Here is a 108,920-nt window from a genome sequence, read left to right on the forward strand (position 1 = left end):
AGTAGCGCGGCCAGCTGGTCCCGGGCGGCGGCTGGATCTCCCGCCTCTCCTGTCCAGCGGGCGAGGGCGTAGCGGGTGGTCAGGGTGCTGGGGTCTTCGACGCCGGACACCCGCTCACGCACCGGCAGTAGCGCGGCCAGCTGGTCCCGGGCGGCAGCCGCATCTCCCGCCTGCCCCGTCCAGAGGGCGAGGAAGTAGCGGGTGTACAGGGTGCTGGGGTCCTCGATGCCGGACACCCGCTCACGCACCGGCAGTAGCGCGGCCAGCTGGTCCCGGGCGGCAGCTGCATCTCCCGCCTGCCCCGTCCAGAGGGCGAGGAAGTAGCGGGTGTACAGGGTGCTGGGGTCTTCGACCCCTCGTACCCGTTCCTCCACCGGCAACAGCGCGGCCAGCTGGTCCCGGGCGGCAGCCGCATCTCCCGCCTGCCCCGTCCAGTCGGCGAGAAGGTGGCGGGTGGTCAGGGTGCTGGGGTCCTCGATGCCGGACACCCGCTCACGCACCGGCAGTAGCGCGGCCAGCTGGTCCCGGGCGGCAGCTGCATCTCCCGCCTGCCCCGTCCAGTCGGCGAGAAGGTGGCGGGTGGTCAGGGTGCTGGGGTCCTCGATGCCGGACACCCGCTCACGCACCCGCAGCAGCGCGGCCAGCTGGTCCCGGGCGGCAGCCGCATCTCCCGCCTGCCCCGTCCAGAGGGCAAGGGCGTAGCGGGTGGTCAGGGTGCTGGGGTCTTCGGCCCCTCGTACCCGTTCCTCCACCGGCAACAGCGCGGCCAGCTGGTCCCGGGCGGCAGCCGCGTCTCCCGCCTCCCCTGTCCAATGGGCGAGGAGGTAGCGGGTGGTCAGGGTGCTGGGGTCCTCGATGCCGGACACCCGCTCACGCACCCGCAGCAGCGCGACCAGCTGGTCCCGGGCCGCGGCCGCATCTCCCGCCTGCCCCGTCCAGTCGGCGAGGAAGTAGCGGGTGGTCAGGGTGCTGGGGTCTTCGGCCCCTCGTACCCGTTCCTCCACCGGCAGTAGCGCGGCCAGCTGGTCCCGGGCCGCGGCTGGATCTCCCGCCTGCCCCGTCCAGTCGGCGAGAAGGTGGCGGGTGTACAGGGTGCTGGGGTCCTCGATGCCGGACACCCGCTCACGCACCGGCAACAGCGCGGCCAGCTGGTCGCGGGCGGCGGCCGCATTTCCTTCCTCTCCCACGCATATGGCCAGGGTTTGCTGGGCCTGTAGCGCGCAAGGGTGGCTGGTATCACGCAGGTGGGTGTTGATTTGTTCGGCGAGCTGGCGGGCGAGGGGATAATCCTCGACCTCCAGCAGGTAGATGAGGATCCGGCTCAGGCCGGGAGAGTCCAGAGGAAGAACAGCACGGGCGTGGGGAAGCAGATGCTGGTAGACGGGTCTGTTCTCCGGAGCCTCCGGATCTTCCGGAAGGGCCTCCAGCAGCAGGGCGGTGGCTCGCTCGCGCAGCTGTGCCTGCTGGTCGGTGGCGAGCTGGTGACGGGTGACGGCCTGGACAAGGCGGTGCATGCTGATCAGGTCATCGGTCTCCTCACCGGCAAGCTCGAAGGTGGTCAAGGTGATGAGGCTGTAGGAGGCCAGCAGCGCCAGGGCCTCGTCGGTCTGGAGCTCGTCGGTGCCGGGAAGGGCGGCCAGCACGCGGCAGGGCAGGTTGTCCGGAGCGAAGAGGGCCAGCAAGTTCAGCACGTGGACGGCCAGCGGGTTCACCTGTTGCAGGCGGGCTTGGCTGAGGGTCCACACCTTGGCGATCACGCGTTCGGCGTCCTGGTCGACGGTCGCCGTGTCGTACATGCGAGCGGGCATGGTCTCCAGCAGGTTCAGATACCGGCGCAGGGTGATACGCGGAGTGCGGGCGATGTAGGCGCCGGCCTGGGTCAGTGCCAGTGGAAGATCCCCGAGCTGTTCGGCCAGTTGCTTCAGCCCGTCGGTGTCGGCCGAGTCCGGAGGGCCGATCAGATCGGCCAGCAGGGCGATCGCGGCCGGGCGAGACAGCAGTTCCAGCCGGAGCGGGGTGATGTTCAGGTGCTGCCAGCCCACGTCGCGGCGCGTGGTGATCAGCACATGGCCGTGGACCAGGCGGGCCAGGTACGGCTCGACATCGGCGACTTCTTCGACGTTGTCGAAGATGATCAGCCAGCCGGGCTGCGCGGCCAGCCAGCTCAGCGCCCAGGCGGTGGCTTCCTCCACGGTGGCCTGCTCGGCGGCCACTGAGTCGATGCCACAGGTCAGCTCCCGGGTCAGCGCGGCCAGCCCGGCCCGGATCAGGTCGGGACGGTCGGCGTCGATCCACCACACCAGCGCGTACTCCTGGCGATGGTGGTGGGCGTACTGCAGAGCCAGTTCGCTCTTGCCGACGCCGCCCAGCCCGAGCACAGCCTGACTGATCACCCCAGGCCCCGTCACGTCCTGCAGGGTCTGACGCAGGGCGGTCAGAGCCGTTTCCCGGCCGACGAAGGTCGCCGAGGGGCGGCGTGGCAGGCCTGACAGCCCGGCAGGGACCTGCACGATGGCGGCGGGGGGCAGCGGCCGCCGCGGGCCCTGCTGGGTGATCTCGTGGATGATCTGGTCGTGAGCCGCCTGGTAGACCCGGCCCTGCTCACGAGCATCGCCGTCCAACTGGACGTCCGGCCGCTCTTGGGGATTTGGCATGGTGGTCATCGTTCGTTGATGGTTTGGTCGCCGCCGGCTTGGTAGACCCGGCCCTGCCCGGAGGCCTCGGCCCGCATCTGCACAGTGCGCGATCCCTCACCGGTGGGGACAATGCCGGAGTCGTCGTCGGCGAGGGCGGCCGCCCCGTCGCCGGAGGTGGAGACCGAGGGCGGAGTGCTCGGCGCGGTCTGTGCCGTGGTGTGCTCGGCGCGCAGCTGCGTGCGCAGCGCCACCACGGAGACCACCAGGGCGGCCGCGCCCAATCCCATGCCGGTGAACATGCCGACCACGCTGGCCCGCTGATCCAGCACCTGCAACACATGGTCGGGCAGATGCAGCGGGTCGGCGAAGAACCAGGCCAGCGCCGCTGCCAAGCAGACCACCAGCATGATGCCCGCGGCGATCACCACCACCCGCCACAGTCGTGAACCTGCCGCTCGCTCGGACCCGGGCACCTGAGACATGCCTCCAGGATCTCCCGTATCGGCCGCAGCGGGACGCACAGTGACGAACCCGTGACCTGCCCCGTTTCCGGCCTTGAATCCGTCGTTTACGGGACGGTTCGCAGACACCAGAGCAGACTTCGCAGACTCCCGGCTCAGACGATCACGCGATGCCCGACGATCGTCCCGAAACGCGTCCCGGAACATTCCCAATGGATCTTGAGTTTTCGGGACCCTATTCGGGACGCTGGAGGAGTGAACGTCTCCCCGCCGCGCCGACCGTCCCGAGCAATGCGATCCGCGTCGGTTACGCCCGCGTCTCCACCCGCGACCAGGACCACGCCGCGCAGCTGCAGCTGCTGAACGGCGCCGACTGCTGCGAGATCGTCGAGGAGACCATCTCCACCCGCCGCAAGGACCGCCCCAAGCTCATCGCGACCCTGGACGGCATGAAGCCGGGCGACACGCTGGTCATCACCAAGCCCGGCCAGGTCGCGCGCAGCGTGAAGGAGTTGCTGGTCTTCGTGGAGGACCAGCTGGCGCCGCGCGGCATCAATCTGCATATCCTGACCGGCATCTGCGCCGGCATCCATCGGCCGAACGGGCAGACGATGGGGGACAAGATGCTGTTCCTGGTCGCCGCCATGGCCGCTGAGATGGAACGCGACCTCATCGGCGAGCGCACCAACGAGGGCCTGGACGCCGCCCGCACCGCCGGCCGCGTCGGCGGCCGCCCGGCCAAGGTGACCGACGACGTGCTCGCCGTTGCCCGGGCCCGCCGGGCGCGCGGCCAGTCGGTCACGCAGATCGCCCGCGAGCTCGGCGTCGGCAGGTCGACGCTGTACCGGGCCCTGGAGGATGACGAATCCGGCCGGCATACAGCTGCCCACGACAGTGCCGGCCTGGACGCCAGCGGCCCTCCGGACCCCGACAGTGACGTTGTCCTGGTGGCGCTGGCCGATGCCTTCGGCCGCAACGTGCCGATGCGCGACGCGTTCCTGGACGACCAGGCCCCGGCCATGCGGGAGCAGTACTGGAGTGAGGTGGCCGACGCCAACGAGCGCATCCACCAACGGTGCAATGCAACGAAGACAACGTGACTCGCAGGTGGGGGTGCTCACTCGGCAGCAGCGGTCGTCAAGATTTGCTTGACGAAATATATCCGTCAGGTGATGCTTGACGCATGAGTGAGGCCCCATCTCGCACTTTCTCCCGGACCGCGCTGGCCCGCTTGGCCGTCACCACCGAGGCCGCCGACATCTCCGACCGCTACCGCGCCCTGGCCGCCGACGGCGACAACAGCCCCAATGGCCGGCCGGGCGAGCTGGTCGACTACGCCTGGCGGCTGGTTGAACAGGCCCGCGCCATCCTCCAGGCCGCCGTCGTCACCGAGCGTCTGGCCGGTACCTCCTGGGAGACGATCGGCGAGAACCTGGGCGAGATCAGCAAGCAGGCCGCCCACGAACGCTACGGCGCCGCCGAGACCGTCTTCCGCCGCGCGGCGCTGATGGCCTGGCTGGTCCCCGAACGTGCCGACGACCAACTAGGCACACTCGCCGATCCGGACGCCGCACTGGCCCACCTCAACCGCTTCCTGTACCCGCCCGAGCACGGCATCCAGTTCACTTTCGGACCGCGACAGGACACCGAGCCCGTGCCGCTGCCGCCCGGCTACCCGGAAATGACCGACACCGAACGGGCCGGACTCATCATCGAGGCTGCCAATCTGCTCATGGGCGTCGGCATGCACAAGCGCGCCGGAGTGACCGAGCACGAGCGGCGCGATGCCGAGCTGGGCCTGGCCCGCCGCAAAGTCGAGCTGTACGAGGCCATCGCCGCCGAGCGCCCTGACGACAGCGAGCACGCCGATCTGCTGGCCGGCGCCCGCGCCCGCCTGGCCGCGCTCGAAGGAGACGAACCGGCCGCCCGCCGCTCCACCCGAAAGGATCACGAGACCGGGTGAACGAGATGCCACACGATCTTGACGTCGCGCCGGAGATCGCCGACCTGCTCTCCCGCGAGGACCTGGACCGGCTCGTCCGCGTGGCCACCGTCTCCTACGAGTGCTGGCTGTGCATGCGGCCGGGGAAGCTGCCGGACCCGCCCGCGGTCGTGATCATCCTGCGGGACGGCCCTGTGAGCGTGGCCAGGCTCGCGCACCGCTTCTGCTCGGAGTCCTTGGTGGTGGACATGCCGGACCAGAACGCGATGATGTACGACCCCGCCAGGGCGGCCGGCGTCGATGCGGGGGCGACGTTCCTGCCTTACCAGGCGGGCCACCGCCCGGCGCTGCTGCTGGAGGTCCGCGCGACGGGGGGCATGGACGCCGGACAGGAGGAACGCGACGATCGGGCCGTCGGCTGGCTGCTGGAGCAGGGCCTGCACCTGGTGGCCACCGCTGGCGGCGAGGTCGTGACGGCGCCTGGGTGGACAGTGCACCTGCGCGGCAGTACCGGGCTACGGGTGACCGGGCCGATGGGCCGGCTCTACGACGGCGAGCTGCAGGTGGCCTCCGCCTGGCGGCGCGAGGTCACCGCTCAGGGCCGGTGCCTGCTGCTGGTGGGCGTCGGCATGGGCCTGGACCAGGTGGACCAGGCGCCGCACAGCATGCAGGGGGCCATCGGCCGCGTCGACGCCGTGGCCCAGCAGGGGCGGCTGGCCGGCGGCCTGGCGGCGATCGACATCACCTGACTGACGACGGCCGTGCCCGGCAACCACATCGGCACGACCGACCCATCGCGGCGCCGAGCCCGGCGTCTCGCCCCACGAGGAAAGGGAACACATCCCCATGACTGTCAAGATCCCGGAGTGAACCTGCGACCCGCCGTGCAACCGCGTCTACTACGGCGGACCGCTGGAGCGCTGCCCTCACGAACGCGCTGGGGCGTCCGAGGAAGGCACCCTCAAGCTGGTCTCGTTCGGCTACCCGCACGGCCCGCCACCCGAGGCCGACCGTGTCGAAGACGTCCGCCAACGGCTACGTGACCCCGCAGCCGCCCGCGACATCCTGGACCTGGACGGCGACCACCGCCACGCGCACCTGCCGCGCGTGCTCACGTAGGAGTGTCCGGGACCGTCGGAACCGGCCCCGGACAGTGCCGCCGACGAAGGCCGGAATCATCAGCCAGCCCACGATGGACACCAGCCAGGTCACCGGCGCCGAGCCCGCCCCTGCCGGCGACTTGATGCCGATCAGCACTTCGTACGCCGTCGACCAGCCGATGAGCATGCCGTTGACGACGAACACCACCACGAAGGCCAGGGCGACCCACAGGGCGCGGGTGAGCAGCCAGTACCGGGTCTTGCTGAGTGCGGCCAGGGAGCGCAGAAGTCTGCGGCACCGGGCCGTTAGCGGAGCCCGCAGGGGTGGCTCCGTCCCCGCCGGTGTCATGCCTCGACGGTGGCCGCTCCCTCACTCGATTCAAGGGCGGCGCACAATCCGCGATCATGCACGCGTAATCACCCCGCGCCTCCAGCCTGGCGGCGATCCTTGACCGCCGCGTACGCGCACCAGGCGCGCGCCTGGTGCGCGTGAACGAAGACCCGCAAGATCTCAAAACAACCCTCACCACCCACTCTGACCGCACCCAGTATCACGATCCCTACAACACCTCATTGCCCCATGTAGCCCATCAGCGTCATCAATTTCAAAGGCCAAGATCAAAAAAGTACTCAGGTATGAGGCCCGGCTGGACTCTCCCCCCGGGGGAGACCCCATGCTGCCGGTTGTGAAGGAGAACCCGCATATGACCGTCGTCGAAGGGGTCGAGGCCCGCGGCATGCAGCACTGCGAGACCACGGCGCTCGGGGTGCTGCTGCGCCACCAGGGGATCGACCTGTCCGAGCCGATGCTGTTCGGGCTCGGCTCGGGCCTGTCCTTCGTCTACTGGGACGCCAGGAACATGCCGTTCCCGTTCCTCGGCGGGCGCATCAGGCCCTTCGAGCTCACCCGGAACCTGGCCGCCAGGCTCGGCCTGACCCTGGAGGTCAAGGAGACGGCCTCACCGCGCCGCGCCTGGGCGAACGTGTCCGCGCCGATCGACGCCGGGCAGCCGGTCGGCCTCCAGCTCGACAGCTACCACCTGGACTACTTCCGGACGAAGGTGCACTTCGGCGGCCACGTCGTCGCCATGTACGGCTACGACGAGCGGCAGGCCCACCTGATCGACACCGCCCAGCAGGGCGGCGCCGTCCGCACCGGCCTGGAATCGCTGGCGGCGGCGCGCGCCGAACGCGGCCCGATGACCGCCAGGCACCGGTCCTTCACCATCACCGCCCCGGCGGGCGCGCCCTCCTGGCGGGACGGGATCGTCCCCGCGATCAGGGCCTGCGCCGACGCCTTCCTCGCCGCCCCCATCGCCAACCTCGGCCACCGGGGCATCGAGAAGGCCGCCCGCCAGGTGCCGGGCTGGCTGCGCCGCACCGCCGAGCCCGGGCGCGACCTGCCGCAGGCCGCCCTGCTCATGGAGAAGGCCGGCACCGGCGGGGCCCTGTTCCGCGCCCTCTACCGCGACTTCCTCGCCGAGGCTGCCGCGTCCGTCGGCGACGACCGCCTGCGGACCGGCCACCGGCTCTACGCCGAGGCCGCCACCCTGTGGACCGAGGTCGCCGCGCGCATCGCCGAGGCCGGGGAGCAGCGCGACGCGGCCCGCCTCGAACAGGCCGGCGCCCTCCTCCTCGACCTCTCCCGCATCGAGCGCGACGCCATGCTCGCGCTGCGCGAGGTCACCGGCAGGGCTGGTACGGCCGGTCCTTGAGCGACAGGTCGGCCGCCTTCTTGATCGAGTTGAACGAGGCGGCCACGGCCTTGCGGCAGAACGACGCCGGCGACAGCCCGTACTCCACATGGAAGACCGGCTTGCCCGCCTTGACGAACGGCTTCAGCTCGCCGCACTCGTCGTAGGAGAAGCACGACTCGTTGACCGCGAAGTCGAAGTACGGCTCCAGCTCGGCGGCCTGGCTGAGGTTGTTCTTCAGTGCCGCCGCCAGGCCGTGCTTGTGCGCGATGGCGGCCAGCGCGCGGTTGTAGGTGAGCTGCGTGGCGGCGCTGATGTTCCAGCCGGTGACCGCGCGGCCCTCCTCGTGGGCGTTGACGACGTCGAACTCCACACCGTCGAACCCGGCCTGCGCGCACTTGGCGACCCGGGCCTCCATCATCTTGAGCAGGAAGTCGCGCTGGCCCCTGTCGTTGTTGATGTTGGCCCAGCGCTCGTCCGGGAAGTCCTCGCTGAACGGCTTGCCCAGCAGGGAGCCGCCGTTGCGCTTGTGCCAGTCGGCGAACTGCTTGTAGTCGGGCCGGTAGTCCTCGATCGACCCGGCGTCGACGTAGCAGACGGCCTTGGCGCCGCGCGCGTGGATGGCCTTGACGGCGGCGGTGTTGACGGTGGAGTTGTCGCCCGCCACGTCGCCGTCCACGTACAGGTCGATGTCGAAGACCGTCGGCCGCACGCAGGCGCCGCCGCTCTGCGGCTTGACGCAGATGTCGACGTCGATGCCGCCGGTGGCCTTGTGGCGGGGGTTGCCTTCGAGCTGGTACTGCCAGCGGCTCTCCAGCGGCGGACGCCAGATTCCCGCGTCAGCGGAGGCGGCGGCGGCCGGCGGGGCGAAGGCCGCGACGCTTGCCGTCGCGAGCACGGCGGACGTGGTCAAGCGCGTCAGGAGCGCTCGGGTGCTGACCAAGCTCGTCACCTCTTTCGTGAGACCGACCAAGATCATACGGGCCCACGGGAAGAGGAAACGCGGTCATGCCGGACACCGGGGTCAGGCGAGGGCGGCCTTCACGAGCGGGGCGACCTCCTCGGCGAAGCGCCGGACCTGCTCCACGCTCTGCCGCTCCGGCCAGAACACGAAGGCGGTGAACGGCTGCTCCGTGGCGAGCCTGACCAGCTCGGCGGCCCAGCCCTTCGCCCCGGCGCGCAACGGGTCGGCGCCGGTCGTCAGCTTCGGGCCGCCGCCCCCGCCCGCCTCGACGGTGCCGACGAGCTGGGCCATGCGCATGATCGACGCGGGGTCGCGGCCGGCCTCCCCGGCGGCCCTGTCGACGATCCGGTTGCACTCGGGCCACCGCTCGTACGGCAGGTAGGAGGGGATCGGCGCCGCCCAGCCGTCACCGACGCGGCCGGTGAGCGCGAGACTGCGCGGCGCCTGCGCGCCGATCCACACGCCGACCGGCGGCGTGCCCGCCGAGCCGCCTTCGACCCCGTCCACCCGGTAGTGGTCACCGGCGAAGGCGACGCGCTGCCCGGGGGTCCACAGCCCGCGCATGATCGTGACCGCTTCCTCGAGCGCCGCCAGCGCCTCGCCGGGCGAGCGCCTGGGCACGCCCATCGTGGTGATGGCGTCCCAGTAGCCGCCGCTGCCGAGGCCCAGCTCGAACCGGCCGCCTGACAGCACGTTCAGCGTCGCCGCCGTCCGGGCCAGCATGGCGGGCGGGCGCAGCGGCAGGTTGGCCACGTCGGGGAACACGCGCAGGCGCGTCGTGCGGGTCAGCAGGTGCCCGGCGAGCGCGACCGCGTCCAGAAACTGCCCCACGTACGGATGGTCCTGGACGCCGACGAGGTCGAGCCCGCTCCGCTCGGCGGCGTCGGTCACCTCGTGGGTGAGAGAGACGTCATAGGTGGGGGTCAGCGAGACCCCGAAGACATGTTCGCTCATGGTCATCGCACCGTACACCGGCGTCCAGGGGCGGCTCATCCGCTGAAAAGCTCAATGCGCGCCGGGGCCTCGCGCCGGGCCGCCGGGGGCGGGAATTAGGCCCCCGAAGAAACTCTGCATATCGGAATTCGGTGAAGCGATTAACCTGACTGAACGCTTGACTCGCCATTATGCGGAGTGTTCCATTGTCGTGCGAGATGTGATCTTCCTCGTGTTCCCCGAAATCGAACCAGGCGCTCTCCCGATCGGGGGAATGCCGCACGTCGACAGAAAGGCACACATGCGCATCACATTATTACGCAGCGTCAAGGCTTTCGTCGCCGCCTCGGCGACGGCGCTCACCATGGCGGCGGCGCCCGCCGGGGCCTCCTCCGCCGAGGAGCCGCAGTTCGCGGAGATCGCCCGCCAATATCTGCAGGACCGCGCGACGCGGCTGGTCAGCGACGCCCCCGCCCGCACGCTCACCTCGGTGCCCTCGACCGGCGCGCTCGCCGACCGGCTGACGCGGGAGGCCGCCGCTATCGACGAGCGCAGGCGGCTCCTGCGCGAGGCCAACGGCGGGCACAAGCAGGCGGATGTCCAGGTCGCCGAGGTCGCCTCCACGCGGGAGGGCGACACCGTCGAGCTGCGGGTGGCCGAGCGCACCAAGCTGTACTTCGCCCGCCCCCTCGCCGACGCCCCCGCGTTCGAGGAGTACGCGCTGAACCACCGGTTCGTGTTCGAGCGGCAGGGCGCCCAGTGGGTGATGCGCGACGCCCGGCCCGAGCCGGCGGCGGGCGAGCTCGCCCCCGACACCCAGCCGCAGGCGGCACGCGCGCCGAAGACCTCCCCGAAGGCCACCGCGCCCGCCGGCCGCGAGCCGTCGTCCGTCGACCGGCCCCGCAAGGGCGCCGCCGTGGCCCCGGACAAGCTCGCCCGGTCCACCGAGGCGGCCCTGGCCTGGGACTACACGGCCATGCTGAACTACGCCAACACCTACTGGGACACCTACAACCCTGACTACCGCACCTATGGCGGGGTCGGCGGCGACTGCACCAACTTCATCTCCCAGATCGTCACCGCCGGAGGCTGGACCGAGGTCGGCTCCTGGCCCGACAGCCGCTCCGACAACGCCAACTGGTTCTACGGCGACTACACCTGGACCACCAGCTACACCTGGCCGGCCGCCGAGAACTGGTACTGGTTCGCCCAGCACGAGTCGGCCAGGACCACGTACCTGGGCAACGTCTGGGACATGCTGACCACGGACGTCCTCCAGGTCGACTTCGACCGTGACGACAACATCAGCCACTCGCTGTTCGTGACCGACCGGTCGAGCGACGGCGAGCTCTATCTGACCTATCACTCCAACAACACGCACAACAAACCGCTGAGCAGCTTCCTGGCCGCCAACCCCGACGCCTGGTACTACGCGCACCGCACCTGATCGCCGCTCCCGGGACCCATTTCCAGAATTATGCTCGCCCCGGAGAAGAATCTCCTGAACATGGAAGAATATCGCCGATCAATGTCGGAATCAGGAGGTGGGTCCCGAATGGCATCCCGTCGTGGCGCCATTGTCGCGCTGGCGATTCTGGCCGCCGGATGCGCGGCGGGCGCCGGGCACGGCGCGTCCTCGCCCAGGGCCGCGGTCGACGCGTACATCGCCGGGCTCAACGCCGCCGACTCCGCGGCGCTGGCGCGGCTGGCGCCGCCGGGCAACGACGCGCGCGGCGACATCGCCCGGCGGCTCGCCGCGCACGGCGGCCAGGAGATCCGTCTCACGTCGGCCGACCTCGCCGACGACATCAGCCCCGACGTCGTCAACGCCCGCCTGGCCGGGCACGGCGCCCGGGGGGCGTACCGGGAGCGGCTGACGGTCACCCGATGCGAGGAGTCCTGGTGCGTCGTGCTGGGACAGGCTCCGTCGAGTCGCCCCACATCCGACACATCGCGATATTCCTGACATTTCCTGACTGCTGGGTGAAAGGAACCCCAACAGCGGGAAGGGAGCATCCCAGAGCGACCCGTGCCGCCTGCAGTGATGGAAGGGAGTGCCGATGCTCGACGAGAACGCCGTCCACGAACACGTCCGCGGCATCTGCTTCAAGACCGGCCCGCCCGGACTGGTCGGAGTCGAGGCCGAATGGCTGATCCACGACCTCGGCGCGGCCGGGACCCGCGTCCCGCTGCGCCGCCTGGCGGCCGCCGTCGAGGCGGCCCACCCGCTGCCCGAAGGCAGCCTCGTCACCTACGAACCCGGGGGCCAGCTCGAACTGAGCACCCCCGCCAGGCCCGGCCCCGCCGCCGCGCACCACGCGCTCGCCGCCGACCTGCGCCACCTCGACCGCCACCTGGCCGACGCGGGGCTGACCCGCGACGGCTGCGCCCTGGACCCGCGTCCCGCCGCCCGGCGGCAGCTCACCGACCAGCGCTACGCCGCCATGGAGTCGTACTTCGACAGCTTCGGACCGGCCGGGCGCGCCATGATGTGCTCCACCGCCTCCCTCCAGGTGTGCCTCGACATCGGCCACGACGAGGAGCAGGCACGGGCGCGCTGGCGGCTGCTGCACCGGCTGGGCCCCGTGCTGCTGGCCGCGTTCGCCAACTCCCCGCTGTGGCGGGGACGGCTGACGGGCTGGCGCTCCACCCGGCAGGCCATCTGGCAGGCGCTCGACCCCTCGCGGGTCACCCCGGTCGCCTCCGGCGGCGGCGACCCGTGGACCGCGTGGGCCCGCTACGCGCTCGACGGCCGCGTCATGGCCGTCCGCAGGAACGACGGCCCCTGGAAGGTGAACCCCGGGCTGCGCTTCCGCGACTGGCTGCGCGACGGGCTCGACGGCGGCCCCACCCTGGACGACCTGACCTTCCACCTGAGCACGCTGTTCCCGCCGATCCGGCCGCGCGGCTGGCTGGAGCTGCGGATGATCGACGCGCTCCCGGAGCCGTGGTGGCCGGTGCCCGTCGCCGTCGCCGCCACGCTGGCCGACGACCCCGTGGCCGCCGACCGGTGCGCCGAGGCCGTGGAGCCGCTCCCGCCCGGCCGGTGGACCCAGGCGGCCCGCCAGGGGCTGGCCGACCGGGCGCTCGCCGCCGCCGCGCTCGGCTCCTTCACCGCCGCCCGCGACGCGCTGCGGCACGCCGAGCCGGCGCTGGCGTCGCTGGTCGACCGCTACATCGAACGGTACGTCGAACCCGGCCGGTGCCCGGCCGACGATCTCATCAGCGAGGTGCGCACGTGACCGAGGAAGACCGGATCAAGGAACGCGTCGCCGTCGAACTGACGTCGGCCCGGCGGCGCAGCCTGGGGCTGACCGTGGACGTCCTGGAGTCGCCGGAGCTGGTGGCCCAGCACTCCCCGCTGATGTCGCCGCTGGTGTGGGACCTCGCCCACATCGGCAACTACGAGGAGCAGTGGCTGGTGCGCGCCGCCGCCGCCGACGACCCGCTGCGGCCCGACCTCGACCACCTGTACGACGCGTTCGAGCACCCGCGCGCCGACCGGGTGACGCTGCCGCTGCTGCCCCCGGCCGAGGCCAGGACCTACCTCGACGAGGTGCGCTCGCGCGTGCTCGGCTCGCTCGAACGCGTCCGCCTGACCCCCGACAGCCCGCTGCTGACCGGCGGATTCGCGTACGGGATGGTCATCCAGCACGAGCACCAGCACGACGAGACCATGCTCGCCACCCACCAGCTCCGCCAGGGCGCCCCCGTGCTGGAGGTCCCCGGCCAGGCCGCCCCCTTCCTCGCCCCCGAGGCGCCGGAGGTGCTCGTGCCCGGCGGCCCGTTCGAGATGGGCACCACCGACGACCCCTGGGCCTACGACAACGAACGGCCCGCCCACCAGGTGGACCTGCCCCCGTACTGGATCGACGCCCACCCCGTGACCAACGCCGAATACCTGGCCTTCATCGACGCGGGAGGCTACGAGCAGCCCCGCTGGTGGCACGAGAAGGGCCGGAGCTGGCTCGCCAGGACCGGCAAACGCGCCCCGGCGTTCTGGCAGCGGACCGGCGGCCAGTGGGTGCGCCGCCGCTTCGGCCGGATCGAGCCGCTGCCGCCCGACGAGCCGGTCCAGCACGTCTGCTGGTACGAGGCCGACGCCTACGCCCGCTGGGCGGGCAAACGGCTGCCCACCGAGGCCGAATGGGAGAAGGCCGCCCGCCACGACCCCGCCACCGGCGCCTCCCGCCGCTTCCCCTGGGGCGACGGCGAACCCGGCGCCCACCACGCCAACCTGGGGCAGCGGCGGCTCGGCCCGGCCCCGGCCGGCTCCTACCCCGCGGGCGCGTCCGCCCACGGCTGCCGCCAGATGGTCGGCGACGTGTGGGAGTGGACGTCCACCGACTTCACCGGCTACCCCGGCTTCCGCGTGTTCCCGTACAAGGAGTACTCCCAGGTGTTCTTCGGCGCCGACTACAAGGTGCTGCGCGGCGGCTCCTGGGCCACCCACCCCACGGTGGCGCGCGGCACGTTCCGCAACTGGGACTACCCGATCCGCAGGCAGATCTTCTGCGGGTTCCGCTGCGCGAGGGACGCCGGCTGAATGTGCCGCCACCTCGCCTACCTCGGGCCGCCGGTCGGGCTGCACGACCTGCTGTACGCGCCGCCGCACTCCCTGCTCACCCAGTCGTACGCGCCGCGCAGGCAACGCCACGGCCGGGTGAACGCCGACGGGTTCGGCGTGGGCTGGTACCACCCCGGCCGCGACAACCCGGTCCGCTACCGCCGCGCCATGCCGATGTGGGCCGACGTCTCCTTCACCGACGTGGCCCAGGTCGTGTCCTCCACCTGCGTCGTCGCCGCCGTCCGCGACGCCACCCCCGGCTTCCCCGTCGACGAGTCCTGCGCCCAGCCGTTCACCAGCGACGGCTGGCTGTTCAGCCACACCGGCGCCGTCACCGGCTACGCCGCCGTGGAGGAACGGCTGTGCCGCGAGGCCGGACGCCAGGCGCCCGACGCCCGCGCGCCGGTCGACTCCGCGCCCCTGTTCGGCCTGGCCGTCCGGCTGTGGCGGCAGGGACGGCCGCTCGACGACGCCCTCGCCGCCGTCACCGCCTACGCCCGCGGCCTCGCGCCCGGCCGCTACAACCTGCTCGCCACGGACGGCGTCCGGCTGGCGGCCACCGCCTGCGGCGACGGCCTCTACCTGCGCCGGACCGGCCAGGCCGTGCTCATCGCGTCCGAACCGTACGACGACGGCCCCGGCTGGACGGAGATCCCCGACGGATCGCTCGTCACCGCCGGCAGCGCCGGAGTCGCCGTCCGACCACTTCAGGAGACCTCATGCCTCAACCTGTGATCGAACGCCACCTGACCGCCCGCGACCTCGTCGAGTCGCTGCGCCGCGACGTCCGCGACGGGCTCACCGGGCCCGTCAGGAGCGTGCCGCCCAAATGGGGGTACGACGAGCGCGGCAGCGAACTGTTCGAGCAGATCACCCGGCTGGGCGAGTACCACCTCACCCGCGCCGAACGCTCCATCCTGATCGCCAGGGCCGCCGAGCTGGCCGCGCTCACCGGCGCCGACACCCTGATCGAGCTCGGCGCCGGATCAGGGGAGAAGACCCGGCTGCTCCTCGACGCGCTCGGCGACGCCGGGCACCTGCGCAGTTACGTCCCGGTCGACGTCAGCGGCGACTTCCTCGCCGACGCCGCCCGCCGGATCGGCGCCGACTACCCCGGCCTCTCGGTCCGGGCCATCGTCGCCGACTTCGAGGGCGACCTGGGCGTCCTGCCCGACGAGGGCCGGCGGCTCGTCGCCTTCCTCGGCTCGACCGCCGGCAACATGTCGCCCGTCGAACGGCTGTCCTTCTACTCCCGCCTGCGCACCGCCATGCGCCCCGGCGACGCCCTGCTGCTCGGCCTGGACCTGGTGATGGACCCCGACCGGCTGGATGCCGCCTACGACGACGCCCTCGGCCTCAGCGCCGAGTTCAACCGCAACCTGCTGCACGTCATCAACCGGGAGCTGGACGCCGACTTCGTCCCCGACCTGTACGAGCACGTCTCCCTGTGGGACCCGGACGCCGAGTGCGTCCGCAGGCGGCTGCGCGCCAGCACCGACCAGCAGGTCCTCATCCGCGACCTCGACCTGGAGGTGCGCTTCGCCGCCGGGGAGGAGATCGACACCGAGATCTCGGACAAGTTCCGGCGCGGCGAGGTGCGCGAGGAGTTGCGCCTGGCCGGGTTCGACCCGGTCCGCTGGTGGACCGACCTGCCCGGCGACTTCGCCCTCTGCCTCGCCGTCCCCTCCCCGGAGGCCGCGCGTCCGGCAGGCTGAGGGCAGGTCAGCTCACGGCCGGGGCGGGCGGGCCGCGGTGAGGCGGGCGCGCAGGGCCGCCTTGACGCCGGGCCAGTCCTCGGCGGTCGCGGCGAACATCGCCGAGTCGCGCAACCTGCCCTCCTCGCCCGGCGCCCACGACACCGACCAGGAGCGCAGCACGCCCTCGAACGGGATGCCGAGCCGTTCGAGGGCCCGGCGGCAGCGGGCGTTGCGGGCGTCGGTCTTGAGGTCGACGCGGGCGACACCGAGCGTCTCGAAGGCGTACGTCATCAGCAGCAGCTTGGCCTCGGTGTTGATCCCGGTGCCCTGCGCCGAGGCGGCCAGCCAGGTGAACCCGATCTCGATCGCGCGCAGCCCGGGCCGGTCCGGCCAGCCGCGCGGATCCCACAGCCCGGTGCATCCCACCGGCCTGCCGTCGGCGACCCGTACCTGCCCGAACGGGGTCAGCCCGGCGCGGCCGAGCTGGGCCGCCACGTAGCCGGCCATCTCCGCCGCCCGCGGCACCAGCGTGAACCCGTACGACGACCGCTCCTCCTCGGCGGCCTCCGCCAGGCCGGCCACGTGCCGCGTGTCGAGCGGCTCCAGCCGTACGAGGTCACCGGCCAGCACGGGGACGTCGAGCCGCATGGGGTCTCCCTTTCCGGGTCAGGGGCGCAGATCATGCCATCGCCGCCGGGACGCCGTCAATCGGCGGGACGCGGGGTGAGGCCCGCGGTGACCAGGTCGATGAGCAGGTCGAGGACCCTGGCCTGAAGATCGGGGTCGCCGAGCCGGTCGGCGAACATCGGCACCAGCAGCACGCACTGGAGCACCCCGATGACCACGGCGGGCTCGGCGGCGACGAGCTCGCCGTCCGCCTGCCTGGCCGTGACGTACGCGCCCAGCGCGGTCGCCGGGGTGCTACCAGGCGGCGTCCGGCGACACGCTGCCGCGCGGGAGGTCGCCGCGGTCGATGCGGACCGAGCTGGTCGTGCCGTCGCGCAGGTCCAGCCGGTGCATTCGCCAGGCGTGCGTGAAGAGCAGGTGGCGGCCGGTGCCGTCGACGTCGAACCGCATGGCGAGCGAGGCGCCCTTGGGCGGCTCCGGCTTGGCGAGCAGTGCCGGGACCCCGCCGTCGGCGGGGATGCGCTCGACCGCGTGGCCGACGGCGTAGACCAGCGCGTCGCCGTCGGGGGTGTACGCCACCGACGTCATGGGCGGCACGCCCGACGCCGGTCTGAGGGGCCGGGTGGCGGCGAACAGATCCGTTGCCGGGCTGGTCAGGTCCAGGACGCCGAGCCCCTGGGGCGACGACACGACGGCGAGGCTCCGCCCGTCGGGCGCCCACGACAGGCCGGTCACCAAGGCGTCGCCGGCGTGCCAGTCGCGCCGCCTGCCCGTGGCGACCTCCACGACGGACACGACGCTCCCGCCGGGCACCAGGTCGGCGAACGCGAACCGGCTCCCGTCGTGGCTCAGCGCCAGCGCCGGCACGACCCCGGGCACGCGCGCCCCGGTGTCCGGCACCAGCTCGGGCGCGCCGGGCCGGCCGTCGTCGCCGAGCCGGACCCGGAAGAAGCGGGTGCCCGCCGGGCTGGTGCCGGAGAACAGGAACGTCCGGTTGTCGGGCGCCGCCGCCCCCAGCTTCCACGACGACTCGACCCCCGGCGGGAGCGGCACCGCCGCGATGAACCTGCCGGTGCCGGCGTCGTGGACGGACGGGGGAACCGGCGTGATGACCGCCTCCTTGGACCCCTCCGGGAAGCGGGCGGCCGGCAGGTTGGCGGCGACGAAGAAGCGCGGCGGCCCCGTCACCGGCAGCGCCTCACCGGTCGCCGCCGCCTCGGTCAGCGACGACACGAGGGCCGGCTTGCCCGGCGGCGTCATCGGGGACGACATCGGCGGCGACCCCGAGGGCCGTACCGGGGGCGAGCCGGAGGGTCGTACCGGGGGCGCTTCGGAAGGGGGTGCCGCGAGGTGCGGCGTGCCCGAGGGGCCCGTGGGCCCCGACGGGGGAGTGGGCGGCGCGCTGGGGAGCCCGGCCCCGTCCTGTGCGGCGGCGGGCAGGAGGGTGACGCGCCCGGAGCCGGGCTGCTCCCCGCACCCGCCCAGGCACGCCAGCACGAGTAACCCCGACATGGCGACCGCCGCGCGCGAAAGCATGAGTCGATCATCAGCCGCTCCCGCGTGGCCGTCAAATCCCTGGAAAGTGGGAGATGCGACAAGACGAGACGGTCCGTCTTGACGACGGCTCCGGTGACCCTTACAGTCATCACATCGAAGGCGAGACGGACCGTCTCGTCGCTGACCGATCGGAGTCCCGTACATGCGCACCTGGTTCATCACCGGAGCCAGCCGCGGCCTCGGCCGCGCATTCGCCCTCGCCGCCCTGGAGCGCGGCGACCGGGTGGCCGCCGCCGCCCGCACCATCGCCCGGCAGGACTTCGACGACCGCTTCGGCGACCGGGTGCTCGCCCTGCCGCTGGACGTGACCGACCGCGAAGCCGTGTTCGCCGCCGTGGACACCGCCGCCGCGCACTTCGGCGGGCTCGACATCGTGGTCAACAACGCCGGGATCATGTCCTCGGGCATGGTCGAGGAGTTCACCGAGGCCGAGGCGCGGGCCCAGCTCGACGTCAACCTCTTCGGGGCGATGTGGGTCTGCCAGGCGGTCATGCCGCACCTGCGCGCCCAGGGGTCCGGCCACGTCGTGCAGGTCTCCAGCATCGCCGCGCTGGGCGGCTTCCCCAGCACCGGCCTCTACAGCGCGAGCAAGTTCGCGCTGGAGGGCATGAGCGAGGCGCTGGCGATGGAGGCGGCGGCCTTCGGGGTCAAGGTCAGCATCGTCCAGCCCGGCGGCTACTGGACCGACCTCTACACCAGCATGACGGCGACCACGCCGAAGCCGGAGTACGGCCCGCTCCGCGCCGAGCTGGAGAAGCAGTGGGCCGAGGGCTCGATCGACAGCGAGCCGAGGCTGGCCGCCGAGGCGCTGCTCAAGCTCGTCGACAGCGACGACCCGCCGCTGCGGCTGCTGCTCGGCAGCATGGTGTACGACCTGGCCTTCGACATCTCGCGGCGGCGGATGGACACCTGGAGCGCCTGGGAGCAGGTCAGCCGCGCCGCCGAGCACGCCGTGCCCGCGCCCGGTGGCGACGCCTGACCCGGCCGCGCCCCCTGGGAACGCCTCAGGCCCGTGCCTCACCCGGCCGGGCGCGCCACATCGTCGCCCCCGCGGCCAGGACGAGGGCGGCGGCGAACCAGAGGACGCCCTGGAGCGGCAGCGCGTCGACGATCGTGCCGCCCGCCAGCGCGCCGAGTCCGATCGCGAGGTTGAACACCGCCACCCACAGGGCGGTGGCCTCCTCGACCGCCTCCGGCGCCGCCTTGATCATCCACGTCTGGAGGCTGGTGGAGACGCCGCCGTAGGACAGGCCCCAGGCGAGGAGCAGCGCCACCCCGCCCACCGCGCCGGCCCCGGCCACCGGGTAGAGCAGCACGGTCGTCCCCAGGGCGGCGGCGATGGCGAGGATCGTCCGGCGCGGCCGCCCGGCCACGGCGGCCCCGGCGACGAAGTTGCCCGCGACGCCGGCGACGCCGAAGGCGAACAGCAGCGGCCCGACGAACCGTGCGTCGATGCCCGACAGGTCCCGCAGCACCGGGGTGACGAACGTGTAGGCGGCGAAGTGCCCGGTCACGATCAGGAAGGTGGCCAGGATGCCGGCGCGGACGCCCGGGTTGCGGAACTGGCCGGCCAGCCGCCGGAGCCCGACAGGCCGCGCGGCGGCGAGCGGCGGCAGCACGGTCAGCAGGGCGACGAGCACGACCAGCGCGAGCGCGCTCAGCGCGCCGAAGGCGATCCGCCAGTTCGCCAGCCCGCCGATCACGGTGCCGATGGGGACGCCGAAGACGTTGGCGGCCGCGACGCCGCCGAAGATGACGGCCGTGGCCCGGGGCACGAGCGGCGCGGGCACGAGCCGTACGGCCAGGCCGCCGGCGACGGCCCAGAACCCGCCGATCGCCACGCCGACCAGCACCCGGGAGGCGATCAGGAGCGGGTAGCCGGGGGCCAGCGCGGAGGCCAGGTTGGCCGCCGTCATGAGCCCCATCAGGGCGACCAGCAGGAGCCTGCGGTCCATCCGGCCGACGAGCAGCGGCACCACCGGGGCCGCGACGGCGGCGACGACGCTCGGCACCGTGACCATCAGGCCCGCCGCGCCCTCGGACACCGCCAGCGCCGATCCGACGGGGGCGAGCAGCCCGATCGGCAGTTGTTCGGCCGTCACCAGCAGGAACGTGCCGAGGGACACCGCGGACACCGCGGTCCAGCTCCTCGCCGTGCGCGTCACGGTCATGTCGGGTCTTCCTCTCCTTATTTGGGAGCGATCGCTCCCATATGACCGCAGACCCTAATACGGGAGCGATCGCTCCACAACACGGGGTAGGATGACGACCATGGCGCGACCCAGGGAGTTCGACGAGCAAGAGGTGATCGCCAAGGCCACGGACCTGTTCTGGCGTCGCGGCTACAACGCCACGTCGGTCCGCGACCTCGGCGCCGAGCTCGACCTCAAGCAGAGCAGCCTCTACCGCACCTTCACCGACAAGCGCGCGCTGTTCCTGCGCACGCTCGACCACTACCGGGCCACCGAGTCCACGCAGGCCGAGGAGCGGCTCAACGCGCCCGGCGCGAGCGTCGAGGTCCTGCGCGACTGGCTCCACTGGATGGTCGGCCACGACGCCGGCCGGGGCTGCTTCGTCGTCAACACGGCCGCCGAGCTCGGCACCACCGACCCCGGCGTGCGGCAGAAGACCGAGGCCGCCTTCGACGTCACCCGCGAGACCCTGGCGTCCCTGCTGCGGCGCGGCGTCCACGACGGCGACCTGCCCGCCGCGCTGGACGTCGAGGCCGCCGTGGAGCTGCTGTTCACCACCGTGCTCGGGCTGCGCCTGCGCGAACGCGCCGGGCACGACCCCCGGCGCATCGCCACGGCCATCGACTACGCCATCAGGACGATCTCCGCCGCCGACCGCTGATCAGCGGCGGGTCAGGCGCAGCGTGACCAGCTCGAACGGGCGCAGCGTCAGCGCGACAGTCCCGTCCTCGTGCGGCACCTCGTGCGGCAGCTCGCGCAGCGGCCGCTCCAGCAGGTCCGTCGCCGTCACCGTGCCGACCGGGAACCCGGCCCTGAGCGTCGTCGCCGCCCGGCCGCCGCGCGACTCGTGGAAGCGGACGACCACGTCGCCGCTGCCGTCGTCGGCCAGCTTCACCGCGGTGATCACCACGGCCTCGTCGCCGATCGTGACGAGCGGCGCCACCGGGACGTCGCCGGGCAGCTCGCGCTCGGGCAGCGTGAGGAAGTAGCCCTCGCGCACCGCGTCGCCGATCGCCGCGCCCGGCACCAGCGCGTGGACGAAGGCGTGCGCCCCCTGGTCGGTCTCCGGGTCGGGGAAGCGCGGCGCGCGCAGCAGCGACACCCGCACCGTCGTGGTCGTGCCGCCGTCGTCGCGCACCGCCCGGGTCACGTCGTGCCCGTACGTGGACGCGGTCACCACCGCCGCCCCCCAGCCGGGCTCCTCCACGTGGACGAACCGGTGGTTGCACGCCTCGAACCTGGCCGCCTCCCAGCTCGTGTTCGTGTGCGTGGGGCGCTGGACGTGGCCGTACTGGGTCTCGGCGGCGTAGCGGTCGGCGCGCACGTCGAGCGGGAAGGCCATCTTGAGGAGCTTCTCCGTCTCGTGCCAGTCCACCTCGGTCCGCACCTCGATCCGGCCTGCGGCCAGCGTGTACGTCTGGATGACGGAGGAGGAGCCGAAGGACCGGGTGACGCGGACGGCCCGGCCGTCGGCCGTGAGGTCGTCCACGGAGGTCAGGTCGGTGACGGTGTTGCGGTAGAACTCGTCCACGTCCCAGGCGTCCCACCTGTTGGGCAGGTCCTGGTGGAGCTGGAGCAGGGCGGCGGCGTCGCCGGGCGGCAGGCTCTCGCGGCGGGCGCGGTGGTCGTAGGCGGAGACGATCAGGCCGCGCCCGTCGATCTCGGCCCGGACCAGCCCGTCGTCGAGCACGTACCCGCCGCCGTCGCGCGGGCGCACGGTCACGGCCGGCGCTGGCTCGGCCGGGGCCGCGCCGCCCGCCGGCACGCCGCGCCGGGCGTGCGGGGCCGCGTTGAACACCAGCCGCCCGCCCGCCGGGGCGTCGCCCGCCAGCGCCCGCTGCGCCGCCAGCACGATCCCCTCCAGCTCGCGCGCCAGCCTCGCGTACGTGTCGCGCGCCTCGCGGTGCACCCAGGCGATGGACGAGCCGGGCAGGATGTCGTGGAACTGGTGCAGCAGCACCGTCTTCCACACGCGGTCGAGCTGCTCGTACGGGTACGGCGCCCCGGCGCGGACGGCGGCGGTGGCCGCCCACAGCTCGGCCTCGCGCAGCAGCGCCTCGCACAGCCGGTTGCCCTGCTTGGTCCCGGCCTGGCTGGTCAGCGTGGCGCGGTGCAGCTCCAGGTAGAGCTCGCCCACCCACACGGGCGGGTTCGGGTAGTCGGCCTCGGCCCTGGCGAAGAACGCGGCCGGGGTCTCCCAGGTGACGGTGGGGGAGCCCTCCAGGTCGCGCAGGCGGGCCGCCTTGCCGACCATCTCGCGCGTGGTGCCGCCCCCGCCGTCACCCCAGCCGGTGGGCGCCAGGGAGTGGCGGGCCGCGCCCTTCTCGCGGAAGTTGCGCGCGGCGTGGGCCAGCTCGCCGCCCTTCATCGAGCAGTTGTAGGTGTCGACCGGCGGGAAGTGCGTGAAGATCCGCGTGCCGTCGATGCCCTCCCACAGGAACGTGTGGTGCGGGAACCTGTTGACCCGGCTCCACGAGATCTTCTGCGTGAGCAGGCGCCTGGCCCCGGCGGCCTTGATGATCTGGGGGAGCCCGGCGGCGAAGCCGAACGTGTCGGGCAGCCAGGCCTCCTCGTTGTCGATGCCGAACTCGTCGATGAAGAAGCGCTTGCCGTGGACGAACTGCCGGGCCATCGCCTCCGAGCCGGGCATGTTCGTGTCGGACTCCACCCACATGCCGCCCGCCGGGACGAACCGCCCCTCGGCCACGGCCTTGACGACCTGGGCCCACACCTGCGGCCGGTGCTCCTTGATCCAGGCCCACTGCTGGGCCTGCGACATGGCGAAGACGAAGCCGGGCTCGTCGGCCAGCAGCGCGGTCATGTTCGCGGCGGTGCGGGCCACCTTGCGGACGGTCTCGCGCAGCGGCCACAGCCAGGCCGAGTCGATGTGGGCGTGCCCGACGGCGCTGATCCGGTGCGCCGACGGCGCGGCCGGCACGGCGAGCACCCCGGCCAGCTCGGCGCGGGCGGCGGCGGCCGTGGCGTTGACGTCCTGGAGGTCGATCCGGTCCAGGGCGCGGCCCACGGCGCGCAGCACGTCCCAGCGGCGGGCGCCGTCCACCGGCAGCTCCGCCATCAGCTCGCCCAGCACCTCCAGGTCGAGGACGAGGTCCCACACGGTCCGGTCGAAGACCGCCAGGTCCATGCGGCCCAGCCGGTACAGCGGCGCGGTCCCGGCGGTGTCCCGGTCGCCGAGCGCGGTGGGCCGGAACAGGGGATGGCCGAGGATGACCGGGTTGGAGGCGGCCTCGACGTGCAGCCGCACGCTCTCGCCGCCCCGCGCGGGCGCGGCGACGCGCACCCACTGGTTGCGCGGGTTGAGCCCCTTGACCGGGCTGCCGTCGGGCAGGTGGACGAGCCCCTCGCACTGGAAGCCGGGCATGTTCTCGTCGAAGCCCAGGTCGAGGACGGCCTCCACGATGCGGCCGCGCCAGGCCGAAGGGACGGTGCCGGTGACGGTGAACCAGCTCGTGCCCCACGGCGCGCCCCAGGCGTCTCCGGCGGCGATCGGGCCGGGGACGGCGGCCAGCCCCTCGGCCACGCTCACGGGCTCGCCGGGCGCGTGCCACACGGCCACGTCCAGGGGCACGGACTCCGGGTACACCGCGGGGCGGATGCGCTCGTCGAGCACCCGCTTGAGCCGGGCTTCGACCAGCGCGCGGTCGTCATGCATGGGGAACTCCTCGGTGGGGTGACGGGGCTCGGCGCGTACGGTCCCCGGCGGGCAGGGTGACCGCATGGGTTAGCATGGCCGTCATGGAGATCGAGGTCGACAGAATCTAGCCACCGAGCTGCCGGTGGCTTCCATCGGCGCAGGGCGGGTGCCCGCGCCGGTGCATGACCGTTTCTCCCGACGCGGGAGCGTGTGTCCGCCCTGTGGGGTGTCGACCCGCCGCGTCCGGGCTCTCCGGCACGCTCGCACCGGTTCCGGTCCCCGATTCGTGCCCGCGAACGCGCGAATCCCCTCCGTAGCTGACGGGAAGAGCACTTCACCCATGTCCAAGTCTGTCATCACCTTCCGCGACCTGTCCTTCGAGTGGCCGGACGGCGCCGTCGCGCTCTCGGGCGTCAACGGCACGTTCGGCGCCGGGCGCACCGGTCTGATCGGCCGCAACGGCGCCGGGAAGTCGACGCTGCTGCGCCTGATCGCCGGCCTGCTGAAGCCGACCTCGGGACACGTCGAGACCGCCGGCGAGGTCGGCTACCTGCCGCAGACGCTCACGCTCCGGCACGACACGACGATCGCCGAGCTGCTCGGCATCGACGAGGTCATCGCCGCGATCAGGGCCGTCGAGTCCGGCGACGTCGACGAGCGCCACTTCGACACGATCGGCGACGACTGGGACATCGAGTCCCGCGCCGACGAGGCCCTGCACCAGATCGGGTTCACCGCCGCGGATCTCGGCCGCCGCGTGGCCGAGGTCTCCGGCGGGGAGGCGATGCTCATCGCCATCACCGGGCTGCGCGTCCGCCGCACCCCGATCACGCTGCTCGACGAGCCCACCAACAACCTCGACCGGCCGACCCGCGCCAAGCTCGCCGGCTTCGTCGACCAGTGGCCGGGCACGCTCGTCGTGGTCAGCCACGACCTCGAACTGCTGGAGCGCATGGACCACACCGCCGAGCTGCACGCCGGCTCCCTCGACACCTTCGGCGGCCCGTACAGCGCCTGGAACGAGCACCGGGAGCAGGAGCAGGCGGCGGCGGTCCAGGCGGCGCGGTCGGCCCAGCAGGCGCTCAAGGTCGAGAAGCGGCAGCGGATCGAGGCCGAGACGAAGCTGGCGCGCAGGGAGCGCACCGCGAAGAAGACGCAGAAGGACGGCGGCATCCCGCGCATCCTGGCGGGCAACCGCGCCAGCCGGGCGCAGGCGTCGGCCGGGTCGTTGCGCTCGACGCTCGACGACAAGGTGCAGGCCGCGCAGGCGGCGGCCGACGCCGCCGACGCGCGGGTGCGCGACGAGGAGCACATCAGCCTGGTGCTGCCCGATCCCGGCGTGCCGCGCGGGCGGCGGATCGCCGAGCTGCACGACGGGGACCTGACCGTGGTGATCCAGGGGCCGGAGCGGGTGGCGCTCGTCGGGGCCAACGGCAGCGGCAAGTCGACGCTGGTCGAGCAGCTTCTCCGGGGCTCGGAGCCCGTGCCCGGCAGGCCGTACGGGCGGCTGCTGACCGAGCTCGTCGGCTACCTGCCGCAGCGGCTCGACGGGCTCGACGACGAGGCGAGCGCGATGGCGAACGTGGGCGCGGTCGCCCCCGGGGCGGCGCAGGGCACGATCCGCAACCAGCTCGCCCGGCTGCTGCTGCGGGGCGACAGCGCCGACCGTCCGGTGCGCACGCTGTCGGGCGGCGAGCGGTTCCGCGTCGCGCTCGCGCGGCTCCTGCTGGCGGAGCCGCCCGCCCAGCTCCTGATCCTGGACGAGCCGACGAACAACCTCGACCTCGCCAGCGTCGAGCAGCTCGCCGAGGCGCTCGACGCCTACCGGGGCGCGCTGCTCGTCGTCAGCCACGACGTCGCGTTCCTGGAGCGGATCGGCGCCGGGACGGTCGTCGAGCTCGACGCGGAGGGCCGCATGCGGCAACGCCGCGACCTGACCGGGTGACGACTCGCTCGGACCGTTCCATATCCCCACTACCTCCTATTTCCTCTGTTTACTGAAATTCCAGACAACGCCTGACTATTTTCGGAATGCTTAATATCCGATATCTGCGCCCCGAATTCCGCTTGCCGGTGCCATACTGGGCACTGGCAAGCTCGTGGGAGCGCTCCCATGAGGAGGTCTGACGAGAGGCGCGCGATCCGAATGACGGCCTACGACGGGCCCCCGTCACGCCGGTGGGCAGCTCACGTGTGGTGGATCGCCCTGGCCGTGGGCGCCGGCGGCTTCGTGTTCGTCTGGCTCGCCACCCCGCACGCCCGCGAGATCGGCAACACCTGGGACCTCGTCGCCCGGCTCGCCGCCTTCGTCTGCCTGTGCGTCGCGATCGCGTTCTTCCCGTACGTGTCGCCGCGCCTGCACTGGCTGCTCTGCGTGCCGTTCCTGTTCTTCACCGGCTATCTCATTCCGCGCGTCAGCTGGTTCTATTACGGCGACGGCGCACGGCTCCAGGGCGACAGCTTCTACACCCATCTCTATCTGCTGCTCTATCCGGGAATCGTGCTCACCGTCGCCTCCGCCTACCGGCTGGCCGGCGGCAGCCCCGGCCGCACGCTGAAGATCATGGCCAGCGGCGTCGTCATCGTGTTCTCGGGGTTCCTGGACGTCATGTGGCAGGTCGTCAACCCCGTCGAGATCCCCGAGCTGATCGACGCCCCGCACATCAACCTGTTCACCGGCGGTCCCATCTCGTTCGGCGCGGCGATCGTCTTCACGCTCGCGCACGTCCCGATCGTCGTGGTGATCAACCTGCTGCCCCTGGACCGCTGGATCGGCCGCCTGCTCGCGCCCCGGCCCTGAGGCAGGCGTACGACTTCACGGAGGTGACCCTTGCCCCGCACCATCGACGTCTCGGTCGCGGCGCCCGCCTACAACGAGGCGGCCAACATCGCGGCCTCCGTCCGGGAGTGGCGCGACTACCTGCGCGGCCACCCGGCGGTGGGCGCGTGGGAGATCGTCGTGTGCGACGACGGCAGCTCCGACGGGACCGGCGCCATCCTGCGCGACCTGCGGGAGGACGTGCCGGAGCTGGTCGTCGTCACGTTCGGCCGCAACCGGGGCGCCGGGGCGGCGATCGCGGCGGCGATCGCCGCGACCCGCCTGGACTGGGTGGTGCTGCTCGACTCCGACGGCCAGTTCCCGATCGCCGAGCTGGACCGCTTCCTGCCCCGCGCGCTGGCGGGCGACGGCGTGGCGTTCTCCGGCGCCCGGCTCAGGAAGGCCGACAGCCTCCCCTACCGGTGGGGGTCGGCCGCCAGCGGCGCCGTCAGCAACGCCCTGCACGGCACCCGCTTCCGCGACTTCAACTCCATCTTCAAGCTGGTACGCGGCCCGCTGCTGCGCTCGGTGCCGCTCGAATCCGGCGGCATGAACTGCTCCACCGAGATCACCGCCCGCGTCACCGAGCTCGGCCACACCTGGGTGGAGATCCCCATCCGGCACCGCGCACGCGGCGGCGGCCGGCGAGGCTGGCGGTTCGCGCGCGGCGCGCTCGACCGCGCGCTGTTCGTCGCCTACCTCGGCTTCCGGCACCGGCTGTTACGCCGCGGGGTGCTGCGCGCGCCGCTGCCCGCCGAGGAGCGCTGATGGCCCCGCAGCAGCAGGCCCCGTGGCGGGTCACGATGTTCGGCGGCGGCCGGGGCGCGGCCAGCATCGCCCGCCGGCTGCTCGCCACGCCCGGCGCCGCGCTCACCCTGCTGATCAACGGCTACGACAACGGGCTGTCCACCGGGGCGCTGCGCCGCTACCTGCCGGGCATGCTCGGCCCGTCGGACTTCCGCAAGAACCTGCTGCTCCACCTCGACGCCGGAGACCCGCGCCTGGCCCTGCTGGAGCGCCGGCTGCCCGGCGGCGCCACCCCGGCCGACCTGGGCCGCCTGATCGACGAGCTGGCGGCGGCCGGGCCCGGCCTGGAGCCGATCGTGCGCGACCTGAAGGTGTTCGCCGCCCGGCTGGCCGCCCGCCCGGACGGGCTCGACCTGGCCGACTGCGCGCTCGGCAACCTCGTGCTCGCCGGGGCGTACCTGCGCCTGGACCGTGACTTCAACGCGGCCGTGCGCGCCTGCGCCGAGATGTTCGGCTCGCCCGTCGCGTTGGAGAACGTGACCGGCGGCGAGAACGCCTACCTGGCGGCGGTCAAGGCCGACGGGACGCTGCTGGCCGACGAGGCCGACATCGTCGGCCCGCAGAGCGCCGAGCCGATCACCGGGCTGTTCCTCCTGAGAGAGCCGATCACCGGCCCGCTCACCGGCCCGCTCACCGGCCCACTCACTGGCACTGAGCTGGCCCGGCGGGCCGCCACGATCACGCCGAACCCGCGCGCGCTGGCCGCGCTGCGCGACACCGACCTCATCGTGTACGGGCCGGGCACGCCGCACTCGTCGCTGCTGCCGAGCTACCTGACGCCGGGCGTCGCCGAGGCGATCGCGGGCAGCCGGGCGGCGGCCAAGGTGTTCGTCGTGAACCTGCGCGACGACCACGACAGCCAGGGCCTGACCGCCGCCGACCTGGTCGGCCGCACGCTGACGTACCTGCGCGACCCGGGCAACGAGCGCGGCACCGTCACCCACGTGCTGTGCCACGGCCGGACGCTGCCGCCCCGCGCCGGGCTGCCGGGGGCCCGCTGGGTGGCGGCCGACCTGGAGGACGAGCGCAGGCCGGGCACGCACAGCGGCGCCCGCACGGTGGAGGCGCTGGCGGCGGTGCGGGCCGGGACGAGCCTGGCGCGGGCCGGATGAGCGCCCCTCTGCGAGCCGCCGTCTCCGGGCGGCGGGTCTGGCTGTGCGACCTCGACGGGACGCTGGTGGACTCCGGCCCCGCCCACGAGGCCGCGTTCCGGCAGGCGATCGCCGAGCTCGCGCCCGCCGCGCTGGCCTCCTTCCGCTACGCCGCGCACGCCGGGGCGAGCACCGCCGAGGTGGCCGCCCGGCTGGTCGCCGACCCGGACGTGGCCGCCGAGCTGGCCCGGCGCAAGCAGCTCCGCTACCGCGAGCAGGTGGCGGCGGGCCGGGTCGCGGTCTTCCCCGGCGCGCACCGGCTCCTCGGCGCGCTCGCCCGCGCGGGCCTGGCCGCCTACCTGGTGACCAGCGGCAGCCGGGGCTCCGTCGAGCGCGTCCTCGCGGCGAGCGGGCTGGGCCGCCACTTCGCCGGCGTGCTCACCGCCGACGACGTCGCCTCGGCCAAGCCCGACCCGGAGTTCTACGCCCACGCCTGCCGCCTGTGGGGCGTCGAGGCGGCCGACGCGGTGGCGGTGGAGGACTCGGCGCACGGGGTGGCGTCCGCGACCGGCGCGGGGCTGGTCACGCTGCACGTCCACACGGCCGCGCCGGCCCCGGGAGCGGTGGCCGTACGCGATCTGCGCGAGCTCGTGCCCGTCGTGGAACAGGCCGTAGAACAGGCCGTCGAACGAGAGGTGAGTGCCGGTGAGTGACCGGATCTGTGCGGTGATCCCGGCGGCCGGCCGGGGGACCAGGCTGGGCCAGGCCATCCCCAAGATCATGATCGAGGTCGCGGACGGCGTCACCGTCTGGCACCTGCTCCACCGGCGGCTGCGGCCGTCCGTGGCGCACGTCCACGTCGTGCTCTCCCCGGACGGGGTGGGGCCGTTCCGGGAGCTGGCCGCCGCCGAGCTCGCCACCGGCGCTGTGTCGGTGAGCGTGCAGCGCGAGCCGACCGGCATGGGCGACGCGATCTTCGGCGCGGCTCCGCACTGGCGCGGCCACGACGCGATCCTCGTCGTCTGGGGCGACCAGGCGAACCTGTCGCCCGTCACCGTCCGCGCCGTGGCCGCCGCCCACACCGGGCCGGGGGTGACGCTCCCGCTGGTGGCGATGGCCGACCCGTACGTGGAGTACGAGTTCGGGCCCGCCGGGCTGACCCGGGTGCTGATGTCACGCGAGGGCGACCGGTGCCGTCCGGGCGGGCTCAGCGACATCGGCGTGTTCTGCCTGGCCACCGCCGGGCTGGAGGAGGCGTGGGCCCGCTACGCGGCGGGGGCCGGGCGCGGCGCGGCGACCGGCGAGGTGAACTTCCTGCCGTTCCTGCCGCACCTGGCCCAGGATCTGGACTGGCCGGTGCGGGTGGTGCCGGTGGCCGACCCGGACGAGGCACGGGGCATCAACACGCCCGCCGACCTGGAGTTCGCCCGCCGGGCCCACGCGCGGTGGGCGACCTGACCGCGCCGCGCGCCCGCCTGGCCGGACTGCTCGACCGGCACCGGTGGGCGGCGGGTCCCACGCTGGTGAGCACGGTGGCCAGCGGCACCGCCGCCGCCACCACGCTCGTCATCGCCCGGGGCGCCGGGGCCGCCGCGTTCGGCCACTTCACCGTCGTGCTGACGATCGCGCTGATCGTCACCGTCGCCATGCTCACCAGCCTGCACTACGTCATGCTGCAGGAGTTGCCGCGCGCCGACCCGGCCGACCGGCCCGCGCTGGTCACCACCGCGCTGCTGGCCACGCTGGCGCTGAGCGTCGCGCTGGCGGCGGCGGGCCTGCTGGCCGCGCCGCTGCTGACGGGCCTGCTCGGGGTCGACGTCCGCACGCTCGGGTTCGCGCTCGCGCTGGCGCTGTCGATGACGCTCAACCAGCTCACCGAGAGCCTGCTGCGCGGGCTGGCCCGCTACGCGTTCGTGGCCTGGCTCAAGCTCGGCGTGGCGCTCGCCTACCTGGCGGCGGCCGGCTTCTGCCTGCTCGTGCTCGGCGTGCGCGACGCCGAGCCGTACCTGCTGGCGCTGATCGCCACCAACCTGCTCCTGGCCGCCGTCGCCGTGGCCGCCGCCGGGGTGCGGCCGCGTGCCTGGTCGGCGCCGCTGGCCAGGGCGCTCTACCGGCACGGCGCGTACGTGACGGCCATCGCCGCGCTCACCTCGGTGCTGTTCGGCGTGGACGTGATCTTCCTCAACCACTGGTCGGCCCCGGCCGACGTCGGCGTGTACTCCGTCTACAACGGCTTCCCCAAGCGGCTGCTCGGCGTGGTGTTCACCGACGGGATCGGCCTGGTGCTGCTGCCCGCGCTCGCCACCAGCGACAAACCCGCCGTCATGCGGCGCATCGCCCGGATCGCCCCGCTGGTCGGCGCCGCCACGGCGGTGTTCGCGTTCGCGGCGAGCACGGTGTTCTTCCTGCTGATGGGGGCCGAGTACCCGTACGCCGTCGGCCTCATGGCGCTGTCGGCGGCCGGGATCGGCGCCCACATGGTGTTCAACCTCTACGCCGTCGCCCTGCAGATGGACGGGGTGCGCGGCGCGCGGGTGCTCGTCGGCTGCCTGCTGGCCGGGTCGCCGGCGGCGCTGGCCGTCCAGGTGGCGTGCATCGCCTGGTGGGGGCTGACCGGCGGGCTGCTGGCGTTCGCGCTGTCCAATGTCATCCTCGTGGCCGTCGTCGGCGTCGTGGCCGCGCGGCTCTACCGTCGCCCGGAGGCCGAACGATGAGGATCGCCTACATCGTCAACCAGTTCCCGCCCAACATCACCGCCGGGCTGGGCCGCTACGCCGAGCTGATCACCCCGTACCTGGCGCGCGGGCACCGGCTGGCCGTCTTCACGCTGAACGACGGCCGCCAGACGGCCGAGGAGCGGCTGCCGGGCATCACCGTGCACCGGCCGCTGGGCCGCCTCCTCGGCGCGATCGGCCGGCGCAGGCGGCTCAACCGCACCAAGGGCGTGGAGTTCCTGCTGCTGGCGCTGACCGTGGTGGCGAGCAACTGGCGCTACTTCCTGCGGCTGCGCCGGTCGGCGCGCCCCGACCTGGTCGCGGTGCACGACTCGACGAACTTCCTGGCTGCGCTGCTGTGCCACTACGCGCTGAGGCTGCCGGTCGTGCTGCACGTCCACACGACCGAGTACGGGGTCGCCGAGCAGCGCAGCATCCCGGACCCGCTGGGCCTGTTCGCGGCGCTGGAGCGGTGGCTGGCGCGGATCTCCCGCCGGGTGGTGGTGGCCACGCCGGAGGTGCGCGACCAGCTCGTGGCGGCCGGGTGGGACCGCACGCCGATCGACGTGGTGCCGCTGGGCGGCACGTTCGAGCACCTGGTCGCCGATCCGGGCTTCGACCGGGCCGACCTGGACGAGGCGGCGGCGGGCCTGCGGGTGCGGCTGGGGATCGCGGCGGGCGATCCGGTGCTGCTGTTCGTCGGCCGGATCGAGCGGCAGAAGGGCGTCTACCAGCTCCTGGAGGCGTTGCCGGAGATCGCCGCCGGGCTGCCGGGCGTGCGGCTGGTGCTGGTGGGCGAGGGGGACGTGGCGGGCGTCGAGCGGATCGCCGCCGCGTCGGGGCTGACCGTGCTGGCCCCGGGCCGGTTCGTCGGCGGGCGGGAGCTGCTGGAGTTCTACGCGATGGCCGACGCGTGCGTGTTCCCGTCGCTGTTCGAGCCGTTCGGGCTGGTGGCGACCGAGGCGATGGCGCTGGGCAGGCCGGTGGTGCTGGGCGACGGGTTCTCGCGGATCTTCCTCGGCGACCCGGACCGGCCGGCGTGCCGGTTCGTCCGTGCCGGTGATCCGGCCGACATCGCGCGCGGCGTGCTGGCGGTCATGACCGACGCGCGGCTCGCCGGGGAGCTGGCCGAGCGCGGCAGGCGGCTGGTGAGCGAGGGCCTGAGCTGGGAGCGGGCCGCCCGCGAGACCGTGGCGTGCTACGAGGCCGCGCTCGGGCGGCTCACGCGTACCTCTTCCTGAGCCCCGGCAGCACCCGCAGCGACCCGACGGCCAGCCCGGTCACGAGCACCACGTGCACGGCCAGGTGCACGCCCATGAAGTACGCGGTGAACGCCGGGCCGCGCCTGCCGTGCACGAACCGGACCAGCTCCACGTCGGCCAGCACGAACCCGGCCACCAGCGCGGCGGGCACGGCGAGCAGCGCGGGCGACAGCAGGCCGAGCGGCAGGCACGCCAGCGCGAGCGCGCAGGCCAGGATGCCGGTGGGCCGGTTGGCGTGCTCGGGCTTGGCGGCGCCGCGCCGGTTGGTGGCCAGCGCGAGCGGGATGAGCGGCAGCGCGCGCCGCCACTGCTCGCCGAGGATCGGCAGCAGGTCGCTGCCGTCGTCGTGCCGGCCGACCACGGTGTCGGTGAGCACGATCCGGCTGCGGACGGCCAGGCGGCTGCTGTACTCGACGTCCTCGCAGTCGCGCAGGCTCTCGTCGAAGCGGCCGGCGCCGAGCAGGACGTCGCGGCGGATGGCGGCCAGCGCGAACACGACGCTGTTGACCTCGCCCAGGTGGCGGCGCCGCCAGTGGACGGCGTGCAGGATGCGGTACCACTCGGCGGGGCCGTCGTCGATGAGCGGCTCGGTGTCGTACACGCCGTGCACGCAGCCCACGTCCGGGTCGCCGTCGAGGATCGCCAGCGCGTTGGCGACGGCGTCGGGCCGCAGCGCCACGTCGGAGTCCAGGTAGAAGATTACGTCGCCGGTGGTGGCGTCGGCGCCGGTGTTGCGGGCGGCCGACACGCCGCGGTTGACGGGTATCCGCACGACCCGGCAGCCGAGCTCCTCGGCCAGCTCGGCCGAGCCGTCGGTGCTGGCGTCGTCGACGACGACGATCTCGTCGGGCAGCCGGGTCTGCGCGAGCACGGCCTCCAGGCACAGGCGCAGGGTCTTGGTGGCGTTGTAGCAGGGCACGATCAGGGACACGGTGGTCATGGTGGCTCCCGGCCGGGACGCGACTGTCGATCAAGGATGGCACAGGGGCCGCCGCGTACGTCCTGGTTATGTGTGATCTGTCAGGACTTGTCAGGCGGGAAAGTGCTGCCCGGCGACGCGCAGCCGCAGCGCCGCCGTACGGGTGTGGCCTCGGGCGCCGCGCAGCTCCACCTTGACCGACTTCCCGGCCCTGCGCACGCCCCGGTCGGCCTCCGCGACCGAACGCACCTCCCACGGCAGCGTGATCCGCACCTCGTCGGCGCTCCGCGACGGGTCCGAGACCGCGAGCCGCAGCCGGTCGTGGTCGCGGCGGAGCACCAGCGCGCACGGACCGTCGGCCTTCAGCGGCCCGTACGGGGTCTCGACCGTCGCCGCCCGCCAGAAGACGGCGGCGAGCAGGTCGTCGCGGGCGATCGCCTGCACCGACCCGGAGTTGGCCAGGACCTCCACCCGGCCCCGGTAGGCCGCGGTCTGCGTGACACGGGCGCCGGGCAGCACGGCGTAGGCGTACCGCGCCTTGTCCGGGTCCTCGCCGTGGTCGATCACGATCGTCGTGTAGTGCCGGGTGACCGGGGTGCCGTCGCCGCCCGTGGTGGCGCCCCTGTCGATGTCGCGCCAGCGGCCGGTGCGCTTCTCCCGGACCACCTTCGGCTTCGCGTCGTCGAGCAGCGCGTAACCGGCCACACCGGCCAGGTGCACCCAGCCGTCGCCCCGGGTCAGCGGCGGATGGCGGTCGTGGGTGTTGCGGTTCTCCACGACGGTCTCGACGCGGCGGCCGTCGGAGGCGGCGATGCCCGTGCCGAGCGCGACGACCGCGTCGTCCAGCAGGAACCACGCCTTCTTGGCCCGCAGCGAGGAGCCCTTGGCGACCAGCTTCATCGCCGCCGCGCCGTACTCGCCGTCGAGCGCCACCCCGCCCGCCCACGGCGTGGGCGGCAGGCGGCGCTCGCCGTGCCGCAGCTCGCCGCGCCTGCGCCTGTCGACCGTCGTGCCCGGCAGCCGGTACGGGTCGATCGTCGGCCACAGCTCGTCGTTCCAGTGCGTGAGGTCGTCGGTGTAGAGGTACGTCATGCCGTCGCCGGTGTACCAGCCGCGCAGGTTCTCCCGGTTCATGGCCTCGGCCGCGCCGATCCGCTCCGAGCTCATCGCGATCGCGAACGCCCAGGTGGGGCGGTGGTGCACGACCCGGTCCATGTCGGCGAACACGTACGTGCCCGTCAGGCGCGGGCCGACCGGCACCGACGGGTCCTCCAGCAGGGCGCGGGCCTTGGCGATGCTCGCCAGCGGCGCGAGCGACTCGTACGGGATCGCCCGGTTGCGCGTCAGCCAGCCCTTCACCAGCGGCTTCCAGCGCCGGGCGTGGCGTTCGGGGGCCGCCTCCAGCAGGGTGAGGACGGCCTCGACGGTCTTCTGGCCCGCGTGGTAGTCGCGGTGGCCCTGCCGCGAGATCGCCCGGCCGCGCACGCAGTCCATCATCAGCCCGTCGACGACGAACGGCAGGAAGGAGCGGTCCACGATGTCGTAGACGTTCCCGATGTCGGGGATCTCCCAGGGGGAGCGGGCCAGCATGGCGATCAGCTTGGCCACGCTCTCCAAGTAGTCCACGCCGTAGCTGCCGTTGTACGGGTACACGTCGTGCTGGATGAACGACCCGTCACGGTAGAAGCCGTCACCCGGGCCCCGGGTCGTCCGCAACAGGTCGGAGACCGCGTCCTTGGCCCGCCTGACCAGGCGCGCGTCATGGGTGAGCAGGCCGCGCATCGCCACCGCCATCGCCTTGCCCGCCCGGTTGGCGCCGGTCTCGACGACGCCGGGATGGCTGACGCGCCGCTCCGGATCGGGGCACCACCGCCGCACCGGCCGCAGCCAGCGCCTCAGCCGGTCGCCGGGCAGGCCGTCGTACAGCAGGGCGCAGGTGTCGGTCAGCGAGCGCGGCACGCCGATCTCCCACCAGAACCAGTTGCTGCCCCGCCGGTCGAGCCCCTCGTGGTAGGCGTGCTCGTACAGGAAGTCCAGCGCCCTGACCGCGGTCTCGGCGACCCGCTCGTCCCGGTGCATGGCGGTGCCCGGCGTGGCCCAGCCCAGCGCCAGCGTGCGCATGCGGTTGTAGGCGCGGTTGAAGTTGCCCGTGCGGGGGTCGTCCAGCGGCAGGTCGGGCCAGAGGCTGGGGCGGCGGCCGCCCGACGGCTTCAGCTTGCGCAGCACCGCGTTGGCCGAGCCCTCGACGGCCCGCGTCTCGGCGGCGTAGTCGGCGTCGAACCGCCCGCCGGCTAGCAGGCTCACCCACCGCTCGCGCGCGGCGTCGAACGCGGCCCGCCGGGCTGCCCCACTGGCCGGTTCGTCCCAGAGGGCGACTCCGGCCACGGCCGCGGCGCCCAGCAGGGCGGCCCGCCGGCTGAGGGGGTGGGACATGGGCGCCTTCCGACAATCGGGCCAAATACCAAACGAAAGGATCATATGTCGACAGGGGAGCGGCCTTCCGGCTCCGCGACCTCCCCTGCCCTGACATCAGCCTCGATCACCTGGTGTCCGGCGCCGCCTTCCGGGCCGTGCGTGCCGGGCTCAGCTGTATGCGAACAGGTCCTGCGGTACGCCGGCCGCCCGGAAGAGGTGGTCGCGTGACGCTTCGAGCTCGCGGCGCAGCCGGCCCAGGTCCGCGCCGAGCAGCCGCCCCCGCCACTTGCGGACCCGGCCGGCGACGATCACGGTCTCCACGTTGGTGCGGTCCATCAGCGACACGACCGCGCCGGGCACGCTGTTGAGCGGGGCGACGTTGAGCGCCGTGGCGTCGAGCAGCACGAGGTCGGCCTGCTTGCCGGGCGTGAGCGTGCCCGTGCGCGCGCCGAGCCCGAGGTGCGCCGCGCCGTTGACGGTGGCGTAACGCAGCACGTCGCGGACCGTGAGCAGCTCCGGCGTGCCCTCGGCCGGGGTCGGCCAGTTGCCGGGCGGCACGAGGTCGCCCTGGTCCAGGACGAGCTGGTTGACGACCATCCGCTGCATGATCATGGCCGAGCGCATGAGCGTGAACGGGTCGGCGGCCATCGTCGTCTCGACGTCGGAGCTCAGCGAGGGCTCCATGCCGAGCTCCTGCATCTTGAGGATCGGCGGGGTGCCGTGCCGCATCACCATCTCGATCGGGAAGGCGAGCGAGACCTGCGCGCCCGCGTCCCGGAACGTCTTCCACGTCCGGTCGGACATGCCGGTCATGTGGATGAAGAGGTTGTCCGGCCCGACCCGCACCCCGGCGGTGCCCGCGGCGATCTCGTCGAAGACCGGCCGCATCCCCCACGAGCCCACCGAGTGGGCGGCGATCCGCACGCCGAGCTCGCGGGCGATCGCCCAGGACCGGGTGTACGTCTCCCGGCCGAGGTGCAGCTCGCCGCCCATGACCAGGGTCACGAGCTGGTCGTCGGAGGGGAACCAGCGCTCCCGGATGCGGCGGGCGTCCTCCGGGTAGCGGGCGCCGGGGCGGCCGTCGCCCTCGAAGTAGCCGAACGCGGCCCGCCGCCCGGTGTCGATCAGCGCCTGGACCGCCGCGTCGGAGTGCTCGGGGGAGTGGTGGATCTGCGAGACGTCGAGGACCGTGGTGACCCCCGCGTCGAGCTGCGAGAGCCCGCCGAACAGCGCGTTGACGTACACGTCCTGCGGCCGGTAGACGCGCGCGAACCCTTGCAGGATGTGCTCGCCGTAGTTGGGCCGGGCGCTCGGCGAGCCCGAGCCGTCGTCCAGCAACAGGCCGTTGGCCAGGAACGCGCGCTCGGCCGTCTCGAACAGATGGTGGTGCGTGTCGACGAACCCCGGCATGACGATGCGCCCGCGCGCGTCGATCACGTCCGCGCCGGGCGCGTCGACACGGGGCGCGACCGCGGCGATCCTCTCGCCTTCGACCAGGACGTCGGCGGTCTCGAAGTCGCCCACCGCCGGGTCCATCGACATCACGGCCCCGCCCCGGACGACATAGCGGCGCCCACGGCGGCCGCTGTCCTTCGGCGGCGGCGGCTCGGCGGCGGAGGCGGGGGACGCGGCCAGCAGGCCCGTGCCCGCCACCGCGGCCGAGGTCTTCAGGAAGGCGCGCCGCCCGACGTGGTTCTTCCGGCTCGTCATAAGGCTGCTCCAACAGTGAGTTGATGTATCAACCGGAGCGTACGTCATCGAGTGGACATGTCAACTCACTGGTAGGGTGGACGTCATGGCGCAGCTGGGATTGACCGAACGCGAACTCCGCGCGTGGCGGACCTCGTTCCGGATGGTGGAGCTGCTGCGGGCCCGCATCGAGCAGCAGCTCCAGGCCGTTGGCGGCCTGTCCAACGCCGACTACACCGTGCTCGCGCTGCTCTCGGAGGCGCCCGGCAGGCGCATGCGCTCCTACGAGCTCGCCCGCGTGGCCGGCTGGGAGAAGAGCCGCATGCACCACCAGCTCACCCGGATGAGCGGGCGCGGCCTGGTCGTCCGGGAGCCGTGCGGCTCGCGCGGCATCGAGGCCGTGCTCACCGAGGACGGGCTCGCCGCGCTCCGGAAGGCCGCGCCGGGGCACGCCGAGGAGGTCCGCCGCCTGTTCGTCGACCGTCTCACGCCGGAGGAGCTCGACCGGTTCGCCGCCCTGGCCGCCAAGGTCCTCGACAGCCTGGAGGCCGACCGGCCGACCCGCCCGTGACGGCGGCGATGGGGGCGACAGGGGCGACGGGGGCCGGGGCCGGTCAGGGCTGGGCGAGCGCGTCCGCGCTCAGCCGGACGCACAGGTCCCACACCGCGCGCTGGTTGCGCTCGTCGAGCGCGCTCGCCGGCAGCGGCTTGCGGCGGCACCGGTCGTCGAAGTACGCGCCGGTGACGCCCTCGACCTCCCGGCTCGCCGCGGCGTGGACGCTGGAGCGGGCCGAGCGGGTCAGGTCCGACAGGAACAGCGGCGCGATCACCTTCAGCACCAGCGGCGCGATCGGCCGGTAGAGCACCGGGAAGGCGGCGATCGGCGTCGACCGGTTCATCGGCGTGTAGCCGTGCCCCGGATAGACCACGTTGGCCGTCACCCCCGTCCCGTCCAGCTCCCGGGCGAGCCGGGCCGTCAGCGCCATCGTCATCGTCTTGGTGTGGTTGTAGTGGCTGAACGTCCACCCGAGGAGACGGCGCTCGCCCTGGAGGTTGCCGTGGTCGACGGGGCCGCCGGGGATGCCGCCCGTCAGGTTGACGACCCGGGCCCGGCCGGCCCGCCGCAGCCGGGGCAGCAGCAGGTGGGTGAGGGTGAAGGGGGCCAGGACGTGCGCGGCGAACATCTTCTCCACGCCGTCGGCGGTCAGCTCCCGGCGCGGCGTGTTCACGCCGACGTTGTTGACCAGCACGTCCAGTGAGTCGCAGCGCTCGGCGACCTCGGCCGAGAGCCGGACCAGCCCGCCGAGGGTCGTGACGTCGGCGGTGAGCGCGGTCACCCGGTCGTGCCCGGCCCCGGCGCGCACCTCGCGCTCGGCCCGCCGGGCGCGGCCCTCGTCGAGCCCGGCCAGGATGACGGACGCTCCCCGCGCTGCCAGGCCGCGTGCCGTCTCCAGGCCGATCCCGCCGGTGCTGCCGGTGATCAGCGCGGTCTTCCCCGTCAGGTCGTTCGGTGCCATCGGTGTCCTCCTTGGCAGGGCGGCGTCAGGCCGGGATCAGGTCGTGGGTGAGGTCGTGCAGGCGCAGCGCGTCCTGCCGGTCGAAGGCGCGGCCGCCCGGCGACAGCCGGCGCCTCTGCCAGTGCGCGGTGAAGGGCTCCCCCGGAGGGTCGTCCAGCAGCGCCGTCATGGGCGCGATCGCCTTCGGCACCGAGGTGGCGAACAGCGTGAAGAGCGCCTTCGCCACCGCCCGCAGCGGCTGCGGCAGGCTCGCGGGCATGCCGGTGGAGACCACGCCGGGGTTGTAGCCGACGTACGGGACGCCGCCCCCGGCATGACGGACGCCGAACGCGACCCCGAGCAGGTCGTTGGCCCGGAACGACTGCAGGGTCGCCCTGGCTCCGCTGTAGCGGCGCGCGAGTTGCAGGTCGTCCCAGTGGATCCGGCCCAGCGGCACCCCGGGCGTGCCCACGTTCATGATCACCGGACGCGGGGCGGCCCGCAGCGCGTCGTGCAGGCCGTGGCTCAGCACGTAACGGCTGAGGTAGGCGAGCGCGAAGCTGTGCTCGAAGCCCTCCGGGGTGACCGCCCGGCCGCCGAAGAGCCGGTAGCGCTGGGCGCAGAGGACGAGCTTGTCCACGACCGGGTGCTCGTCGGTCAGCCGGCTCACCAGGTCCCGGGTGGCGGCCACCGAGGTCAGGTCGGCGCGGACGAAGGCGGCCCGCCCGGCCGGCAGGGCCGCGGCCTCGGCGAGCAGGGCCCGGCCCTTCTCCGGGGTGCTGCCGACGGCGATCACGTGGGCGCCCTGCCGGAGGTAGTGGAGGGCCAGCCCCTTGCCGAGCCCGTCGGTGCCTCCGGTGATGACCACGGTCTGCATGCTTCACCTGCTTCCGCTCGGAAGTGGATATGACATATCCGCTTATGTTCGGCAGCCTAACACGAAGCGGATATACTGTATCCAGTTAGCCGACGGACGGGATGCCATGAGCGAAGAGACACCGCCACTGCGCCGCGACGCCGAGCACAACCGGCGGCGCACGCTGGCGGCGGCACGGGAGGTGTTCGCCGCGCGCGGGCTGCAGGCCACGCTCAACGACGTCGCCCACCACGCGGGGCTCGGCGTCGGCACCGTCTACCGGCGCTTCCCCAACAAGGAGGTCCTGGCCGAGGCCGTCTACGCGGGCAAGCTCGACGAGCTGCGCGCCACGGCGCGCGACGCCCTGACCGGCCAGGACGCCGGCCGGGCGCTCACCGCGTTCCTCGAACACGCGCTGGAGCTGGCCGCGACCGACCGGGGGCTGCGTGAGCTGATGCGGCAGGGCGCCGGCGACAGCGAGCAGATCGCCCGCGCCCGCGAGGGCATCGCGGAGTCCTGCGGCCTGCTCATCGCCCGCGCCCGGGAGCAGGGCACGATCCGCGCCGACCTCACGGTGGACGACATCGCGCCCATCGTGACGATGATCGACTCCGTCATGGACCTGCCGTCCACCGGCGGCACGCAACCCTGGCGCCGCTACCTGGCGCTCGTCCTCGACGGCCTGCGCCCCTGACCCTGACTCTCAGCCTGTCACCATGCCCATGACGAGGTTGATCGCGGTGGCCAGGATGCTGGTGCCGAACACGTACGACAGCAGCGTGTGCCGCAGCACGATCGAGCGGATGGCCGAGCTCGACACGTCGGTGTCCGACACCTGATAGGTCATGCCGAGGTTGTAGCTGAAGTAGAAGAAGTCCCGGTAGGCCGGCGGCTGCTCCGAGTTGAAGTCGATCCCGCCCGACGCCGTGTAGTACACGTACGCGTAGCGCGCCGCGTACATCAGATGCAGCGCCGCCCACGCCAGGAAGACGCCGAACAGCGCGGTCGCGGCGGCGGCGTGGCCGGCGTCGGGCTCCCCGCGCACGAGCAGCAGCACGATCGCGACCAGCCCGCACAGCGCCACCGTGACCACGACGATCTCCTCCACGATGGGCAGGAAGTCCTCGCGCCGCGCGTTGCGGTGCGTGGCCGCCGCGTCCATCGGCCACATCACCGCCCAGCCCGCCAGCACGAAGAGCAGCTCCGTCACGGCGATGCCGGCCAGGATCCCCAGCGGGGCGTCGGCCGGCACCCCGACGGCGACGCCCGCCGCCACCCCGATGACCACCGCGCCCGCGAGCCGGCGCACGGCCCCCAGCGGCAACCAGATGCTCATGCGTCACCACTCTAGCCCGCATCGTCGCAGGTCAGCCGGGGTGCCGCGGCTTGACCGCGAATTTGCGCCCCAGGGCGCGACGGCACCCGGATCTGCCGCCTCCGCGTCCGTACGATGGCGCGTGAACGACGGGGGAGATCGTGGAGCTGCAGCCGGTCAAGCAGTTCATCGAGGCGTCCGGCACGCTGCTCGACCTGCTCGGCGTGCTCGTCATCGTGGCCGGGACGGTCATCGCCAGCGTCTCCTTCTGGCGGCGTGCGGCACGCCAGCGGGCCGCCACCGCCTACCCCGCCTACCGGCGTGCCGTCGGGCGGACCATCCTGCTCGGCCTGGAGCTGCTGGTCGCCGCCGACATCATCAAGACCGTGGCCATCGCGCCCACGTTCCAGTCGGTGGGCGTCCTGGCCGCCGTCGTCCTCGTGCGGACCTTCCTCAGCCTCTCCCTCCAGGTCGAGCTGGAGGGCCACTGGCCGTGGCGCAACCCGTCACCGCCACGGGACCCCGGGACGTGAGCGGGCCCGTTCCTGTCGGCCCCGGCTGATATCGATGATCTCGCAAGGTTCCCTCGACGCATGGAGCTGCGGGATGGCGACGGTCACCTTTCGCGACGAGACGGCAGCCGGGAGACCGCTGGCCGAGTTCGAGCTGCCCGGCCTGCCGGAGAGCATCCCGGCCCGGGAGCTGCTTCGGCTGCGCGTCAGGGAGGAGGTCGCCCGGCACAACGCCCGCCCGGAGGCCCGCTTCACCGGTCTGGTCCGCCCGTCGGCGGCCGAGGCGGAGCTGAACGGGCCGCGCCGGCTCGACTGGGAGAAGCAGGCGGACGCCGCCGAGCGGGCCTTCCTGCGCAACGGGTTCGTGCTGCTGGTCGGGGACCGCCAGATCGAGGACCTGGCCGAGGTCGTCGACCTCACCGCCGACCCGGTGGTGTCGTTCATCAAGCTTGTCCCGCTCGTCGGAGGCTGACCCGCCCGGGCGGCGGGTCAGGCGACGGGTCAGGCGACGGGGACCCAGCCGAACCGGCCGCCGGGGCCCGGCTCGGCCCGGCCGAAGACCACGTCGGCGAAGTGGCCGCCGTAGCCGATCGTGCCGGGGCGGCTCAGCTCCTCGACGAGGCGGCGGCGGTGCCGGGCGGACTCGACGGGGTCGTGGTCGATCCCGCACGACCATTCGGGATGGGTGACCTGGACGGGCGCGTGCAGGGCGTCACCGAACGCGATGAGCCGCCGGTCGCTCCCGGTGATCGTGTAGGCGGTGTGCCCGACGGTGTGCCCGGGGGCGAACGAGGCGCGGACGCCGGGGAAGATCTCCTCGCCGTCCTCGACCGGGCGCACCCGGGGTTCCAGGACGGCGAGCCTGGGGTCGCCGGCGAGGTCGCGCCGCGCCCATTCCGGCGCCGCGACCAGGTGGGCGGCGTGCGCGAACGGAGGCGCGTCCCGGCCGGGCGCGTTGCTCCAGGCCCAGCCCAGATGGTCGCTGTGCAGGTGGGTGATGGCGACGGCCTCGATCCGTTCCGGGTCGCGGCCCAGGTCGCGCAGGCTGTCCAGCAGGCCGCCGCCGTACAGCTTGCCCAGCAGCGGGTTGTCCGGGTCGTCGGGGCGGGACTCGGGCCCGAACCCGGCGTCGACGAGCATCGCGCGGTCGCCGCGCTCGACGAGCAGGGCGCCGATGCCCGCGACGAGGAGGCCGTCGCCGTCGAGGTGGTCGCGGTGGCGGGCCCAGTCGGCGCCGGTGGCGGCGGGCAGCCAGCCGCCCGGCTTGAGCCGGACCAGCCCGTCCGGGACGTACGTGACCGTCAGGCCACCCAGGTCGAGCGAGCGGACGCGGGGCGCGCGGGTCAGCCGTGCGCGGTCGAAAGCGGTCGTCGTCACCATGATTCCTGCCTCGGTGCTCAGGGGGAACGCCGCCCTGGACGGCGGCGCCGACAGAAAGTTACAACTAGAACGGTTCTAATTGCAATCATTCGAGTTGTAGTAGAGTTGCGCCATGACCGGCGACCCCGAGACGCAGGCCCAGGCCGACCGCGAGCTGTGCGGACTGATCAGCGGCCTGGCCAAGCAGATCGAGGCGCACGTCCGGGTCCGCGCGGCCACCCTCGGCCTCACCGCCTCGCAGGGCGTCGCGCTGCGCGAGCTCACCGGCCCCATGACCCTGCGCGAGCTCGCCGAACGCATGAGCTGCGAGCCCTCCAACGCCACGTTCGTCGCCGACCGCCTCGAAGAACAGGGCCACCTCGAACGCCATCCGCACCCCGGCAACCGCCGCGCCAAGCAGCTCGTCCTGACGCCCTCGGGCGCCGAGCTGCGCGAGCGCCTGCTGGGCCTGCTCGCCGAGGAGTCCCCGCTGGCGCCGCTGTCCGCCGAGGAGCAGGATGCCCTGCAACGCCTTCTGGCCCGCGCCGTCGTCGCCTGACCGGTCAGCGGGCGAGCTTCCCCGGTGACCGGTCCGGGAAGGCGACGAGCAGGTGATCCTCGACCGGAGCGCCGGGATCGTCCTCGTCCCGTTCCCGCGTGCGCGCGTGGACGCGCAGCCGCCAGCGCCCGGGACCGCCGGCGCAGGGCCCGATCCGCTCACGGCCCGTGGCGATCCCGCTCCCCACGGCGGGTGCGGCCAGCTCGTGCGCCGTGCGCGCCAGCCACACCGTGTGGCACGCGCCGAGCGGGATCGACCCGAGCCACGGGTAGCGGAACAACAGCTCGCCACCCGGGAGAGCGAGCGCGGACAGGTGAGAGACGGGCCAGAAGAGCAGGGCGACCCAGCCGATGCCGACCGTGAGGCCGCTCCACCGCCCGTCGCGGCGCTGCCCGGCGAGGATCATCGCCACGCAGCAGCCGGCTGCCGCCAGGCCCGCCGACCGCGCATCGGCGGCGTCCAGGAGGAGCCACAGCGGCGGCGCCAGCCCCCCGGCCAGGCCGAGGGTGACGGCGGCCACCCGGAAGCCCGGCGAGACGCCTCGCATGACCCGGACCAGCAGGATCACGGTGGCCGTCCAGACGGCTCCGCTCGCCACGTGATCCACGGGGCCGGGCAGCTCGTCGAGGAGCTCCCAGAGCACCAGGTCACCGGCGACGCCCCCGTACAGCAGACGCCGCGGCCACACCACGCCGGCCGGCGGCTGCGCGGCGGCCGGCAGCGCGGGGCCGCGCAGGATCTGCCACAGCATCCACGCGTTGACCCCACAGCTCCCCAGGAGCAGCGGCAGCCCGAACTCCCGCGGGACGGGCGGCCACGGCAGGCCCGTCGCGGCCACCGACACCGCCCGGTGGTCGCCGGACACGACCGAGACCACCGCGGCGGCGGCCACGGCGGCCAGGTAGAGCGTGACTGCGGCGGCGGCCGGACGCCCGAAGCGGTGGCGCCGGATGCGCGAGAAGGTACGAATGCGGATGATCTTAACGAGGCCGCGCGGGTTTGTCGGTGCGATGATCTACCGTCCCGGCCATGACTGCAGCGACGCGGGCGTACCCCAACGCCGCGCCCTCCCCCCGCTTCCACGGCGGCCCGGTGACTCAGACGGCCCCCGCTACGACCGCCGACGTGGCCTCGGCCCGCCGCTGCGGCCGGCGGCGGGCGCGGACCGGCCAGGGACGCACCCCGGGCGGCTCCCGATGACCGTCTGGACGGAGATCCGTGACCTGATCACGCGCAACGACGTCACCCGCCTGGCCGACCGGCTGGCCGCGCTCACCGAGGAGGAGCGCGCCGAGCCGGCCGGGCGGCTGCCCGGTCTGGTCAAGGAACTGCGCGCCGCCCGCACCGAACGGCTGCGCGCCCGCCATTCCGGCGACCTCGAGGAGATGATCTCCTGGGAGGTCGGCGACATGCTCGACCGGCTGGCCGGGGCGCTGCTGCTGGCCGGCGTCGGCCTCATCACCGGCCCGGCGGCCGCCGTCGCGTGGATGACCAGCCGCGACGTCAACCGCCGCTGGGCCGACGCCCTCGACGTCGCCGGCGTGTGCCGGCTGGCGGCCTGCCGCCCCGCGCCGTGGCGGAGCGAGGTCGCGGTCCGGCTGGCCCAGCGGATCCGCCGCCCCGCCGACCGCATCGCGCCGCTGGCCGTGGCGCTGCTGCGCGACTCCGGTGCCGCGCCGCCCGGCCACGACCCGCTGGTGGCCGCCTGGCTGACCGCGCCGGGCGTGACCGGCGACCCGCTGACCCCCGCGCTGCTGCCCCGCATCTTCACCGCCGAGGGCGCGGGCCGTGCCCTGCGGGAGGAGCGGCTGGAGCCCCGGCCGACCCGCTGGCTGGCCGCCGCCGCCCGCGAACTGCCCCGGGACCAGGCGCTCGACGGTTGCGTGAGCCGCTTCCTGCGCGGCGGCGATGGGCAGGACCTGCGGTTCTTCGTCCGGCTGCACACGCTTCTCGACCCCACGCCCGCCGAGACCGCGCCCCGCCTGCGCGACTACCTGCGCTTGCTGCCGTCGGCCCCGGGCACGGTCGCCGAGCTGGCCGTGGCTCAGGTGCGGCGGGCGATGCCGCTCGACCGCGCCGACCTGGCGGAGGCGGTCGACGCGCTCACGTTCCGGGCCGAGGCCAAGCTCGCCACCACCGGCCTGCGCTGGCTCGACCAGGCGCTCCTGGCCGAGCCCGAGTCCGCCGCCGGCTTCGTCACCGCGCTGACCACGGCCTACGCGCACGCCTCCTTCGACGTGCGCAACCGCGCGGCCGAGCTGACGCTGAAGCACGCCGGCCTGTTCGCCGCCCATGCCGAGACGATCCTCGACGCCGTCCGCCACCTGCCCGCCGACCTGTCCGCCGATCTGGCCGTGAGGGTGGTCGAGCGGTTCGGCGGGGAGATCCCGGCCGAGGAGCCGCAGGCGCGCAAGGAGTTCCCGCCGCTGCCCGAGCCGCCGGAGGCGCGGCCGTTCCCCGAGCCGTCGATCTTTCCCGGTCGGCACGAGGGGTGGATCGACGAGGAGCGCTGGCTGGCGGCCTTCGTCGCGGGCGCCGCCGCGGACCGGGCGAAACTGCGCCGTGAGCTCCAGCCCCATGTCGTGAGGCACCAGGGCCACTGGCGCTCCAAGGACGTACGCCTCAACCCCGGCGACTGGCGTTGGGTGCTGTCCGCCGAGCTCGTCAGCCCCGGCAGCGTGCCGGAGCCGCCCCCGATCGGGCCGGAGAAATACTGGGACAGCGCCGGCTTCTCCGTGGAGGTACGCGTCCTCACCCGTGGCGAGGAGCCCGAACCGGAGCCGCCGTCCATGAGGATGTCCATGGGCATCTACCGGCCCGGCCGCCACCTCGCGGACGACGCTCCGCCGCGCGTCTTCACCATCACCTGGACCAGCGACGACGGCCCCGGCAAGGCCGTGGCCCACGAGGACGGCCGGCCGATCCCGTTCGCCGACGGCCGCGTCCGCCTGAACGACCCGCCCACCCGCGTCGGCGAGGAGAGCTTCGAGGGACCGTCCGGCCGCTCGCGGTCGGTGCGGGGGAGACCCGGCGTCCTGTACGACGACTCCGGCGAGGCCATGCCGTCCTTCGTGCTCGACGACGCCTACGAGCGCATGGCCGAGCTCGGCGTGGACCCCGCCCGGATCGCGGCGATGCGGGCAGGTGAGCAGGTGCCCCCGCCGGGCCCGGACGAGCCGCTCGTGGGGGTGAGCGTCGAGTTCTTCCCGCCCCGGCTGCGCTCGGTCATGCCTCCTGAGCTGTCCGAGGAGGAGGAGTGGCGGCGGCGCAACCGGCTGCCCTACGGTCGCGTCTCCCCGTTCCACGAATTCCTGCTGCACCGTTACGTGGAGGTCGCCGAGGCCCTCCGTGACGACGCCCTCCCGCCGGTGCTGCTGGCCACGCCGACCTGGATGAACGGCCACCTCGACCCTGACGTGCTGGTCGACCGGCTGGAGACCTGCGCCGCGGCCGGAGTGGAGCCACTGCCGGCCGACCTGGCCCAGGCGCTGCTGCGGCTGCCCCGGGGCAGCCATCCGGCCGCGGCCGAGCGGGCCGCCAAGGCCGGCTCGGAGGCGGCCCGCTCGGCCGCCCGCTGGCTCGCCGGCGACGGCCTGGCCGATCCCGCGTGCGGCCACGTGTGGCGCCATCTGGCCGGGGCATCCATGGTCGAGTTCGGCGACGGCGAACCTCGGCACTTCACCGAGGTCAGACTCCGGCCCGTGCTGCGGGTGACGGCCCCGACCGGGCACCGGCTGATCGACGAGGTGCTGCTGCGCCCACCGGACGACCGGAGCGTCGACGAGTCCAGCGGCACGCTGAGGGGCTGGCCCGCCATGCTGCCCTCGCACCGCGAGATCGTGGCCGTCAACCTGCTGCCCTTCCTGCTGCGTGACCGCTGGAGCAGGAGGATCACTCCGGAGGAGGTCACCGGACTGGAGCTCGCCGACGGCCCGGCGGGTGAGTCCACGGCGGTGATCCTCGCCTTCCTCCTCGCCGAGGGCGTGCCCGGCCTGATCCCGTCGATCCTGCGCATGGCGGCGAGGGGCGTGCTGCCCGCCGAGGCGATCGGCCGGCAGCTCGCGCTGGTGCTGCGCCGCACCTGGCAGGAGACCCGCCCCGCCATCGCGGCCCTCACCGAGCTGGCGGAGGCGGGCGGCCACCACGAGGTGTGGCGCATCCTGACCACCCTGCTGCCCGGGATGCTGCCCGGCGGGGGCCGCACCTCCGTGACCCACGCCGAGCTTGTCGCCTTCGCCGCCGACGTGGCCCGCTGGACCGGCGCGCGCGGGGAGATCCCGGTCGTCGGCGCCTACGCGCGCAGCCGCCGTACGACCCGCATCGTTCACGAGTGCAGGCGCCTGCACGCCCAGCTCACCGGGGCCACGCCCGGACTGTGACGAATCCACGCGCACTGGTGACGGATGCCTCTGGGCGGGCCGCTCCCGGCTGACTACCGTTCCTGGCGGAACAGGAATGGCGGACAGGGAAAGGAGGCACCACCATGCGATCAGCCAGCCTGGCGGCCGCCCTGGGCGCGGCGGCCCTCGCCGTGGCGCTGGGGGCCGTCCCCGGCCACGCGGCGGCCGCTGACGCCGTCTGCTTCTCGGGGGGCCGCACGCCGACCGGCGGCGGATACTACGAAGTGTCGGGATACGGGTGCGACGGCCACAGCGGCACGAGCGTCACGATCCGCTTCGGTGAGGCGGCCGGGGCGTACGACTGCGGGTGGACGTTCCTGTGGAACAGCCAGCTCGGCGCCGGCAACTGCACCCTGATGTCCTGACGTCCCGGCGCCTTCCGGCACGGCGCTTCAGTCCGGCGCGGTACGGGGCCGGAGGAGGAGCGCGGCGGTGAGGATGGCGGCCAGGTAGAAGCCGCCCGCGCCGAGCATCCCGGCCGTGTAGCCGCTGGTCAGCGCGTCGTGCAGGGGAGTGCCCGCCGGCCGGCTAGCGGTCGCGGCGACGGCGACGCCGGCCAGGACGGCCAGGCCGAGGGCGCCGCCGATCTGCTGGCTGGTGTTGACCAGGCCGGAGGCGATGCCCGAATGGCTCGCGGTGACGCCGTGGACGCCGCCGATGGTGGCGGCGACGAAGCCGATGCCCAGGCCGATCCCGGCGACGAGCTGGGCGGGCAGGAGCACCAGGAGCGGGTTCTGGCCCGGGGTCAGCAGGCTGAACCAGCCCATCGCCACGGCGGCCACCGCCATCCCGGTGATCAGGACCGTCCGCGTGGACGCACGGGCCTGCAGCCGGGGCCCGGCGACGCCGGAGCCGAGGCCGATGCCGATCGCGAAGGGCAGGTACGCCAGCCCGGTGATCATGGGCGAGTACTGGTTGATCGCCTGCATGTAGAGGGTGAGGAAGTAGAACGTGGCCAGCTGGCCGGCGCCCATGAGCAGCATGACCAGGTTGGCGCCGAGCCTGCCCCGGTCGGCGAGCATGCCCGGGGGCAGCATCGGGGTTCGGGCCTTGCGCTGGATGAGCACGAACGCGGCCAGCAGCGCGGCGGTGGCCGCGGCGAAGACGAGGGTGAGCCCGTCGCCGACGCCGTGGGAACCGGCCCGGTTGATCGCGTACACCAGGGAGCCGAGGGCGAGCGTCACGGTGGCCGCGCCGGGCAGGTCGAGGCCGCCGCGCTCGCGGGTGCCCGGCATCAGGGCGAACGTGCCGGCCAGGACCAGCAGCGCTATGGGCACGTTGACGAACATGATCCAGCGCCAGCCCAGATACTCCGTCAGCGCGCCGCCGAGCAGCAGGCCGGCGACGGAGCCCAGGCCGCCCATCGCGCCGTAGACGCCGAGCGCCTTGTTGCGCTCCGGCCCGGCGGGGAAGGTGTCGGTGAGCAGGGACAGCGCCGCCGGGGCGACGATCGCCGCGCCGACGCCCTGCAGCACCCGGGCGGCGATCAGCACGGCGGCGTTGCCGGCCAGGCCGCCCAGCAGGGAGGCGGCCAGGAACACGACCAGTCCGGCGCGGAACAGCCTGCGCCGCCCGAACAGGTCGCCGGCGCGCCCGCCGGCCAGCAGCAGGCCGCCGAAGGCCAGGGCGTAGGAGGTGAGCACCCAGTCGAGGTCCGTCTCGGCGATGCCGAGCCCGGCCCCGATGACGGGCAGGCCCACGGTCACGATGGTGCCGTCCATCACCATCAGCAGTTGCGCGGCGGCGATGACCAGCAGGGCCAGGCCGCGCGTCTCGGTCCGGGGGGCGGTTCGCGTAGTCATTTCTCGGGGACCTCAGGCGGTGACGGCGCGGTGAAGCGCGGCGGCGAGCAGATCATGTTCGGGGTAGGACCAGCCGAAGCCGAAGCGGCGGCGCGTGTAGCCGAAGGCGATGCCGTTCATCGGGTCGGCGAAGGACTCCGAGCCCGCCGAGCCGTCGTGGCCGAACGCGTTCGCGCTGAGGAACCCGTACCGCAGGCCCTTGGCCTGGAAGCCGACCGCGTAGTTGCCCTGGTCGCCGCGGACCAGGTCGGCGCCGACGGAGTGGAGCTGGGCGAATGCGCCGATCGTGTCCGGCTTGAGCAGCGGCGGCCGGCCGTTCAGCCCCCACATCGCCGCCGCGTACAGCCCGGCCAGGCCGCGGGCGCTGCCCACCCCGCCGGCCGACGCCTGGCCGTTCGCGCGCACCGCGCGGGTGTTGACGAAGGCGGCCTGGTCCAGCGGCGGCGTGCTGTTGAGTCCGTACCCGATGCCGAGGATGCTGTGCGGCCCCGGCACGTTCGACCAGAACGCGGCCTCCTGCTCGGGCGTGGCGGTCCACCACTCGATCGGCCGGAACCGGCTCTCCTGCTCCTCGGGCAGCCCCAGGTAGAGGTCCAGCCCGTACGGGGCCCGCACGCGCTCCTCGTAGACCTGCTGCAACGACCGGCCGGTCGCCCGCCGGATCACCTCGTTCACCAGCGCGAACGTGACGAACCCGCCGTAGCCGTAGGCCGAGCCCGGCCGCCAGTACGGGCGCTGCCCGGCCAGGCGTTGCGCGATCACCGCGTCGTCGGCCAGCTCGGCCGCCGACAGCCCGCCGTCCACGCCGATCACGCCGGAACGGTGCGTCAGCACGTCCCGCAGCGTGATCCCGCCCTTCCCGGCGGCGGCGAACTCCGGCCACCGCGCGGCCACCGGCTCGTCCAGGTCCAGGACCCCCTCCTGCACCAGCAGCGCCGCCACCAGCGACGCGGCTCCCTTGGTGGAGGAGTAGACCGCGGTCAGCGCGTCGCCGCCCGCCTCGTCGTCCCCGGCCCACAGATCCACCACCTGCCGGCCGTGCGCGTACGCGGCGAGCTGCGCGGGGATGTCATGCTCGGCCACGACCCGGGCGAACGTCTCCCGCACCTGCTCGAAGCCGTCGGCGACCGTTCCGTGAACGTCCGTGTTGCTCATGCCAGAACCTTTCGTAGGTGTTCAGTCCCCGGCATGACGGACGGCGCGCGGCAAAGGTGACCGAGCCGCCCTGGCTCGCGGCCCGCTATCGCACGTGATTGGCTCCGGAATTGTTAAACCATACAAGACTCAATTTCGGCCGAACGCCATTGTTATTTCGCAGTGATAAACCTCTGTCAGGATTCTCCAGTCATGATCAATGAGAGGAATCCTGTGAAACTCTTAACCAGAGCCGGACGCCGGATCGGCGCGGTCGCGGCCGTGGTCACCCTGGCTTCCGGAGTGTTCGCCACCAGTGCGCCGGCCGCGCCGAAATCGATAGTGTTCGGGCCCGTTTCCGCGACGCCGAAAACGCAGACCGGCGCCTGCCCGGTGACCGTGACGATGTCCACCACGGTGAAAGTGAAAGCCCCCGTCGCGCTGAAGTATCAGTGGACCTTCAGCGACGGCGACAGGAGCAAGGTCAGGACGTACCGGGTCGGCGGCAAGGGGATCAAGACCGTCCGGCTGTCCACGTCGCTCAAGGTCACCGGCGACGCCTCCGGCTGGGGCGCCGTCCGGGTGCTCGGCCCGGCGAGGAAGACCTCCGGGAAGGCGCCGTTCGCCGTCACCTGCACCGGCGGCGACACCTACACCGGCGACGTCTGGCACAGCGTGAAGACCTCCGCCGAGTACGAGACGGCCACGCCGGCGCCGACCCCCACGGCCACCCCTGCGCCCACGTCGAGCCCCGCCCCGACCCCGGCCCCCACCCCGACCGGCACCGAGAGCCCGCTCCCGAACCTGGTGGGCAAGGCCCGCATCGCCTTCGAGCGCACCACCGCGTCCAAGTGCCCGCTGACCTTCAAGCTCCACGGGCGGCTCGAAGGCATTCCCGCGGGCGCGCAGTCGATCCAGTACCGCCTCGTCGGCGCCAAGGAGTGGAAGAAGCTCGACGTCCCGGCCGACCACGGCCCGGTCCACAACGCCGTGCTGGAGACGCTGAGCCTGGATCAGGAGTCGACCACGTACTCGCTGCAGATCGAGTTCAACCAGGCCGACCGGCTCAGGACGAACATCATCTACTACTTCGAGTGCGCCGGGCCGAAGGGCAGCAAGCAGATCGGCGTCGCCGCCGACGACATCAAGCGCGACAGCTGGGGCGGCGGCCCGGTGGCCGAGCTGGTGGCCGACGCCATGCTCGAAGCGGTCCAGCCCGTGTCCGGCGCGCAGATCGCCCTGGTCAGCAAGTACGCCGTCCGCTCACCCGGCGCCGAGATCAAGAAGGGGCCCGTCACGTACGAGCAGCTGTACGCCACGCAGCCGAACGGCCTCCACGTCGACACCTGGTCCATGAACGGCTCCCAGCTCAAGTGGCTCCTGGGCCACGCGAACAAGGAGCGCGGCGTGCTGACCCCGTCCGCCGGGCTGCGCTACACGCTGGCGAACGGGGAGGTCACGGCGCTCACGCTGAACGGCGCGCCGGTGACCGACACGCAGGTGATCAAGGTCGCCGCCAACTACATCCTGGCCGGCGGCTGGGAGGGCTTCCCGCAGTGGAAGTGGCCCGACAACAGCGTCGCCCACAACGGCCCCGACGACCGGGGCGCGCTGGCGTCGTACTTCGCCGACCACTCACCGGTCCGCGCCCCCAAGGGCGACCGCGTCACGATCCGCGGCTAACCCGCCTCACCGGAGACCGTCAGAGGGACAGGAGAGACCATGGCCGCGGAGCTCATCGCTCTTTACACCGAGATCGCCGAAACCGTCCTGCCCGACGACGTCTGCTGGATCGTGGTCCAGCCCCTGACCGGAACGCTCACCGTGGAGGAGGCGGTCACCAGGCTCGGTGGCCGCCCCGAGGAGCTGCGCCGGATGCCTGCGCTGGACGCGGCCGACGAGGCCCTGTCGCTCGGCCAGGCGGCGGACTGTGTCGCGATCCTCCAGATCGGAGGCTTCGCCGGCCTGCTGCCTGAGCTGATGGAGCCGCTCAGCGCCGGTGCCCGCGTCTGGGTGGTCAGCTGGGACGTCAACGCCGGCTTCACGATGCTGCTCTGGGCCGACGGCGAGGTGATCGGCGGCTGGGACCCGTACGAGTCCCGGGAGGGCTGGACCGCCGGGCTGGGGCCGATGGCCCCGTACGCCGGGCTGTTCCACGCCTACGACCTCGACGACGACGCCCAGGATGCCCGGTACCGCCACGCGGTCTGCCTGGCGGTCATCGAGTCGGAGAGCGGGGTGCGACTGGATCAGGAGTGGATCCGCCAGGAGCGTCCCACTCTGCCCGGCCGCTGAAAGTTTCTCCGGCTGCGGCCTCGTCACCAGGGCCGTTGCCCGGGGAGGCTGCTCGGCGCCCGCTTCGGGGCGCCGGATGGCGTACTTTACTCCCGCTCGCCCCACATCCGCGTCAAAGGGAGTCCTCGTGCGTAGCTGGCCGGCCCGCGCCGTTGTGTCCTTGTCGATGGTGCCGCTGACGGCCGCCCTGGTGGCCTCCTCCGCCTCGGCCCACCCGGACGCGCGGACGTGCGCGAAGGCGGACCTGCTGTTCTGCGAGGACTTCCAGGCCATGCCCGTCGGCGGCGCGAGCAGTCTCCGCTGGGGGATCGACACCAGGCACGGCACGCTCACCGTCGAGCGCGCCGGGCGGCGGGGGCAGAAGGTGCTGCGGGTGCACACCGAGGGCAACGGCCGGGCGTTCCTGAAGGTGGACGACTTCGCCGCGCCGGGCAACAGCTTCTACGGGCGCGTGCGGCTGCGGGTCGGCGCGTTCCCGGTCGCGCCCGACTGGGCGCACTACACGCTGGTCGAGGCGACCGGCGACGGGCCGGAGATCGTCCGCCCGCTCGGCGGCCAGTACGCGCCGCCGCCCCACGGGGGAGCCGCGTACTGGGGTGTCGGCGCGGACGGCGGCCCCACCGGGGACTGGACGAACTGGCGGACCACCGCGCCCTCCGTCGCCGGGAGGTGGACGTGCGTCGAGTGGCACCTGGACGCCGGCGACAACCGCGTCTCGCTCTGGTTCGACGGGGTGGCCAAGCCGGAGCTCACCGTGTCCACCCGGGAGCACGGCGGCAACCCGGTGGACTTCGTCTTCCCCCGCTTCGACACGGTCAAGCTGGGCTGGCAGCTCTACCAGGCGGACCCGGACCCCTCCGGCTACGACGTGTGGCTCGACGACATCGCGCTGAGCAGCCGGAGGGTGGGCTGCTGACCTGACGGCACGGGCGGCGGGCCTACACGGGGGCGAGCTGGCGGGTGATGCTCGGATCGCTGATCGCGGTGTCGTCCGCCAGCAGGAACGCCTTCGACAGGATGACCGACAGCATTCCGCCGTCCTCCTCGAACGGCAGGAACACCGGCGGGGCGGCGTGGCCGGGGCCCGGGACGATGCACAGGTAGGCGTCGTTCGGCTCCATCAGGATGTTGCCCGACCCCAGATGGATCCGGTACGCCCGCAGGCGCCCGCGTACGCGCAGGAACCGGCCGGTCAGCTCCACCCGGTCGGCGATCTTCAGCCGGGGCAGCAGCCGGGCCAGCACGTCATGGCGGGTGCGGGCGGCCTCGTTCAGCTCGCCGAACCCGTAGGTGCGCCAGTAGCGGTCGTGCCCGGCCGCCGGCCGCTGGTCGAGCCCGTAGGATCCGACGCCCACGGCGAGGTCGGCGTCACGCAGCAGCTCGGAGAACACCAGCGGCGGCACGTCGGTGAGCGGCACGTCCGTGAGCGGCGCGTCGCCGGGAGGGCCCGCGTGGCGGAACCGGATCGCCTCGGTGGCGGCGCAGGAGGCCGTGCCCCACCCGTCCTGCTCGGGGTCGGAGGCGACGTGCATGCCCCAGCTCGCCTGCCAGCCGGCCAGCGTCTTGACGGCCGCCCCGATGTCGCCGCCGCACTCGTAGTCCCAGTGGCCGATCGACAGCCCGCTCCAGCCGCGCTGCTCCAGCAGCGCCTTGGCCTGCCCGTAGCGCACGAAGTGACCCGTGAACCGGTCGGAGTGGGTGCGGGTGCGCTCCTCGGCCGGAGTGAGCAGGTAGACCTCACGGAACGCCTGCTTGAACGGCTGCCTGACGCCCCGCTCCAGCAGGTGGCCGCGCCAGTCGCCGACGCCCTCGGCGCTCTCCTGGACGGGATGCCACAACCGGATCGGCGTGGCGGCGTCCGGACGCACGGCCGCGCCGCTCACGCCGGCCAGCGCCCAGCCGTCGCCGCTCCGGACCGGCAGCCCGGCGAACCCGTCGGGGAGCCGCCAGATGAGGGCGCGGGTGCAGGGGCCTGTGACCGGATGGTCGAAGAAGTAACGCTCGGCCTCCTGCCAGGGCAGCTCACGCTGGACGATGAGCATCTGCTCCAGGCGCAGCCGCTCGGCGGCCTGCGTGCGCCTGAGGTCCTTCAGCGTCGCCTTGAGCTCGGCGAGCACCGGCTCCTCGCGGACGGCCCGGGGCGCCGACTTGACCACCCGCCCGGAGGCGTTGACGAACCGCAGCACCGGCCCGTCGCCGTCGAGCCGGACGACGCAGCCGCCGGCCCGCTCCTCCCGCACCCCGTCCGGGCCGAGCCCGAAGGCCGGGACCGTCCGGTCGACGAGCTGTTCGTGGCTCAGCCCCTCCTGCGCGACCACCGCGTCGAGGGCGTGCGACGCCTTGGCGAGCAGGGCCGGTCTGCGCACCCTGGCGCGCACCCGCGCGAGCGCGCCCACCGTGTCGAGGCCGCCCCGCTTGGCCAGCGCGTTGAGCGCGGCGTTGGCCAGCCTCTCGTCACGGCAGACGGCGGTGCCGCCGGTGCCGTTGCGCCCGATGCCGCAATTGATGGCGACGTCGCCGAGCAGCGTGGGCACCCAGGGCGCGTCGATCACCTCGCAGGTCCACAGCATGCCGCGCAGCGGGAGCGCGGTGCGGCGGGCGAGGAAGACCCGGCCGTCGGGCTCGCGGCTCTCGCGGTGGGTGGCCAGGCGGGAGAGGAGGTCGCGCAGCACCGCCACGCCCTCGTCGGTGAGCAGCGTCCTGACCTTGGCCAGCCAGGGCTCGCTCGGCCTGTTGGCCGTGGCCTTGCACCAGTGTTTCAGCAGGGGCAGCACGGCGGGGTGCGTCAGCCGGTCGGCGTATCGGCCCGCCATCGCCCGGGCGAGCGGGTCGCCGTCCCACACCAGGCTGCGCACGACCCCGGCCGCCCCGTGCTCCGGGGGCTCGGTCAGGACGCGCTTCAGCTCCTTGCGCAACGCCGCCCGGCCGGGGCCGCGGCGGGCCGGGTGCCACGGCGGCGGGTCGCCGAGGATCCGGCGGCGCTCCGGGTGGCCCAGCGTCGCGATGGCGGCCAGCGGAATCCGGTAGAGCTCGGCGTGATCGGTGTGACCGCAGGACGACAGCGTGTCGGCGATGTCCCACAGGGCGCGCGTGTCCTCGACCGTCCAGGGGATGTCCCCGTCGGCCACCTCGCGCACCACCCGGCGCACCTCTTCCGGGTGCGCGTGGCCGCCCGTGTCGCCCAGGCTGAGCCGCAGCTGCGCCCAGATCCCGTACGCCCTGAGCCCGGCCTCGTCGGCGCCGGGCCGCCCGCCCGCGTCGTAGCGGGCGAACAGGTCACGCGGCATCCTGAGGTGGTGGTCGATCATGTAGCTGTGGGACCGGGGGAAGTCGTCGAGGACGCCCATGTCAGGCGCTCGCGGCTGTGGGGAGGGTCATGGGGGGCTCCGTCGTGGGTCGGTCAGCGTGACGAGCCATAGCTATCAACGGGCACCGACATTTACGGCCGGCCCGCCTCGATGATCGCCGCCACCTCGTCCGCGGTGCTGACCGCCGGCGCCTGGACCAGCCACCACGTGGCCCCGGCCCGCCGATACGGGTCAGGGTCGGCGCCCGGCGGCGCGCTCACCGCCACCTCGAACCCCTCCAGGCTCTCCCGATGCTCCCGGACGACGCCGAGCATCTCCACCAGCCCGTCCGGACCGGTCTCCGGGCACAACCCGTCGAACCGCGCCGCCCGTCGCAGCGGCCCGCGCCGTACCGACTGGGCGGCCACCCAGATCGGCACCCGCGGCCGAGGCGCCGGCCGGAACGTCAGGCCGTCGACCTTGTAGTGCCTTCCCTCGTACGAGACCGGCTCTCCGGACCAGCACCTGCGGATCACCTCCAGGCCCTCGTCCAGCATCGCGGCCCGTACCCGGGGATCGGTCTCCTCCCCGAGCCTGGACAGCTCGCCCGAACGGTCCGACCCGAGGCCCACCCCCAGCACGAACCGCCCGCCGCTGAGCTGGTCGAGCGCCACCCCCTGCCGCGCCACGACCTGCGGCCTGCGCCGCGACAGCGGCGTGATCCTGGTCCCGATGATCACCCGCCGGGTCGCCGCCGCGATCGCCGCCAGCCCGATCCACGCGTCGCCCACCTCCAGCCCGGGACGCTCGGGCCGCACCACGTGATCCCAGAGGAACACCCCGTCGAACCCGGCCGCCTCCGCCTGGGCCCCCAGCTCGGCCAGCACCCGCGGATCGGCCAGTTCCCCGAAGGGCGGCAGGTACAGCCCCCAGCGCATCGGACGGCCCGCCTTCCGCGGCGACGATGATCTCAGCCGGGATCCTAGCCCCGCCCCGCGCCCGCTTCCCGGAGGACGCGCGGCCGGGGAACCGGTCAGGGAGCCGGCCGGGGAGCAGGTCAGGCCGCCGTGGCCGGTGCGCGCAGGGTCCTGAGCGCTCCGGACCAGGCGATGACCTCGTCCAGCAGCTCCATCAGCGTGGACTCCTGGTGCGGGCCGGGGGTGATCACGCCGGGGTCGGTGGGGGCGGTGGTCTCGAAGTCGGTGAACGCCGACAGTGCCACTTGGGTGCGCACGTTGGCCGCGCCGAGCTCGGTCATGACCTGCCGCAGGTGCTCGACCGCGCGTACGCCGCCGTGCACGCCGTGGCTGACGAAGCCGGCCGCCTTGTCGGCCCATTCGGCGTACAGGAAGTCGATGGCGTTCTTCAGCGCGGCGGGGACGGAGTGGTTGTACTCCGGGGTGACGAACACGAACCCGTCGAAGGAGGCGACGGTCTCGGCCCAGCGGTGCGTGTGCGGGTGTCGGTAGTCGCCGAACAGGGCGGGCGCCGGCTCGTCCAGCACCGGCAGGTCGTACTCGGCGAGGTCCACGACCTCGAAGGCGGCCTCGCCCGCCGCGACGGCGGGGTGGCGGGCGGCGGCCTCGGCGACCCAGCGGGCGGCGACGGCGGTGCGGCGGTGGGGGCGGGTGCTGCCGACGACGACGGCGATCCTGATCACGTCTGTCTCCTCATGCTCCGGTACGGCGGTCCGGTGGCCGGACCTCCGGTAAAGTACAACGGGCATGGCAAAAAGTAAAACGTGTATTGCACTTTGGGAAGGGTTCCGGATGACCCGGGAAGACAAGCGCAGGGCGATCCTGGCCGGTGCGCTGACAGTGTTCGCCCGCGACGGCTACACCCGCGCCGGCATCGACACGATCGCCCGCGCGGCCGGGGTGTCCACGCGCACGATCTACAACCACTTCACCGACAAGGCCGAGCTGTTCCAGGCCGTCATCCAGGACAGCGCCGCCCGGGCGGCCGACGCCCAGATCGCCGTCATCGACCGCCACCTGCGCAAGATCACCGACCTGGAGGCCGACCTCGTCGACTTCGGCCGCGAGCTCACCGCGCCCACCGGCGACGGGCAGGCCGGGCACTTCGCCCTGGTCCGGCAGATCAACGCCGAAGCCGGGCACATCCCCCAGGCCGCGATCGACGCCTGGCAGGAGACCGGGCCGCTACGGGTGCGCCGGGCGCTGGCCGCCCACCTGCGGCGCTGGAACGAGCAGGGGCTCCTGCACGCCGAGGACCCCGACCGGGCGGCCGTCCACCTGCTGCTCCTGATCTCCGTCCACGATCCGTCCTACCGGGGGGCCGAGCCCACCGACACCGAGATCACCCGGACCGTCACCGCCGGCGTCCGCGCCTTCCTGTACGGCCACCTGCGCGCCCGCCCCGAATGAGGGGGCGCGGCTAGACCCCGAGCAGGTCCGTGAGGTCGTCGGCGTGCTCCTCCTCCTCTTCGAGGATCGACTCCATGAGCCGGCGCGTGGTCGGGTCGCCGTCGCCGAGCCAGCGGATGATCTCCTGGTAGGTGGAGATGACGATGCGCTCGGCCCAGAGATTGGCCTGCAGCAGGGCCCGCAGGTCGGTGTCCTCCGGGACCTGGTAGTCGGTGTGCGAGCGCTGGACCAGCTTGGCCGGGTCGAGATCGGGCTCGCCGCCGAGCTGGCTCACGCGCTCGGCCGCGCGCAGGGCGTGGTTGAGCTCCTCCTTGGCGTGCTCGGTGAACTCCTCCGCCACCTGCGCGCGGTCGATGCCCTTGGCGGAGATGGCATGCCTGGTGTAGCGGAGCCAGCACACCACCTCGGTGGCGATCACGTCGTTGAGGACCTCGACGACCTTGCTCGGGTCATGGCCGAACGTCTGCGTGATCGGCCCCTCGTCCATCTTCTGGCGTACCTGGTCACGAATTCTGGTGACATCCAGTACGAAGTCATCCGTCTGCGTCATGTGCTTCCCCGTTTCCCCCGGTGCCTTCTCGGTTCGAAGGTAACTTCGCCGGGGCCCCCACCTGGGTTGCGACACGTGCCGGCCGGTATTCAGCCCGGCGTGCGCAGGGCCAGCATGGCGACGTCGTCCTCGTTGTTGGCGGGGCGCACGGCGGCCAGGAGCAGGTCGCACAGGCCGGGCAGCGGGTGGTGGGAGAGGGAGACGGCGTGCTGCCGTAGGCGGGCCATGCCCTCGTCGAGAGTGTGGCCGGGCGACTCGATCAGGCCGTCGGTGTAGAACAGCAGGGTGGCGCGGGGCGGCAGGTCGAGGACGGCGTCCTGGCGCTCGGTGCCGATGCCGGTGCCGAGCAGCAGGCCGCCCGCCTCCTCCAGATAGCGGGAGTGGCCGTCGGACTCGATCAGCAGGGGCGGCGGGTGCCCGGCGCTGGACCAGCGCAGGCGCCAGCCGCCGTCCAGGGGCTCGACCCGGGCGAAGATGACGGTGGCCATCGTGGTCTCGGTGATGCGGCTCACCGCCTGGTCGAGCCGGTTCAGGATCTTGCTGGGCCGCTCCTCCAGGTCGGCGGCGTAGGCGCGCAGCATGTTGCAGACCTGCGCCATGCCCGCCGCGGCGTCCAGGTCGTGGCCGACCACGTCGCCGATCACCAGGCCGATCGCCCCGCCGGGCAGGGCGAACGCGTCGTACCAGTCGCCGCCCACGTCGGAGGCGTGCGGGGCCGGCAGGTAGCAGGCGTCCAGCTCCAGACCGGGCACCCGGGGCAACTGCGGCAGCAGGTGGCGCTGCATGGTCTCGGCGACGCGGCGCTGCCGCTCGTACAGGCGGGCGTTGTCCAGCGCGATGCCGGCGCGGCGGGCGATGTCCTCCAGCAGGACCAGGTCGGCGCCGGTGAACGGGACGGGCCGCTCGGAGCGGCCCAGCGTCATGGCGCCGACGACTTCACGTACGGTGCGCATCGGGGCGATGCACGCCGAGTGCATGCCCGTGGCCTGGAAGAGCTTCCGCTGCATGACCGCGACGTCGGAGTCGGGCTCGCCCTGGTAGGTGCTCGGTCCGATGAGCGCGGCCGTGACCCCGCGCAGCGCCCGCGACAGCGGCATGGACGACTCCTGCGGCACCGGCGGCATCGGGACTTCGAGGTCCCTGCGGTGCCGCAGCACGCCGTTCTCGTGGTGGACGACGGCGGCGCGGGTCACGCCGCCCTCCTCGGTGAGCAGGTCGATCACCACCCAGTCGGCCAGCAGCGGCACCACCAGGCGGATCAGCTGGCGCAGCGTCTCGTCGGCGTCCAGCGTGGAGGTGAGCCGCGTGGTGGTCTCCGCCAGCAGGGCCAGGCGGTCCAGCTCCGACATGGCCGGGGACGGGTGCGCGGGCTCGGCGGGCGGGCACGCGGTGACCTCGTGGAAGAGCACCAGCGCGCCCCGCCGTTCGGTGCCGGTCCGGCAGGCGGTCACCACCCAGGAGATCGGCATCAGCGAGCCGTCCCCGCGTTCGAACCACTCCTCCTCGCCCTGCGCGGTGCGGCCCGCGACGAACGGCTCCCGCATCACGCACACGCTCGGAGGCAGCGTCTCGCCGCTCCTCCCTCGGTGCAGCAGGTCGTGGGCGTCACGGCCGAGCAGCTCCTCGGCGGGGCGGCGCAGCAGGTTCGCGGCCCGCCGGTTGACCTCGACGATCCGGCCCTGGGCGTCGACCACGAGCGCGCCCGCGTCGGACAGATCGCCCAGGTGGCGGCGGCGCGCGCCGTCCACCGTCACGGACGGCCCGCCGTCTCCGGCGGCCGCGTGACCGGCACTCCTGCCCTCGTTCATGCCCCGGCCACTACCCAGAAGAGCCGGGGGTTGACAAACACGTTGTGCGCAAGCCGGGGGAGCGCCGCCGTGGTCGGCGGGCGGGGGGCGTGTGTCGATAATGGCGGGTGCCCTTCACGTTGAGCCACATGGTGGCGATCCTGCCGGTGCGGCGGTGGTTACCCGCGTCGGCGCTGGCGATCGGGGCGGTGGTGCCTGATGCGCCCTACTACCTGCCTCTGCCCTTCTCGTCGGCGAACACGCATACCTGGTGGGGGGCGCTGCTGCTGGGCGTGCCGGTGGGGGTGGCGCTGCTCCTGCTGTTCCACCTGGGGCTGCGCAAGCCGCTGACCGCACTGGCGCCCGCCGCGCTTCGGGCCCGGCTGCCCGGCGCGGTGCGGCCGGCGCCGGTGGCCGTGGTGGCCGCGTTGCTCGCCGGGATGGCCACGCACCTGGTCTGGGACGCGTTCACGCAGGTCGGCGGCTACGCCGTGGCGCACTGGCAGGCGTTGCGGCAGCCGGTCGCGGGCGCGCACCGGGTGTTCAACGTGCTGATGTACGTCAGCTCGGCGGGCGGCCTGCTCGTCCTGGGCGGCTGGCTCCTGCGGTGGTACCGGCGGGCCCCGGTCGCCCAGGACGAGCACGCCGACCGGGGGCCGCGGGTCACGGGCCGGGCGCGCGGCGCGGTGCTGGCCGCGGCCGTTCTCGCCACGGCCGTCGGCGCCGTGGCCGGCGCGACGTCGGAGCGTGCCGCGGTGAGCGACTACGACCTGGTACGGAGCACGATCCTGGGCGGCGCCGACGGCGTGGTGCTGGCCCTCGCCTGTTACGTGCTCGCCTGGCACGGCTGGACCGCGTTCAGCCGCCGGTGACACCGGTGCCCCCGGCCGCTGATGTCACGGCCCGGCCGGGCGCACCGCCTGGAGCGGTTCGGAGCCGCCGGGAACGGCGGCGCGACGGCGGAACCGATGCGGTGTTTGAGTACTGTGGCTGCGCATGACGGAAACGGAGATCGAGATCACCGCGGACCTGGTCCGCGACCTGCTGCGGGAGCAGCATCCGGACCTGGCGGGGCTGGCCGTGCGCGAGGTGGCGGGCGGCTGGGGCAACCAGATGTGGCGTCTCGGGGACGAGCTGGCCGTGCGCATGCAGCGGATGGACCCCACTCCGGAGCTCCAGCTCAAGGAGCGGCGATGGCTGCCCGTGCTGGCCCCGCGCCTGCCGCTCCCGGTGCCGGCCCCGGTGCGGTCCGGCGAGCCGTCCGAGCGTTTCCCCAAGCACTGGACCGTGATGACGTGGGTTCCCGGCGAGCCGCTGGACCACGGCACGATCAGCCGCGGCGCCCACGCGGCCGACGCGCTGGCGGGCTTCCTGCGGGCGCTGCACGTGGAGGCCCCCGCCGACGCGCCGATGGCCACGGACCGCCGCGGCCACCCCCGGGACCGCACGGCCGGCTTCGAGGAGTTCCTGCAGGCCCTCGACCCCGATGCCGTCGGTGACGCGAGCGCCGTGCGGGACGTCTGGGCCGACGCCGTCGCGGCCCCGGAGTGGGCGGGCCCGCCGGTGTGGGTGCACGGCGACCTGCATCCCGCGAACGTCGTCGTCACGGACGGCACGCTCTCGGGCGTCATCGACTTCGGTGACCTGTTCGCCGGCGATCCGGCCTGGGACCTCGCCGCCGCGTGGGTGCTGCTGCCCTCGGGCGCCGCCGCACGCTTCTTCGACAGCTACGGGCGCGCCGACGAGGCGGCGATCCGGCGCGCCCGCGGGCTGGCCGCCGGGAAGAGCCTCTTCCTGATGCTCATGGGGCAGAACGGGGACCGGGGCCTGCCCGGCGGCAAGCCGCACTGGGGACCCGCGGGCCGGGCGGCACTCGATCGCGTCCTGAAGGGCGTCTGACGCGCGCCTCCCGGCTCAGCGGCTCACGATCGTCTGCCGCTCGATCCGGGACAGCTTCTCCGGGTTGCGCACGTGGTAGGCGCCGGTGACGTAGCCGTTCTCCAGCCGCACCGCCACCACGCCGTCGATCTCGCCGTTGAGCCGGATGAGCAGCCCCGGGCCGCCGTTGATCTGCACCAGCTCGGCCGTCCTGTCCGCGTCGCGCCGCCACCAGCCGCCGGCCAGCAGGCGGGCCACCTTGCCGGCCCCCACGACGGGGCGCAGCAGGGCGTGCCTGACGCCGCCGCCGTCGCTCAGCGCGACGACGTCCGGCGCGAGGATGTCGAGCAGGCTCTGCAGCTCGCCGGTCTCGACCGCCCGCTGGAAGGCCCGGAGCGCGGCCCGGTGCTCGGCGGGGGAGCCGGTGCCCCGGGGTCGCCGCGCGGCGACGTGCGCCCGCGCCCGGTAGGCGAGCTGCCGGACCGCGGCCGGGCTCTTGCCGACGGCCTCGGCGATCTCGTCGTAGTCCAGGTCGAACACCTCGCGCAGCACGAACACCGCCCGTTCGACCGGCTGCAGCGTCTCCAGCACCAGCAGCATCGCCATCGAGACGCTGTCGGCCAGCTCGACGTCCTCGGCCACGTCGGGCGCGGTCAGCAACGGCTCGGGCAGCCACGGCCCGACGTAGGACTCCTTGCGCCGCCCGAGCGCGCGCAGCCGGTCCAGCGCCTGCCGGGTGACGATCCGCACCAGGTAGGCGCGCTGCTCCCGCACGCTGTCAAGGTCGACGTCCACCCAGCGCAGCCAGGTCTCCTGGAGGACGTCCTCGGCGTCGGCGGCCGAGCCCAGCATCTCGTACGCGACCGTGAACAGCAGGTTGCGGTGGGCGACGAACACCTCGGTGGCGGGCTCCACCCGGTCGGGCCCGCCGGGCCGCCCTGCTGCCGTCCGTCCGCTCATGCCTGGCCCCTGCCTGTCCGCACTCAGCTCTACCACACGCACAGGACGCTGCCGAAGGCCGTTCCGTAACACCCGCGGGCGGTGGTCCAGGTCACAGGCCAGGGCTGTTACGGAGCCCGGGCGGCCGGCGTCTCGTGGTCGTCAGGACGCCGTACGGACGAGCCGTGCGGTACGCGAGCCGAGTCCGCGAAGGGAAAGCCTCACCATGTCCGGACCCACGACGACCGATCTCCGGTCGCGCATGCCCAACCCGCTGCCGTTCGTCCCCGAGCTGGCGGAGGTCGGCGGAGCCCTGCACAAGGTCATCAAGAACGGGTCGATCCCGCAGGTCACCGTCCACCTGCTGCAACTGCGCGCCGGGCAGCTGCTCGGCAGCACGTACTTCACGATCAGGGAGACCGGGAACCTCCGCCGGGAGGGGGAGCCGGAGGAGCGCATCACCGCCGTGGCCACCTGGCGGGACGCCACCTGCTTCACCGACGCCGAGCGGGTCGCGCTGGAGCTGGTCGAGGCCGTGCTCACGCCGAACCCGTCGGGCGAGCGCGTCCCCGACGAGCTGTACGCCAGGGCGGCGGCCCTCTATGACGACAAGGCGCTGTGGACGCTCGTCATGGCGATCGCCCACATCGGCTTCTTCACCCCCGCCGCCCTGATCGCCAAGCCGATCCCCGGCATGCCCCCCGGCCAGAACTACCACGTGTGAGAGAGGCGTACAGCATGAGCATCACCAGGATCGCGGTGGCGGGGGCGACCGGGCGGCTGGGCCGCCACGTCGTCGACGTGCTCACCGAACGGGGGCACGAGGTCGTGCCGATGTCCCGGGCCACCGGCGTCGACGTGATCACCGGCGCCGGTCTGGCCGACGCGCTCACCGGGGTGGAGGTCGTCGTCGACGTCGCCTCGTGGCACGCCTCCGACGAGGAGGCGGCGACGGAGTTCTTCCGCGCCTCGGCCCGCAACCTGCACGAGTACGGGCGGCAGGCGGGGGTCGCCCGGATCGCCGTGGCGTCCATCATCGGCGTCGACAGGGCCACCGCCGGATTCCTCGCCGCCAAGAAGACGCACGAGGAGCTGCTGCTGTCCGGCCCGCTTCCCGTCCGGATCCTGCGCGCGGCGCAGTTCCACGAGTTCGTCGGCCAGCTCCTGGACTGGCAGCAGGGCGACGTCGCCTACGTCCCGGCCCTGCCCACCCAGCTCGTGGCCTGCCGCGCCGTGGCCGAGGAGCTGGCCGGCCTGGCCCTCGGCCCCGAGCCGGACCCGGGCGCGCCGATCCCCGAGATCGCCGGGCCTCGCAGGGAGATCCTGGCGGAGGCGGCCGCGCTCCTCGGCGCCCGCCGGGGCGTCAAGGTCGTCGGCGTCGACGGCGCGGGCATGCCCGACGCGGAGATCGCCGCCGAGGGCGCGTTCCTGCCCGGCCCGCACGCCAAGCTCGCCGGGCCCAGCTTCCAGGAATGGCTCGGCGCCCAGCCCTGAGCCGCCAGGCGATCATCCGAAGAAGGGACACACGATGACGCAAGCACCACAACTGCCGCCGCACATGCGGCGGAACGGGTTCGACCCGGCCGAGGAGCTGGCCAAGGCCCGCGACGAGGGCGTGACGCTGGTCGAGACGCCGTTCGGCCCGCCCGCGTACCTGGTCTGCCGTTACGACGACGTCCGCCGGGTGCTGTCGGACCCGGCCCGGTTCAGCAGCGCCCTGACGCCGTTCCCGGGCGCCGGGCAGCTGGACGCCGACGAGCTGGCCAGGATGCGGGCCGGGCAGCTCATCGGTTTCGACCCGCCGGAGCACACGCGGCTGCGGCGGATGCTCACCCCGGAGTTCACGGTGCGCCGCATGCGCAGGCTGGAGCCGCGGATCACCGAGATCGTCCAGGCGGCCCTGGACGACCTGGAGAACGCCGGCAAACCGGCCGACCTGGTGGCGCACTTCGCGCTGCCGGTGCCGTCGCTGGTGATCTGCGAGCTGCTGGGCGTGCCGTACGCCGATCGGACCGACTTCCAGGAGCGGTCCGTGCGCATGCTGGACACCTCCCTGCCGATGGAGGAGCGCGTCGCGGCGCAGCGCGAGGACCGCGCGTACATGGCCTCCCTGGTGGCCCGCGCGCAGGCGGACCCGGGCGAGGACATGCTCGGCATGCTGGTGCGCGAGCACGGCGGCGACCTCGGCACCGACGAGCTGGTCGGCATCGCCTCGCTGCTGCTGGTCGCCGGGCACGAGACGACCTCGAACATGCTCGCCCTGGGCGCCCTCGCCCTGCTGCGGCACCCGGACCAGCTCGCCCTGGTCCGCGACGATCCCGCGCACGTCGAGCCCGCCGTCGAGGAGCTGCTGCGCTGGCTGTCCATCGTGCAGGCGCTGCCGCCGCGCACGACCACGACGGACGTGGAGATCGCCGGGCAGGTCGTCCCGGCGGGCTCGCTGGTGATCTGCTCGCTGCCCGCCGCCAACCGCGACCCCGCCTTCGCCGGCGACCCCGGCGCCCTCGACGTCACCCGGGGGGCCGCCGGGCACGTCGCCTTCGGGCACGGCGTGCACCACTGCCTCGGGGCGCCGCTGGCGCGGATGGAGATGCGCATCGCCTTCCCGGCCCTGCTGCGTCGCTTCCCCGGCCTCGCCCTGGCCGGGCCGTACGACGGGGTGTCCTTCCGGGCGTTCAGCATCGTGTACGGGCTGAACGCGCTGCCGGTGACGTGGTGAACGGGCGGCGCGGGCCGTCCGGGTGAGTCAGGCGGGGACCGGGATCCACTCCGAGGCCGTGGTGGCGGCGCCGAGGTCGTCCGGGTCGGGCGTGACGCCCAGGCCGGGGCCGGTCGGCACCGCCATCGTCCCGTCGTCGCCGAGCGTGAACGGCGCGGTGATGTCGCGCCGGTAGTAGCGCTCGGTCGCCGAGATGTCGCCCGGCAGCGTGAACCCCGGCAGGCCGGCCAGCGCCAGGTTCCCCGCCCGGCCCAGCCCCGTCTCCAGCATGCCGCCGCACCACACGGGCACCCCGCTGGCGCGGGCCACGTCGTGGATCCGCCGCGCCTCCAGGTAGCCGCCGACCCGGCCGGGCTTGATGTTGATGATCGAGCAGGCGCCCTGCCGGATGGCCTCGGCCGCCTCGGCGGCGCTGGTGATGCTCTCGTCCAGGCAGATCGGGGTGTCCACGCGGGCGGCGAGCGCGGCGTGGCTGCGCAGGTCGCCGGGCGCGAACGGCTGCTCGATGAGCGCGAGCCCGAAGGCGTCCAGCCGGGCCAGGTGCCGCAGGTCGGCGGGGGAGTAGGCGGTGTTGGCGTCGACCGTGAGCATGGTGGCCGGGCCGAACGTCTCGCGGACCGCGCGGACCGGCTCCAGGTCCCAGCCGGGCTCGATCTTCAGCTTGATCCGGGCGTAGCCGCTGGTCAGGTGCTTGTCCACGGTTTCGAGCAGGGTGTCGAGGCCGTCCACGATGCCCACGGAGACGCCGACGGCGACCCGGGAGCGCACCCCGCCCAGGTGGTCGGCGAGCGCGGTGTTCCGGGCGCGCAGCCAGCAGTCGAGCACCGCCATCTCCACGGCGGACTTGGCCATCGGGTGGCCGCGCAGGTGGGCGAGCGCCTCGGCCACGTCCGCCGGTCGCAGGTCGCCCCCGGCCAGGGCGGGGACGACGAAGCGCCGGACGAAGCCGGCCGCGCCGTGCAGGTGTTCGGCGGAGTAGGTGGGGTCGTCCTCGGCCACGCACTCGCCCCAGCCCTCGCCCTCGTCGCTCACCACCCGCAGCACCAGCGCGTTGCGGGTGGTCTGCGTGCCGAGCGAGGTGCGGAACGGGGTGACGAGCGGCAGCGCGACCTGGCGCAGTTCGATGCCGTCGAGCCTCATCGCGTCTCCCCCTCCGCCAGCAGGTACCAGCCGGTGCGGGTGAAGCCGGTGACCCGGTAGCCCAGGTCGAGGGCGCCGCCGAGGCCCGCGTGCAGGGCCTCGCGCCAGCGCCGCGCCCCGGCCGGGTCGTCGGCGCGCAGCCGTTCGACGTCGGGCGGCGTCGCGCAGCGCAGCAGCGGCGCCCCGGCGGGCTCGCGCACGGCGCCCGTCTCGTCGACGATCGTCCGGAACGTCGCGCCGGACTGCTCGTGCGGCGCGCCCCCGCTGACGGGCCAGGTGACGAACAGCCGGTGGGACGGGCCGCCGTCGTTGAGCCCGTCGCTCATCGGGCCGTAGAAGTCGGGCAGGTACGCGGTCACGCGGGCGCCGAGCCGGGCCAGGTTGAAGAAGGCGTTGCGGCGCACGAGCGGGTCGAAGGTCCATGAGACGGTGGTTAGGCCGCGGTCGGCGGCCCAGGCGCGCTGGTGCTCCTTGAGCGCCCGGCCGACGCCGTGCCCGCGCGCCGGGGCCGCCACTCCGGCGACGTGGGAGTGCAGGCTGCTCCCGGCGGCCAGGAACCCGGCCGCCACCCCCACGAGCTCGCCGTCGAGGTAGGCGCCGCCCACGTAGCAGCCGGCGTGGGAGAAGGCGCACAGCAGGTCGAGGGCGATCGGCGGGTCGTCGCCGGGCCGGGTCTCCCAGACGCCGCGCAGCAGGCTGGCGGCGCGCTGGAGCTCGGGGGTGCCGTGCAGGGTGCGGACCCGCACCCCGGTGGGGGCGGTGGTCAGAAGTTCGGCCATGGCCCACAGCATCGCGCCCGCCGGGGCGCGCGGCGTTGGCGCTGACGCCGAACTTCACGGCACCGGTTTTGTGTCGCCGTTCAGCCGGAGTTGCAGGGCCAGGACCAGGCGGGTGTCGGGCTCGTCGAGCGGGACCAGCTCGCCGATGCGGCGCAGCCGGTACCGCAGCGTGTTGGGGTGCACCGACAGCAGCTCGGCCGCGCGGGGCACGTCGTAGTGGGCGGCGATCCACACCGACAGGCTGTGCACGAACCGGGTGCCGTGCCGGGCGTCGTGCGCGGCGATCAGCGCCAGGGGCTCGCCGCGCAGGCTGCCGTTGGCGCGCAGCGCGCCGTCGAGGTCGGTGAGGAACAGCGCCGCCGACAGCTCCTCGTGGGTGCCGACCGGCTCGTCGGCGAAGCGCCCGCACAGCGCGCGCAGCGCCTCCTCGGCCTGGCGGGCGCTGGTCCGCAGCGTGGCGACGCCGTCGGAGGTGCGGCCGATGCCGGCCTTCCAGCCGCCGCCCAGCCGCTCGCCGACGCGGGCGAGCGTGTCGGCGGTGATGCGGCGCAGCAGCGGCGTGCACGCCTCGGCGGCCACCACCGCGTGCGCCCGCCCGTCCACGACGCCGGTGACGGCCCGGATCCGGTACGCCAGATACGTGGTGCGCAGCAGGTCGGCGGCGTGCGAGGCGGCGAACACGTCGGCGGTGCCGTTGGCGGGGCCGAGCGACACCACGGTCAGCGGCTCGCCCGGCGACAGCCCGAAGGAGGCGGCCAGCTCGTCCACCGCGCCCATGCCGCGCAGCAGCCAGCCCAGGCACTCGTCGCGCCGCCGCCGCGCCTCGTCGGCGGCCAGGTTGATGCGCGCCAGGTGGGGGGCCGCGGCGGCGGCGGCCTCGGCGAGCACCGCCGCCGCGTCGGAGGTCAGCGGCTCCTCCGCCTGGACGGCCCAGATCGTGCCGAGCGCCTCGCCGTGGGAGCGGACCGCGATGGCCAGGCGGGGGTAGAACTCGCGCGGCTCGTAACTCCAGACGGCGCCGTCGGCGCGCATGACGGCGGCGTACTCCTCGGTGTTGGTGGGGTGCTCGGGCACCCGGCGGCCGAGGATGCCCTCGCGGCGCAGCTCGTCGATCGGCTGGCCCTCGACGGCGGAGTAGGCGAGCACGCGCATGGCCACGTCCTCGATGGCGACCGCGCCGCCGACCCGGATCGCCACCTCGTTGGCCAGCGCGAACAGGTCACCGGCCCGCGCGCCGCCGGGGTCGCCGGCCGGGGCGACGACGGCCAGCAGCGCGTCGACCAGCGTGTAGAGCTGCCCCCACGACAGCTCGGGCGGCGCGGCCAGCAGCGCGGCGCCCGAGGCGGAGGCGGCGGCGGTCAGCGCCTCCAGGTCGGCGCCGCCGGGCTTGACGACGACGGCTGCCACGCGGCTCTCGCCCGCGCGGGCCACCGTCTCGGCCGTCGGGCGGCCCGTCACCAGCAGGACGGCCCCGTCCAGGCCGGCCATCTGCTCCTCCGGCTCGTAGATGACCGGGGCCCCGGCCAGGGGCCGCCGCCCGTTCGGCAGGACGAGCGGCCGGATCACGTCCGGGCCGAGGCTGTCGATCAGCACGCCGAGGGTGACCCGGCCGCGGGCGGTCACGGCCGGCCCCGCCGAAGCACGCGGCCGTGCCGGCCGCCGGTCGGCTCGCCGTCGGCGACGGCCTGGCGCCCGGCCAGGAACACGTGGACGACGCCGGTGGGGCGCACGTCCGGCTGCTCGTAGGTGCCGGCGTGGCCGATCGTCTCCGGGTCGAACACGCACACGTCGGCGACGGCGCCGGGGCCCAGCCAGCCGCGTCCCACCAGGCCGAACTGCGCCGCCGCGGCGGAGGTCACCTTGCGCACGGCGGTCTCCATGGGGACGACCTTCTCCTCGCGGACGTAGCGGCCGAGGAAGGTGGGGAACGTGCCGAACGTGCGCGGATGGTTCGGGCCGACGGGCGGCCCGCCGTCGGAGCCGATCGACACCAGCGGGTCGGCCAGGAAGGCACGCAGGTCACCCTCGTGCATCGTGTGGAAGACCCCGGCCGCCGCCGGGTCGGCCGCCAGCAGGTCGCACAGCGCGTTCCACGGATCGCCGCCGAGGTCGGCCAGCCGCTTCCCGGCCACGCGCGGGTCGCGGTGGGTGAGGATCTGCACGTCGGCCGGGTGCAGCTCGCGCCAGAGACCGACGCCGATCCCGGTGCCGGGGCTCTCGGCCAGCGCACGCAGCCGGACCCGCTCGCCCGGGTCGGCCAGCCGCGCCAGCAGCGCGTCCTCGCCGCCCTCGCAGGCGACCGGCGGCAGCACGGCCACCAGCCCGGTGCCGAACGCCAGGTACGGGTAGACGTCGGCGCGCACGTCCACCCCGGCGGCGCGGGCCCGGGTGAGCTTCTCCAGCACCAGCGCGGACGCGCCGTGCACGGCCCGGCCCGACGCCTTGCAGTGCGAGACGTGCAGCCGGATGCGCGCCCCGGCGGCCACGGCGATCGCCTCGTCGAGCGCGTCGGCCAGCCCCTCGCTCTCGCTGCGCATGTGCGTGGCGTAGGTCAGCTCCCACCGCTTGGCCACCAGCGCGAGCGCGACCAGCTCGTCCACCCCGGCGTAAGCCCCGGGCACGTACTCCAGGCCGCTCGACAGGCCGTACGCGCCCGCCTCGAACGCCTCGGCCGCCATCGCGCGCATCCGGTCGAGCTGCGTCGCGGTGATCTCGGCGGACATGCCGGCGGCGGCCAGCCGCAGCGTGTTGTGGCCGGTCAGCACGGCGAGGTTGTTGGCCGTCCCGGCGGCCTCGGCGGCGTCCAGGTATTCGCGCATGGTGGAGAACGCCGCGCCGGCCAGCACGGACGGGGTGAAGCCGCTCGCGTCGCCGCGCACCGGGGCGCAGGAGAACCCGCAGTTGCCGATGATCTCCGTGGTGACCCCTTGCAGCAGCTTGAACGGCTGCGGCTCGGACAGGAAGGGCACCGTGTCGGAGTGGCTGTGCGGGTCGACGAAGCCGGGGGCCACGACGAGCCCGGTCACGTCGAGCTCCCGCCGGGCGGGCCCGAGGCCGGTGCCGACGGCGACCACGCGGCCGTCGTGGATGGCGACGTCCGCCGTCCTGGCGCGGCCACCGAGCCCGTCGTGGACCGTTCCGTGGCGAAGCAGCAGGTCATGCATGATCGAAGGCTCCCTTATCCACCATCGCTGGCGCTAGCTACCGAAGTATGAGAATCCGTAAGAACGGGCACCGATCGCAGAAGCCGGCGCGTGTAGTCGTGCGCGGGCGCGTCCAGCACCGCGTCCGCCTCCCCGGCCTCCACCACCTCGCCCCGCGACAGCACCACCAGCCGGTCGGCCATCTGCCGCACCACGGCCAGGTCGTGGGTGATGAACAGCATGGCCGTGCCGATCCGGCGCAGCAGCTCCAGCACGTGCGCCTGCACCGACACGTCCAGCGACGCCACGGGCTCGTCGCAGATCAGCAGCGACGGGCGCACGGCCAGCGCGCGGGCGATGGCCACCCGCTGCCGCTCGCCGCCCGACAGCGCCGCCGGCCGCCGCCCGGCGTAGGAGGCGGGCAGCCCGACCTCCTCCAGCAGCTCGGCCACGGTCGGCCGGGTCTCCGGCGCGCCCTGCCCCGCCGCCTCGGCCAGCGCCGCGCCCACGGTCATCGCCGGGTTCAGCGACGTGGACGGGTCCTGGAACACGCACTGCACCAGCCGGTGGCGCGGCCCGTCCCCGGCCAGCTCGACCGTGCCGGAGTCGGGCGTGACCAGCCCCAGCACGCAGCGCGCCAGCGTGGTCTTGCCCGACCCCGAACCGCCCACGACGCCGACCGTCTCGCCCTGGCGCACCTCCAGGCCCACGCCGCCGAGCGCCACGTGGGAGCCGTACGCCTTGCGCAGGCCGGACACCCGCAGCACCGGCGGGCCGGACGCCTGGCGGCGGGCACCCGTACCGGGCGGGGCCGGCCGGGGGCGCACCTGCGTGACGCAGGCGGTCAGCCGCCCCGACGGCAGCGCGCGCAGCGGCGGCCTGGCCTCCACGCAGGCGGCCTCCGCCTGGTCGCACCGGGCGGCGAACGCGCACGCCCCGGTCACCTCCCCGGCCGGGGGCACGCCGCCGGGGATGCCCTCCAGCCGGGCCAGCCGCCGCTCCACCGTCGGCACCGCCGCCAGCAGCCGCGCCGTGTACGGGTGCGCCGCGGCCCGGCCCAGCTCGGCGGCCGGGCCGTGCTCGACGATGCGGCCGGCGTACATGACGGCCACCCGGTCGCACAGCTCGAACGCCACCCGCAGGTCGTGCGTGATGAGCAGCACGCCCATGTCACGCGCCCGCTGCACCCGCCGGACGAGCTGCAGGATCTCGTGCTGGGTGGTGGCGTCGAGCGCGGTCGTCGGCTCGTCGGCGATCAGCAGCTCCGGGTCGCCGGCCAGCGCGGCGGCCAGCGCCACCCGCTGCCGCATGCCGCCCGACAGCTGGAACGGGTGCCGCCGCGCCACCGACGGGTCGTCGATGCCGACCTCGGCCAGCCGTTCGGCGATCGGCACGCGCGAGCGCGACGACTCGGCGATGTGCGCGCCCGCCGTCAGCAGCGGGTTGAGCATGGCGAACGGGTCCTGCATGAGCAGCGACAGCCGCCGCCCGCGCACGGTGCGCCATACCCGCTCGGGCGCGCCGATCAGCTCCCTGCCGTCGAGCGTGATGGAGCCCGTCGCCCGCAGGCCCCGGGGCAGCAGCCCGGCCATCGCGCGGGCGGTCAGCGACTTGCCGCTCCCGGACTCGCCGACCAGGCCCACGGTCTCGCCCGGCGAGACCTCCAGGTCCACCCCGTCGACGATCAGCCCGGTCCCGGAGACGCGCAGGCCGGTCACCTTCATCGGCCGGCTCCTTTCGACATCGACTCGAACGCCCGGTCGCCCAGCAGCGTCGCCGCGCAGGCGACCACGGTGATGAGCGCGGCCGGGGCGATCGAGGCCCACGGGTTGAGGTCCAGGAGCTGCCGGTTCTCCTCGACCATGAGCCCCCAGTCCGGGGTGCCGGCCGGCAGGCCGATGCCCAGGAACGACAGCCCGGCCAGCGCGACCAGCGCCCCGGTGAAGCTGAGCAGCGCGTTGGCCACCACGGTCGGCGCCAGGTTGGGCAGCAGGTGGCGGAACATGATCCGGCCCGGCCGCAGTCCGAGCGTGCGCGCCGCCTCGGCGTAGGCCAGCTCCCGCTGGGCCAGCGTCAGGCTGCGCACCACCCGGATGTCGCCCGGCGTGAACAGCACGGCCATGGCCAGCACCGCCCACCCGTAGCCGCCGCCGAGCACGCCCACGAGCACGATCAGCACGAGCAGGCCCGGCATGGCGATCGCCAGGTCCACGACCCGCATGAGCACCGCGTCCACCCAGCCCCGGTGGTAGCCGCTCACCAGCCCGAGCGCGGTGCCGAGCACGGTGGTGAACAGCGCGACCAGCACCGGCCAGAACAGCGCCGAGCGGGCCCCGGTCAGCAGCCGCGACAGCACGTCACGGCCCAGGTCGTCGGTGCCCAGCCAGTGGGCGGCGCTCGGCCCGGCCGCGCTCAGCGCCAGGTCCTGCGCGGCCGGGTCGTACGGCGCCAGCCAGGGCCCGGCCAGCGCGGCCACCGCCGCCAGGCCGAGAATCGTCACCAGCACGGCCCTCATGACGCTGCCCCCTGCCGCACGCGCGGGTCGACCACCAGGTAGGCCAGGTCGATCAGCAGGTTGACGACGACCACGATGACGCCGCCGAGCAGCACCAGCGCCTGCACCACCGGGATGTCCTTCTGGCCGACGGCGCCGATCAGCAGCGACCCCAGCCCGTGCAGGCCGAACGCCTGCTCCACGAAGACCGACCCGGTCAGGTTGGCCGCCAGCAGCAGCCCGCCCACGGTCAGCACCGGCAGGGCGGCGTTGCGCAGCGCGTAACTCGTCCACACGCGCCGCCTGGGCAGGCCGCGGGCGCGGGCGAAGGTGAGGAAGTCGGAGGCGGCCAGGTCCAGCGCCGCCGCCCGCATCTGCCGGACCACCAGCGCGGCCTGCGCCGCCGCCAGCGCGATCGCGGGCAGCGTGAGATGCGTGATCCGCTCGGCGAACGTGTCGCCCACGCCGAACACCGGGAACCAGCCGAGCTGGACGGCGAACCCGTACAGCAGCAGGATGCTCAGCGCGAACGACGGGATCGACAGCGCGGCCAGCGCGCCGAGCGTGATGCCCTGGTCGAGCCGCCCGCCGCGGCGCATCGCGGCCAGCAGCCCGGCCGGGACGCCGACGGCGACGGTGAGCGCCAGCGCGTAGGCGGCCAGGCTCGCGGTGACCGGCAGCCGGTCGGCGATGACGCTCACCACCGGCTCCCGGGAGTAGATCGACGTGCCGAAGTCGCCCTGGAGGGCGTCGCCCAGCCAGCGCGCGTACCGGACCGGGAACGGGTCGTCCAGGTGATACTGCTCGCGGATGGCCGCCCGGGTCTCCGGCGTGGACGGCCGCCCGCCGAGCAGCACCTGTTCCGGCCCGCCCGGCGAGGCCAGCAGCAGCCCGTACGTGAGCATCGACAGCACGCCCAGCAGCAGGACGGCGGCGCCGAGCCGGCGGCCGAGGAGCTTGAGCAGCGCCATGTCAACGGCCCGCCGGGCGGATCGCCGCGAACAGGTTCATGGTCCACGTGTGGAGCGAGGCGGTGTACTTCTCGTTCAGCGCCGCCGCGTTGTCGGTGTGGAACAGCGGCACGTACGGCACCTGGTCGGCGATCTCCTTCAGCAGCTCGGTGACCTGGGCCGTGCGGGCCTCGCCGGTGGCCGAGACGAGCGCGTCGAGCTTCTCGTCGGTGGCGGCCGAGCCGTAGCCGGAGAAGTTGAAGCCCTGCGGCTCGGCGGAGGCGCGGCTGACCATGTCGGGCAGCACTTCGATCGGCTCGGGCGTGCCGTAGGCCAGGGCCACGTAGTGGACGCCGAGCCGGTCGTGCTCCATCATCCGGGCCGCGTACTGGTCGGACGGGGCGGGCTCCAGCTTGAGCGTGATGCCGATCTTGGCGAGGTCGGCGGCGACGGCCTGCATGACGGTGCCGGTGTCGCCGCCGCTGGCGTAGGGCGCGGCGAGCGTGAACCCGTCCGGATGGCCCGACTTGGCCAGCTCCTCCTTGGCCTTGGCCGGGTCGTAGGCGTGGACGGGCACCGGGGGAGGGGCGTCGCCGTAGACGGCGGTGAGGATCGGCTCGGGCAGCAGCGCGTCGGCGGGGCCGCCGTGCCCGGCCGTCATCAGGTCGGAGATCGCCTTGCGGTTGACCGCGTGCGCGATGGCCCGCCGGACGTGCACGTCGGCCAGCGGCCCGTTCTTGACCGCGAGCGACAGGTAGCTGATGTTGTTGCCCGGGTAGAAGATCGTCTTGACGCCGGGCAGCCCGGTCCACTTGCGCGCGTCGCGGGTGTTGAGGTCGGCGGTGCCGTCGATCTCGCCCGACCGTACGGCCAGCCGCAGCGTCTCGGGGTCGCCGATGCTCTTGACCTCGACCCGGCGCAGCGCGGGCTTCGGCCCCCAGTAGTCCTCGTTGCGCTCCAGCAGCACGCCGGAGGTGAGGGAGAACCGGCTCACCTTGTACGGGCCGGTGCCGAGCGTGCCGACCTCGGGGCTGCCCAGGTCCTTGGGATGCGGTTCGGCCAGCTTGCGGGGGACGACCTGCCAGGCGATGGCCGAGACGGCCAGGAACGCCGGGGCCGGGCGGCTCAGCGTCACCTTGACCTGGTCGTCGCCGACCGGCTCGACCTTCTTGACCATGGTGAAGTAGGAGGCCGCCTGGGAGGCCACCTTCGGGTCGAGGTGGCGGCGCAGCGAGAACGCGGCGTCGTCGGCGGTCAGCGGGCTGCCGTCCGTGAAGCGCACCCCCTTGCGCAGCGTGAACAGGTAGGTGGCCGGGTCGGGCTGGGTCCACCCGGTCGCCAGGTGGGGCGCCGGCCGCCCTCGTTCGTCGAGGGTGACCATGGTGTCGAGGACGGCTGTCTGGACCAGGGTCGACGGGCTGTTGAAGCCGTGCGCGATGTCGAGGCTGCTGGGCGGCGAGGCCGTGGCCCAGACCAGCGTGTCGGCAGGCGGCGGGGTGGCGCCGCCTGCCGAGCAGGCGGTGAGGAGCAGCAGCACGGCTGTCGCGGCGGCGGTCTTCGCAGGAGTCATGTGACCACCTCGGAAGCTGAGTGGCGGGGACAGTCGGACGCTAGAAGCCGGACCGTCCCCGTTCACTGACCGGGCCGCCAAAACCCGCGACCCCCGCCTGGTTGCGCAGGCCAACGAGCGCGCTCAGGCGAACCGGAACCCGCGCAGGCCGCCGCCGCTGATCAGCAGGGCCCCGTCGGCCTCCCGGAGCGTGAACGGCCCGGCCTGCCACAGCCCCGCGGGGGCGGGCTCGACCGGCAGTTCGAGGGTGCGGCCGACGCGCAGCACGCCGTCGCGCACGCTCGCCCGCGCCTCCAGCTCGCCGCTCCACCACTCGCCCTCGGGCGCCGCCTCGCCGGTCGGCGCGGCGGCGGGCCGGAACGTGGTCGGCGGCCGGGCCGCCAGCATCGAGCCCAGGACGAGCGTGTCGCCGGAGCACTCCAGCCACTCCCGGTCCTCCTCGCCCTGCCCGTGCCAGCGGCCGTCGGCGCCCGGGACGAACGTGCCCACGCCGGACACCTCCACCCCGTCGTCGCCGTGCTTGAGCGTCAGCGTCAGGCCGGTGACCGGGTCGTGCCAGTGCTCGTGCGCGGGCGGCGGCAGCGTGCCCGGCTCCCGGCCCGGGTCCGCGAGAGGCTCGCCGAGCAGCAGCTTGGCCAGGCGCTCGGTCAGCGCGAGCGGGTCGATCGCGCGCTGGTTCGACAGCACCGCCACGCCCACGCCCTCGTCCGGCAGCACGAGCAGGTCCGACAGGTAGCCGTGCATGCCGCCCGCGTGCCCGAACGCCGGCCGCCCGGCGACCTCGTAGTGGTAGACGCCGAACGCGTACGGCAGCGTGGTGCCGTCGGCCAGCACGGCACGCTCCAGCAGCGCGTCGCGCAGGTCCGCGCCGAGCACCCGGCCGTCGGTCAGGAAGCCGAACCACGGGGCGAGGTCGCGCACGCTGGTGACCATGCCGCCGTCGCCGACCGCGCTCTCCTGCGTGTCGGCCCGGCGCGTCGGCCCGTCGACGTTGGCGTAGCCGTACGCCATCCGCTCCACGGGCAGCGTCGCGTCGTCGCGGAAGATCGAGTCGTCCATGCCGAGCGGCCCGAACAACCGCTCCCGGGCGAACTCCGCCAGCGACCTGCCGCTGACCCGGCGCACGACGACCGAGGCCAGCACGTACCCGGTGTTGGAGTAGGTGAAGTCCGTGCCGGGCTCGAACGTCGTCCCGCGGAACCGGGCGATGACCTCCAGCAGGCGCTCCTCGGTCATCTCGGCGAGCGGGTGCCCGGTCAGCGCCATGACCGTGTACCACTCCGGCAGGCCGCCCGTGTGCTGGAGGCACTGCCGCAGCGTGACGGGAACCTCCAGGCTCAGCTCCGGCACGTGCCGCCGCACGTCGTCGTCGAGGCCGAGCGCGCCGTCACGGGCCAGCAGCAGCACGCACGCGGCGGTGAACTGCTTGCTCGCGCTCGCGATGTCGAAGCGGGTGTCGGCGTCGATCGGCACGCCGAACTCGACGCACGCCGTGCCCGCCGCGGCCGTGGCGACCGCCTCGCCGCCGGAGTAGACGGCGACGGCCAGCCCCGGGGTGCCGGGGGTGACGAGCGAGGACACCTCTTTCTTGACCAGTTCGAGATTCATGCCCGACAGTATGGCCAGCGGAGCCCGGCCGCCCGTTGGCGTGCGCGACCACGCGCGCGGGCGGATATTTGGCCAGAAGTCCGACGACCGCGCGGGGTTCGCCGCCTAGTTTCCACCGCATGATCCGAGCCCTGCTCATCACCTTGCTGGCGGCCACGCTGCAGGTCCCCACCGCGGCGTCCGCCTCCGCCCCCGAGTCCGTGTCCACGGGTGTCCCGGTGCTGCCCGCGCCGACCGGGACGTACCCCGTCGGCACCGTCTCCCGGGACCTGCTCGACGCCTCCCGCCCCGACCCCTGGGTGGCCGCCGAACGCCGCCGCCTCATGGTGACCGTGTGGTACCCGGCCACCCGCCGCTCCGGCGTCCGCGCCCGGTACGTCACCCCCGAGGAGTCCGCGCTGCTCCTGGCCGCCCAGGGCCTGCCGCCCGGCGACCTGCTGAGCCGGATCCGCGGCCACGCCCGCACCGGCGCCCCGCCCGTGCCCGGCAAGCGCCCGCTCGTCGTCCTCTCGCCCGGCTTCGGCCTGCCCCGCTCGTCGCTGACCGTCCTCGCCGAGGACCTGGCCAGCCACGGGTACGCCGTCGCCGCCGTCGACCACACCTACGAGTCGGCCGCCACCACCTTCCCCGGCGGGCGCACCACCACCTGCCTGGCCTGCGAGATCGAGGACGCGCCCGGGCTCGTCCCGGACATCCGCGCCGCTGACGTGTCGTTCGTCCTCGACCGCCTGGTCCGGGACCGGCGCCTGCCCGTCGACCCGCGCCGGATCGGCATGGCCGGGCACTCCATCGGCGGCAACAGCGCCGCCCACGCCATGACCGCCGACCCCCGCATCGACGCGGGCGCCGTCCTCGACGGGGCGTTCGTCGTCCCGCCGCCGCCCGGCGGCCTCGCCCGGCCGCTCCTGCTGTTCGGCACCCCGGACGTGCCCACCTGGGCGGAGAACTGGCCGCTGCTGACCGGCTGGAAGCGGTGGGCCGAGGTGGCCGGGTCCGAGCACGACTCCTTCACCGACTTCCCGGTGCTCGCCGAGCAGCTCGGCCTGCCCGCCGGCAGCCTGACCGGGGCGCGGGCCGCCGCGATCACCCGGGCGTACGTGCGCGACTTCTTCGACGTCCACCTGCGCGAGCGCCCCGCCACCCTGCTGAACGGCCCGTCCGCGGCCTACCCGGAAGTGACCTTCCGCACCGGATGAAGCGGCTCGTCAACGCGGAGGATCAGCGCGCCGGTGCTGCCGCCCGATCTGGACCGCGGCCCCGTCGAGCAGGAGCTGGAGCCCGGCCTCGAAGAACGCGGTCAGGTCGAAGCCCAGCCGGTCGTCGATCGGCGCCGCACCCGTCGAGAGCGCGGCGCGCAGGGACGGCAGGTGGGCGACGTACCACTGGTCGGGTGACAGCCCGGTGTGCCGCTCCGCGTCGCGTTGCGCCTCGAGGTTCGTGGCCGTCCCCCTGACGTGGTTGGCCACGGCCCACCACACCAGGCGGGCCGCCTCGGGGTCGAGCCCGAGCTTCAGCACGGCGCTCATGCCCCAGGCGCCGAACCTGAGCAGGTGGGGCAGCGGCTGCGGATGGGTGAGCGACATGAGCCGGGGCAGCCAGGGATGCCGCAGGTAGAGACGCCACTGCAGCCGCGCCGCGAGCTCCAGGTGGGCCCGCCAGCCCGGGGGCGGCTCCTCGGGCAGCTCCAGCTCGCCGAACGCGGTGTCGGCCATGAGCACGGCCAGCTCCTCCTTGCCGCGCAGCAGTCCGTACAGCGACATGGTGGGCATGCCGAGCTTCGCCGCGATGGCGCGCATCGACACCGATTCGAAGCCCTCCGCGTCGGCGAGGGCGATCGCGGCGCGTACGACCCGGTCGCGCTCCCCGTCGGGGCCGGTCGCCGCAGGTCGCGACCGGCGCGCCCGGCCCTCCCCGGGCCGGGGCGCGCCCGGCGCGGGGTCGGCCACGACGGTGCCGACGCGGGGGACGGCCACCACCCGGCCCTGCCGGCGCAGGGTGTCGAGCGCCTTGGTGGCGGTCGCGGTGGCCACGCCCCACTCCGCGGCGGCCTGTCTGATGGACGGGACGCGGTCGCCCGGCCGCAGCGCGCCCGTGTCGATGCGCCGCTGGATCTCCCGCACGATCCGCAGGTAGGGCGGCGGCGCGGAGCCGCTCCCGGTCCGCCGCATGGCCGATCCTCTCCTGTACTAGGGCAGTTGTGCGCCTGCCGCAGCGGCCGGATTCCGCCTGGTGAACCGCTCGCTCCCTGGCCTAGCGCATCCCGCCGGCCTCGGTCGCCGCGCGCCGCCCGGCTGTACCGTCTCGCTTCGTACACCGTACAGCCGATCGACGAGGTGAGCATGGACCGCTACGACCGTTACCTTGACGGGCCCTTCGCCCCCGTCAAGGAGGAGGTCACCGCTTACGACCTGCCCGTGACCGGGCGGCTGCCCGCCGAGCTGAACGGCCGCTACCTGCGCCTGGGCCCGAACCCGCTCGGCGTGGAGGACCCCGTCACGCACTTCTGGGCCTTCGGCGCGGGCATGGTGCACGGCGTGCGGATCCGCGACGGCCGGGCCGAGTGGTACCGCAACCGCTGGGTCCGCTCGGCGGAGGTCGCCGACGCGCTCGACCGGATGGAACGCGGCCTGGAACCGCCCGCCTTCCTGCCGCCCTCCCCGAACATCCACGTGCTCCGCCACGCCGGACGCACCCTCGCCCTGTCGGAGGCGGGCGGGCCGCCCCACGAACTCGGCTACGAGCTCGACACCATCGGCACATGCCCCCTGGCCGCCACCCGCGAGGGCTCCAGCGCCAACGCGCACTCCAAGGTCGACCCGCGCACCGGCGACCTGCACTCGCTCGCGTACCTGCCGGGACGCCCGTTCGCCCAGCACGTCGTCACCGACCCGGCCGGGACGGTCACCCACGTCGCCGACCTCCCGCTGCCCGGCGACCTGCCGTTCCTCCACGACTTCGCGCTGTCGGAGAACTTCGTGGTCGTCTTCGACATCCCGCTGACCTTCGACCTGGACGCGATGCGCTTCCGCTGGAACCCCGCGCACCAGGCCCACGTCGGCGTCCTGCCCCGGACCGGCGGGCAGGTCCGCTGGCTGCCCGCCGAGCCCTTCTACGTCAGCCACGTCCTCAACGCCTACGACGACGGCTCGACGATCACCGTCGACCTGATCGCCGCCGACGGCCCCGTGGACGTCGCCGACCCCGGCGGCATCAGCCCCAGGCTCGACCGCTGGCGCATCGACCTGCGCACCGGGCGGCTGGAACAGCGGTGCGTGGACGACCGGCCCCAGGACTTCCCGCGCGTGAACGACGCCTACGCCTCCCGGCAGCACCGCTACGGCTACTCCGCCGTCACCCCCGTGTACGGCATGCGGTTCACCCCCGGCGGCCCCCACCCCGACGACGCGTTCACCAACGCGCTCGTCAAGCACGACCTGGTACGGGGCACGACGGAGGTGCACGGGTTCGCGCGGGACGCCGCCGTCGGCGAGGCCGCCTTCGCCCCGGACCCGGGCGACACCCAGGGCGCCGAGGACGCCGGATACCTGATGGCCTACGTCGCCGACCCCGAGCGCGGCGCCTCCGACCTGGTGATCCTGTCCGCGCAGGACTTCACCGGACCGCCCGTGGCCCGCGTCCACCTGCCCGTACGCGTGCCGCTCGGCTTCCACGGCAACTGGATCCCGGACGCCTGACCACCCGGCCGGCGCCGTCAGGGGCGTAGCCGGTGGAACAGCTCCACCCGGGCGCGGGCGTACGCGATGTCCTCCTCGTCGTGCTTCACCCCCGAGCGCACGGCCTTGGCGAAGTAGGCGTGCTCCCTGCGGAGCTTGTGCCTGACGAGCTGGGCCAGCGACTCCTCGTCCAGGTGGCCGGCCGTGCCGCCCGCCTCGTGGTACGCGGCCACGAACTCCTTGCTCGGCCCGGTCAGGTCGTCACCCCATTCCAGTGCGGCGGCGGCCAGCTCCAGCTCGGGGGCGCCGACGAAGGACTCGTCCCAGTCGTAGACCGCCACGATCCGGCCGTCCCTGACGAGGGTGTTGCCGGTGTAGTAGTCGCCGTGCAGGGGGTGGCGCACGGGGTGCGCGGCATGGCAGGCGACCAGCCACCGGTCCAGCTCGGGATCCTGGAGGTCGGGGTCCCCTGACTGGGGCTCCAGGCTGGGGTTCTTCGGCTCGGGCTTCTCCAGACCGGGGTCCTTTGTCTGGCGCTCCAGGCCGGGCTCTTTCGGCTCGGCTTCGGGCCGGGGCGGGGGGCCGTACAGGCCGGACTCCTGGAAGGCGGGCACCGGGCGGGGGCCGGGGCGGAAGCCGGCGAGTGACCGGTGGAGCCGGGCCAGCAGCCGCGCACCCGCCTCGCGCTGGGCCGGCACGTCGGAATCCGCCCAGGAGCCCTCGACATACGGCCAGCAGGAGATCGGCCGGCCGGCCACGACGACGACCGTCGCCGTCCCGTCGGCGGCCGGCAGCGGGGCGACGGCCTCGGGGAGGCCGGCGGCGGCGTGCCGGGCGATCGCGTGGCACCACTCCGACTCGGCGGCGGAGCGCCCTACGGGGCCGACGCGGATGACGTGACCGTCGAGGCGGTACGCGGCGGACTCCTCACCGCCGTGCAACCGCTCACCCTCTCCCTCGACCCCCCAGGCCAGGGCCACGGCTTCGCGGATCTCGCGGGTCAGCGGCGTCTTGGCGTAGATCATTCCGCCAACCTATATGCTCTAATGTCGCAAGTGCGTCCTGGTCGCGAGAGGGCGAGGAGCCGGTGGACAGCCGGTGACGGAAAGGACGGCCCGCGTCTCATGCAGCTCCCGCCGTCGCATCGCGCTCTGCTGAGCCGCCTGCTGCCGGGCGTCACGCCGGAGGACCTCACCGTCCGTCAAGGACAGTTCCACCAGGTGGTGATCGGCGCGGACCGTGTCGTGTGCCTGCCGCGCACCGACGCCGCGGCCGCCCGGCTGCCGCATCGGGCCGCCATTCTGCGCCTGCTCGCCGCGCTCGATCTCGGCTTCGCCACGCCTCGGCCGCTGGAGGAAGGCAGCGCCGACGGGCTGCCCTATCTCGTTCTCAGCCGCGTTCCCGGGGCCCCGCTGGAGGCCGAGGCGCTCGAAGATCCCCAGGTGGCCGAGGCCGCGGCGACGCAGTACGTCACGCTGCTGACCGCACTGGCCAGGAACGGCGCCTCGGACAAGGCGCGAGCGGCTCTGCCGGCGCCACGAGACCGCTGGCGGCGGTTCGCGGCGGACGTCCGCGCCGAGCTGTTCGGGCTCATGTCCGACGGCGGGCGTCAGCGGGCCGAGCGGGAGCTCGCCGCGCTCGACGGCCTTCCCCATCTCACTGACGCGGTCGTGCACGGCGATCTCGGCGCGGAGAACGTGCTGTGGGAGCGCAAGGACGGCCTGCCGGTGCTCAGCGGCGTGATCGACTGGGACGAGGTCACGATCGGCGACCCCGCCGAGGACCTGGCGGCCGTCGCGGCCAGTTACGGCGCGAGCTTCCTGAACCGGGTTCTCACCCTGGACGCCCGGCCGGACAGCACGATGACCGCCCGCATCGCCGTCATCCGCGCCACCTTCGCCCTGCAGCAGGCCCTGTCCGCCCACCGGGACGGCGACGAGGAAGAGCTGGCGGACGGCCTGGCCGGTTACTGCTGATCGGCGGGCGGGCCGGTGTCGGCGGGTGTGTCGCCGTGAGACTCCAGCAGCCCGGCGAGCGTGGCCTCCAGGCGCCGGCGTTCGCCGGCGTCGAGGCTCTCCACGAGGCGGGCCTCGTTGGCCAGGTGGAGGGGGAGGACCCGGTCGATCAGCTCAAGCCCGTGCGGTGTGAGGCGGATCCTGACCGAGCGCCGGTCGTTGGCGTCGGGCGTCCGGGTGACCAGGCCCTTCGCGGCCATCCGGTCGACCCGCAGCGTGATCGCCCCGGTGGTGACGAGGGACGCCTTGAGGAAGGCCTTCGCGGTCAGCTCGTACGGCTCTCCTGAGCGCCGCAGCGTGGACAGGACGTCGAACTCGCCGGGCTCCAGGCCGTGCTCGCCCAGGAAGTCCTTGATCTCCTTGTCCCAGAGCCGCGACAGCCGCATGAGCCGCCCCACGATGCCGATCGGCGAGACGTCGAGGTCCGGCCGTTCGCGCCTCCACTGCTCCAGCACCGACTCCACCGCGTCCGCCACGCATCCTCCACTCTCAGAATAGCTGAGCGCTCATTTAATTGACACTCACGTAAGTGCTGGTTATCTTAGCACTCACCTAATCTGCCCTCGTGCAAGGAGTGCGCATGTCCTACCCCGATCCTCGCTACTTCGGCGAACACGGCGAGATCAACGCCACCTTCCGTCCCGCGACCAGCGCGCCCGACTTCATCTCCCCGCCCGTCGCCACCGACAGCCCCACCGTCGCGCGGGGCACCGCCTACCACTACCTGTCCACCACCGTCTCCACCAGCGGTGAGTACGGCCTGTACCGGGTGGACATGGGCCCCGAAGTCAGCGGACCCAGCACCCACTTCCACAAGGCGATGTCGGAGTCGTTCTTCATCCTGTCCGGCACCATGCGGCTGTTCGACGGCCGGCAGTGGATCGACGCCACCTCCGGCGACTACCTGTACGTGCCGGTGGGCGGGCTGCACGCCTTCCGCAACGAATCCGGCGAACCCGCCTCCATGCTCATGCTCTTCGCCCCCGGCGCACCGCGAGAGGGATACTTCGAAGGCGTCACCGAGCTGGGCGGCCTCAGCGAAGAAGAGCGCGCGGAGTTCTTCGTCCGCCATGACAGCTTCTTCGTCTGAAGCCACCGCCTGCTCTTCCTTCACCGGCACCACCCCGCCCCGGCGAAGGCTGCTCGGGAAGCACAGCTGAGAGGCCGCGAGCACCACGGCCGCCTTCCTCAGCAACCCCTCCGTCGTGAGCACCGCGGCCGCCTTCCTCAGCAACCCTCCACGCCGCAGGAGGTCTTCCCGGAAGCCTCCACCGCCTTGATCGCTTCGAGTCTGTCCAGGACCTCGCGGAGCGCGTCAGGCCGGGGAACCCCCTCGATCCGGTACGTGCCGTCGACGATGATCGTCGGGACCGAGCGGATCTGCAGATCCTGCGCCTGCTGAAGCGCGGCCCGATGCGCCTCGCCGTACCGGCCGTCGAGGAGCGCGGCACGGAACTCCTCCGCGTCGAGGCCCAGCTCCGCGGCCAGGTCCGCCAGCACGTCCAGGTCGCCGATGTCGAGGCCGTCCTCGAAGAACGCCCGCAGCAGCCGGTCGTTGTACGCCTCGGCGTCGCCGTGCTCCCTGGCGTACTGGTAGCCCTCGAAGGCCAGTCGCGTGTACGGCTGAGGCGAGACGTCGGGCAGGTGGATGCCGACACCCATCCGTTCGGCCATCGGGTAGATCGTCTGCTTCCAGATGTTCTGGAGGTAGTCGCCCTCGGGCTCCAGCGTCGGAACGGGCTCGGGACGCAGCTCGAACGGCATCCACTCGATCTCGACGTCACGCCCGGCGACGGCCTCCTGGATCGGCCCCTTGGCCAGCAGGCAGAACGGGCAGACGTAGTCGGACCAGATCTGGATCTTCATGACCGTGCCACGGCGGTCGCGTCGACCTCGATCTGCCAGTCGGCCTGGGCGAGGCGGGAGATCTGGATCAGGGTGTCGGCGGGGTAGGGCTCGGTGAAGAACTCTTTGCGCAGTTTGATGATGGTGTCGAGGTTGGGTTCGAGGTCGGTGACGAGGATGGTGACCTTGACGGCGTCGGCGAGGCTGGATCCGGCTTCTTTGAGGACGCGGTCGAGGTTGGTGAAGGCCTGTCGGGCCTGGGTTTCGAAGTCGTGGCTGACGGTGACGCCGTTGTGGTCGAAGCCGGCTTGGCCGGAGGTGTAGACGAGGTCGCCGACTTTGATGGCTTGTGAGATGGCGTAGGGCTCGTACCAGTCGGGGGTGGTGCTGATGCGTTCGCGCTTCATGACATCTCCTTGCATGTACGTACATGTTTTGTCTGTGCAAGAAGATGTTGCATGTACATGTATGCATTTGTCAACCCGGATCGCCCGGGCGGTGGCCGGGAAGTCGTCGTTGCTGAACCCTCGCGCCTACACCCCGCGCGGACCGGTCAACTGGGCGAAAGCGCCGGACACGGCCGACGTCCCCTGCACTGCTCCTCCGCGCACCCGGGAACCTTCTCCAGCTCATAACCTTGCTCCGGAGTGCCGATCGCGGTGAACACGATCCTGTAGCACCGCTCGTACCACTCCGTGCCGAGCATCATCCCCGCCTCAACCGGAACGGACGTCGAGATGACCAGGGTCCGCCCGTCGGGGCGCGCCGCCTTGGACGCCCACCCGCCGGCCGCGGCCTGCCACGAACTCCCCGCCGGATCCCGCCGGAGCGCCTGGCTGACCAGCTCTGCCCGGCTGCTGAGAGCCCGTTCGGCGCGATCCTCGATCTGGGATTCGAGCATCGCGCTGAACACCATCAACGGGGCGACCACGATCAAAAGCGCCACAACGATCACCCCCAGGCCGACCATATGGCGCCGTACGAGATCCTCGGAACTCATGCCGCCTCGCCCTCGATAAGGAAGTGCACCTGTCGAAAACGCCGCCCAGGGCACCCTCTCCCGCCCTGGCAAAGTTTACGGGAGATGTATTCCATTCCGGGCCGACTGCTGATGCTGCACATCCGACTTCGACATAGAGCGGCTCCAAGCCGAACAAACCCGGGGGCTTGAACTATCCAATGGTGTGCAACGGTTGAACATGGCAGAGTGATCGTCAACATCCCCGCCGCCTCCAACCTCAACCGCGATCGCCCATAGAAGGCGGCGGATACGGCACTAGGTCAAGGAGAACAGAACAGTGACCGATGCCGACCGGCGATTCCCGGTTACGCCATCGGAGCACACCCTGCGGGCTTCAGCGATATCAACCGCCACAGCTTCGCCGCCGGAGCGTGCTGATAGTGGCCTGCGCAGTGGTCGTAACCCTTGCCGTGATGCATCACTCCGTCAACGTCGGCCCCGGTCCTGTCAGTCACGGCGACGCCGTCATATCCATCGCAACCGGCCAGGTAGACGGACGGCCGATCGTCGTCTCTGGCGGATTGGGCGCCGCGGTACGGATATGGGACCTGACGACGAGAAGACAAATCGGAGACCCGCTGATGTGATGAATTCCCCTGGAGCCAAAACAACGCAAGGCGCTGCGAATGCGAACGGGCATTTCTCCATCAAGGCCATATCGGCGGCACACAACACGTCCCACGGCGGCACGTTGGGGGGGTGGTATACGAAACGACGGGTGATACCAGGCGACAGCTTCTGGTATGAGATCATTCCTTAAAGATACGTTCCAATAGGTGGCCGTCGGCTTCGCCGGCGGCCACCTCGCCATCCGATACCCCGAATCGGAGCATCGTGACGAGTCGCAACAAATTAGACCAATGGTCGTATTTCGAGGAGCGAGGCCTGGCGGAGAGGTTCGAGTGTTCGTGGGTCGAGGCGCCCGACTACCGCGCGGTGGTCGCCGCGCTGCGGGCGGAGGAGGAGACACTCGCCTGTGACCTGGACCAGGCGCGGCGGTGGTATCGCACCTACTCGGAAGAGGACCTCGTCTGGGTGGCCGAGCAGAGCCCCGGCTGGGTCAAGATGTTCGCCGTGTCCGGACTATCCCCGTGGCGCGCCCTCGATTCGCTCCCGCAGCCGGGCGGGCGGGCCTACCATCTGGCCTATTACGCGGGCGAAATCACCGAACCGGTCTATTTCAACGGGGACGAGTGGGAGGACACCATCCCCGACGATCACTGGGACCGTCCCAGACAAGAGGGAGCAGATCTCGTCGGCTCCCCTGTCATCGGCCGGGAGATGAACTTCTACCTCGCCGCGCTGGCGTACGCGACCGGCCGGTTCATCGACGACACCTGGTTCACCACACCAGGGCTGCTCTGCCGCATCCCGAAAGGGACCTGGCCCCAGTGACTGACCAGTGGAAGTACCTGCTCGGCGCGGGACTGGGCCGCGGCTTCATCGGCACCTGGGTCGAGTCGGGCGATGCCGAGGCTGTGGCCGCCCTGCTCGGCGCGGATCTCGCCTCCTGCCAGGACTGCGACCTGGCCACCGCCATGACCCACTACCGGCCGATGGCTTTCACCGAACGCATATGGACCGGCCCGCACGCCGACGGCTGGACGCACGCCCTCACCATCAGCGGCCCACCCCCGGTGACCACGGGCCTGACGGAAGCGGGCCTGCGTTTCCTCCAGATCCGCACCCTGGGCGCCTACGTCTACGATCTTCTTTACGGCGACGGCGTCACGACCGCCTGGGCGACTCAACGCTGGTACGGCGAGGTCATCACCGAACCCGGGTCTATGGTCGAACCGTACCTCCGGGAAGCCGGGCCGCCCACGAACATCCCGGAGGCCGTACGCTCCGGATCTGAAATCACCGAACCCGAGGACCACAATCAGGCCTGCCTGGAGACCTATCTCTTCCTCGCCGGGCGCATGAGCGGCCGCTTCATCGACCGTGAATGGCTGAGCGAAAGGAGAAGCCTCTACGCCGTCCGATTGCCGCAGATACCCGCCGGGCTGAGAGTACGGTTCGCGAGTTGGCGCCCGTGATTTCTCGCAGGCCGGACCATGTCGCGGGTCAGCATTGCCGGAGAGAACGCCTGCTCCAGCCGGTCATCCTCATGCGCGAACGCCTCGTCGATCACGCCCAGGTCGAGCGGCGGCCCGTGGCCGGCCTTCTCCGTGTTCGCGGTGATGCCCAGCTTGGAACGAGTGCGCGACCAGATGATGGCCTCGTTGCCGTTCGACATCCGGGTGCGGTACTTGCTGGCCAGCGACGAGCCGTCCATGGTGACCAGGAACTCGTCCTCGAACCGCTCCCGGGCCATGCCGCGCGTCTGCGCCGCGTACTCCACCCGCTGCCGCTGCCAGGCCGCGATCCGGTGCAACATCAGCCCGAGGATCTGCTGCGTCTTGCCCTGCTGGCGCGGCACCGACAGCCCGACCTCGCGGTGCGCGCACAGGCCCGTGGCGGGGTCGATCTCCAGCGCGACGTCCAGCACGTAGCGCTGCCACGGCATCGGCGGGTAGCCGAGCCGCTCCATCACCTTCCACGCCTTCGGCCCCAGCGAGGGGAACTCCGGCCGGCGCGGCGTGCCCCACATCGGCGGGCACTCCAGCCCGTACAGCTCCAGGCACTGCGAGGCGAACTCCGTAGGGGGTGCCCAGGTCGTCGAGGTCGTCATCGTCCTCCCCTGGAGCCCGAGCGGCCAGCAGTTGCGCGAGCGTCGCTCGCAGTTCCCGATTGAGCTGGGGCAGGGACTTGCCCTCCTCGCCGCCGCCCGCGTCGATCTCGTGCGCGAGCCGGTAGGCCATCTCCGATAGCGACGGCTCGACGCCCACCAGGTCGCCGAGTTGCTCGACGTCGTCACGCACGGCCTTCTCGACCGGCCCCATGACCACCTCCATGATCGTCCGTTGGTGATCGGCGCTCGGGGAGAAAAAGGGAGGCTAGGCGCGGGGTCGTCCAGCCCTCTGATCAAAAGGCTCTAACCTGCGGAAACGTCACGGGCCTGCGTACCAGTCGCGCGACGTGCGAACCCCCTGCTGCACAGGCCGGTTGCCTCGTTCGGTGTTGCACTTTCTGCCGCACACCAGGCATGGGGTGTTCGCTCCATGTGCTGGCCTCATCATGTGCGGGTCGACGGGCTGGTCTGCGTCGATGCTGATGGGGATGAGGTGGTCGGCTTCGCCTGCGCCGTCGTGCCCGCAGATGTGGCAGACGGTGCCGTACGTCTCGAACATCTTGGTGCGTGCTGTGCGGTAGGGGCGGCCGGTGCGGTGCTTGTTGTTGCGCATGGCTACCGCCTCAGGTCAAGGGCTAGCTCTGCTGCCTCAACTGCCGCATCGTCGAAGGATCGGAACGTTCGGGCGAGGGGAGTCGGCATGGTGGATTGGGACGTGGACGCCGCACAGGCTTTCGCGGACGGCGAGCTGGACAAGGCTCACGTGGCAGCACTGATGGCCGTAGCGAGGGAACTGCGGCTCCTACAAGGGAAGATCGAGGACTTGACCAAAGCGGTGAAGGGCGAGTGATGGAGACCGGGTTCGACTACGAACTGAAGGCGTACGAGGCGCTTGGGGAAGGGAAGGTGGATGAGGCACAGGTCTGGGCGACGCTGCACCAAGCTCGAATGACCCGTGAGCTCAAGGAAGTGACGGAGCAAACCAAGGAACTGCTCAGCGAGTGGAAGAAGCTGGCTGCCGGTCTTCCATAGGCAGACATGCGGAAGGGCCCGGCGTTGGCCAGGCCCTTCCGATACGTCTCGCAGGTTAGATGGTCGAAGCATGTCACCTGATCGTTGACTACGCAACTATCTGCGGTCTGTCCATCAGGTCGAGCACATCACCCACCCTGAACAGCGTGTGCCCGTGCGCGTCGAGGCCGACCGGCGTCAGGCGCTGCCGGTGTACCCAAGTGCGGATCAGGGTCGGGGTGATGGATCCCACGAGACTGGTCAGTGCTCGGGCGATGTCGGCGGCCGGGAGGCGTAGTTCCTCTATCTCGGCGAGCATCCATTTGCGTCGGGCCTGCACGCCGTACGAGATGCGGTGTCCCTCGTCGTCAAGGCAGACGGGGCAGGTGACGAGGGAGGCGCTCGGGCGGGCGTACATGTCGGTGCCGCAGTGGTCGCAGGGTCCGGCGTACACCTTGTCGGCGGGCCAGTCGATGGTGCGGCGCGCGTTGCGGATGGCGTCGGTGAGCTGCTCGACGGCCTCGGTGGCGTGCTGCCCGGCGAGGAGCACGGGCAGGTGCCGCAGCAGCCACCGGGCGTGCCCGGCCGTGGACGGGCCGGGCGTGGTGGACAGGGTGATGTGCAGGCAGGTGTGGTGTCGGCAGGCGGGTGCGCAGACGGGGCCGGCCACGATGGGCGCGGTGTCGTGCAGGTGCCCGGTCCATGCGGCGAGCGTGGTGTGCAGCAGGGTGGCGGCGTCGGTGGCGTGCTGGTCGTAGGGGAGCGGGCGCTCGGTGCCGCGGGGGCCGCCGCCGTCTCCGATGCGGACTTGGCGGGCGAGGGCGAGTTCGAGGTGGTGGGCGAGGCTGGGCGTGTCGCCGAGGTCGCGTTCGAGTTCGCTGGTGCAGGCGGCGCAGACGCGGTGCGCGGCGGGCATGGGGCGGGCGCACCATGCGATGGGGCAGGCGATGCGGGCCATCTGTACCTCCCTGGAGGTGTGCTGCTGGGGACGTCGTGGGAGGGTGTGGGGGTGGCCGCCCCTGTTACCGGCAGGGGCGGCCTTTGTGCTGTCCACGGGGCGTGGCGTTCGAGTGCGTCGTTGGCGGCGCGGACCTTGGCGCTGATGCGGTTGACTCGGTCGGCGGCGGCATTAGCATCGTCGATGCGCTGCTGGAGGAGTTCGCGACTGCGCTTGTTGGCGTGGTCGCGGTCAGTGCGGGCGTCGGTGAGTTCGGCCTTGAGGTAGGTGCGCTCGGCCCAGAGGAAGGTGTTGTCCGCCCGGACGATCGCGTACTGCCACGCTGTTCTGCGCAAGGCGCTGGCGGACGCGGTGGACGACGAGCTGATCGGCCGGAACGTGTGCCTGCTGGTGGACGCGCCGAGCGTCGAGCGGATGGAGTTCAAGCCGCTGACGAAGGAGGAGGCCGCGCGGCTGCTGGCCGAGGCCGCCGAGGATCGGCTCTGGTGCTACTGGATCGTGCTGCTGGCGTTCGGCCTACGCCGCGGCGAGGGCCTCGGGATGCGGTGGTCGCACGTCGACTTCGAGGCCGGGACGGTCAAGCTGGCGAAGTCGGTTCAGCGGCTGCGGGGCGAGGTCGACGAGGCGACCGGCCGCCGGCGCGGCAAGCTGGTGGAGAAGAAGCTGAAGACGTCGGCGAGCATGGGGACGGTGGCCATCCCGAAGACGGCTCTGCAGGCGTTGAAGGAGCATCACAAGGCGCAGGCCGCCGACCGGCTGGCGGCCGAGGTGTGGCGCGATCCCGACCTGGTGTTCACGACGGGCCTCGGCACGCCGCTGGAGCCGAGGAACGTCAACCGGTCGTGGTATGCGCTGTGTAAACGGGCGGACATCCGCCAGGGCGAAGAGGATCGGATCCGCATTCACGACCTCCGGCACGCCTGTGCCACGTTCCTGTTCGCCGAGGGGGCCGACATCAAGGTGATCCAGTCGGTGCTGCGCCATGCCAGGAAGTCGACGACGGAGGACATCTACACGCACGTGCTCGACGAGGTGAAGCGCGGCGCGGCCGACACGATGGACGGAGTGCTGTCGAGCCTGACGAGCCCCAGGTCAAGGCGAGGGAGGTGGTGTCGTGAGCGCGTTGCTACACGCGTTGCTACATATGCGATCTTGGCTCACGAGGCGATCAAGGGATCGCCTGGTCAAGATAGCGCGCCCTGCAGGATTCGAACCTGCGACCGTCGGATTAGAAGGCAGCAGGTTCTGACAGACCTTAAGGGTCTTTGACCTGGCGCTCTCTCAGCACGCCCTTCTGGTGAAGATTCGCTTGGGCGAACATTGGGCAAATGATCATGTCGGACGCTACTACCGCTCACAGCCCGCGCGACCGCTTAGATCTTCATGCGCTGCATCGACGTCACGCCTGATACACATGCCCTGCTCCACGCGTGCCCGTCAAATGGGACAAGAGGAAGTATTGACCGATCAGTTCGAGACAATCTCCAGATTGGAGAAATCTAGATGCTCGATGCAATTACGGGCGCACTCGATGCACTGATCTCCCACGCCAACGTTAATCATTTGACATGCCACCAAGGTCGCATTATCAGCCGAGTAATCCATCACATCTTCATCTTCATGCAGCATTGTATCCATCCACCCAACTTCGACAATGTCAGCTTCCTCATGAGCATCTTCTGGCTCTCGAAGTTTGTGAGTGAAGCCCAAAGGACTGAGGCCGCGCAGGATTTCCAGTGCTTGAACAGGCGGGATGGAGATGTCTCTTCGAATCAAATCCAGACTCATATGGACATTATCCGGCAACTCTTCCTTGCACCCAACGAGAAATATATGACCAATCAACCGACGTTCATCGATGGTCATCCTGAGCAGATCCCTGAAGAAAGAGTGCACGATCTTACTAACGTAGTGCTCCTCATCCTCGTCGAACACCTCAAGCGCCGTGTACAAGCCCGTTAGATCCACTGGCACATAGTTCCGCTTAATGCGCGGTCCAAGCTTCAAGCAAATCAGCTCAGCAAGCTCTCCAGGAGACGTCGTCCTTGCATCAATGTAAGCCACCGTAGGCCGGAGACCGGGAATATCAGTATCGTCGAACTTGACGGGCAGGACGTACTCAGAACTCTCTTGCAGCGCTCTCGCCTGTGCGCTCTTCCTTTCATGCGACGTCCACACCTTCTCGGCATAGTTTGCAGAGGCGAATAGGATGCAGTAATGTGCAGATTTGCGATAGATCCAATCTAGGTGCTCATAGAGATCTTTTCCCCATAGAGTGGCCTTCTCATAATCGTCGTAGAAGAGCCGCACTCCTCTTTGGCGTAACTCCTGCGCCACTTCTTGAACGTACCCGCGTTCTTCGCCAGCAAAGGACAGGCATACGTCATACTCGTGAGAAGCCGAGGAGGCATCCAGTTCCACAGGCCAATGATACGACCGCTCTCCCAAGTTGTGTACAGCCTGCCTGTCTTTACCACTCCCCGAGGCGCAGGGGTCGAGCAAATGAGTGTGGTTCAGCACGCTGAGCGGATGAGAACAGCGCCCGTGGCCGAAAGCACCAGCCGCGGTGCACCGGGACGCACATTTCGCAGGTGAGGCTCATCTGCCTCCGCTCGTGCATGTAGATCAACATTAGTCGTCGCAACGACCGCAGCTTGGTTATGCCGCCCATCGGTCTCGACATCAGCGCGTATCGAACTGTCACCGTGAGTAATCAAAGCGTTGGTGCAGCCACCCAGTTCCACGGGTCCAAGTGGGCTCCAGTTCAGAGCGCGGGACCTTCTAGAAGGCCCCGCACAACCCAGCGCCCCCGAGCAACTAGTGGTTGCTGCCGTTGAAGCAAAGCGGCCCTATGACACGTCCCCATGATCGACTAGTATCTCAACATGCGGAAGTGGATGGCTAAGAATGTGTCAGGTAAGCAGCAACGGGACGAGAGCCTTAGCAGCGAAAGAATCAAACATCTAGAGTTCATCCAAAATATCGTGACAAGATTCTCTGCTAACTCTTTTGTTATAAAGGGTTGGACCATTACCGCTGCCGCTGCTTTTTACACATATACAGCCAATAATCTCAACTGGCGCGTCGCCGCAACCTCCCTCATTCCAGCGATCGCCTTTTGGTATCTAGATTCATTTTTCCTTCGGCAAGAGCGTCTATTTCGTTGCCTTTACGACGATGTCCGCAAAGCCGATATCGAGACCGAGCCCTTCTCGATGAACATACAGCCGTACGCCAAAAAGCACTCCACCCGCAAAGTACTCTTGTCTAAGACTATCCTTCCCTTCTATGGGACGATATTAAGCGTTGGAATAGGCCTACTCGCTTGGAGCCTGCTTAAGTGAGCCGCTCACAGCTTGCCCGGCAACATGTCCTTAATCCGTTCCGCTAGTTGCCGCCGTTCAGTCTGATCCTCCACCCGCTGGCCAGGTGGCGGCCAAATACTTCCCATACGGTCACCTAGCCAGCGCGGAACAAGGTGAATATGTAGATGGAAGACTGATTGCGTCGCCGCCTGCCCGGCAGAAGTGATGATGTTCATACCTGCAGGCTCAAGCGCGCCACGGAGCGCCTTCGCAACGAGCAGCGCAGCATGGGTGAGTTCTTGTGCAATCTCCGGCCTGAGAGCAAAGAAATCCTCGAAGTGCTCTACTGGGATAAGCAAGGTATGGCCAGGAGTGGCCGGGCTGAGGGGAAAGAACGCCAGAGTGCTTCTACTACGATAGATAACCTCTGCCGCCTGCCTACCCTGCGCTATCTCGCAGAACTCACACTCTTCCTGGCTCACAATCACCCTAACTTATTCAGCGCTCAGAGTATGCTTTATCTATCCAAGTGCCGATGTTCACATACCCGCTATGCAGCACCCAATCGTATGTAGCATATCCCGCCGGAAGCGGATTGGCCCCCATTGGGGCGGTTCTCTGATACTGATCTTTGATGTTATGGACGTACACCCCGAGAAGCCCGTTGCCGCGCGCGATACTCTGCTGAATCTCGTACTGCACCCATCGCCGTTGCGAAGTTTGACTGCCGATGAGCACGACCGTCACTGTCGTATTATATAGGCCGTCGTTGATCAGTTTCATGAGCGCAGCATCACCTTTGAGTTTAGATTCCTCCCAAAGTCCCGCCTCGATAAATTTAGGTCCAGTCTCGTTCCCAACTACGTAGCTGTTGCGAACTTGGGCGGCCCGCCAGACGTCGAGCCCGTAGTGGAAGCTGAAAAAGGTTCGCCGTGCCACTGTTCCTCCCGCGTATCAACGTGGATGCAGCCGCTCGCCTATATAGGGGGCGGCTACGGCTGCATCGAGCTCTAAACACAAGGAAACTTGATTATTACAGAGGGCGAGGCCCGTCCTCGTTCAGCGAACATTACTCCTTGGAGAATGGTTCAGCCACAAAAAGTTCCACTTGATCACTGCGCAGCACTCGTCGATGCTTCCGCGCCCCCGGAATGATCTCCAAGACCGGCACACCCTCAGGTACTCCACCAAACTCGCGCAGTTCTGCCGGTGTGGCCAGTTCAGCCCGTTCGTCTGGTGTCGGCATGCGAGCGATGACGCGGGCTCCAGGTAGGACCTCATATGCCTCACGCGTCGGTTCAGTGGCCACCATTGAGCCACGCTTTCGAACCGTTGTGATCCTGCCTTCCGCCCTGAGATAGGCCAGCGCCTCTCGGACGGTGTCGCGCCCCACCTCGTACATCTGCGCGAGCTGGGCCTCTGAGGGCAACCACGCCCCTGGGCGGTAGCGGCCGGCGGTGATGTCGTCGCGGATCGCGTTGGCGACCTGCCGATACACCGGCACCCCAGAGCTGTAGTCGATCACAGCACACAAGTGTCACGCGGCTATGTTGCCATGAGCCTTGTAGCCATGAGGCCCTAGAGTTAACGTGGGCAAACGTCAGCCTGAGAGGATTTTTGGCTGACGTCCCTGCCCAAGGCAACACGGGGAGATCAATCCCGCATGACTTCCGTATTCGGCGTCTCGCCCCACGACCTGCGCGGCGCGTTCAGACGCTTCTACGTGTGGCGCGACCAGCTCGGCGTCTGGCGGGCGAGGCCGCTGCCCAAGCTGACCGCCGACGAGATCGCCTATGGCGTCAAGCTGCAGCTCGAAGCCGACACGCTGCTAGAACTCGCCTTCGCCTGTGCATGGCAGCGATGCCGCCGCAACGTCTTCCGCTACCTCCAGGAGTACGCCGAAGAAGTACCGAGCGGCCATGTCGGCCCCTGACCTGCCGGTACTGCGGTGGGAACCCTATGTGCGCCCTCAAAAGGACCACCTTCGGATCACTGAGACGTCGTGCTGCGGCGTGTACGAGTGGGCAAGCCAGGGTGGGCAGTTCTTGATTCTCCGTGCTGCAGAGGCCGGGGGCTATAAGGAGGCTGGTAGGGGACGCTACAAGCACGCGCGTGAGCTTTGGATGATGCTCATCGTGGAGTTCGAGAAGGACCATGTTTGTAGAGATCCGTACGCTGCTGACATCGACGCCGGGTGGCGCGGTGGCGCGAGGCTGGGCAAGAGTCCGCGGCTTGAGCGGTCACCGGCATCTGCCGTAAGCGCTGCGTCAAAAGATGCGTAGAGCGCCGGAGCCCTCATAATCCGAGCTCGGAGACCTCGGTAAGACTTGTTGGCTCAATCTGGCGCCGCATCGCGTCTGTGGCCCCACGGAGGGGAAGACTTCGAGAGAAGACGTGGAGCCGCGTTACTCCGCAGGTCCTGCCCTGTCCGCCCTACCCTAGAGACGATGTGCCTCGGCGAGGGAGCGCGATGAGCAAGGCGACAGATGGGCCCACCTACGTTCGGATAGCCGAGGATATCCGCCGTCGTATCCGTGACGGAGATCCCCCCGCCGGCGGCATGCTGCCTTCTGAGGCGATCCTTGCCCGCACGTATGGCGTGGCACGAGGAACCGTACGCCAAGCCGTCGCCGAGTTGGAGCGGGCGGGCCTGGTGGCCAGCGAGGCAGGCCGTGGACGTCGGGTGGTTGGAGAAGCGCCGTCAGGAGACCGCCGTGCGGCCTCGACGCAGTACGAGACGATCGCCGAGGCGATGCGCAAGCGGATCGAGAGCGGCGAACTCGCGGCCGGCCAACAGCTACCGGGTGAAGCCGCGACCGCGGAGGAGTATGGCGTCTCGAAGGGCACTGTCCGACAGGCGTTCCAGTTGCTTGCCTCTGAACAGACGATCACCTCCATCCACGGGAGGGGATGGTTCGTCGGCGGGCCCGACCATGCGCATACACGCGCTGACGACGTCGCCGCTGCCCTACGACGAGAGATAGCCAGTGGTCAGTTCGCCATAGGTGCCGTGCTCCCTGGAGAGACTGCACTGGCCCAAGAGCGAGGCGTTGGCCGTATCACTGTCAGACGAGCGTTCGCGCTGCTAGAAGCAGAGGGGATAGTCGAGAAGCGGGCCGGTAAAGGCCGCGTGGTCAAGACACAACCAAAGGGTTCATAGTGACCGTGTTCCAGCCAGCCGCAGCCCCGTTCACCTCTCAGGAAGCACAGGCGACTCTTCAAGAGGCATGCAAGGTCGCCGGCCTCGCGAGCGAGGACGCGCGGCTGATTCGCCTCGGCGAGAATGCCCTCTTCGTTCTTGCGGCCGAACAGGTCGTCATACGCATCGCGCGGAGCCTGGACGTTCTTGACGACGCTCGCAAGGAAGTGGCTGTGTCTGCCTGGCTTCATGAAGCGGGACTGCCAGCGGCGCGGACAACGCATCACCCCCAACCTCTCGTTGTCAGGGAGAGGCCCGTCACGCTGTGGCGCTTCATCGACAGCGGCGGTGGTGCCGCGACCTTGACTGACCTAGCCGAGGTTCTGCGGGCTCTGCATCGGATGCCGGTTCCGGAAGATCTGGCGCTGCCACAGCTCGACATCCTTGGGCGCGTCTCGGAACGCATCTCCGCGGCCAGTGTCCTCACCGACCAGGAACGCCAGTTCCTGCTCACGAGGTACCAGCAGCTCCAGACAGCCTACGAGGCCCTGCACTTCCCCCTGGCCGCCTGCGCCTTGCATGGTGACGCGCACTCGGACAACCTCATCAAGACCACCGAAGGCGCCGTCGTGCTGATCGACTTCGAGCGTTTCGCCTTCGGCCCTCCTGAGACCGATCTCGCCGTCACAGCCATCGAACACTCCCTGGGCTGGGGTACCCGTGCCGAATATGACCAGTTCGCGGAGCGCTACGGGTTTGACGTCGTGGCATGGGAGGGCTATCCCGTGCTCAGAGACATCAACGAGTTGAAGATGACGACATGGCTGATGCAGAACGTCAATGAAGATGAGGACATCGCTCGGGAGTTTCGCAACCGCCTTTTCTGCCTGCAGAATCCGGACGCGCCTCGTCAGTGGCGGGCTTTCTAGCCACCGAGGGACGGATATTTCTCTGCGATGAGGGTGTTGAAGGCCCTGACCGAATCTTCGCAGTCGAAGCCTGCGAGGTCGGCTTTCAGATCTCGAACGTACCGGAGATAACGCGCGGACTTGAGTGGCCCGGCCAGGTTGATGGCTTCTAGCGCAACCAAGGCGGCTTTCGCGGGTTGCCCCATGTGGACGTAGCTGGCTGCCTGTACGAGGCGGTCGAAGGCGAGCGTCCGCACGTACATCGGGTCGCAGAGATCGACGGCCTGGCCGACGAAATCCATGGCCTGTGAAGGGATTCTGAGGTCGCGGTAGCAGTGCGCGCCCTCACTCGCCAGCTCGGCGGCGTCGAAATAGCGTGACCATGGCGGGTCATCGTCCACCTTGCGCTTGCTGAAATACGTCTCGGCCTGGAGCAAGGCGCGTGCGCACTGGGCCTCATCGCCGTTTCCTGCGTGGGCTCGCGCTTCCATGGCGTGGAACAGGGCCATGGGCGTGGCAGTGGAGACGTCCTTGCAGCCTTCCTGCGCTGCTCGCGCAAGCTGTATCGCCTGGTTGTAGCGACCGAGGTAGTTGGCCTGATGGCTCATATCGGCGAGCAGGAGACCGCCCATCATGCGGTCACCCGACGCCTGCGCGAGGCGTAGCCCTTGCAGGAAATACCGCTGAGCGAGCCCGTGTCTGCCCAGGTCGTAAGCCGTCCAGGCAACCAGCTCGGTGATTTCCGCAGCCGCCGCGTACAACGATCGCCCAACCGGCTCGGTGAATTTTCCGTTGAGCATCGGGACGACTTCGCGGTTGTAATACTGAATAAGCGCAGAACGCGCGTGACCCCCGCCGAACTGGAATCCCATGTTGGCGAAGATCTCGGTTGTCACCCGGATCGCATGGACGTCCCACACACCTACAGATGGCCGGGCGTTCGCCCTGGCTTGATGCGGCTCAGGCCGTGACAGCAGCCACGCGATCAGGGCCTCGTTCCAGGCGTCCGGCACGATCACGGACTCCAGGGCTACGGGATCATCGGCGAGGTCGCGCCGGGTAAGGCCCAGCAGCAGGCTTCCGACGTCGGATATCCCGCCGCCGTGGGCGAGGGTGGCTTCAAGCGTCTCGGGAGTGACGACGCTCCCCAAGCCGACGTCATCCAACGAGAACGTCACGCCGGCCTTCTGAGAGAGGGCTTCTGCGATGTACCGTGCCGTCGCCGACCGAGGCTTCACGCCATCAAGCCAGCGCTTGACGTCCACATGGGTGCAGCTCAGACTTATGCCGTCTTTCTGGGCAATTTGCCGCACTCGTGAAGCAAGTCCCGAATTTGAGCAATCCGCACGTCGCATAGCCTGCGCGAGCGCAACATTGGGCATTCGAGACACGTTCACCTCCATATATCCGCGCCTTCGCATCATGGCGCGGACAAGGCTTCCGCGGCTCGAACTCCACAAATTTGGTCTGGATGTTTCTCCTGGTCAAGGGCCAGATCACCCCTAAAAAGCACCCCCTGTGCATTCAGTCCCGGGGGTGATCACAGTGTTGCCGCAGCGTGCGGCGAGGAATCCTTGAGTCAGCAGGAACGAGCGAGGCAAGACCCGCAGCAACCCAACGCGACCGGTGCTGTGGACTTGACTCTCAGTGACTGTACATGTTCTATGTCTCTTAGAACCTGCTCGCAGGTTCTCGAACCGAGAGGGCTCACCATGCTTGTCCGTCCGCGAAAGGTGCTCCCGACCGTCCTCATGATCTGCGCCGTCCTCTACGCCCTGAAGGACCCGGAGGGCGCGGCGACCATCGTCAAGGCGGCGGCGCACCTGGTCATGAGCGCGTCCGAGTCGTTCGCGCGGTTCGTCCAGACCGTCAGCAACTAACCGCAGGAAGAGAGACCCACCAGTGGGACACAACATCAACCGTCCGATCCATCCGGCGCGCATGTCGCTCGCCGAAGTCGAAGCGACCTGGCGCGTGGACGGTGAAACGCCGCTCCCCGAATGCACCTACGACCCCGAGCTGCACACCGGCCCTCGGCTCACGATCGAGACCACCGAGGAACGCGCCGCCCGCGAGGCCGTCGCCCGGGAGGTCTGCGCAACCTGCCCGGCGCGGCTGTTCTGCGACGTCTACGCGCTGGAGACGCGCCCGACCACGGGCATCTGGGCGGGCCGGACGCCCGCCGAGGTGGCCGAGCACACCGCCGAGATGGAAGACCTGGAGGTGGCCTGATGGCAAGCCGCGTCCGCGCCCGCTTCTGGGACCCGACCGGCGACCGGTACAGCATCCCCACCTACCCGTGGAAGATGGCTCCGCCGCACCTGCGCACCCTTCGCCAGCTCACCGCCGAAGGGCTGCGGCCTGGCGGCCAGGGCGTACAGGCTCAAGTGCTGTGGTGCTCCCGCCGCTACGGTGCGCCCGGCGTCCGCACCGCCTACCTGTACGACGTCCGGTTCGCTCTGCCCAAGCGCACCGCGACCCTTCGCCAGCGCGCCGCCTTGTCGAAGGCGAACGCGGCTCGGCGTACTTGCCCGGAGCGCCTGCTGGATGTCGGCTACGTGCTGCCGCGCCACCTCGGCACCTGCCTCGACTGCGCGGAGGAGATCGCCGCATGAACGTCTGCCACACCGCACCCCGCCCCCTTACCGAGGGTGAGCGGACAGCCGTAGCCGTCACGGCCGCCGTAACCGGCGCGCTCGGACTGATCGGGTTCATCAACAGCTTCGAGCGCGTCGCACACGCCGCCGGCCCGTCGTTCGGCTGGTTCGCGTGGACGGTCCCGCTCGGCATTGACCTGGGCATCGCCGTGTTCTCAGCGCTCGACATCGTGCTGGCCCGCCTCGGCATGCGGGTGAGCTGGCTCCGGTTCATGCCGTGGGCGCTGACCGGCGCGACGGTCTACCTCAATGTGGCCACCTACCTCAGCGCACCGGGTAGCACCGACTGGTTCGCGGTCGTTGCCCACGCCCTGCTCCCGCTGCTGTGGGTCATCGCCATCGAGGTCGGTGCCCACGTCATCCGCAAGCGCGCCGACCTGGCCAAGCCCGACCACATGGACGGGATTCGCCGCTCGCGCTGGCTGCTTGCCCCAATGGCGACCGTCGCGCTCTGGCGCCGCATGGTGCTCTGGGAGATTTGCAGCTACCCCGAGGCTCTCGGCCGCGAGCGCGAACGCATCCTGGCCAAGACAGAGCTGCAGGACCGGTACGGCCTGCTCTGGCGTTGGAAGGCCACCCGTCGAGAGCGAGCCTTGTACTACCTCGGCGAACTCACACCGAAAAACATCCCGCTGCAGGCGGAAGCCGTACGTGTCGATCAGGAGAACGTCCCCCCAGCCCTGCCACCCGCGCCGCGCAAGCGCCCAGCCCCGAAGAGCACCCGTGCCAAGAAGTCCCCGTCGCGAACGCCGAACGTGGGTGACCTCGTCCCCCTCGGACGACGCGTCGCCGCAGACCTCCGGGCACAAGGCGAGCCTCTGACCCGTGACCGCCTTCGAGACGCCTTCCGCCGCCAAGGACAGAGCATCTCTACCGATCGGGCCGGAGCGCTTCTGTCTCGGCTGAAGAGCGAGGGCTCCGCGAAACAGGCGACGCCCGTACGCGAAGACGAGGCCGCCTGATGACCCTGACCATTACCGACACGCACATGACCTCGGACGACTGCCCGAACATGGCCGAACTTCGCGACCGCCTCTGGAGCGTCACCGGCTACCCCGGACGCACCTTCGATCGCAACCAGGCCATCACCGCCATGCTGCTGGCCGAACTACTGGCCCAGCGTCAGTTCCCGGAGGACCGTACCGAGCTGCTCGCCGCCACCTGGCGCGCCGAACTCGGCCTCACCGAAGCGGACGGACCGCACACCCCGACCGCTGCCGAAACGCCCGCAGACCGACCGGACGAGAAGCGGTCCGACCGCCTATCGTCCCTGACCGCCACATGGGGCGCGGCCTCATCCGCCAAGACAACGACCGCGCCCCAGGACCCCGCGACCAGCAAGTCAAACGAGGTGCACACATCATGACCCACCAGCAGGACAATCCCAACCACGAGGACGACAAGGACCCGGACCGGTCCGCCACTCCGGACCAGGAGAACGGCAAGGACGCGGACATCGTCCACCTGGACGCCGCCCGCGCTGGACGTCAGCCACAGAATCCCGCTGACCGGTCCGAGCAGGACAACGAGGACAGCCCCGCGAGCGCGGACGGACCGGTCCTCGAAGGCGCGGTCGTCCGCGTCGACCAACCCGGTCCGACCGCCGCCGACTGGCGGACCGCGCTGGAGGCGAAGGCCCGCAGCCGACAGCCGATCGTCCCGCTGTGGCTGCGCTCCCGGAGTGAGGCGGTCGAGACCGTCAAGTGGGTCGGTCTCCACTACCTGCACGTGGCCGGATACCAGGTCTGCCGCGTGCCGCTGTACGGCGGACGGCTGACCGCCCGCGCTCCCCGCGGTCTGCTTCGGCTGGTCGGCGGAAGCCTCAAGTGGACGTTCGATCTGGAGGGCGAGCCGGTGCGACTGGCCGCCGTCCAGAAGGCCGACCCGGAGGCGTACCTCAAGCTCAGCAGGCAACGAGACCGGCGTGTGCGGCTGCGGGCACTGGTCTCCGCTGCTGCGCTGGTGACGCTGCTGATCGTGGCCATCATGGTGGCCAAGCAGCCGACCGCCATGCAATGGATGGCGCTCGCGGTCGCCATCGTCACGCTTGGCATCCTTGGCAAGCCCGCCGACCGCCCGCTGATCAACCGCGCGGTCGTGCCGTCCACGGTGGAGAAGCTCACCAGCGACATCGTCGTCCGGTCCCTGACCGTGCTCGGCATCGCGGGCATCAACCAGGCCATCGCCAAGAACCCGAAGGACGCCATCCGGTTCGTCGCCCCCATTACTCGGGACGGTCCCGGTTGGCGCGCGGATATCGATCTGCCGTACGGCGTGACCGTGGCCGACGTGATGGACAAGCGCGACCGCATGGCCTCGGCGCTACGCCGCCCGCTGGGCTGCATCTGGCCCGAGGGCGACTCGACCATCCACGAGGGACGGCTGATCCTGTGGGTGGGGGACAAGGACCTGTCCAAGACCGTCATCAAGTCCCCGCTGCTCAAGACCAGCTCGCACGACGTCTTCAAGGGCATCCCGTTCGGCTGCGACCCGCGAGGCCGCACCATCGTCGTACCGCTCATTGAGCAGAACATCCTGATCGGATCCCAGCCCGGCCAGGGCAAGACCGCCTCCGTGCGGGTTCTCGCCTCCGGCGCGGCCCTCGACCCGAGCGCCGAACTGTGGATCCACGAACTCAAGGGCACCGGCGACCTCGACCCGCACGAACAGAACTGCCACCGCTACGTCTCCGGCATCGAGGACGAGGCCATCGGCTACGCCGCCGACTCATTGGCCCTGCTCCGCAAGGAGGTGATGCGCCGCGCCGCCGCGCTCAAGGCCCTGCCACCCGATCTGTGCCCGGACAAGAAGGTCACCCGGCAGATCGCCGACAAACGCTCACTGGGCCTGCACCCTTTGGTCGCCATCTTCGACGAGTGCCAGAACCTGTTCGCTCACGCCGAGTACGGCGACAAGGCGGGCGATGACGCCGAGTTCATCATCAAGCTCGGCCGCGCCCTCGGCGTGATCCTGGTGCTGGCCACCCAGCGCCCGGACAAGGACAGCCTGCCCACCGGCATCAGCGCGAACGTCACCATCCGGTTCTGCCTGCGAGTCGCCGGCCAGCTCGAAAACGACATGATCCTCGGCACGTCCGCCTACAAGAACGGCATCCGCGCCACCGTCTTCCAACCCAAGATGGACGCCGGTATCGGTTACCTACTCGGCGCGACCCCGATGCCCAAGGTCGTACGCACGGCCTATCTGGACACGCCCGCCACCCAACGCATCGCCGATCGTGCTCACGCGCTGCGGGCGAGCACGGGAGCGCTAAGCGGGCACGCCCTCGGCGAGACGCCCGAGCAGAACGTGCCTACGTTCGATCTGCTCGCCGACATCCTGGCCCTGGTCCCGCCGTCCGAGGCCAAGGTGTGGAACGAGACGATCGTGGATCGCCTCGCCGAGCTGCGGCCCGACGTCTACGGCGCGTGGGCACGCCTGGAGGGCGGCGCGAAGACCGCCCAGCTCACCACGGCGCTCAAGCCGTACGGCATCAAGACCATGCAGGTGTGGGGCACACCCGAGGGCTGCGGCAAGGGCGCGAACCGCATCGGCATTACCCGTGACGACATCGTCACCGCCGTCACCCAGCGTGACAGAGGCAGGGCCTCATAGCTCAGCCGATTGCCTCTAGACCTAGAGGCAGACCCCTCTAGGTCTAGAGGCCCGCCTAGAGCTCAAAACCGCACTCGACCTGCGATCTAGCACCTAGACCCTGACCTGCGGAAACCCTGGAAATCGGCCCTGGAGGCCCACATGGCCACTGCCCTCACCCTGCTAGCAGTCTGCCTACCGTCAATCACTCTCGGTTACATCATCGTCTGCCTGACGTGGCCCTGGCGCCGCTGCATCCGCTGCCGCCCCGGCGGCAAGAACCGCACCTGTCGCACCTGCGACGGCACCGGCATGCGGCCCCGCCTCGGCTGGCAGCTCTACGTCTACCTCCGCCGCCTGTACCGCGACGGCACCCACTAACTCCGGCCTGAAGGAAGGAAGCCCGCCATGTCCGGCGAGACCACCATCACGATCATCGGCAACCTGACCAACGACCCCGAACTGCGCTTCACCCAGACCGGAACGGCCGTCGCCACGTTCACGATCGCCTCAAGCCCGCGCGTCTACAACAAGCAGCTTGAGCAGTGGGAGGACGGCGAGGCCCTGTTCATGCGCTGCTCGGCCTGGCGCGACCTCGGCGAGCACATCTGCGAGTCCCTCACCCGAGGCACCCGCGTCATCGCCTCCGGACAGCTCCGGATGCGCACCTACGAGACAGACGAGGGCGAACACCGCACTGTCTTCGAGATGACCGTGGACGAGATCGGCCCGTCTCTCCGCTTCGCCACCGCCAAGCCCGCCAGAGCGACCCGCAAGGCCACTTCCAGCCACAACAGCGACGCGCCCAACGCATGGGCCACCACCGCCACGACGGGCGACAAACCGCCGTTCTAGCCACGCTCACGCACCACCGGGATACGGCCTCGGCGACCAGCCGCCAAGCACAACCGCCGAGGCCACCCACCCCGATCACGAGGAAAGGCACTGCCAGCATGACACCGACCAGCACCCGTTCCCACCACTACACCCAAACGATCACACAGCGCCCACACCTGCACGACCTCAACCGCCTCGGCCGGGAGCGGCTCACGCTCGACGCGCATGCCGCCACCCCATTGGACGCACTCATGCACGTCCCTGCCGAGGGCTACCGCCTGCGGTTCCTTGCGGCCAAGGAGGCGTCCAATGGGGTGGCCTGACTTGACCCGCGCCGCCCTTCAAGCCGCTGCTCGTGGCTGGTACGTCTTCCCGCTCACTCCGCGTGGCAAGAAGCCGTTGCGCGGCTTCACCGACTGGGAGTGGCACGCCACCACCGACACCGACCGCATCGCCGCCTTCTGGCCGCGCCAGCCGTACAACATCGGCATCGCCTGCGGCCCGTCCCGCCTGGTCGTCATCGACCTCGACCAGCCCAAGCCCGGCGAGCACCCGCCCGCAGGCCTCGCCCAGCACCACCCGCAGAACGGAGAGCAGGTTTTCCGTCTGCTGTGCGCTGAGCACGCCCAGCCCTACCCCGACAACACCTTCACCGTCCGCACCCGGCGCGGCGGCACGCACCTCTACTTCGCCCCGCCCGAGGGGCTGCGGCTGCGCAACAGCGCAGGCCACAAGGGTGGGCTCGGCTGGCTGATCGACACCCGCGCCTGCGGCGGTTACGTCGTCGGTCCTGGCAGCCACGTCACCCAGCCGGACGGCACCGGCCCGTACGAGATCATTCGCGACCTACCACTCGCGCCGCTCCCGGCCTGGCTCGCCGAGGCGCTCGCACCAGCCGCACCGCCTTCGCTGAGCGCCGCCGATCTGCTGGCTAGCCTGCCTGATCACCGGCTGACCAAGTACGGCCAGGCCGCGCTACGCGGTGAGGTCGAACGCGTGGCCACTGCCCCACGCGGCACCCGCAACCGCGCGCTCAACACCGCTGCCTTCAACCTCGGCCAGCTCGTCACACGCCGCGCGCTGCCCGCCGAGGTCGTCATCACCGCCCTCCAGTCCGCAGCCGAGGCCGCGAACGCCGAAGGCGATCCGAACCCGCCCCGCGAGATCGCTGCCGTCATCGCCTCGGGCCTGTCCGCAGGCATGAAAGCCCAGCCACGCCGTAGCCAGGCCGCATGAACATCAACCGAGGAGCACCTGCCATGAACGACCGCATACCCACCGGCGCCGCCCTGCTCGACCGACTACGCGCCGCACTCGTCCGCTACGTCATCCTGCCGAGCTCTGAGGCGGCCGACGCCGTCACGCTGTGGATCGCCGCCACCCACGCGCAACCAGCCTGGGCCCACGCGCCCCGACTGGTCATCCGCGGACCGGAGAAGCGGTGCGGCAAGTCCCGGCTCCTGGACGTGGTCGAGGCCACCTGCCACGAGCCGTTCATCACCGTCAACTCCTCCAGCGCCGCCGTCTACCGCTCTATCACGGAGGACCCGCCGACCATGCTCGTGGATGAGGCCGACACCATCTTCGGCCCCAAGGCCGACGGCAACGAGGACCTGCGCGGCCTGCTGAATGCCGGGCACCAGCGCAACCGCCCGGCCAAGCGCTACGACGCCGCCACCAACCGCGTGGAAAGCATCCCGACCTTCGCCATGGCCGCACTCGCCGGCATAGGTGCGATGCCCGACACCATCGAGGACCGCGCGGTCGTCGTCCGCATGCGCCGCCGAGCTCCCGGAGAGAACGCCGCCCCCTACCGCCACCGCCGCGACCGCGCCCCGCTGCGCGAGCTGGCGGCCGATCTGCATCAGTGGCTTCGCGCCGACCTGTCCGCTCTGGAGGAGGCTGAGCCGAGCATGCCGGTCGAAGACCGCGCCGCCGACACTTGGGAACCTCTGATTATCGTTGCTGACCACGCTGGGGGTGGCTGGCCTGATCGGGCGCGCGCCGCCACGTTGCAGCTCACCGCCGAAGCTGACGACAACGGCCAGACCTCGGCCCGCGTACGCCTACTGACCGCTTGCCGCACCGCCTTCGGCCCGGACACCGCCCTGCCCACCGCCGTCTTGCTGGAACGGCTCAAGAGCGACCCCGAGAGCGAATGGGCCGACCATGGCCCGGCCGGACTGACCGCGATGAAGCTCGGCACGATGCTGCGCGAATACGACATCCGCTCAGCCAACATCCGCTTCCCCAACGGCCAGCAGGCCAAGGGCTACCAGCGGGCCGACTTCGCCGACTCATGGGCCCGCTACTGCCCAGCCCTCGGACCCATCCCAGAGGCCGACGTCGTCCCGATCGACAGGGAGACCCGTCCCAGCCGTCCCAGCCTCGTCACCGCAGGTCAGAGCGGGACGGCTCTCATCTCTGGGACGGCATGACCCGTCCCACCCAATCAAGCCGTCCCAGGCTTGACCTGCGGAAATGACCCTGGGACGGCTGGGACGGCTCACCCCTCCGGAACCGCTCACAAGCACCCTCGGCGACCAGCCGCCAAGCACAACCGCCGAGGCATCACCCAGCACC

110 protein-coding genes are annotated in these 108,920 nt (G+C 71.8%); 60 read left to right on the forward strand and 50 right to left on the reverse strand.

Features of this window, described 5'->3' with window-relative positions:
- Both fxsT and AB0J53_RS28965 read right to left on the reverse strand, forming a co-directional pair.
- Window positions 1–2,663, reverse strand: a 2,663-nt coding sequence (fxsT, locus tag AB0J53_RS28960) for an FxSxx-COOH system tetratricopeptide repeat protein (protein ID WP_364178192.1), incomplete at its 3' end; no start/stop codon positions are given.
- Window positions 2,660–3,118, reverse strand: coding sequence for a hypothetical protein (locus tag AB0J53_RS28965; RefSeq protein WP_364178195.1), 459 nt, complete (start codon window positions 3,116–3,118; stop codon window positions 2,660–2,662). The genes fxsT and AB0J53_RS28965, both read right to left, overlap by 4 nt.
- Before the next feature lie 149 nt (window positions 3,119–3,267).
- Here AB0J53_RS28965 and AB0J53_RS28970 point away from each other — a divergent pair, with 149 nt between their 5' ends.
- The 3 genes from AB0J53_RS28970 to AB0J53_RS28980 all read left to right on the forward strand — a co-directional run bounded on the left by AB0J53_RS28970 (window position 3,268) and on the right by AB0J53_RS28980 (window position 5,788).
- Window positions 3,268–4,197, forward strand: coding sequence for a recombinase family protein (locus AB0J53_RS28970; protein ID WP_364178198.1), 930 nt, complete (start codon window positions 3,268–3,270; stop codon window positions 4,195–4,197).
- 83 nt (window positions 4,198–4,280) lie between these two features.
- Window positions 4,281–5,060 (forward strand): hypothetical protein, encoded by a 780-nt coding sequence (locus tag AB0J53_RS28975; protein ID WP_364178201.1) that lies wholly within the window; start codon window positions 4,281–4,283, stop codon window positions 5,058–5,060.
- A gap of 5 nt (window positions 5,061–5,065) precedes the next feature.
- Window positions 5,066–5,788, forward strand: coding sequence for a hypothetical protein (locus AB0J53_RS28980; protein WP_364178204.1), 723 nt, complete (start codon window positions 5,066–5,068; stop codon window positions 5,786–5,788).
- Between the two features lie 286 nt (window positions 5,789–6,074).
- Here AB0J53_RS28980 and AB0J53_RS28985 read toward each other — a convergent pair whose 3' ends face one another.
- Window positions 6,075–6,488 carry a DUF6313 family protein gene (locus tag AB0J53_RS28985; protein ID WP_364178207.1) on the reverse strand — a complete coding sequence of 138 codons (414 nt, stop codon included), beginning with the start codon at window positions 6,486–6,488 and terminating at the stop codon, window positions 6,075–6,077.
- Window positions 6,489–6,843: 355 nt separating this feature from the next.
- Here AB0J53_RS28985 and AB0J53_RS28990 point away from each other — a divergent pair, with 355 nt between their 5' ends.
- On the forward strand, window positions 6,844–7,854 hold the full coding sequence (locus AB0J53_RS28990) for a BtrH N-terminal domain-containing protein (RefSeq protein ID WP_364178210.1): 1,011 nt from the start codon (window positions 6,844–6,846) through the stop codon (window positions 7,852–7,854).
- Here AB0J53_RS28990 and AB0J53_RS28995 read toward each other — a convergent pair.
- Together AB0J53_RS28995 and AB0J53_RS29000 are read right to left on the reverse strand one after the other, a co-directional pair.
- Entirely contained in the window at window positions 7,823–8,776 is a 954-nt protein-coding gene (locus AB0J53_RS28995) for an endo alpha-1,4 polygalactosaminidase (RefSeq protein ID WP_364178213.1), read from the reverse strand. The two genes, AB0J53_RS28990 and AB0J53_RS28995, sit on opposite strands and share 32 nt — an antisense overlap.
- An 81-nt stretch (window positions 8,777–8,857) precedes the next feature.
- Entirely contained in the window at window positions 8,858–9,751 is an 894-nt protein-coding gene (locus AB0J53_RS29000) for an LLM class flavin-dependent oxidoreductase (RefSeq protein ID WP_364178216.1), read from the reverse strand.
- A gap of 280 nt (window positions 9,752–10,031) precedes the next feature.
- Between AB0J53_RS29000 and AB0J53_RS29005 the strand changes: the two genes are divergently transcribed.
- The 6 genes from AB0J53_RS29005 (at window position 10,032) to egtD (ending at window position 16,012) form a co-directional block, all read left to right on the forward strand.
- Window positions 10,032–11,177: an amidase domain-containing protein gene (locus AB0J53_RS29005; RefSeq protein ID WP_364178219.1), complete on the forward strand. Its 1,146-nt coding sequence runs from the start codon at window positions 10,032–10,034 to the stop codon at window positions 11,175–11,177.
- Window positions 11,178–11,285: 108 nt separating this feature from the next.
- On the forward strand, window positions 11,286–11,696 hold the full coding sequence (locus tag AB0J53_RS29010; RefSeq protein WP_364178222.1) for a hypothetical protein: 411 nt from the start codon (window positions 11,286–11,288) through the stop codon (window positions 11,694–11,696).
- Between the two features lie 94 nt (window positions 11,697–11,790).
- Window positions 11,791–12,972, forward strand: coding sequence for an ergothioneine biosynthesis glutamate--cysteine ligase EgtA (gene egtA, locus AB0J53_RS29015; RefSeq protein ID WP_364178225.1), 1,182 nt, complete (start codon window positions 11,791–11,793; stop codon window positions 12,970–12,972).
- Entirely contained in the window at window positions 12,969–14,276 is a 1,308-nt protein-coding gene (gene egtB / locus AB0J53_RS29020; RefSeq protein ID WP_364178228.1) for an ergothioneine biosynthesis protein EgtB, read from the forward strand. Before egtA ends, egtB begins: the two co-directional genes overlap by 4 nt.
- Entirely contained in the window at window positions 14,277–15,032 is a 756-nt protein-coding gene (egtC, locus tag AB0J53_RS29025; protein WP_364178231.1) for an ergothioneine biosynthesis protein EgtC, read from the forward strand.
- Window positions 15,017–16,012, forward strand: coding sequence for an L-histidine N(alpha)-methyltransferase (egtD, locus tag AB0J53_RS29030; protein ID WP_364178233.1), 996 nt, complete (start codon window positions 15,017–15,019; stop codon window positions 16,010–16,012). The genes egtC and egtD overlap by 16 nt, the downstream gene beginning before the upstream one ends.
- Window positions 16,013–16,024: 12 nt before the next feature.
- Here egtD and AB0J53_RS29035 read toward each other — a convergent pair whose 3' ends face one another.
- The 3 genes from AB0J53_RS29035 to AB0J53_RS29045 form a co-directional block, all read right to left on the reverse strand.
- Window positions 16,025–16,642: a GNAT family protein gene (locus AB0J53_RS29035; RefSeq protein WP_364178236.1), complete on the reverse strand. Its 618-nt coding sequence runs from the start codon at window positions 16,640–16,642 to the stop codon at window positions 16,025–16,027.
- A gap of 56 nt (window positions 16,643–16,698) precedes the next feature.
- A complete protein-coding gene (locus AB0J53_RS29040; RefSeq protein ID WP_364178239.1) occupies window positions 16,699–16,839 on the reverse strand; it encodes a hypothetical protein in 141 nt (46 codons plus the stop codon).
- 76 nt (window positions 16,840–16,915) lie between these two features.
- Complete coding sequence (locus tag AB0J53_RS29045) at window positions 16,916–18,157, reverse strand: hypothetical protein (RefSeq protein ID WP_364178242.1); 1,242 nt, start codon at window positions 18,155–18,157, stop codon at window positions 16,916–16,918.
- 163 nt (window positions 18,158–18,320) lie between these two features.
- On the opposite strand from AB0J53_RS29045, the gene AB0J53_RS29050 reads away from it, so the two are divergent.
- Complete coding sequence (locus AB0J53_RS29050) at window positions 18,321–19,157, forward strand: SDR family oxidoreductase (protein WP_364178244.1); 837 nt, start codon at window positions 18,321–18,323, stop codon at window positions 19,155–19,157.
- A 25-nt stretch (window positions 19,158–19,182) separates the two neighbouring features.
- Here AB0J53_RS29050 and AB0J53_RS29055 read toward each other — a convergent pair whose 3' ends face one another.
- Complete coding sequence (locus tag AB0J53_RS29055; RefSeq protein ID WP_364178246.1) at window positions 19,183–20,349, reverse strand: MFS transporter; 1,167 nt, start codon at window positions 20,347–20,349, stop codon at window positions 19,183–19,185.
- A gap of 100 nt (window positions 20,350–20,449) precedes the next feature.
- On the opposite strand from AB0J53_RS29055, the gene AB0J53_RS29060 reads away from it, so the two are divergent.
- On the forward strand, window positions 20,450–21,031 hold the full coding sequence (locus tag AB0J53_RS29060; RefSeq protein WP_364178249.1) for a TetR/AcrR family transcriptional regulator: 582 nt from the start codon (window positions 20,450–20,452) through the stop codon (window positions 21,029–21,031).
- On the opposite strand, the gene AB0J53_RS29065 is transcribed toward AB0J53_RS29060, so the two are convergent.
- Complete coding sequence (locus tag AB0J53_RS29065) at window positions 21,032–24,043, reverse strand: glycoside hydrolase family 38 C-terminal domain-containing protein (protein ID WP_364178252.1); 3,012 nt, start codon at window positions 24,041–24,043, stop codon at window positions 21,032–21,034.
- 322 nt (window positions 24,044–24,365) lie between these two features.
- On the opposite strand from AB0J53_RS29065, the gene AB0J53_RS29070 reads away from it, so the two are divergent.
- From AB0J53_RS29070 to AB0J53_RS29105, 8 genes are all read left to right on the forward strand, one after another.
- Complete coding sequence (locus tag AB0J53_RS29070; RefSeq protein WP_364178255.1) at window positions 24,366–25,970, forward strand: ABC-F family ATP-binding cassette domain-containing protein; 1,605 nt, start codon at window positions 24,366–24,368, stop codon at window positions 25,968–25,970.
- A 246-nt stretch (window positions 25,971–26,216) separates the two neighbouring features.
- The gene (locus AB0J53_RS29075; RefSeq protein ID WP_308126123.1) at window positions 26,217–26,825 is read left to right on the forward strand and encodes a hypothetical protein; all 609 of its coding nucleotides are present in this window, start codon (window positions 26,217–26,219) and stop codon (window positions 26,823–26,825) included.
- Between the two features lie 30 nt (window positions 26,826–26,855).
- Window positions 26,856–27,611 carry a glycosyltransferase family 2 protein gene (locus AB0J53_RS29080; RefSeq protein ID WP_364178259.1) on the forward strand — a complete coding sequence of 252 codons (756 nt, stop codon included), beginning with the start codon at window positions 26,856–26,858 and terminating at the stop codon, window positions 27,609–27,611.
- Window positions 27,611–28,762, forward strand: coding sequence for a 2-phospho-L-lactate transferase CofD family protein (locus AB0J53_RS29085; RefSeq protein WP_364178262.1), 1,152 nt, complete (start codon window positions 27,611–27,613; stop codon window positions 28,760–28,762). The genes AB0J53_RS29080 and AB0J53_RS29085 overlap by 1 nt, the downstream gene beginning before the upstream one ends.
- Entirely contained in the window at window positions 28,759–29,454 is a 696-nt protein-coding gene (locus tag AB0J53_RS29090) for an HAD family hydrolase (RefSeq protein WP_364178265.1), read from the forward strand. Before AB0J53_RS29085 ends, AB0J53_RS29090 begins: the two co-directional genes overlap by 4 nt.
- A complete protein-coding gene (locus AB0J53_RS29095; RefSeq protein ID WP_364178268.1) occupies window positions 29,447–30,199 on the forward strand; it encodes an NTP transferase domain-containing protein in 753 nt (250 codons plus the stop codon). The genes AB0J53_RS29090 and AB0J53_RS29095 overlap by 8 nt, the downstream gene beginning before the upstream one ends.
- On the forward strand, window positions 30,187–31,455 hold the full coding sequence (locus AB0J53_RS29100; protein ID WP_364178271.1) for a hypothetical protein: 1,269 nt from the start codon (window positions 30,187–30,189) through the stop codon (window positions 31,453–31,455). Before AB0J53_RS29095 ends, AB0J53_RS29100 begins: the two co-directional genes overlap by 13 nt.
- Window positions 31,452–32,696, forward strand: coding sequence for a glycosyltransferase family 4 protein (locus AB0J53_RS29105; protein ID WP_364178274.1), 1,245 nt, complete (start codon window positions 31,452–31,454; stop codon window positions 32,694–32,696). The genes AB0J53_RS29100 and AB0J53_RS29105 overlap by 4 nt, the downstream gene beginning before the upstream one ends.
- On the opposite strand, the gene AB0J53_RS29110 is transcribed toward AB0J53_RS29105, so the two are convergent.
- From AB0J53_RS29110 to AB0J53_RS29120, 3 genes are all read right to left on the reverse strand, one after another.
- A complete protein-coding gene (locus AB0J53_RS29110) occupies window positions 32,677–33,657 on the reverse strand; it encodes a glycosyltransferase family 2 protein (protein WP_364178277.1) in 981 nt (326 codons plus the stop codon). The genes AB0J53_RS29105 and AB0J53_RS29110 overlap by 20 nt on opposite strands.
- A gap of 90 nt (window positions 33,658–33,747) precedes the next feature.
- A complete protein-coding gene (locus AB0J53_RS29115) occupies window positions 33,748–36,069 on the reverse strand; it encodes a polysaccharide lyase 8 family protein (RefSeq protein WP_364178280.1) in 2,322 nt (773 codons plus the stop codon).
- A gap of 150 nt (window positions 36,070–36,219) precedes the next feature.
- Window positions 36,220–37,761 carry an amidohydrolase family protein gene (locus AB0J53_RS29120; protein ID WP_364178283.1) on the reverse strand — a complete coding sequence of 514 codons (1,542 nt, stop codon included), beginning with the start codon at window positions 37,759–37,761 and terminating at the stop codon, window positions 36,220–36,222.
- An 85-nt stretch (window positions 37,762–37,846) separates the two neighbouring features.
- Here AB0J53_RS29120 and AB0J53_RS29125 point away from each other — a divergent pair, with 85 nt between their 5' ends.
- Window positions 37,847–38,311 (forward strand): MarR family transcriptional regulator, encoded by a 465-nt coding sequence (locus tag AB0J53_RS29125; protein WP_364178286.1) that lies wholly within the window; start codon window positions 37,847–37,849, stop codon window positions 38,309–38,311.
- A gap of 43 nt (window positions 38,312–38,354) precedes the next feature.
- Here the strand turns inward: AB0J53_RS29125 and AB0J53_RS29130 are convergent, their stop codons facing one another.
- Window positions 38,355–39,257 carry an SDR family NAD(P)-dependent oxidoreductase gene (locus AB0J53_RS29130; protein WP_364178289.1) on the reverse strand — a complete coding sequence of 301 codons (903 nt, stop codon included), beginning with the start codon at window positions 39,255–39,257 and terminating at the stop codon, window positions 38,355–38,357.
- Between the two features lie 25 nt (window positions 39,258–39,282).
- Entirely contained in the window at window positions 39,283–40,113 is an 831-nt protein-coding gene (locus tag AB0J53_RS29135) for an SDR family NAD(P)-dependent oxidoreductase (protein WP_364178292.1), read from the reverse strand.
- Between the two features lie 106 nt (window positions 40,114–40,219).
- On the opposite strand from AB0J53_RS29135, the gene AB0J53_RS29140 reads away from it, so the two are divergent.
- Window positions 40,220–40,786, forward strand: coding sequence for a helix-turn-helix domain-containing protein (locus AB0J53_RS29140; protein ID WP_357585884.1), 567 nt, complete (start codon window positions 40,220–40,222; stop codon window positions 40,784–40,786).
- Between the two features lie 9 nt (window positions 40,787–40,795).
- Here AB0J53_RS29140 and AB0J53_RS29145 read toward each other — a convergent pair whose 3' ends face one another.
- Complete coding sequence (locus AB0J53_RS29145) at window positions 40,796–41,428, reverse strand: DUF1345 domain-containing protein (RefSeq protein WP_364178296.1); 633 nt, start codon at window positions 41,426–41,428, stop codon at window positions 40,796–40,798.
- Between the two features lie 140 nt (window positions 41,429–41,568).
- Here AB0J53_RS29145 and AB0J53_RS29150 point away from each other — a divergent pair, with 140 nt between their 5' ends.
- Window positions 41,569–41,940, forward strand: coding sequence for a DUF1622 domain-containing protein (locus AB0J53_RS29150; protein WP_308126223.1), 372 nt, complete (start codon window positions 41,569–41,571; stop codon window positions 41,938–41,940).
- Between the two features lie 73 nt (window positions 41,941–42,013).
- Complete coding sequence (locus AB0J53_RS29155) at window positions 42,014–42,391, forward strand: hypothetical protein (RefSeq protein WP_219518335.1); 378 nt, start codon at window positions 42,014–42,016, stop codon at window positions 42,389–42,391.
- Between the two features lie 29 nt (window positions 42,392–42,420).
- Here the strand turns inward: AB0J53_RS29155 and AB0J53_RS29160 are convergent, their stop codons facing one another.
- Complete coding sequence (locus AB0J53_RS29160) at window positions 42,421–43,299, reverse strand: MBL fold metallo-hydrolase (protein WP_364178299.1); 879 nt, start codon at window positions 43,297–43,299, stop codon at window positions 42,421–42,423.
- Window positions 43,300–43,411: 112 nt separating this feature from the next.
- Here AB0J53_RS29160 and AB0J53_RS29165 point away from each other — a divergent pair, with 112 nt between their 5' ends.
- The gene (locus AB0J53_RS29165; RefSeq protein ID WP_357585890.1) at window positions 43,412–43,837 is read left to right on the forward strand and encodes a MarR family transcriptional regulator; all 426 of its coding nucleotides are present in this window, start codon (window positions 43,412–43,414) and stop codon (window positions 43,835–43,837) included.
- Between the two features lie 4 nt (window positions 43,838–43,841).
- Here the strand turns inward: AB0J53_RS29165 and AB0J53_RS29170 are convergent, their stop codons facing one another.
- A complete protein-coding gene (locus AB0J53_RS29170) occupies window positions 43,842–44,729 on the reverse strand; it encodes a hypothetical protein (RefSeq protein WP_364178302.1) in 888 nt (295 codons plus the stop codon).
- Window positions 44,730–44,866: 137 nt separating this feature from the next.
- Between AB0J53_RS29170 and AB0J53_RS29175 the strand changes: the two genes are divergently transcribed.
- From AB0J53_RS29175 to AB0J53_RS29185, 3 genes are all read left to right on the forward strand, one after another.
- Entirely contained in the window at window positions 44,867–45,037 is a 171-nt protein-coding gene (locus AB0J53_RS29175; protein WP_364178305.1) for a hypothetical protein, read from the forward strand.
- Window positions 45,034–48,216 (forward strand): DUF6493 family protein, encoded by a 3,183-nt coding sequence (locus tag AB0J53_RS29180; protein WP_364178308.1) that lies wholly within the window; start codon window positions 45,034–45,036, stop codon window positions 48,214–48,216. Before AB0J53_RS29175 ends, AB0J53_RS29180 begins: the two co-directional genes overlap by 4 nt.
- 104 nt (window positions 48,217–48,320) lie before the next feature.
- A complete protein-coding gene (locus tag AB0J53_RS29185; RefSeq protein WP_364178311.1) occupies window positions 48,321–48,602 on the forward strand; it encodes a hypothetical protein in 282 nt (93 codons plus the stop codon).
- A 27-nt stretch (window positions 48,603–48,629) separates the two neighbouring features.
- On the opposite strand, the gene AB0J53_RS29190 is transcribed toward AB0J53_RS29185, so the two are convergent.
- From AB0J53_RS29190 to AB0J53_RS29200, 3 genes are all read right to left on the reverse strand, one after another.
- Window positions 48,630–50,039: an MFS transporter gene (locus AB0J53_RS29190; protein WP_364178314.1), complete on the reverse strand. Its 1,410-nt coding sequence runs from the start codon at window positions 50,037–50,039 to the stop codon at window positions 48,630–48,632.
- Between the two features lie 12 nt (window positions 50,040–50,051).
- Entirely contained in the window at window positions 50,052–51,194 is a 1,143-nt protein-coding gene (locus AB0J53_RS29195; protein WP_219503636.1) for a serine hydrolase domain-containing protein, read from the reverse strand.
- 176 nt (window positions 51,195–51,370) lie between these two features.
- Window positions 51,371–51,589 (reverse strand): hypothetical protein, encoded by a 219-nt coding sequence (locus tag AB0J53_RS29200; protein ID WP_219503639.1) that lies wholly within the window; start codon window positions 51,587–51,589, stop codon window positions 51,371–51,373.
- 7 nt (window positions 51,590–51,596) lie between these two features.
- Here AB0J53_RS29200 and AB0J53_RS29205 point away from each other — a divergent pair, with 7 nt between their 5' ends.
- The 3 genes from AB0J53_RS29205 (at window position 51,597) to AB0J53_RS29215 (ending at window position 54,384) form a co-directional block, all read left to right on the forward strand.
- The gene (locus tag AB0J53_RS29205) at window positions 51,597–52,856 is read left to right on the forward strand and encodes a 5'-nucleotidase (RefSeq protein ID WP_364178318.1); all 1,260 of its coding nucleotides are present in this window, start codon (window positions 51,597–51,599) and stop codon (window positions 52,854–52,856) included.
- Between the two features lie 39 nt (window positions 52,857–52,895).
- A complete protein-coding gene (locus AB0J53_RS29210; RefSeq protein WP_364178321.1) occupies window positions 52,896–53,468 on the forward strand; it encodes a DUF6461 domain-containing protein in 573 nt (190 codons plus the stop codon).
- Between the two features lie 127 nt (window positions 53,469–53,595).
- Complete coding sequence (locus tag AB0J53_RS29215) at window positions 53,596–54,384, forward strand: hypothetical protein (protein WP_364178324.1); 789 nt, start codon at window positions 53,596–53,598, stop codon at window positions 54,382–54,384.
- A gap of 22 nt (window positions 54,385–54,406) precedes the next feature.
- Here the strand turns inward: AB0J53_RS29215 and AB0J53_RS29220 are convergent, their stop codons facing one another.
- The 3 genes from AB0J53_RS29220 to AB0J53_RS29230 all read right to left on the reverse strand — a co-directional run bounded on the left by AB0J53_RS29220 (window position 54,407) and on the right by AB0J53_RS29230 (window position 58,415).
- Complete coding sequence (locus AB0J53_RS29220) at window positions 54,407–56,815, reverse strand: DUF4132 domain-containing protein (protein ID WP_364178327.1); 2,409 nt, start codon at window positions 56,813–56,815, stop codon at window positions 54,407–54,409.
- Between the two features lie 92 nt (window positions 56,816–56,907).
- Window positions 56,908–57,693, reverse strand: a complete 786-nt coding sequence (locus AB0J53_RS29225; RefSeq protein ID WP_364178330.1) for an LLM class flavin-dependent oxidoreductase — start codon at window positions 57,691–57,693, stop codon at window positions 56,908–56,910.
- A gap of 119 nt (window positions 57,694–57,812) precedes the next feature.
- Window positions 57,813–58,415 carry an NAD(P)H-dependent oxidoreductase gene (locus tag AB0J53_RS29230; RefSeq protein WP_364178333.1) on the reverse strand — a complete coding sequence of 201 codons (603 nt, stop codon included), beginning with the start codon at window positions 58,413–58,415 and terminating at the stop codon, window positions 57,813–57,815.
- 109 nt (window positions 58,416–58,524) lie between these two features.
- On the opposite strand from AB0J53_RS29230, the gene AB0J53_RS29235 reads away from it, so the two are divergent.
- Window positions 58,525–59,142, forward strand: a complete 618-nt coding sequence (locus AB0J53_RS29235; RefSeq protein ID WP_364178336.1) for a TetR/AcrR family transcriptional regulator — start codon at window positions 58,525–58,527, stop codon at window positions 59,140–59,142.
- Window positions 59,143–59,152: 10 nt separating this feature from the next.
- Here AB0J53_RS29235 and AB0J53_RS29240 read toward each other — a convergent pair whose 3' ends face one another.
- Together AB0J53_RS29240 and AB0J53_RS29245 are read right to left on the reverse strand one after the other, a co-directional pair.
- Window positions 59,153–59,692, reverse strand: a complete 540-nt coding sequence (locus AB0J53_RS29240; protein WP_219503665.1) for a DUF892 family protein — start codon at window positions 59,690–59,692, stop codon at window positions 59,153–59,155.
- A gap of 89 nt (window positions 59,693–59,781) precedes the next feature.
- Window positions 59,782–61,500: a SpoIIE family protein phosphatase gene (locus tag AB0J53_RS29245; RefSeq protein WP_364178338.1), complete on the reverse strand. Its 1,719-nt coding sequence runs from the start codon at window positions 61,498–61,500 to the stop codon at window positions 59,782–59,784.
- A gap of 107 nt (window positions 61,501–61,607) precedes the next feature.
- Between AB0J53_RS29245 and AB0J53_RS29250 the strand changes: the two genes are divergently transcribed.
- Together AB0J53_RS29250 and AB0J53_RS29255 are read left to right on the forward strand one after the other, a co-directional pair.
- Window positions 61,608–62,351 carry a DUF4184 family protein gene (locus AB0J53_RS29250; RefSeq protein ID WP_364178341.1) on the forward strand — a complete coding sequence of 248 codons (744 nt, stop codon included), beginning with the start codon at window positions 61,608–61,610 and terminating at the stop codon, window positions 62,349–62,351.
- A 124-nt stretch (window positions 62,352–62,475) separates the two neighbouring features.
- Window positions 62,476–63,378, forward strand: coding sequence for an aminoglycoside phosphotransferase family protein (locus AB0J53_RS29255; protein ID WP_364178344.1), 903 nt, complete (start codon window positions 62,476–62,478; stop codon window positions 63,376–63,378).
- A gap of 15 nt (window positions 63,379–63,393) precedes the next feature.
- On the opposite strand, the gene AB0J53_RS29260 is transcribed toward AB0J53_RS29255, so the two are convergent.
- Window positions 63,394–64,317 (reverse strand): RNA polymerase sigma-70 factor, encoded by a 924-nt coding sequence (locus tag AB0J53_RS29260; RefSeq protein ID WP_364178347.1) that lies wholly within the window; start codon window positions 64,315–64,317, stop codon window positions 63,394–63,396.
- Between the two features lie 205 nt (window positions 64,318–64,522).
- On the opposite strand from AB0J53_RS29260, the gene AB0J53_RS29265 reads away from it, so the two are divergent.
- From AB0J53_RS29265 to AB0J53_RS29275, 3 genes are read left to right on the forward strand one after another with little or no spacing between them, the layout of a single operon-like run.
- Complete coding sequence (locus AB0J53_RS29265) at window positions 64,523–65,020, forward strand: carboxymuconolactone decarboxylase family protein (RefSeq protein WP_219503680.1); 498 nt, start codon at window positions 64,523–64,525, stop codon at window positions 65,018–65,020.
- Window positions 65,021–65,034: 14 nt separating this feature from the next.
- The gene (locus AB0J53_RS29270; RefSeq protein ID WP_364178351.1) at window positions 65,035–65,790 is read left to right on the forward strand and encodes an NAD(P)H-binding protein; all 756 of its coding nucleotides are present in this window, start codon (window positions 65,035–65,037) and stop codon (window positions 65,788–65,790) included.
- A gap of 34 nt (window positions 65,791–65,824) precedes the next feature.
- A complete protein-coding gene (locus tag AB0J53_RS29275) occupies window positions 65,825–67,015 on the forward strand; it encodes a cytochrome P450 (RefSeq protein ID WP_364178354.1) in 1,191 nt (396 codons plus the stop codon).
- A 27-nt stretch (window positions 67,016–67,042) separates the two neighbouring features.
- Here AB0J53_RS29275 and menC read toward each other — a convergent pair whose 3' ends face one another.
- The 9 genes from menC to AB0J53_RS29320 form a co-directional block, all read right to left on the reverse strand.
- A complete protein-coding gene (menC, locus tag AB0J53_RS29280; protein WP_364178357.1) occupies window positions 67,043–68,155 on the reverse strand; it encodes an o-succinylbenzoate synthase in 1,113 nt (370 codons plus the stop codon).
- Window positions 68,152–68,934, reverse strand: a complete 783-nt coding sequence (locus tag AB0J53_RS29285; protein ID WP_364178360.1) for a GNAT family N-acetyltransferase — start codon at window positions 68,932–68,934, stop codon at window positions 68,152–68,154. Before AB0J53_RS29285 ends, menC begins: the two co-directional genes overlap by 4 nt.
- Before the next feature lie 54 nt (window positions 68,935–68,988).
- On the reverse strand, window positions 68,989–70,557 hold the full coding sequence (locus tag AB0J53_RS29290) for a helix-turn-helix domain-containing protein (RefSeq protein WP_364178363.1): 1,569 nt from the start codon (window positions 70,555–70,557) through the stop codon (window positions 68,989–68,991).
- Window positions 70,554–72,098, reverse strand: coding sequence for a D-aminoacylase (locus AB0J53_RS29295; RefSeq protein WP_364178366.1), 1,545 nt, complete (start codon window positions 72,096–72,098; stop codon window positions 70,554–70,556). The genes AB0J53_RS29290 and AB0J53_RS29295 overlap by 4 nt, the downstream gene beginning before the upstream one ends.
- A 14-nt stretch (window positions 72,099–72,112) precedes the next feature.
- On the reverse strand, window positions 72,113–73,801 hold the full coding sequence (locus tag AB0J53_RS29300; protein WP_364178369.1) for an ABC transporter ATP-binding protein: 1,689 nt from the start codon (window positions 73,799–73,801) through the stop codon (window positions 72,113–72,115).
- Entirely contained in the window at window positions 73,798–74,592 is a 795-nt protein-coding gene (locus AB0J53_RS29305) for an ABC transporter permease (protein ID WP_364178372.1), read from the reverse strand. Before AB0J53_RS29305 ends, AB0J53_RS29300 begins: the two co-directional genes overlap by 4 nt.
- Entirely contained in the window at window positions 74,589–75,542 is a 954-nt protein-coding gene (locus tag AB0J53_RS29310; protein ID WP_364178375.1) for an ABC transporter permease, read from the reverse strand. The genes AB0J53_RS29305 and AB0J53_RS29310 overlap by 4 nt, the downstream gene beginning before the upstream one ends.
- Window position 75,543: 1 nt before the next feature.
- A complete protein-coding gene (locus AB0J53_RS29315) occupies window positions 75,544–77,091 on the reverse strand; it encodes an ABC transporter substrate-binding protein (RefSeq protein ID WP_364178378.1) in 1,548 nt (515 codons plus the stop codon).
- 123 nt (window positions 77,092–77,214) lie between these two features.
- A complete protein-coding gene (locus AB0J53_RS29320; RefSeq protein ID WP_357585937.1) occupies window positions 77,215–78,699 on the reverse strand; it encodes a serine hydrolase domain-containing protein in 1,485 nt (494 codons plus the stop codon).
- A 119-nt stretch (window positions 78,700–78,818) separates the two neighbouring features.
- Here AB0J53_RS29320 and AB0J53_RS29325 point away from each other — a divergent pair, with 119 nt between their 5' ends.
- Window positions 78,819–79,895: an alpha/beta hydrolase gene (locus AB0J53_RS29325; RefSeq protein ID WP_364178381.1), complete on the forward strand. Its 1,077-nt coding sequence runs from the start codon at window positions 78,819–78,821 to the stop codon at window positions 79,893–79,895.
- A 9-nt stretch (window positions 79,896–79,904) separates the two neighbouring features.
- On the opposite strand, the gene AB0J53_RS29330 is transcribed toward AB0J53_RS29325, so the two are convergent.
- The gene (locus AB0J53_RS29330) at window positions 79,905–80,867 is read right to left on the reverse strand and encodes a GntR family transcriptional regulator (protein WP_364178384.1); all 963 of its coding nucleotides are present in this window, start codon (window positions 80,865–80,867) and stop codon (window positions 79,905–79,907) included.
- A 171-nt stretch (window positions 80,868–81,038) separates the two neighbouring features.
- On the opposite strand from AB0J53_RS29330, the gene AB0J53_RS29335 reads away from it, so the two are divergent.
- Window positions 81,039–82,394: a carotenoid oxygenase family protein gene (locus tag AB0J53_RS29335; protein WP_364178387.1), complete on the forward strand. Its 1,356-nt coding sequence runs from the start codon at window positions 81,039–81,041 to the stop codon at window positions 82,392–82,394.
- A gap of 17 nt (window positions 82,395–82,411) precedes the next feature.
- On the opposite strand, the gene AB0J53_RS29340 is transcribed toward AB0J53_RS29335, so the two are convergent.
- A complete protein-coding gene (locus AB0J53_RS29340; protein ID WP_364178390.1) occupies window positions 82,412–83,398 on the reverse strand; it encodes a phosphotransferase in 987 nt (328 codons plus the stop codon).
- A gap of 99 nt (window positions 83,399–83,497) precedes the next feature.
- Between AB0J53_RS29340 and AB0J53_RS29345 the strand changes: the two genes are divergently transcribed.
- A complete protein-coding gene (locus tag AB0J53_RS29345; protein ID WP_364178393.1) occupies window positions 83,498–84,349 on the forward strand; it encodes an aminoglycoside phosphotransferase family protein in 852 nt (283 codons plus the stop codon).
- On the opposite strand, the gene AB0J53_RS29350 is transcribed toward AB0J53_RS29345, so the two are convergent.
- On the reverse strand, window positions 84,340–84,864 hold the full coding sequence (locus AB0J53_RS29350) for a MarR family transcriptional regulator (RefSeq protein WP_364178396.1): 525 nt from the start codon (window positions 84,862–84,864) through the stop codon (window positions 84,340–84,342). The two genes, AB0J53_RS29345 and AB0J53_RS29350, sit on opposite strands and share 10 nt — an antisense overlap.
- 104 nt (window positions 84,865–84,968) lie before the next feature.
- Here AB0J53_RS29350 and AB0J53_RS29355 point away from each other — a divergent pair, with 104 nt between their 5' ends.
- Window positions 84,969–85,478 carry a cupin domain-containing protein gene (locus AB0J53_RS29355; protein WP_364178399.1) on the forward strand — a complete coding sequence of 170 codons (510 nt, stop codon included), beginning with the start codon at window positions 84,969–84,971 and terminating at the stop codon, window positions 85,476–85,478.
- 137 nt (window positions 85,479–85,615) lie between these two features.
- Here the strand turns inward: AB0J53_RS29355 and AB0J53_RS29360 are convergent, their stop codons facing one another.
- From AB0J53_RS29360 to AB0J53_RS29370, 3 genes are all read right to left on the reverse strand, one after another.
- Window positions 85,616–86,254 (reverse strand): DsbA family oxidoreductase, encoded by a 639-nt coding sequence (locus AB0J53_RS29360; RefSeq protein ID WP_364178402.1) that lies wholly within the window; start codon window positions 86,252–86,254, stop codon window positions 85,616–85,618.
- Entirely contained in the window at window positions 86,251–86,640 is a 390-nt protein-coding gene (locus tag AB0J53_RS29365; protein ID WP_364178405.1) for a RidA family protein, read from the reverse strand. Before AB0J53_RS29365 ends, AB0J53_RS29360 begins: the two co-directional genes overlap by 4 nt.
- Before the next feature lie 146 nt (window positions 86,641–86,786).
- Window positions 86,787–87,233, reverse strand: a complete 447-nt coding sequence (locus tag AB0J53_RS29370; RefSeq protein ID WP_364178408.1) for a hypothetical protein — start codon at window positions 87,231–87,233, stop codon at window positions 86,787–86,789.
- Between the two features lie 855 nt (window positions 87,234–88,088).
- Here AB0J53_RS29370 and AB0J53_RS29375 point away from each other — a divergent pair.
- Both AB0J53_RS29375 and AB0J53_RS29380 read left to right on the forward strand, forming a co-directional pair.
- Window positions 88,089–88,649, forward strand: coding sequence for a hypothetical protein (locus AB0J53_RS29375; protein WP_364178411.1), 561 nt, complete (start codon window positions 88,089–88,091; stop codon window positions 88,647–88,649).
- Entirely contained in the window at window positions 88,646–89,293 is a 648-nt protein-coding gene (locus tag AB0J53_RS29380; protein ID WP_364178414.1) for a hypothetical protein, read from the forward strand. Before AB0J53_RS29375 ends, AB0J53_RS29380 begins: the two co-directional genes overlap by 4 nt.
- Here the strand turns inward: AB0J53_RS29380 and AB0J53_RS29385 are convergent.
- Both AB0J53_RS29385 and AB0J53_RS29390 read right to left on the reverse strand, forming a co-directional pair.
- Window positions 89,227–89,928, reverse strand: a complete 702-nt coding sequence (locus tag AB0J53_RS29385; RefSeq protein ID WP_364178417.1) for a hypothetical protein — start codon at window positions 89,926–89,928, stop codon at window positions 89,227–89,229. The genes AB0J53_RS29380 and AB0J53_RS29385 overlap by 67 nt on opposite strands.
- A 319-nt stretch (window positions 89,929–90,247) precedes the next feature.
- Window positions 90,248–90,541, reverse strand: coding sequence for a hypothetical protein (locus tag AB0J53_RS29390; protein ID WP_364178420.1), 294 nt, complete (start codon window positions 90,539–90,541; stop codon window positions 90,248–90,250).
- 87 nt (window positions 90,542–90,628) lie between these two features.
- Here AB0J53_RS29390 and AB0J53_RS29395 point away from each other — a divergent pair, with 87 nt between their 5' ends.
- On the forward strand, window positions 90,629–90,778 hold the full coding sequence (locus AB0J53_RS29395; protein ID WP_364178423.1) for a hypothetical protein: 150 nt from the start codon (window positions 90,629–90,631) through the stop codon (window positions 90,776–90,778).
- The gene (locus AB0J53_RS29400; protein WP_364178426.1) at window positions 90,778–90,960 is read left to right on the forward strand and encodes a hypothetical protein; all 183 of its coding nucleotides are present in this window, start codon (window positions 90,778–90,780) and stop codon (window positions 90,958–90,960) included. The genes AB0J53_RS29395 and AB0J53_RS29400 overlap by 1 nt, the downstream gene beginning before the upstream one ends.
- 88 nt (window positions 90,961–91,048) lie before the next feature.
- On the opposite strand, the gene AB0J53_RS29405 is transcribed toward AB0J53_RS29400, so the two are convergent.
- The gene (locus AB0J53_RS29405) at window positions 91,049–91,897 is read right to left on the reverse strand and encodes a hypothetical protein (RefSeq protein WP_364178429.1); all 849 of its coding nucleotides are present in this window, start codon (window positions 91,895–91,897) and stop codon (window positions 91,049–91,051) included.
- A gap of 291 nt (window positions 91,898–92,188) precedes the next feature.
- Between AB0J53_RS29405 and AB0J53_RS29410 the strand changes: the two genes are divergently transcribed.
- Window positions 92,189–93,166, forward strand: coding sequence for a site-specific integrase (locus AB0J53_RS29410; protein ID WP_364178432.1), 978 nt, complete (start codon window positions 92,189–92,191; stop codon window positions 93,164–93,166).
- 198 nt (window positions 93,167–93,364) lie between these two features.
- On the opposite strand, the gene AB0J53_RS29415 is transcribed toward AB0J53_RS29410, so the two are convergent.
- Window positions 93,365–94,318 carry a TIR domain-containing protein gene (locus tag AB0J53_RS29415; protein ID WP_364178435.1) on the reverse strand — a complete coding sequence of 318 codons (954 nt, stop codon included), beginning with the start codon at window positions 94,316–94,318 and terminating at the stop codon, window positions 93,365–93,367.
- Between the two features lie 464 nt (window positions 94,319–94,782).
- Here AB0J53_RS29415 and AB0J53_RS29420 point away from each other — a divergent pair, with 464 nt between their 5' ends.
- Window positions 94,783–95,241 (forward strand): hypothetical protein, encoded by a 459-nt coding sequence (locus AB0J53_RS29420; protein WP_364178438.1) that lies wholly within the window; start codon window positions 94,783–94,785, stop codon window positions 95,239–95,241.
- A gap of 5 nt (window positions 95,242–95,246) precedes the next feature.
- Here the strand turns inward: AB0J53_RS29420 and AB0J53_RS29425 are convergent, their stop codons facing one another.
- From AB0J53_RS29425 to AB0J53_RS29435, 3 genes are all read right to left on the reverse strand, one after another.
- Window positions 95,247–95,690, reverse strand: coding sequence for an HIT family protein (locus tag AB0J53_RS29425; protein WP_364178441.1), 444 nt, complete (start codon window positions 95,688–95,690; stop codon window positions 95,247–95,249).
- Window positions 95,691–95,700: 10 nt separating this feature from the next.
- A complete protein-coding gene (locus AB0J53_RS29430) occupies window positions 95,701–96,141 on the reverse strand; it encodes a TIR domain-containing protein (protein WP_364178444.1) in 441 nt (146 codons plus the stop codon).
- Window positions 96,142–96,271: 130 nt separating this feature from the next.
- Window positions 96,272–96,727 (reverse strand): GntR family transcriptional regulator, encoded by a 456-nt coding sequence (locus AB0J53_RS29435; RefSeq protein ID WP_364178447.1) that lies wholly within the window; start codon window positions 96,725–96,727, stop codon window positions 96,272–96,274.
- A gap of 138 nt (window positions 96,728–96,865) precedes the next feature.
- On the opposite strand from AB0J53_RS29435, the gene AB0J53_RS29440 reads away from it, so the two are divergent.
- The 3 genes from AB0J53_RS29440 to AB0J53_RS29450 all read left to right on the forward strand — a co-directional run bounded on the left by AB0J53_RS29440 (window position 96,866) and on the right by AB0J53_RS29450 (window position 99,270).
- Window positions 96,866–97,135, forward strand: a complete 270-nt coding sequence (locus AB0J53_RS29440) for a hypothetical protein (protein WP_364178450.1) — start codon at window positions 96,866–96,868, stop codon at window positions 97,133–97,135.
- A 537-nt stretch (window positions 97,136–97,672) separates the two neighbouring features.
- A complete protein-coding gene (locus tag AB0J53_RS29445; RefSeq protein WP_364178453.1) occupies window positions 97,673–98,362 on the forward strand; it encodes a GntR family transcriptional regulator in 690 nt (229 codons plus the stop codon).
- Entirely contained in the window at window positions 98,362–99,270 is a 909-nt protein-coding gene (locus tag AB0J53_RS29450) for an aminoglycoside phosphotransferase family protein (RefSeq protein ID WP_364178456.1), read from the forward strand. Before AB0J53_RS29445 ends, AB0J53_RS29450 begins: the two co-directional genes overlap by 1 nt.
- Here AB0J53_RS29450 and AB0J53_RS29455 read toward each other — a convergent pair.
- Window positions 99,267–100,652: a hypothetical protein gene (locus tag AB0J53_RS29455; protein ID WP_364178459.1), complete on the reverse strand. Its 1,386-nt coding sequence runs from the start codon at window positions 100,650–100,652 to the stop codon at window positions 99,267–99,269. The genes AB0J53_RS29450 and AB0J53_RS29455 overlap by 4 nt on opposite strands.
- 309 nt (window positions 100,653–100,961) lie before the next feature.
- On the opposite strand from AB0J53_RS29455, the gene AB0J53_RS29460 reads away from it, so the two are divergent.
- The 10 genes from AB0J53_RS29460 (at window position 100,962) to AB0J53_RS29505 (ending at window position 108,775) form a co-directional block, all read left to right on the forward strand.
- Window positions 100,962–101,129 carry a hypothetical protein gene (locus AB0J53_RS29460; RefSeq protein WP_364178462.1) on the forward strand — a complete coding sequence of 56 codons (168 nt, stop codon included), beginning with the start codon at window positions 100,962–100,964 and terminating at the stop codon, window positions 101,127–101,129.
- A gap of 61 nt (window positions 101,130–101,190) precedes the next feature.
- The gene (locus tag AB0J53_RS29465; RefSeq protein WP_364178465.1) at window positions 101,191–101,481 is read left to right on the forward strand and encodes a WhiB family transcriptional regulator; all 291 of its coding nucleotides are present in this window, start codon (window positions 101,191–101,193) and stop codon (window positions 101,479–101,481) included.
- Window positions 101,481–101,864 (forward strand): RRQRL motif-containing zinc-binding protein, encoded by a 384-nt coding sequence (locus AB0J53_RS29470; protein ID WP_364178468.1) that lies wholly within the window; start codon window positions 101,481–101,483, stop codon window positions 101,862–101,864. The genes AB0J53_RS29465 and AB0J53_RS29470 overlap by 1 nt, the downstream gene beginning before the upstream one ends.
- Complete coding sequence (locus AB0J53_RS29475) at window positions 101,861–102,868, forward strand: DUF2637 domain-containing protein (RefSeq protein WP_364178471.1); 1,008 nt, start codon at window positions 101,861–101,863, stop codon at window positions 102,866–102,868. The genes AB0J53_RS29470 and AB0J53_RS29475 overlap by 4 nt, the downstream gene beginning before the upstream one ends.
- The gene (locus AB0J53_RS29480; RefSeq protein ID WP_364178474.1) at window positions 102,868–103,272 is read left to right on the forward strand and encodes a hypothetical protein; all 405 of its coding nucleotides are present in this window, start codon (window positions 102,868–102,870) and stop codon (window positions 103,270–103,272) included. The genes AB0J53_RS29475 and AB0J53_RS29480 overlap by 1 nt, the downstream gene beginning before the upstream one ends.
- Window positions 103,269–105,521: a cell division protein FtsK gene (locus AB0J53_RS29485; RefSeq protein WP_364178477.1), complete on the forward strand. Its 2,253-nt coding sequence runs from the start codon at window positions 103,269–103,271 to the stop codon at window positions 105,519–105,521. Before AB0J53_RS29480 ends, AB0J53_RS29485 begins: the two co-directional genes overlap by 4 nt.
- 387 nt (window positions 105,522–105,908) lie before the next feature.
- Entirely contained in the window at window positions 105,909–106,355 is a 447-nt protein-coding gene (locus AB0J53_RS29490) for a single-stranded DNA-binding protein (RefSeq protein ID WP_364178480.1), read from the forward strand.
- A gap of 98 nt (window positions 106,356–106,453) precedes the next feature.
- Entirely contained in the window at window positions 106,454–106,660 is a 207-nt protein-coding gene (locus AB0J53_RS29495; protein WP_364178482.1) for a hypothetical protein, read from the forward strand.
- Window position 106,661: 1 nt separating this feature from the next.
- Window positions 106,662–107,573 (forward strand): bifunctional DNA primase/polymerase, encoded by a 912-nt coding sequence (locus AB0J53_RS29500; protein ID WP_364178485.1) that lies wholly within the window; start codon window positions 106,662–106,664, stop codon window positions 107,571–107,573.
- The gene (locus tag AB0J53_RS29505) at window positions 107,570–108,775 is read left to right on the forward strand and encodes a DUF3631 domain-containing protein (protein WP_364178488.1); all 1,206 of its coding nucleotides are present in this window, start codon (window positions 107,570–107,572) and stop codon (window positions 108,773–108,775) included. The genes AB0J53_RS29500 and AB0J53_RS29505 overlap by 4 nt, the downstream gene beginning before the upstream one ends.
- The last annotated feature ends 145 nt before the right edge of the window (window positions 108,776–108,920 follow it).

Origin of the sequence: Nonomuraea sp. NPDC049725 (genome assembly GCF_040674795.1) — a bacterium.
Taxonomy (GTDB): Bacteria; Actinomycetota; Actinomycetes; order Streptosporangiales; family Streptosporangiaceae; genus Nonomuraea; species Nonomuraea ceibae.

What these genes read in the sequence shown, in the direction of transcription:
- AB0J53_RS29405 (WP_364178429.1), bottom strand. Translation starts at nt 91,897, where the DNA reads ATGGCCCGCATCGCCTGCCCCATCGCATGGTGCGCCCGCCCCATGCCC.
- AB0J53_RS29355 (WP_364178399.1), top strand. Translation starts at nt 84,969, where the DNA reads ATGTCCTACCCCGATCCTCGCTACTTCGGCGAACACGGCGAGATCAAC.
- AB0J53_RS29390 (WP_364178420.1), bottom strand. Translation starts at nt 90,541, where the DNA reads ATGCGCAACAACAAGCACCGCACCGGCCGCCCCTACCGCACAGCACGC.
- AB0J53_RS29005 (WP_364178219.1), top strand. Translation starts at nt 10,032, where the DNA reads ATGCGCATCACATTATTACGCAGCGTCAAGGCTTTCGTCGCCGCCTCG.
- AB0J53_RS29345 (WP_364178393.1), top strand. Translation starts at nt 83,498, where the DNA reads ATGCAGCTCCCGCCGTCGCATCGCGCTCTGCTGAGCCGCCTGCTGCCG.
- AB0J53_RS29260 (WP_364178347.1), bottom strand. Translation starts at nt 64,317, where the DNA reads ATGAGCGGACGGACGGCAGCAGGGCGGCCCGGCGGGCCCGACCGGGTG.
- AB0J53_RS29120 (WP_364178283.1), bottom strand. Translation starts at nt 37,761, where the DNA reads ATGACGAGCCGGAAGAACCACGTCGGGCGGCGCGCCTTCCTGAAGACC.
- AB0J53_RS29340 (WP_364178390.1), bottom strand. Translation starts at nt 83,398, where the DNA reads ATGATCTACGCCAAGACGCCGCTGACCCGCGAGATCCGCGAAGCCGTG.
- AB0J53_RS29485 (WP_364178477.1), top strand. Translation starts at nt 103,269, where the DNA reads ATGACCCACCAGCAGGACAATCCCAACCACGAGGACGACAAGGACCCG.
- AB0J53_RS29460 (WP_364178462.1), top strand. Translation starts at nt 100,962, where the DNA reads ATGCTTGTCCGTCCGCGAAAGGTGCTCCCGACCGTCCTCATGATCTGC.
- AB0J53_RS29330 (WP_364178384.1), bottom strand. Translation starts at nt 80,867, where the DNA reads ATGCGGCGGACCGGGAGCGGCTCCGCGCCGCCGCCCTACCTGCGGATC.
- AB0J53_RS29320 (WP_357585937.1), bottom strand. Translation starts at nt 78,699, where the DNA reads ATGAATCTCGAACTGGTCAAGAAAGAGGTGTCCTCGCTCGTCACCCCC.
- AB0J53_RS29190 (WP_364178314.1), bottom strand. Translation starts at nt 50,039, where the DNA reads ATGACTACGCGAACCGCCCCCCGGACCGAGACGCGCGGCCTGGCCCTG.
- AB0J53_RS29305 (WP_364178372.1), bottom strand. Translation starts at nt 74,592, where the DNA reads ATGAGGGCCGTGCTGGTGACGATTCTCGGCCTGGCGGCGGTGGCCGCG.
- AB0J53_RS29420 (WP_364178438.1), top strand. Translation starts at nt 94,783, where the DNA reads ATGCGGAAGTGGATGGCTAAGAATGTGTCAGGTAAGCAGCAACGGGAC.
- AB0J53_RS29470 (WP_364178468.1), top strand. Translation starts at nt 101,481, where the DNA reads ATGGCAAGCCGCGTCCGCGCCCGCTTCTGGGACCCGACCGGCGACCGG.
- AB0J53_RS29365 (WP_364178405.1), bottom strand. Translation starts at nt 86,640, where the DNA reads ATGAAGCGCGAACGCATCAGCACCACCCCCGACTGGTACGAGCCCTAC.
- AB0J53_RS29480 (WP_364178474.1), top strand. Translation starts at nt 102,868, where the DNA reads ATGACCCTGACCATTACCGACACGCACATGACCTCGGACGACTGCCCG.
- egtA (WP_364178225.1), top strand. Translation starts at nt 11,791, where the DNA reads ATGCTCGACGAGAACGCCGTCCACGAACACGTCCGCGGCATCTGCTTC.
- AB0J53_RS29240 (WP_219503665.1), bottom strand. Translation starts at nt 59,692, where the DNA reads ATGACGCAGACGGATGACTTCGTACTGGATGTCACCAGAATTCGTGAC.
- AB0J53_RS29315 (WP_364178378.1), bottom strand. Translation starts at nt 77,091, where the DNA reads ATGACTCCTGCGAAGACCGCCGCCGCGACAGCCGTGCTGCTGCTCCTC.
- AB0J53_RS29385 (WP_364178417.1), bottom strand. Translation starts at nt 89,928, where the DNA reads ATGACGACCTCGACGACCTGGGCACCCCCTACGGAGTTCGCCTCGCAG.
- AB0J53_RS28965 (WP_364178195.1), bottom strand. Translation starts at nt 3,118, where the DNA reads ATGTCTCAGGTGCCCGGGTCCGAGCGAGCGGCAGGTTCACGACTGTGG.
- AB0J53_RS29275 (WP_364178354.1), top strand. Translation starts at nt 65,825, where the DNA reads ATGACGCAAGCACCACAACTGCCGCCGCACATGCGGCGGAACGGGTTC.
- AB0J53_RS29185 (WP_364178311.1), top strand. Translation starts at nt 48,321, where the DNA reads ATGCGATCAGCCAGCCTGGCGGCCGCCCTGGGCGCGGCGGCCCTCGCC.
- AB0J53_RS29235 (WP_364178336.1), top strand. Translation starts at nt 58,525, where the DNA reads ATGACCCGGGAAGACAAGCGCAGGGCGATCCTGGCCGGTGCGCTGACA.
- AB0J53_RS28990 (WP_364178210.1), top strand. Translation starts at nt 6,844, where the DNA reads ATGACCGTCGTCGAAGGGGTCGAGGCCCGCGGCATGCAGCACTGCGAG.
- AB0J53_RS29130 (WP_364178289.1), bottom strand. Translation starts at nt 39,257, where the DNA reads ATGGCACCGAACGACCTGACGGGGAAGACCGCGCTGATCACCGGCAGC.
- AB0J53_RS29445 (WP_364178453.1), top strand. Translation starts at nt 97,673, where the DNA reads ATGAGCAAGGCGACAGATGGGCCCACCTACGTTCGGATAGCCGAGGAT.
- AB0J53_RS29255 (WP_364178344.1), top strand. Translation starts at nt 62,476, where the DNA reads ATGACGGAAACGGAGATCGAGATCACCGCGGACCTGGTCCGCGACCTG.
- menC (WP_364178357.1), bottom strand. Translation starts at nt 68,155, where the DNA reads ATGAGGCTCGACGGCATCGAACTGCGCCAGGTCGCGCTGCCGCTCGTC.
- AB0J53_RS28985 (WP_364178207.1), bottom strand. Translation starts at nt 6,488, where the DNA reads ATGACACCGGCGGGGACGGAGCCACCCCTGCGGGCTCCGCTAACGGCC.
- AB0J53_RS29110 (WP_364178277.1), bottom strand. Translation starts at nt 33,657, where the DNA reads ATGACCACCGTGTCCCTGATCGTGCCCTGCTACAACGCCACCAAGACC.
- AB0J53_RS29285 (WP_364178360.1), bottom strand. Translation starts at nt 68,934, where the DNA reads ATGGCCGAACTTCTGACCACCGCCCCCACCGGGGTGCGGGTCCGCACC.
- AB0J53_RS29360 (WP_364178402.1), bottom strand. Translation starts at nt 86,254, where the DNA reads ATGAAGATCCAGATCTGGTCCGACTACGTCTGCCCGTTCTGCCTGCTG.
- AB0J53_RS29135 (WP_364178292.1), bottom strand. Translation starts at nt 40,113, where the DNA reads ATGCAGACCGTGGTCATCACCGGAGGCACCGACGGGCTCGGCAAGGGG.
- AB0J53_RS29440 (WP_364178450.1), top strand. Translation starts at nt 96,866, where the DNA reads ATGACTTCCGTATTCGGCGTCTCGCCCCACGACCTGCGCGGCGCGTTC.
- AB0J53_RS29090 (WP_364178265.1), top strand. Translation starts at nt 28,759, where the DNA reads ATGAGCGCCCCTCTGCGAGCCGCCGTCTCCGGGCGGCGGGTCTGGCTG.
- AB0J53_RS29310 (WP_364178375.1), bottom strand. Translation starts at nt 75,542, where the DNA reads ATGGCGCTGCTCAAGCTCCTCGGCCGCCGGCTCGGCGCCGCCGTCCTG.
- AB0J53_RS29325 (WP_364178381.1), top strand. Translation starts at nt 78,819, where the DNA reads ATGATCCGAGCCCTGCTCATCACCTTGCTGGCGGCCACGCTGCAGGTC.
- AB0J53_RS29115 (WP_364178280.1), bottom strand. Translation starts at nt 36,069, where the DNA reads ATGTCCCACCCCCTCAGCCGGCGGGCCGCCCTGCTGGGCGCCGCGGCC.
- AB0J53_RS28975 (WP_364178201.1), top strand. Translation starts at nt 4,281, where the DNA reads ATGAGTGAGGCCCCATCTCGCACTTTCTCCCGGACCGCGCTGGCCCGC.
- AB0J53_RS29225 (WP_364178330.1), bottom strand. Translation starts at nt 57,693, where the DNA reads ATGCGCTGGGGGCTGTACCTGCCGCCCTTCGGGGAACTGGCCGATCCG.
- AB0J53_RS29270 (WP_364178351.1), top strand. Translation starts at nt 65,035, where the DNA reads ATGAGCATCACCAGGATCGCGGTGGCGGGGGCGACCGGGCGGCTGGGC.
- AB0J53_RS29335 (WP_364178387.1), top strand. Translation starts at nt 81,039, where the DNA reads ATGGACCGCTACGACCGTTACCTTGACGGGCCCTTCGCCCCCGTCAAG.
- AB0J53_RS28970 (WP_364178198.1), top strand. Translation starts at nt 3,268, where the DNA reads ATGCCCGACGATCGTCCCGAAACGCGTCCCGGAACATTCCCAATGGAT.
- AB0J53_RS29155 (WP_219518335.1), top strand. Translation starts at nt 42,014, where the DNA reads ATGGCGACGGTCACCTTTCGCGACGAGACGGCAGCCGGGAGACCGCTG.
- AB0J53_RS29300 (WP_364178369.1), bottom strand. Translation starts at nt 73,801, where the DNA reads ATGAAGGTGACCGGCCTGCGCGTCTCCGGGACCGGGCTGATCGTCGAC.
- AB0J53_RS29045 (WP_364178242.1), bottom strand. Translation starts at nt 18,157, where the DNA reads ATGCTTTCGCGCGCGGCGGTCGCCATGTCGGGGTTACTCGTGCTGGCG.
- AB0J53_RS29145 (WP_364178296.1), bottom strand. Translation starts at nt 41,428, where the DNA reads ATGAGCATCTGGTTGCCGCTGGGGGCCGTGCGCCGGCTCGCGGGCGCG.
- AB0J53_RS29490 (WP_364178480.1), top strand. Translation starts at nt 105,909, where the DNA reads ATGTCCGGCGAGACCACCATCACGATCATCGGCAACCTGACCAACGAC.
- AB0J53_RS29105 (WP_364178274.1), top strand. Translation starts at nt 31,452, where the DNA reads ATGAGGATCGCCTACATCGTCAACCAGTTCCCGCCCAACATCACCGCC.
- AB0J53_RS29220 (WP_364178327.1), bottom strand. Translation starts at nt 56,815, where the DNA reads ATGGGCGTCCTCGACGACTTCCCCCGGTCCCACAGCTACATGATCGAC.
- AB0J53_RS29000 (WP_364178216.1), bottom strand. Translation starts at nt 9,751, where the DNA reads ATGAGCGAACATGTCTTCGGGGTCTCGCTGACCCCCACCTATGACGTC.
- AB0J53_RS29245 (WP_364178338.1), bottom strand. Translation starts at nt 61,500, where the DNA reads ATGAACGAGGGCAGGAGTGCCGGTCACGCGGCCGCCGGAGACGGCGGG.
- AB0J53_RS29060 (WP_364178249.1), top strand. Translation starts at nt 20,450, where the DNA reads ATGGCGCGACCCAGGGAGTTCGACGAGCAAGAGGTGATCGCCAAGGCC.
- AB0J53_RS29050 (WP_364178244.1), top strand. Translation starts at nt 18,321, where the DNA reads ATGCGCACCTGGTTCATCACCGGAGCCAGCCGCGGCCTCGGCCGCGCA.
- AB0J53_RS29175 (WP_364178305.1), top strand. Translation starts at nt 44,867, where the DNA reads ATGACTGCAGCGACGCGGGCGTACCCCAACGCCGCGCCCTCCCCCCGC.
- AB0J53_RS29370 (WP_364178408.1), bottom strand. Translation starts at nt 87,233, where the DNA reads ATGAGTTCCGAGGATCTCGTACGGCGCCATATGGTCGGCCTGGGGGTG.
- AB0J53_RS29265 (WP_219503680.1), top strand. Translation starts at nt 64,523, where the DNA reads ATGTCCGGACCCACGACGACCGATCTCCGGTCGCGCATGCCCAACCCG.
- AB0J53_RS28980 (WP_364178204.1), top strand. Translation starts at nt 5,066, where the DNA reads ATGCCACACGATCTTGACGTCGCGCCGGAGATCGCCGACCTGCTCTCC.
- AB0J53_RS29165 (WP_357585890.1), top strand. Translation starts at nt 43,412, where the DNA reads ATGACCGGCGACCCCGAGACGCAGGCCCAGGCCGACCGCGAGCTGTGC.
- AB0J53_RS29055 (WP_364178246.1), bottom strand. Translation starts at nt 20,349, where the DNA reads ATGACCGTGACGCGCACGGCGAGGAGCTGGACCGCGGTGTCCGCGGTG.
- AB0J53_RS29010 (WP_364178222.1), top strand. Translation starts at nt 11,286, where the DNA reads ATGGCATCCCGTCGTGGCGCCATTGTCGCGCTGGCGATTCTGGCCGCC.
- AB0J53_RS29180 (WP_364178308.1), top strand. Translation starts at nt 45,034, where the DNA reads ATGACCGTCTGGACGGAGATCCGTGACCTGATCACGCGCAACGACGTC.
- AB0J53_RS29465 (WP_364178465.1), top strand. Translation starts at nt 101,191, where the DNA reads ATGTCGCTCGCCGAAGTCGAAGCGACCTGGCGCGTGGACGGTGAAACG.
- AB0J53_RS29475 (WP_364178471.1), top strand. Translation starts at nt 101,861, where the DNA reads ATGAACGTCTGCCACACCGCACCCCGCCCCCTTACCGAGGGTGAGCGG.
- egtD (WP_364178233.1), top strand. Translation starts at nt 15,017, where the DNA reads ATGCCTCAACCTGTGATCGAACGCCACCTGACCGCCCGCGACCTCGTC.
- AB0J53_RS29035 (WP_364178236.1), bottom strand. Translation starts at nt 16,642, where the DNA reads ATGCGGCTCGACGTCCCCGTGCTGGCCGGTGACCTCGTACGGCTGGAG.
- AB0J53_RS29395 (WP_364178423.1), top strand. Translation starts at nt 90,629, where the DNA reads ATGGTGGATTGGGACGTGGACGCCGCACAGGCTTTCGCGGACGGCGAG.
- AB0J53_RS29455 (WP_364178459.1), bottom strand. Translation starts at nt 100,652, where the DNA reads ATGGAGGTGAACGTGTCTCGAATGCCCAATGTTGCGCTCGCGCAGGCT.
- AB0J53_RS29140 (WP_357585884.1), top strand. Translation starts at nt 40,220, where the DNA reads ATGAGCGAAGAGACACCGCCACTGCGCCGCGACGCCGAGCACAACCGG.
- AB0J53_RS29495 (WP_364178482.1), top strand. Translation starts at nt 106,454, where the DNA reads ATGACACCGACCAGCACCCGTTCCCACCACTACACCCAAACGATCACA.
- AB0J53_RS29085 (WP_364178262.1), top strand. Translation starts at nt 27,611, where the DNA reads ATGGCCCCGCAGCAGCAGGCCCCGTGGCGGGTCACGATGTTCGGCGGC.
- AB0J53_RS29400 (WP_364178426.1), top strand. Translation starts at nt 90,778, where the DNA reads ATGGAGACCGGGTTCGACTACGAACTGAAGGCGTACGAGGCGCTTGGG.
- AB0J53_RS29295 (WP_364178366.1), bottom strand. Translation starts at nt 72,098, where the DNA reads ATGCATGACCTGCTGCTTCGCCACGGAACGGTCCACGACGGGCTCGGT.
- AB0J53_RS29505 (WP_364178488.1), top strand. Translation starts at nt 107,570, where the DNA reads ATGAACATCAACCGAGGAGCACCTGCCATGAACGACCGCATACCCACC.
- AB0J53_RS29160 (WP_364178299.1), bottom strand. Translation starts at nt 43,299, where the DNA reads ATGGTGACGACGACCGCTTTCGACCGCGCACGGCTGACCCGCGCGCCC.
- AB0J53_RS29070 (WP_364178255.1), top strand. Translation starts at nt 24,366, where the DNA reads ATGTCCAAGTCTGTCATCACCTTCCGCGACCTGTCCTTCGAGTGGCCG.
- AB0J53_RS29210 (WP_364178321.1), top strand. Translation starts at nt 52,896, where the DNA reads ATGGCCGCGGAGCTCATCGCTCTTTACACCGAGATCGCCGAAACCGTC.
- AB0J53_RS29065 (WP_364178252.1), bottom strand. Translation starts at nt 24,043, where the DNA reads ATGCATGACGACCGCGCGCTGGTCGAAGCCCGGCTCAAGCGGGTGCTC.
- egtC (WP_364178231.1), top strand. Translation starts at nt 14,277, where the DNA reads ATGTGCCGCCACCTCGCCTACCTCGGGCCGCCGGTCGGGCTGCACGAC.
- AB0J53_RS29195 (WP_219503636.1), bottom strand. Translation starts at nt 51,194, where the DNA reads ATGAGCAACACGGACGTTCACGGAACGGTCGCCGACGGCTTCGAGCAG.
- AB0J53_RS29125 (WP_364178286.1), top strand. Translation starts at nt 37,847, where the DNA reads ATGGCGCAGCTGGGATTGACCGAACGCGAACTCCGCGCGTGGCGGACC.